We start from the raw sequence: 115343 nt of genomic DNA on the forward strand, positions 1-115343 counted from the left end.
CCTCCACTTCGTCCGGCGTCGGCAGGCGAGCGGCGGTCTGACGGACGGCGGGGAGATCCAGCAGGGCGGCGGCCTCACCCTCTGCGAAGGGGCGGGAAAGCACGACCTCGTCATCGGTGGAAAGGGTCGTGGAGGGGTAGGCGGCGAACATGCGGAAGGGATCGGGACGGTAGGGGTTTTCCGTCGGCGGCTGGATTGAGGCCGCGGCGCGCCTGCGGGCGAGTTCGGCCCAGAGGGCCTGATACTGCGGAATCACGACCCGCCAGTCGAAGACTTCGCGGGCGCGGGCCTGACCTGCCGCGCCCATCCTCTGGCGAAGCGCGGGGTCGGCGAAGAGCGTCGTGAGCGCTTCTGCGGCGTCTCCCACATCGACCGCCGTGAAGAGCGCGGCCGCTCCGGCATAGGCCTCGTAGCCCATCATGCGCAGGGCGTAGCCGTAGGCCAGATCGGCGCCGAGCCCGGGGCGGGGCCCCAGGGTGCGGATGCGGAAGCCATCGACGCCGTGCCGCACGGTGTCTCGATAGCCGTCCCAGTCGCTGACCACGCAGGGCAGGCCGGCGGCCATGGCCTCCACGGGCGTGAGGCCGAAGGTCTCCTGCACGTTGTCCGACAACGAGAGGAACACGTCGGCGGCCGAGACGATCTCGTCGCGGGTGGCGGCCAGAGTGTCGCCGGCAAGGCGGATACGGACGTCCGGACACGCGGCGGCGGCGGCGGCCAGGAAGGCTTCCTCGTCCTCGGTCTTTCGCGCCCCGCCGAACATGATCCAGTAGACGGGGCGGCCCAGCCGCTGGGCGGATTCCTGGAGCGCCAGCCCCATGGGTCCGGGATGCATCTTGGTCTTCACGCTGAAGCGGCCGAGATGCAGCGCCACCGGGGCGTCATCCGGGATGCCGAGACGTTCACGCCAGCGGCGGCGCACCCCGGGATCCCGATGGAAGTCGCCGGTGTGGATTCCCAGGGGGATGGTCACGAGTTGCGCGGGCGGGATGCGCGTGGCGCCGAACCGCTCGTGAACATAGCCGGCCACGCCTTCTAGCAGGGCCTCCACCGCGCGCCGACCGGGATCGGACGTGCAGATGAGGGCGTCCCATGGCTCCAGGGGCGCGAGCAGCAAGGCTGCGATCTCGTCCATGATGTAGGTTTCGGCGATCGTGTGGGTGACGCCGGTCAGCGAGTAGGCGTGGCCCCCGATGGCCCGGCGAGCCCAGGCTTCGGTCTTCATCTCGGGCGTGGGTATGTAGAGGCCGCCAGCCTCGGCCAGACGATGGCGATCGGCCTTGCCAAGCCAGTTCACGGGCCGATCGAGAGGCCCCAGCCGGTCGAGCAGGGCGTCCAACTCCGCCTGATCCTGGTCGAAGGCGTTCCAGAAGTGGAACCGTTCGACGTCGGCATACTTCAGGAAGCCCCGCAGGAACCCTTCGCCCGCAGAGTTGCGCCCCATCGGCCGTGGGATCGAGGCGTCGTACGGCTCGGTGTTGAGCTGGATCGCGACGTTGGACATCGGCGGGCCGCGGCGTCCGGCGGGGACGTCCCGCTCAGTTCGCCGCCGTGCGGGTCGGGGCCGCTGGCAGCGGCTTCGACCCGTCGCCGACGATCGTGAACGGCGCCCAGAAGTAGGGATGCGAGAACTGTTCCGATCGGATCAGCGCCCGCTGGGCCTCGCCCAGGGACTCGGCCTTGCTGGGCGCTCCGGCCGAGAACATGCCCGTCATCAGCCGCACCGTCGCGACGGAATCCACCGACCAGTGCGAGACGATCAGCGACCGGCCGCCGGCATAGATAACCGCGCGGGTCAGGCCGCCGAGGGCCTCGCCGCCACCCTGCATCCCCGTGGTCGTGGCGTCGCCGCCCGAGCCGCCCGTGTCGCAGGCCGACAGCACCACCAGGTCGGCGTCGAGCTTGAGGTCGAGGATTTCGCTGGCGTCGAGCAACCCGTCCGAGCCGTCGCCGCCGACCGAGGTCATCAGGGCGGGTTCGGGCAGGCAGGCCGACGGTTGCGGCAGCAGGCCGTGGGTCGCGAAGTAGAGCACCTTGTAGTCGGACAGGTCATTGCGGCCGCGCACGCTGTCATCGGTGAACGCGGCGCCGGTGATGATTTGATCGGTTCCAGCGCCGCCGATGCTGGCGGCGACCTGGCGCACTTCGTCGGCGGTGTCGGGCAGGGCCGGCATCTGCATCAGCGCCAGACGGGTGTTCTCGCAGACGTTCGAGATGTCGCGGTTGCTGCGCAGGCTCACCGAGCGGCGGAGCATGCCGGAATAGGCGCGGGGATCGCTCTTGGCCGGCGTGGCCGGGTCGGCAAATCCCAGGAAAGGCCGACCGGCGCGGGACGGGGCAAAGGCCCGCGACTGCATGAAGCTTGCCGCCGAGAGGACCAGGGCGGAGTCCGCCTTGGCGCCCAGCCAGGCCACCTGGCGATAGTCCGGATCCTGGCCGGCGGAGGTTTTCGTCAACAGAGCTGCCGGGTCGGCCGTGACGAGGGTGGAGACGGGCAGCGAGATCAGCGCTCCGTCCGGCTCGTACACGAGGTGGCGGGCGGCCAGTACGTCTTCCGCCACCGGTCCGAACAGCTTCTGGAACAGCACGTGGGCGCGGGCGACGTCGAACGGCGGCAGGCTGTCCTCCGCCTGGAACGGGCGCCTCAGCGCCACGACGGCGGCGGCGGCCTGGCCGCGGTTCATGTCGATGACGTAGGGCTTGGCGGCCGTCTGCGAGACGAGAATGCCGTAGCCGCGGGCGCCGAGGAGCAGGACCTTCACATAGACCTCGTCCTTGCCGAGAGCCTTCTGAAGGTCGGCGAGGGAAGCCTGCGAGGAGACGAGCTGGGCGTAGCGCGGGTTGGCCGAGAGGAGCTGGGACTCCAGCGCATCGGCCTGACCCTGGAGCGCCTTCAACCGCGCCTCGAGATCGGTGCGCTCCTGCCCGGAGTAGGCGTTGGCGGCCTGCAGATTGGCGGCCTGGGCCTCGGTGGCCCGCAGTTCGCGGCGGGTGTCCTCCAGGGCGCGGACGAGTCCGGTCACGGCGCTGTCGCCCGACGCTACCCGCGCCGCCAGCTTGGATACGGTCTGGGCCGTGGCATTGGAGACCACGCTGGCCGCGGCGTTGAAGAACCTCGCCTTGTAGTCGTCGGCTCGCGCCGGATCGGCGCCGATACGCTTGATCAGCAGGTCGAAATACGGGGCGGCGTCGTCGGCTGAGGCGCCCAACGCGCCGCGCTGCTGCTGGAAGAGTTCGAAGGCGCGGGCATAGGTCGCCAGGGCTGCGTCCTCCTGACCCGTGGCCGCCTGGGCGCGGGCAAGGCTCAGCAGCAGGCCGCCTTCGGCGGCGGTGCCGGCGTGGCGGAGGCGGATGGTGCGCACGGCATTCGCGTAGCGCGCCGTCGCCGCGCCGGGCTGGCCGGCGTCCATGTCGAGTTCGGCGAGGTCGGCCTCGATCCGGGCGCGGAGCCACACGTTGAGCGCCCCGCTGGCCTCGGCCGTGGTGAGCAGCCGGGCGGCACGGTTCAACGCCTCGCGGGCGCCCGCGGCGTCCCCCTGGGCGGCCAGGGACGACCCGACCACTTCGAGCGCCTGGACGTCCTGGACGGTCAGGCGGTCCGCGATGGAGACGCGGCTGCCTCCCAATACGTTCCGACCCGACGCGCGGCGGTTCAGCGCTGCCGAGAGGTCTCCGGAGATCGACACGTCGCCGTCGGTGGTCGTGGCTACCGCCGCTCCGCTGGCGGCCAGACCCCGTTGCGCGCGGACCTGCTCGCTGGCGCGCAGGGCGGCCTGACCCGCCTGCACCGCTTCCGAGAAGCGCCCGGCGTTGCGGAGGTGCAGGGCGCGGTAGGTGCGGGACTGCGCGGCGAGCAGCGGGTCGCTGGCGGCCGCCACCTGCACCTCGGCGTCGCGGAACAGTCGGTCTGCTTCCGCGAAACGCCCGTTGTTGGAGACGTTGAGCGCCAGGTTGAGCATGGCCTCGGCCATCTCCGCAGGCGGCGCGCGGCGCGCCTCGGCGTCAGCCACCAGGGCCTGGAAGTCCGTCTCGGCCTGTTCGAAGCGCCACTCGTTGTTCTGGACATAGGCGCGGGCGCGCAGGCGGGCGGGGTCGGCCGCGGCGGCGGCCTGCGACCGGGCGAGGCCGCCGGTGGCCCCGCCGAAGTCGGCGGCGATCTCGGCGCTGGCGGCCGATGTCTGGACGTCCGACGCCGCCGGCGGCTTCATGGTTCCGGCCAGGATCTTCAATCCGGTTTCGAGGACGTCGGCGATCTGGGCCGGGCCTTCCGACGTGAGGACGGCTCCGCCCTTTCGGGCGGCGTAGGCGAGATAGGGCGCGTTGCCCCGGGCGCTGCGGCACGCGCGGCGATCGACGCCGCTCAGTGGGCCGACGGCCTGGGTCTTCGGCTCGGCGCATTGGGCGCGGCCGGCCAGGGCGGCTTCCCACCCCGAGGAGTCGGCCGCCTTCTCAAAGACGTACAAGCGCCCGAGACTGCCCTCCCAGCCGCGGCAACGGATGTTCCACGCCCGTCGGCCGGCGCCCTGGACGACGGGGTCGTCGTAGTCGCGCACCGCCTGACAGACCGCGCCCGATGCGGCGCTCTGGCCCAGCGGGATCAGGTCGGCCCGGGTCTGGGCGGCGCCACTGGACGGCGCCGCCGTCAGGACGAGCAGACCGCTCGCCGCGAGAATGAGACGCTTGACCATCATTGCTTCTGCCTGCGTTGCCGCCAGATTTCCTCGCTGCCGGCCCCCGTGACGACCGGATCGGTGACGATCTCGTCCGGGTCGGGAGCTGCGACGCCCAGGAGGACTGGCGGGCTTGTGAGGGTCTCGGACGAGACCTGGGCTGCCGCCTCCTCGTCCGTGAGTTCGGAGCCGCCGGGGCCACTGGACGAGCTCGAAAGGCCGTCGCGCGCCGTCAGCAAGCCCACGTTCATCTGGCCGGTGACCCCCTCCTGGGGGGCCGCCAGGACCGGGGCGCAGTTGGTGGTGCCGACGTCGCAACTGTTGAAGCGGTAGTTGGCCCCCTGAGGCCGTTCGACCGGCTGGCCATTGGTGTCGACAACCACGAAGGTGACTGAGCCGCCCGCCGTCGTGCCGGTGACGACCTGGCCGCCCTGGCCGGAGAAGGCCCCCCAGAGCTCTACGAGTCTCGGCGGATCGATGATCAGCGCGGGATTGAACTGGCCGGTGAAGAAGACGCCCACGGCCTGACCACCGCCGAGCGCGGACGTATTCTGCTGGACCACCTTGTTGTCGGCCGAGACTTCGAGCCTGCCGGTGGAGATGAAGACCCGGTTGACCTCATCGCCCACGGGCGTGACGCCGGCTGGCCTCCCGGCGGCTACATCGATGTCGGAGATCGCGGCGTTCCGCACCAGGTCGATGAACCGCTGCGACCCCATGAGGATGTCCTGGCGCGCCGCCAGGCGGACCTCGTCGAAGCTGCGTACCCCGGAATAGGCCGCCCCTGAGAACGTGGCCGCTCCGATCGCGCCGGACACCAGGACGGTGCTGGGTCGCCAACTCAGATCCGTGGCGTGGCCGATGCGGAAGATGCCGCCGCTGGCGGTGGGCGCCACCAGGCCCGCGACGGACGCCGTGTTGCCGGAACCCACCAGGAAGGCGACGTTCGGCGTGTTGGAGGGATTCACCGCCAGGTCCTGGAGCAGCAGGTCGCCGCGGGCGCCGCCCGTCGTGTCGCCGGCGTACAGTCGCAGCTGACCGGCGATGCGAAGCTGTCCGAACTCGGAATTGTCGAGGATGAACCCCGAGCCGCCAGCGGACCCGCCGACCCGCATCGCGCCGCGGGATTCGATCTGGGCGTCGGCGGCCGTGATCGTACCACCGAGGGTCAGGTCGCCGGCGACGATGCGGATCCCGGATCCCGCCGAGGCCTGGCCGATGCTGGCGGTTCCGGCGACGTCGAGGGTCAGGTTGCGTCCGGCGGAAAGCGGCGTGGAGGATGTGAAGTTACCCAAGGAAGTAATTGAAAGATCGCGAGCAACAGGCGCGATCGATGATCCCAGAGAGAGTGTCGACCCCTGGATGATGAGGTCGCGGCCGGTTCGGTAGCTGGCCGTCGTCACGCCGCCCGAGAGCGCGCGCAGCGTCAGGTCTTCGCTCGCCGAGACGGCGCCGGCGGTCACCGTCGCGCCGGTCAGTGACACCGACCCGGCATTGGCCGTCACATCGGCGACCCGGAGCGCGCCGGCGGCCGTGATGGTGACATTCCGGGTGGCGGTCAGCGCGTTGGCGAGCGTGAAGTCACCCGTGGTGCTGCCGACCGCGAGGTCCCGTCCTGCGGTGACGCTGTCGAGCCTGACGGTGGGCGCCTTCAGGGTCGCATCGCGCGCGGCGATGACCGAAAGCGAGGCCGGCGTCTCCCGGACCACATCGACCACGGCGTCCTGACCCGCCCGAACCGTGACCTCCGTGGCGCCGGAAACGCCGCCGGTCCCGAGGCCGAGCCTGGCGTCGAAGTCCGTGGATTCGACCCGCACGACGCGGCCATTGCCCGCGGCGTCTGGATTGCCCGCGAACTCGACCTGAACAGCGTCTGCGGCGCCGCCCGTGAGCGTGGCCGAGCCCAGCGACGCCGTCCCGTGTGTGGCGATGACGAAAATGTCGTCGCCTGCGGTCGCGTTGTCGACCTGGGCGTCGCCGTTGGTGGCCAGAACGTAGAGGTCGCCCGCAGTGGCAGCGGAGCCGATCTTCACGCTTTCCGCCCTGGCGAACACGCGCGGGGCATTCACCGCGCCGATGTCCAGCGCGCCGCCGCGGAGGTTGGCGCTGACGCCTGCGTTGATCGTGTCGATGCGGGCGGAGGCCAGCTCGATGGTCACGTTCTGCGGGGCCGACAGGCTGATGGCCCCGGTCACCGACGAGACCCCGTCGCCGATCGTGATGTCGCGGCCCGAGGTGACGGTCAGCCGCGTCGGCGCGGTGATGGCGTCGATCTGGACGTCGGTCCTGCCGGTGATGCTGCCCTCGCGCATCACGCCCACGCCGGCCAGGCGGACGGCGCCCTCGGTGGACCTGACGGTCAGGGCGCCGTTGGCGATCAGGCTATTGGCCTCGATCTCGGGCCCCTGGACCGACACGTCGCGGCTGGCGACGATCCGGCCAAGTTCGATGCCGGCCGTCGCCCGGATGTTCGCATCCCGGCCGGTGGTGATGGCGGAGATGGCGGTCGGGTCGAAGAGGGCGGAGACGAGGGCCCGGTCGAGGACGACGGACTCCAGCGGGGCGAAACCGCCATTCAGGAAGCCGTTGCCGTTGCCGTTTCCGTCACCGTTGTCGGTGGTCTCGTCGCACTGGCCCAACAGGCCGCAGGGATCGGCTTCCTCGGCAAGCGACCTCGGGTCCTTCAATTCTTCGATAGGCCGAACCCAGGGCCGACCGAAGGTCCGGCCGACGTTCTGGATCTGGAGATCCCGCGAAGCCGAGGCCTTGTTGAGATAGATGTCCGTGGAGGCGGCCCCGGCCAGCGAGGGCGCCGCGGTGCGGCTGGCGATCCCCGCGCCCCCGGACAGCACAATGTCGCCCCCGTCGGCCCTTGCGGCCTGGGCGGTGACCATGCCCTCGAGGTTGATCACGGCGCTGCCGATCGCCGACTTCGAGACGGCGGCGAGGAAGACCGAGTTCGCCCGCGTGTCGCCGCCAAGGTCGATGGCGACGGCGCCGTCAGCGCCGTCGCTGACGTTCGGGACTATGAAGTCCACGAGGTCGAAGTCGCCGGCGGCGCCGGGCTCCAGCCGGATCTGGAAATTCTTGGCCGAACCGTAGAGGACGCTGCCCTCCGTGGCGCTGACCACGGCGTTGGCGCGGGTCGAGACGGTCGGGGCCATCAGGGCCACCATCCCACCGTGAGCGGTCAACCGGGCGTTCGACAGGACGAACACGCGCGCATTTGGAAGCGCATCGCCGCCGTTGAACGAAAAGAGGTTGTTCGACGGATTGAGGAAGCTGCCCGTGTCCGGCGTGCCGATGGCGGCGAGCAGGCCGCCGGCGTCGACCTGAACGCCCTTGCCGAAGATGATGCTGTTCTGGGACGTGAACCAGATATTGCCGCCGTAGGCGCCGCCTACGCGCCCCTCGATGATCCCCTCGATCCGGGACGGCTGCAGGCCGGTGATCCGATTGAGCACGATCCAGTTGCGGGCGCCGAAGTTGAAGCTGACGGTCTCGTCGGGCGTGACGTCGAAGGTGGTCCAGCTCAGCACCGTCCGCGGCGCGTTGAGCGTGACGTTCATCCGGGTGTCGACGGTGGTGATGGTGGGCGCGCCGCCCCCGGCGCTGACCTCCGGAATGCCGCCGGTGGGCAGGGCGACAGCGGTGACCGGGGCCAGCCAGCTCAGACCACACAGGGCTCCGCAAAGGGCCGTCCGTGCGAAGAGACGGAGGCGGCGGCCGTCATCCCGTTGATGGGGAAGGTCGAGGGGCGGCATGGGGCGTTCCTCCCGCGTCACAGCAGGCTCGCCGTGAGCTGGATCAGTACGCGATCACCTGGACGGCGACCGCCGGTGCGCGTTGCATCGATCGGGTGGGCGTAGGTCACTTCGAGGTTCGCGCGGTTGAAAAGGCGGAAAACGACCCCGGCGCCGACCGACTTGAGCGTGCGGTCCTTCTGCACGCCGGAGGCAAGGGCGTTGTTGCTGGCGACGTAGCCGGCGTCGAAGAAACCATACGGAGCGGCGACCACCTTGGGATGCAACTGCATCGGGCCGTAGCGGAGCTCGAACGCCGCCGAGACGCCCTTGTCGCCAAGCAGCGCGGCGGGATCATAGCCCCGACCGACCGTCAGGCCGCCCAGCGATATCTGTTCGTAGGGAAGGAGCGAACTTCCGGAATACTGGGCCTGGCCGCGGAGCATTCCGGTCAGGCGCTCGGTGATGGCGATGTCGGCGCCGCCCTGGGCGCGAAGCAGCCAGGCGTCTGGATTTCCAAGCGCCCGGGTCAGGTCCGTGTCGCCCTTCTCACTGCCGCCGAGGATGGACAGTCCCTTGCGGACCCCCAGGGAACCACTGAACAGCACGGGGCGCGCCGCCCATTCGGTGCGGTAGTCGCCGTCCGCGCGGGCATAGGCGACCCGGAGTTCGTCGTGCGAAGGAGGCCCACCGCCCGCGCGGGTCTTCTGGTCGATCACGTCGAGGCCGCCAGCCAGGGTGAGGTTCTGGGCGCGTGACCGCACCAGGGGATAGGCCGTCTCAAGGTTGGCGACCAGCGACCTGCTCGTCAGGTCAATCGGCTTGAGGAAATCCCCCGGTCGGCTCTCGCCGTAGGTCAGCGAGCCGCGGCCGACCAGTCCTTCGCCGCCGAACCGCGCGGTCTCGCTGAGCTGGAGGAGCCACTGCTCGTTTGAGTCCAGGGTGTGGAAGGCGGTCAGGGAGGTGCTCTCCCCGAACCGTGTCAGGCCGGCGATCTCGCCGCGGACCAGCCCGCCCCAGCGGCCGACCTGCTTGGAACCGGTGTTCTGGATATTGGCGAAGACCTCGGGACCTTCCGGCGTCACCGTGAGGTCGATATCGACCGCGCCGCGCTCCGGGCTCGTCGACGGGCGGACCGCCGCCCGGACACGGACGCCGGGCACGTCGGAGGCGAGCAGCAGGTAGCGCTGGGCGCGCGCCATATCGAAGGGCTTCATGCCGCGCAGCTTCTCGGCATATCGCTCGATGACCGCCTGCGTTTCGCCCACGTCGCCCCGGACGCGGACGTTGACCACGTGCGCCTCGATCACCTCCAGGACCAGGGCGCCGCCGGCGATGCGCTGTTCGGGAATTTCCACACGGGCCAGCACGCCCGACTCGAACATGACTCTCGCCGCGCGGTCGCGGATCGCGCAGATGACGGAAACCGGCTGCGGCGTGCCGATGAATTCGCTGTACGCGCCGCGCAGCGCCTCGGGTCCGACGGCGGTGACGCCCTTGAAGGTCACACTGTTGAGCGTGACCTGCAGATCGGAAGACTCGAGCGGGCAGGGACCGGGAGGCTCGGGCGAGAAGGCTCCAGCGTCCGCCCGACGCGGCGGGGGACGCGTGACTCGCGTGTTGGGATCCAGCTCCGCGGCGGTCGCGCCCGGGGCGGGCTGGGCCCAGGCCTCGGCGGTCGGGGTCAGCGCGGTGGTTGCGAGGACGAGCAAAGCGAAGCGTGGCCATAGGCCAACGCCTTGCGCGCCCCTGAGACGCCCAACCATGAAAATCTACCCCCCAAACCCTAGCCGCCGACTACTACTCTCCGAGAAACCCCTTGTTAAGGGGGAGACTCTCACTAGGCGAACATCGCTCGTGGAACGAGGCTTTCGCGTTCGATTAGCTGCGCCACCGCCTTATTCGGGCTACCGAAGCAGCCCCGGGGCGGCTAAGAGTACGGTGAGTGCGCCGGGGAGGGACCATGGGGGGAGCACGAGCGTCGCGAGTCGTCGGCGCGCTTTGCATCGCCGCGGCGACCGTCGTCGGCGCGATTGTTCTTGGCGGCGGCAAGGCTGCGACGGCCGCCACCGAGACGGCTCCGCCGCCGGGCGTGCACCTTGGCGTGGCGTCGTGCGCCGGCTCGACGTGCCACAGCCGGCAAGTCGATTCCGGCGTGAACATCCGTCAGAACGAACTCATCACTTGGCAGGATCCAGGGGTGGCCGGCGCGCACAGTCGCGCCTGGACGGTCCTGCGGACCACGCGCTCTCAGGCGATCGCCCGCAAACTCGGCATCGGCGACCCGGCCAGCGCCAAGGAATGCATCGAGTGTCACTCCGACACGGTGGCCGCGAGCGCGGGGAAGCATCAGATCAGCGACGGGGTCGGCTGTGAGTCGTGCCACGGCGGATCGAGCGGCTGGCTCGACAGCCACCGCACCGTCGCCGGTGGTCGCCGCGACGTTCCGGCCGGGACCAGCCAGGCGGTGGCCGCTCACCAGGCCAACCTGGAGCGCGGTCTGAAGCGGCTGGAAGACCCCAAGGTCCGGGCCGACGTCTGCCTCGACTGCCACTACGGGTCTTCGCGCCGCTATCAGTTCGTCACCCACGACATCATGGCCGCGGGCCATCCTCGCGTGGCGTTCGAGCTGGACCTGTTCTCCAGCCTGCAGAAACATTGGGACGTCGACCGCGACTACGTCGCCCGAAAGGTCTACGCCGACGGCGCCAAGACCTGGGCCGTGGGTCAGGCGATGGCGGTGAAACGCGCCGCAAGCCTCTACGCCAGCGGCGCCCGCAACATGGGCGCGTTCCCGGAGCTCTACTTCTTCGACTGTCATGCCTGCCACCGGGAGATCTCGGACGACCCGAGCGCGAGGCCGAAGTGGGAGGTGAACCCCGGCCGCTTCCGCACAGCCGGGCAGCCCCCCTTCAACGACGAGAACATGATCATGGTCTCGGCGGCGGCGAAGGTTCTGGCGCCGGGGCTCGCGGCCCGGTTCGACGCAGAGACCAAGGCTTTCCATGACGCCACCACCCGGAGCGGACAGGATTCGCGCCAGGCAGCCGCCCGCCTTGCCGCGACGGCCGATCAGCTCGCCAACGTCTTCGCCGCGCGCGGGGAGGTGAGCCCTGGGCAGGCCCACGCCATTCTCGACGCCGTGCTCGCCGGCGAGATCACCCGCCGTTACACCGACTACGCCGGCAGCGCCCAGGCGGTGATGGCTGCGGAAACCCTCGTCAATCACCTGGTGGCGCGTGGCGCCGACCGGGGCGTGGTCGACCGTGCGATCCGGCCCAGCCTGAACGCCGCCTACGCCCAGGTTCGCGAGCCGAACAGCTATCGACCCGAGGCTTTCCGGGCGTCGTTGACCCGGGTCGCCCAGGCGGCAAGGTCCCTGAGATGAAGTTCGCGTCGCGTCTGGCCCTGTTCGGGGCCGCTCTGTCCCTCGCCGCGTGCGGCGGCGGCGGTGGAGGGGGTGGCGGGACGAGCACGCCCCCGCCGCCGAACCCGGGGCCCTCCGCGCCGCTCTATCCGCTGCCAGGCGCGGAATCCCTCAGCGCGGCCGACGTCCAGAAGGTTCTGGCCCAGGCCATCGCCGAGGCGCGCGCCCGCAATCTGCCGGCCGTGATCGCGGTGACCGACCGCGTCGGCAACGTGCTGGCGGTCTATTCCATGACCGGCGCCCGGACGACCGCGCGCGTGCCGCCGAGCCGCTCGGGCCAGAATTTCGACGTCCAGAACCTGGAAGTGCCGGCGGCGGCGGCGGCGATCGCCAAGGCCATCACCGGCGCCTACCTTTCGTCGGGGGGCAACGCCTTCTCGACGCGCACGGCCAGCCAGATCGTGCAGGAGCACTTTCCGCCAGCCCCGTCGACGGTGGGTCTGGAGAGCGGCCCGCTGTTCGGCGTGCAGTTCTCGTCGCTGCCCTGCTCGGACGTGACGACGCGCGTCGGCGCCACGGCGACCGGCCCGCGACGCTCGCCGCTTGGTCTTTCGGCCGACCCGGGCGGCTTCCCGCTCTACAAGAACGGGGTGCTGGTGGGGGGTGTCGGCGTGATCGCCGATGGCGTCTATGGCCTCGACACTAACATCCTCGACGTGGATGACGACGCGGATGAGGCCATCGCCTTCGCGGCCCAGACCGGTTTCGATGCGCCCACCGAGATCCGCGCGGAGCGGGTCGCCGTGGACGGGACCACGTTGCGCTTCAGCGACGCGACAGCGGCGTCATTGCGCGCCGCGCCGGCCAATGCCCCGGCGTTCGCCAGCCTGCCGGCGGGTACAGGCGCCTTCACGCCAGTCACGGGCTACTACGCCGGCGGCGGCGCCCAGTCTGGCCTGGCCTATGGCACGGAGGCCTCGGGCCTGCGGCTGGCGACGGCCGCGGAATTCTCGAACACCAGCGCCATGGTCCTGACCAACGGCTCGGGCCAGAACCGCTTCCCCATCCGGGCTGGCACCGACGCGGCCGATGGGCACACGCCGCTGAGCGAGGCCGAGGTTCGGGCGATCCTCGAGGAAGCCTTCACGGTGATGAGCCGGGCCCGGGCCCAGATCCGCCGCCCGCTGGACAGCCGTGCGCAGGTGTCGATCACGGTCGTCGACAGTCGGGGCCAGATCCTGGGCATCGTGCGCTCGCCTGACGCCCCGGTGTTCGGCATCGACGTTTCCGCCCAGAAAGCCCGCTCGGCGACCTTCTTCTCCGGGACCTTCGCCGCGGCCGAGCTCGCGGCCGATCCCAGCGCGGACGTCCGCGGCTTCGTTCAGAAGGCCCGGGACTTCTTCGGCGATCCCGCTGCATTGACGGGCAAGACGGCCTTTGGCGCGCGCACCATCGGCAACCTTTCGCGGCCCTACTTCCCCGACGGGGAGGTGACGCGCCCGAACGGCCCGTTCTCGCGGCCGATCGGCCAGTGGAGCCCGTTCTCGACCGGACTGCAGTCTGCGCTGGTGCTTGGCGCCCTCGGCCAGCACCTGGCCTTCGTGACCGGCGCGAGTGCGACCGACACGCCGCAGCGCTGCACCGCGCTCCCCGAGGTGGCGCCGGGGCAGAACAGGCTCCAGAACGGCATCCAGATCTTCCCGGGCGGCGTGCCGATCTATCGTGGCGGCAGGCTGGTGGGCGGGATCGGCGTCTCCGGCGACGGCATCGACCAGGACGACATGGTCGCCTTCCTGGGACTCTACAATGGCGGCAATCGGGTGCAGACGCTGTCGAACGCCGCGACGGCGATGCGCGCCGACCAGCTGGTGGTCGGACCGGCGCCCGCCGTGCGCCTGCGCTACGTCGGCTGCCCGTTCGCGCCGTTCCTCGACACGAGCGAACAGAACGTGTGTCAGGGGAAATAGGCGTGCGCTCGGCTCCTCTCCTCGCCTTTGCCGCGGCAGCCGCCCTTGGAGGGCCGGCTCTGGCGGCGCAGGAGCATGGCGCGCAGCCGAGCCCGACATCGGCCGCCCAGCCGGCCGGGCCTGAAGCGCCGCAGCCGGAAGGCGCCCCGCCGCCCGTCGATGAACAACCCCTGGAGGGGCGCGCGCGTCCCGGCCTCTTCAAGGCGCCGCCCCCGCCCGTGGTCATTCCGGAGAACCCGGGAGCGGTCCGCGCCCCGCCGCCCGAGGCGTTCGACCCGGCGCAATCCGTTCCGATCCCCGACCGCTGGCGGCTCGCCGGCGCGCTCGGAGTCGTCAAGTCGCGCTGGTTCGATCCCTACAACCAGAACTTCTGGAAGGGCGACATCCCGATCAAGGGGACCGAGGACTGGTTCTTCGCGGCCACGGCGATCTCGGACACGGTGATCGAGCCGCGCAGCTTCCCGATCCCCGTCGGGGTGCAGACCACCTCGCGCCCGGGCAGCCTGGACATCTTCGGCAAGGACAGCAGCCTCGTCGTCGCCCAGACCGTCATCGCGGCCGCTTCGCTCATCAAGGGCTCCACGGCCTACAAGCCGCCGGAAATGGAGTTCCGCGTCGCGCTCGCCTACCAGCACAACTATGTGGACGTGCCGGAGCGGCGGGTGCTGTACGTGGAGCCGAGTCGCAAGTCGCGCCGTAGCGACTCCTTCATCGGGGTGCAGGAAGCCTTCTTCGACTATCACCTGCGCGACGTTTCCGACCGCTACGACTTCGACAGCGTACGGGTGGGCATACAGCCGTTCTCGAGCGAATTCCGGGGCTTCCTGTTCCAGGACAATCAGCTCGGCGTCCGCTTCTTCGGCAACCGGGACAACAACCGGTTCCAATACAACCTGGCCGCCTTCTGGCGGATCGAGAAGGACACCAATTCGGGCCTGAACGACATCGGCCAGGATCTGCGGAAGGACTACGTCTTCATCGCGTCGATGTACCGCCAGGACCTGCCGTTCCCGGGGATCACCAGCCAGGTGATGGTGGCGCACAATCGCAACCGGGAAGGCGATGAGATCTACGTCGACAAGAACGGCTTTCCCCAGCGACCGGCCCTGCTGGGGAACCTCCGGGGCCGGGACTACGATGTCACCTATCTGGGATACTCGACCGACGGCCGCGTGGGACGGGTCAATCTGACAGCGTCGGCGTTCTATGCGTTCGGCGAGGACCGGAACAACACCTTCACCGGTCGGAAGGCCAAGATCCGCAGCTGGTTCGTGGCGGCGGAGCCGTCGATCGACCTCGACTGGACACGGCTGCGTCTGCAGGGCCTCTACGCTTCTGCCGACAAGGATCCTTACGACAACCGCGAACGGGGTTTCGACGCCATCTTTGAGAACCCACAGTTCGCAGGTTCTGACACTAGCTATTGGATTCGACAGACAATTCCTCTCGCGGGCGGTGGTCGCGTGATCGGCGTCAACGGCCGGAACGGGGTGCTGAACAGCCTGCGCTCCTCCAAGGAGGAGGGGCAGTCGAACTTCAACAATCCGGGCACGGTCCTGCTGGGCGGCGGCGCGGACTTTGACGTCACGCCCGAACTTCGGGTCACCACCAACCTGAACCACCTGGCTTTCGCCGACACCGCGATCCTGCAGGCCCTTCGCCAGGAGGGATCGATCCCGAAGTCGCTGGGCTGGGACGCTTCGGTCTCGACGATCTGGCGGCCGAAGATGTCCCAGAACATCGTGCTGCGCGCCTCGGCGGCGGCGTTCGACCCCGGCAAGGGGTTCAAAGACCTGTTCACCAACAGCCCGCGGCACAAGCGGTACTATTCGGTACTGCTCAACGCGGTTCTTACCTTCTAGGGCCAAGATGCTGAAGTTTGGGGGAAAATGGCTGAAGCTCGGGGCGCTGGCGGCGGTGACCGTTCTGGCGCCGCTCAGCCTGTCCGCCAGCGAGGCCGAGAAGCCGGTTAAGCGCGTCTATGCGCCCGCGGCTCCGGCGCGCCTGGGCCTGACCGACGCTGACGTGGACAAGTCCAGTGCCGGGTGCCTCACCTGTCACACCGACACCGACGCCAAGAGCATGCACGTGTCCCAGGCGGTGAAGCTGGGCTGCGCCGACTGCCATGGCGGGGACGCGTCGGTACGCCTGCCGGATGGCATGGCGCGCCAGGCGCCCCAGTACGCACAGGTCCGCGACAAGGCCCACGTGCTGCCGAAGTATCCGAAGAGCTGGCACTATCCGAGTTCGGCCAACCCCAAGGCCAGCTACACGCTGCTGAACAAGGAGAGCCCCGAGTTCATCCGCTTCGTGAACCCGTCGGACTACCGCGTGGCGCGGCAGGCCTGCGGCGCCTGCCACATGGAGCTGATCGAGCGCGCGGAGCGGTCCATGATGGCCACCGGCGTCATGCTGTGGGGCGGCGGCGCGTACAACAACGGCATCCTGCCCTTCAAGAACTACGTCCTGGGCGAGGCCTACACCCCGCACGGTGAGCCGGCGCGGCTGCTGTCGCCGGGAAATCCGCCCGGCACGGTGACGCCGGAGCAGGCCAAGCGCGGCGCGCTGCCGACGCTCTATCCGCTGCCGACCTGGCAGGTGGTGCCGCCTGGCGACATCTTCCGCGTGTTCGAACGCGGCGGCCGCAACATCAATACCCAGTTCGCCGAGGTGGGCCTGCCCAACGCCAACGGCCAGATCCAGCGCCTGGAGGAGCCCGGGCGGCCGGACATCCGACAGTCGAACCGCGGTCCGGGCACCGGCCTGCGCGTGGCGATCCCGGTCCTGAACATCCACAAGACGCGCCTGAACGACCCCTTCACCTGGTTCATGGGCACCAACGACCAGCCGGGGGACTACCGTTCGTCGGGCTGCGCGTCGTGCCACGTGGTCTACGCCAACAACCGCCAGCCGCACGCCAGCCTGACCTATGCGCCGTATGGCCGCGACGGGCAGAGCGCGACGGTCGACCCGACGATCAGCAAGGAAGAGAGCGGCCACCCCATCAAGCACGCCTTCTCGCGCGCCATCCCGACGGCCCAGTGCATGAACTGCCACATGCACCAGCCGAACATGTTCGTGAACACCTACCTCGGCTACACGATGTGGGATTACGAATCCGACGCGCCCTTCATGTGGCCGGAGAAGCAGAAGTATCCGACCAGCGAGGAGATCCGGAAGGTCCTGGACCGCAATCCGGAGGGCGCCTCGCCCCGCGGGCTCTGGGCGGACCTCGACTTCCTGCGCAACGTCTTCAGCCTCAACACTAAGCTGAAGGACACCCAGTTCGCCGACTATCACGGCCACGGCTGGAACTTCCGCGCCATCTTCAAGCGCAATCGTGAAGGCGAATTGCTGGACAAGGACGGCAAGATCATCGCCCACGACGACCCCGAGAAGTTCCACAAGGCCGGCGCGCCCGAGTTCACCCCCGCGGGCCAGAACGCCCCCGGCAAGGCGGTTCACATGATGGACATCCACGCCGAGAAGGGGATGCAGTGCGCCGACTGCCACTTCAGCCAGGACAGCCACGGTTCGGGCCTGATCTATGGCGAGGTGGCCAATGCGGTGGAGATCCGCTGCAAGGACTGCCACGGCACGTCGACGGAGTACCCGACCCTTCGCACCTCCGGCCCCGCCGCCGATCCGAAGGGCAACGACCTCTCTCTGCTCCGCAACCCCGACGGCCAGCGCCGGTTTGAGTGGGTGGAGGAGGGCGGCCGTCGGGTGCTGATCCAGCGCTCGCTGCTGGATCCCAAGCTCGAATGGCGGGTGAAGCTGACCAAGGACACCGTCGACCGCTCGAGCCCCGACTTCAACGCCAAGTCCGCCAGGGCCAAGCTGATGTCCAAGATCAGCCAGGACGGCCGTCCGTTCGCCTGGGGGCCGGGCGTCGCGCCGGCCGACCGGGCGCACAAGGACGAAGAGATGGAGTGCTTCGCCTGTCACACCGCCTGGACGACGGCGTGCGGCGGGTGCCACCTGCCGATCGAGGCGAACTGGAAGACCAAGGCCCACAAGTACGAGGGCGAGACCACCCGGAACTACGCCACCTATAATCCGCAGGTGGCGCGGGACGAGATGTACCAGCTCGGCAAGCACCAGACGACGAAGGGCTCGACCATCGCCCCGGTGCGCTCGTCCTCGGCCCTCGTGCTTTCGTCGACCAATGTGAACCGCGAACGCATCTATGTGCAGCAGCCGCCGATGGCGGCCTCGGGCTTCTCGAGCCAGGCTTTCGCGCCGCACTTCCCGCACACGGTGCGGACCACCGAGACCAAGACCTGCACCGACTGTCACGTCTCGGCCGCGAACGACAACAACGCCATCATGGCCCAGCTCCTGCTGCTCGGGACCAATTACGTGAACTTCGTCGGGCAGAACGCCTGGGTCGGGGCCGCCGGCGGCATCCAGGCCACGCGGGTCTCCGAGTGGAGCGAACCTCAGGCGGTGATCGGCTCATACCTGCACCGCTACGCCTATCCCGACTTCTACAAGCTGCACGTCGACCAGAACGGGCGGGAGCTGAAGAACTGGGTGCGCGGCAAGCCGTTCGCCAAGGGCAAGGGCCTGTCGGGCGGTGAGGAGGATGGTCCGGAGGAGTTCTCGAACTTCGTCCACAAGACCGGCGGCGAAGCCCGCTGCCTGCAGCTTCGCGGCGAATACCTGTACGTCGCCGAAGGCAAGGGCGGCTTCCGCGTCTATGACGCCGCCAGCGTCGCCAACAAGGGCGTCTCCCAGCGGGTGATCACCGCGCCGTTCTCGCCCCTGGGCCACGACACCCGCGTGGCGACCAAGAACGCCACGTGCATGACCCTGGCGACCACCCAGCCGGTCGCGCCGCTGCGCAACGAGTGGATGCAGCAGACCAAGCTGAAGCATCCGGTCACCGGCGAGGAAGCCAGCCTCCTGGACATCAACCAGGAGCAGAAGTTCCACCCGATCTACTCCTACGCGGTCATCACCGACGCGGAGGAGGGGCTGGTCCTTGTCAACATCAACACCCTGGCCGACGGCGAGCCGCGCAACAACAAGCTGAAGCGCGCCGTGACCTGGAACGCCGGCGGCGTGCTGAAGGGCGCGCGGCACGTGACCCTCGGGGGGCACTACGCGTACATCGCCGCGGACGCGGGCCTCGTGGTCGTCGACCTCGACAACCCGCTGCAGCCCCGCCACGTGACGACGGTGGCGCTCCCCGATCCGCGCGGCTCGGCGCTCCAGTTCCGCTATCTGTGGGTCACCACGGCGCGCGGCCTCGAAGTGCTGGATGTGACCAAGCTGGACCAGCCACGGCATCTGCCCGAAGCGACCGTTCCGATCGCCGACGCCCGCAAGCTCTACATCGCGCGCACCTATGCCTATGTGGCGGCCAAGTCGCAGGGGCTGGTGATCGTCAACGTCACCAATCCCGAGCGGCCGAAGCCCTACATGGCCTTCGACGCCGGCGGCCTGCTGAACGACGCCGAGGACGTGATCGTGGCCTCCACCAACGCCTCGGCCTTCGCCTACGTCGCGGACGGCCGGAACGGCATGAAGGTGCTGCAGATCACGAGCCCGTCCACCCAGCCGAACTACTACGGCTTCTCGCCCGCGCCGAAGCCGGAGCTGATCGCCTGGGCGAAGACGCCGGGGCCGGCCTATGCCCTCTCCAAGGGCCTGGACCGCGACCGCGCGGTGGACGAGAGCGGCTACCAGATGGCGATCTTCGGCCGTCTGGGCTCCCGTCCGTTCACGCGCCCCGAGATGGAGCGGTTCTTCACCGACCAGTGGGGCCGGCCGTATCGCGTCGTGGATGAGGTGGATATGACCGCTTGGCTGGGCGTGCCGACGAACCAGGCGCAGGCGGACCGCTAGGCCCGCTCAGGCGGGCGGAGCACGTAGACGACGGTGTCATCGGCGAGCGCGCGGCCGGTCTGATCGACCGACATGCCCTGGCGCTCGTAGAAGGCGCGGGCTCGCAGGTTGTCGGTCTGGGTGCTGAGCCAGAAACCGTCGGGCATCGTCGATCTCGCGACGTCGAACAGGTTCCGTCCGACACCTTGCCCCTGGGCCTCGGGCGCGACGAAGAGCTGGTCCAGTCGCCGCTCGGCGAGGCAGATCGCCACGAAGCCGATCAGCCGCCCCTCGGCTTCCGCCACCGTCACGGTCCATCGTGTCGCGAGCTCGTGTCGGGCGCGCCTCGCCAGATCATTTCGCGTGACCACGGGCTGCTGCAGTCCGGTGGAGCGCCAGCTCTCGAACCAGAGATCGGCGAGGACGGCCTGGTCGGCGGGCCGGCAGGAGCGGAGCTGCACGCCGTGCCCTACGCGGCGCCAGCCGGCCCTTCGGTGCGCGTCGTGTAGGCCGGGATGGGCACTGGCACGCCCTTCAGGTCGATCTCGCCCACCGGCTCGACCGGAATCTCGGTCTTGGCGAGCTTCAGGGTGTCTGCGGAGAACAGGATGCGGGTGCCGAAGGTCTTGTTGGCCGCCTCCAGGCGGGCGGCGATCACCACGACCTCGCCGTACGCCGTGTAGTTGAAGCGGCGCTCGCCGCCGAAGTTGCCCACGAGGCCGATCCCTGAGGACAGGCCCATGCGCGTGTAGCCGAACTTGATGCCACGGGCGATCATGCGCTCGCGGATGTCCAGGCCAAAGGCGTCGATCTCGCGGGCGCAGGCGAGGGCGCGGTCGGCGTGGTCGGTGTAAGGCACCGGGGCGCCGAAGATGGCGATGATGCCGTCGCCGGTCATCTTGTCGATCATCGCCTCGTGCTTCCACAGGATGTCGATGACCCCGTCGAAGTACTCATTGATCACGCCCTCGAAGGTTTCGAGATCGAGGGTCGCGACGAGGGTGGAGAAGTTCTCCAGGTCCGAGATCATGACCGTGATCTCGCGTTCTTCCGCCCCGATCTTCACCTCTTCGGCGCCGTCGACCATGCGGTCGATGACCTGCGGCGCCAGGTAGCGCTCCAGGGTCGAAGAGTAGAAGGCCCGCTGGTTCTGCAGTTCGGCGGCGGCCAGGCGACTGAGGATGAAGAAGCCGACCGCGAAGCTGATCGCGGGGGCGGTCATCGGCATGATCACCGAGCCGTACCGGTAGATGAGCCAGGCCCCGACAGTGTTGACCGCGATCGCCAGGACGACGATGCCCACCGAGACCCACCACCGCTGGGTGGAGCGTCCAAGCAGGGCCCCGCCCAGGGCTGTCAGGAAGACCAGCAGCGCGTCCCACACAGGACCCGGATTCCGGATCCGGTCGCCAGCCATCATCTGCGAGAGGGCGTGGACGTGAACCTCGACCCCCGGCGTCCCCTTGTAATGCCCGGTGAGGAACCGCAGCGGCGTGGTGTGCAGGTCTTCGAGCGGGGTGTCCGAATCCTCGGCGGCCGAGCGTGTCACGCGGCCGATGAAGGCGATCTTGCCCTTGAGCAGGTTGTCGGGAAGGAACGGGACGAAGGCGGCTGAGTAGGACGGCGCGATGGCGCCTGCGTTCTCGGCCGACACCTTGGGGTCTGGCCGGCGATAGCGGATGGCGAACCGGTCGCGCGGCGGTTCCATCCCCACCGCGGCGATCCCGACCTCGGTGGCGAGGGCCTTCACGGCGCTGGGGCGCGGGTCATAGCGCCGGATCACGTCGTCATAGTCGACGCCGATCAGCGCGCGGGCGTCCGCATAGCGAAGCTTGGAGGACACGGGGAAGTCGACGCCCGGCTTCAGTTGCGGGTCGACCACGGCGACGATCGGCGCCCTCGTGCCGGCGATGCGCTCCTGGAAGGCGTTGAATTCATCCTCGGACGCCCAGGTGTCGAGCAGATAGTCGACCCCGATCGCCTTGACGCCCTTCGCATCCAGGGCGGCGAGCAGATCGCCCAGCCAGACCTTGTCGATCGGCGAGAGGCAGTGGCATGGGGACGAGTCCCGCATCGCGTTGAGCGCCGTGTCGTCGATCTTGATGATGACGAAGTCGGGCTGGGCCGCCGGCGCCGCCGTCGCCAGGCGGAAGTCATAGGTCTGGTTTTCGATGTACCGGATCGGGGTCGTGCGATTCAGCGCGAGCGCCGCCACCGCCGCGGCGACAGCCACGAGGATGACGATGACCGTATCGGCCAGGGCCTTGCCGCCGGCCTTGCGCAGGTCGGCGGTCAGCTTGAGAAGGCGGCCCATCGGCCCCTGGCGCGCACGACCCGCCATGGCTCAGGCGAGGGTCCGGAAGGGGAAGTTGTAGTGCACGGCCGGCGCCCAATCGCCGGCCAGACAGACGTGGGTGGTCAGGTCCCGCCCGTTCGACATGAGGAGGGCGAAGCCCGGGGGCTCCTCCACCAGGATTTCCCGACCGTCGGGCACGTGCATGTCGACCTCGGTGAGGTCGAGCGTCAGTTGGATCGAGGTGGCGGGCGCGGCCGAAAGCGTGTGGCCGGCGAAGAGGCCGTTGAACGCGCGGTGGATGTGCCCGCACATCAGCACCTTGACCTGCTCACGACCGGACAGAACCTCCCGCAGCTTCAGGATCCACGGGGAATCCGGCTCGGGATCCATCCACTGGATGCCGCTGAGGATCGGCGGGTGATGGAGGATCACGGCCGTGGGACGGTCGGGAGCCGCGTCCAGCGTCCTGGCCAGCCAGGCGGCGCGCGGGTCGTCGTACTCCCCGTGGTTCGGACCGCCCAGGGTGTCGCAGACCACCATGCGCATGTCGCCGAAGTCGGCCGCGTACTGGACGAAACCGTTCTCGTCGGTCTGGGCTCCGGGGCCCGAGAACACCTGCAGGAAGGGCTCGCGGGCGTCGTGATTGCCCATGGCGTAGTAGATCGGGATCTCGCTCTCGGCCATCAGGCGCTTCAGTTCGAGGTATTCCTCCAACTCGCCGCGATCGACGAGATCGCCGCTGGCGATGATCGCCACGGGCCGCGGACGCAGGGCGTGGATCGCCTTCATCACTTGGCGCAGACGATCCTCGTTCCGCTTCTGATTGAGCGGGTCCTTCTCCGTCGTCACGTGGAGGTCGGTGATCTGTGCGATCGTCAACACCAAGCCGCCTCCCCCAGCAGCGCGCGCATCGTCCCGAGGTTAGTACGCACGCTCAGCGGCGACGGATGACGAGATTGCGAATTTCCGTCATGTCTTCCATCGCGAAGCGCACACCCTCGCGACCCAGCCCCGAATCTTTGACACCACCGTAAGGCATGTTGTCGACGCGGTAACTCGGTACGTCGCCAATCACCACGCCGCCGACGTCCAGGTGGTCCCATGCTTCGAGCATCTTGTAGAGGTCGCGGGTGAAGACGCCCGTCTGCAGGCCGAACTTGGAGTCGTTCACCTCGGCGAGCGCATCCTCGAAGTCGGTGAACTTCGAGAGGATCGCCACGGGGCCGAAAGCCTCCTCGGCATAGAGCGCCGCGGTGCGGCTGACACCCTCCAGCAGGGTGGCCTCCAGCATGGCGCCCTCTCGCTTGCCGCCGCAGAGCAGGGTGGCGCCGCCGCCCACGGCCTGCTGAATCCAGCTGTCGAGACGGCGGGCTTCCTTTTCGTCGATCATCGGACCGACGAAGGTTTCTTCGTTGTGCGGATCGCCGGCGACCAGGGTCTTCGTCTTCGCCACGAGGCGGTCACGCAGCTCGTCGTAGATGCCTGCGTGGATGATGATCCGCTGCACGCCGATGCAGCTCTGGCCAGACTGGTAGAAGGCGCCGAAGATGATGCGCTCGACCGCGTCGTCCAGGTCGGTGTCGGCGTCGACGATGACGGCCGCGTTGCCGCCCAGCTCCAGAACCACCTTCTTCTTGCCGGCCTTGGCCTTCAGGTCCCAGCCGACGCCCGGCGAGCCGGTGAACGACAGCAGCTTGAGGCGCTCGTCAGTGGTGAAGAGGTCTGCGCCGTCCCGCTGGGCGGGCAGGATCGAGAACGCGCCCTTCGGCAGGTCCGTCTCGGCCAGGATCTCGCCGATGATGATCGCGCCGAGCGGAGTGCGCGAGGCGGGCTTCATCACGAACGGGCAGCCGACCGCGAGGGCAGGGGCGATCTTGTGCGCCGCCAGGTTCAGCGGGAAGTTGAACGGGCTGATGAAGGAGCAGGGGCCGATCGGCACCCGCTTCCACATGCCCTGATAGCCCTTGGCCCTGGGAGAGATGTCCAACGGCTGGACCTCGCCGGTCATGCGCACCGACTCCTCGGCCGCGATCCGGAAGGTGTCGATCAGCCGCGTGACCTCACCGCGGGCGTCGCGGATCGGCTTGCCGGCCTCGACGCAGAGCGCATAGGCCAGCTCGTCGAACCGCTCCTGGAAGCGTTTCACGCAGTGCGCGAGCACCTCCTGGCGGGCGTAGGCGGGCATCCGGGCCATCGGCTCGGCGGCGTCCACGGTCGCGGCGATGCCGGCGTCGATGATCGCCGCGTTGGCCAGGGCCACGCGGGTCGCCACCTTGCCGGTGTATTTGTCCGTGACCTCCAGGTCGAGGTTCGGGGTCTGAGCCTCGTTGGCGAGGTAGAGCGGATAAGAGTCGCGTAAGCCGGCCATGTCGGTGGTACCTGCGGGGCGCCTAGAGGGCCGCGCTCAGCTCCTTGATCTGGCGGTTCAGGATCAGGTCGTTGTCGGAGTAGTCCACCGGACAGTCGATCAGATGGACGCCCGGCGTATCCAGGCACTCCCTGAGAAGCTTGGGCAGGTGGGCGGCGCTTTCCACCCGGTGCCCCTTGGCGCCATAGCTATCGGCGTATTTCACGAAGTCCGGGTTGTCATAGGTCAGGCCCCAGTCCTTGAAGCCCATGTTGGCCTGCTTCCAGCGGATCATGCCGTAGCTGCCGTCATTGAGGATCAGGACTGTGATGTTCAGCTTCAGCCGGACCGCGGTTTCCAACTCCTGACTGTTCATCATGAAGCCGCCGTCGCCGCAGATGGCCATGACCTTGCGGTCCGGATAGACCATGTTCGAGGCCATGGCCGACGGCAGGCCGGCGCCCATGGTGGCCAGGGCGTTGTCGAGCAGGACGGTGTTGGGCATCCGCGCCGCATAGTTGCGGGCGAACCAGATCTTATAGACCCCGTTGTCGAGGCAGATGATGCCGTCGGTCGGCATCGCCTCGCGGATCTGCGCCACCAGGTGCTGAGGATAGATCGGGAAGCGCTGGTCGCCGACCTGCCTGGACGTATGTTCGACCTCGGCGGCGCGGGCCTTCATCATCGTCGAGAAGTCCCAGCCGGCCTGCGGGAGGATGTCCTCCTTGAGCTGCCAGATGGCGTTGCCGATGTCGCCGATCACCTCGTACTGCGGGAAGTAGACCGGATCGACCTCCGCCGAGCGGAAGTTGATGTGGATCACCTCGGCGCCGCCGCGCTGCATGAAGAACGGCGGCTTCTCGATCACGTCGTGGCCGACATTGATGATCAGGTCGGCCGCGCCGATGGCCCGGTGCACGAAGTCGCCGGCCGACAGGGCCGCGCAGCCCACGAACTTCGGATTGGTCTCGTCGACCACGCCCTTGCCGAGCTGGGTCGAGACGAACGGGATGCCCGTCTTCTCGATGAACTGGGTCAGCATCCGGCTGGTCATGGTGCGGTTGGCGCCGGCGCCGATGACCAGGATCGGGGACTTGGCCTGCTCGATGCGCTTGGCTGCGGCCCGGATCGACTTCTCGTCGGCCACGGGGCGCCGGGCGTTGCTCTTCGGCAGTGGCGTCGATTCGGTGTGCTCGTCCGCCACGTCCTCGGGGAATTCGAGGTGCACGGCGCCCGGCTTCTCTTCCTGCGCCAGGCGGAACGCTTCGCGGATGCGGCTCGGGATGTTGTCGGCCGAGGCAAGCTGGTGCGTGTACTTCGTGATCGGCTTCATCATGTCGACCACGTCGAGGATCTGGAAACGACCCTGCTTGGACTTCTTGATGGGCTTCTGACCGGTGACCATCATCATCGGCATGCCGCCGAGGGTGGCGTAGGCCGCCGCAGTCACGAAGTTGGTTGCGCCCGGGCCCAGGGTGGCGACGCACACGCCCGCCTTGCCGGTATGCCGGCCGTAGGTCGCGGCCATGAAGCCCGCGCCCTGCTCGTGGCGGGTAAGGATGAGCTTGATCTTCTTGGAGCGGCTCAGACTGTCCAGGAAGTCGAGATTTTCTTCTCCTGGAACGCCGAAGACGTGTTCGACGCCTTCCTCTTCCAGGCACTGCACAAAAAGATCAGACGCCTTGGTCATCTTAGCCCCCATCCCACGGGGGGAGTTGTCGCAAATTCCGGCGACTTGTGAAGGGCGAAAGTCCACGCGTCGCGAATGCGTCCGCAAATGCAGTTAGACCGTACGGAAATCGCAGCTTAGCTTCTGAGAGAGCGTACGGCGCGCGCCAGCGCCGCGCGAATGGGGGAATACATGGCGGTCAGCGACCACGTCGATCTGAATGGCTTCATCGAAGGTGTGAAGCGTCGAAACCCGGGCCAGTCCGAGTTCGTCCAGGCGGTCCAGGAAGTGGCCGAGGACATCTTCGACTTCATCCAGGACAAGGAAGAGTACCACAAGGCCCAGATCCTGCGCCGGATCGCCGAGCCGGACCGGGTCATCAGCTTCCGCGTCTGCTGGGAGGACGACAAGGGCAATATCCGCGTCCAGCGGGCCTGGCGCGTCCAGAACAACAACGCCATCGGCCCTTACAAGGGCGGCATCCGCTTCCATCCGTCGGTGACGGAGAGCGTGCTGAAGTTCCTGGCGTTCGAGCAGACCTTCAAGAACGCCCTGACCGGCCTGCCCATGGGCGGCGGCAAGGGTGGGTCGAACTTCAACCCGAAGGGCAAGTCCGACAACGAGGTCATGCGCTTCTGCCAGAGTCTGATGATCGAGCTGTACCGCCACGTCGGCGCCGACGTGGACGTGCCGGCGGGCGACATCGGCGTGGGCGCGCGCGAGATCGGCTACATGTTCGGGCAGTACAAGCGCATCACCAACCACTTCACCGGTGTGCTGACGGGCAAGGGTCTGGAGTACGGCGGCAGCCTGATCCGCACCGAGGCTACCGGCTACGGCGCGACCTACTTCCTGCAGAACATGCTGAAGACGCAAGGCAAGGCCATCGACGGCCACAGCGTCGTCATCTCCGGCTCGGGCAACGTCGCGACCCATGCGGCCGAGAAGTGCCACCAGCTCGGCGGAAAGGTGCTGACCCTCTCGGATTCCGAAGGCTTCATCTACGACCCCGAGGGCATGACCCAGGAGAAGATCGACTGGGTGAAGGATCTGAAGACCAAGCGCCGCGGGCGGATCAGCGAGTACGCCAAGGAATTCAAGGGATCCGAGTTCCATGCTGGCAAGACGCCTTGGGGCGTGAAGTGCGACCTGGCGCTACCTTGTGCGACCCAGAACGAACTTCTGGGGCCTGACGCCGAGACGCTGCTGGCCAATGGCTGCATCGCGGTCTCCGAAGGCGCCAACATGCCGACCAACCTGGACGGCGTGCACAAGTTCAAGGCCGCGGGGATCCTCTTCGCGCCGGGCAAGGCGGCGAACGCCGGTGGCGTGGCGGTGTCCGGCCTCGAGATGAGCCAGAACTCGGCCCGCATCTCGTGGAAGGAAGAAGAGCTCCAGCGCCTGCTGCTCGACATCATGCAGGGCATCCACGACCGCTGCGTCGAGTACGGGACCAAGCCCGGCGGCGGCGTCGACTATGTGAAGGGCGCGAACATCGCCGGCTTCAAGAAGGTGGCTGACGCCATGCTGGCCTACGGCGTGGTCTGACCCACGAAGACCTGTGAGACGGCGACGGCCGCTCCACCTCGGTGGGGCGGCTGTTATCGTATGGCGGTCACTCCCTTGACGAGCGACGGGGCGGGGTGCCACCTGAGGTGATCGCCGCCCGCGTGGCGGCGCGCTGGGGCGAGGACCTGCGTCTGGGCGAAACCTAGGCGCGAGCGTAGCGCCAGACGTACCTCACCGGCTCGCTACCTTCGTCCACTGAAGGGCTTTCAGCGGCGGATGCCCTGGCGTCGGCGTGGCCTGGCCGGGCCGGTGGAAGGCGTGGCAGGTCGTGCAGTCGGCATCGTCGGCCGCCGCGATCTGGGCCGTGGTCTTGCCGTGGCAGGTGGCGCACTTGGCGATGTCGGGGATCAGTACGTCCGCCGTCCGGTCCGAAGTCTTCGCCGCGTGGCAGTCCGCGCACTTGAAGCCGCCCTTCTTCGACGTTCCGGGGCCGCCATGTTCGGGGACGCTGTGGTCGAAGCCGCCTTTGGGCAGATAGCGCTGGGTCAGGCTCACGGGCGCCATCCGTACGGTGTCGCCCTCCCAGGTGATCGTATGGCAGTCGTAGCAGGCGCCGCCGGGCGAGAAGGCGGCGCGATACGCGCTGGCGCCGGACGCGGTGTAGATCGAGGCCCGAAGGATGCGCGGCCGGGCCCGTTCGGCGCCTGGGGCGATGAGCGTGCGGCCGGCCAGCGTGTCGACGACCTTCTGCAGCTCGCCGTGAGGCAGGTACCTGAGCTGGCCGCCCTCACGAACGAAGGCCAGGGAGTGGCAGCTCCCGCAGTCGCGCTCCATCTCGATCGGCCTGAAGGCCTTACCGCCGGCGTCGGGGCGATGGCACGAGGCGCACTCCAGGGCGGCGCCGTAGCCCGCGCCTTTGCCGAGGTCGATGGCCTGCCGGGCCACGCCGCCCAGCGGATCCATGTGCAGGTCGTGCGGGAAGATGAGGCCGTTCTTCTCCGTCGGCGCCTGGGCCGAGGTGAGGGGCGCCCGCTGGAACTTGGGCTTCGGACCGGCTTCGGTCACGATCATTGCCTTGAAGGGCGCGTGCTCGAAATTCGGGAAGCGCTTGTCCGGCGTGTTCGCGATCGAGGTGGACTCCAGGCGCTTCGACAGGTCGGTGTGGCAGCTCTCGCAGTCGTGGACGACGGCCAGTTTCGGCTTGTCGCTGAGCGGCGCCTGGGGGTCAGGCCCCTTACCGGCGGGTGTGTGCTCGATATGGCAGCTCGCGCAGCGGTCGGTCGGGTGCCCGAGCAGGGTTTGGGCGTAGAAGCCGATGGCGCCGAGCCCCTTGGGCGGTGGCGTGCCATCGCTCAGGCGTTCGCGAGGGGCGTGGTCGGCGACCAGGAGCGGCTTGAACGGGCTGCCGAGGTCCCGCGATCGGGCCAGCGCCTTCTCGGCCATTCCCGGCGTCGCGTCATGGCAGCTCTGGCAGGTGTCGTCGCGGACCGCCACGAAGGCGTTGGCGTGGCAGGCCTTGCAGTCGTCCTGCAGGAACGCGTGCGACTTGGATAGGGCCCCGGCTTGCCACTGCTTCTGCGGATTGATCAGCAGCTTCGAGCCGGAGAGGACCGCGACCAGGGGCAGGACAAGACACAGCAGCAAAATGCCGGCGCCCAGGATCCAGGACATGCGGCGTCTGCCGAACACCTGGGCCTTGAGCGAGAAGTCGCTGGGGGACAGATGGTGCTCGTCCTCTTCCCGGGTGACGATCACCAGCGCGTCATCGTCTGGCGCCGGGCCGAACGCCACGGTGTAGGAGCCGAAGACGACCTCCGGCCGGGCCGAGATGTCGAGGTCGGCGCCCTGGACCTCGCGGCCGCCGACCTGGAACGTCTGTCCGCCGACGGCTTCGATGCGGACGCGTCCCGGGCCGCTGAACCGCATCCGGGCGTGAGCCAGGTCGATCGTGAGGTCTGCCAGGACGATGTCGTTGGTCTCGGCGCGCCCAATGGTGGCCTCACCGCCCGAAATGGAGCGGTCGCGGACGATCGGGTCGCCGCCTCCGGCGCGCTGCGTGATCAGCCTGAGATGGAATTCCTGGGCCACCGGCTCACCAGTACGCAAAGACGCTGACGATGTGCGCGGTCAGCGCCGCCAGCAGGGCGAAGGTGGCGGGGATGTGCACGAAGAGCCACCCCTCGAGCATGGCGGTGATCTGCATCTGGCGGCGCGCCTTGGTCAGCACGGCGTCCTTCTGCTTCATCACCTGTTCGATCCTGGTGAGCGCCTCGGCCTGGCGCGCGCTCGGCGGATTCGGCAGCGCACGAAGCTGGACCATCGCTCGCTTGTTGGCGCAACCGCGGTGATCGTTCGTGAGGCGGGTCCAGAAGCCGCCGCCCATTTCAGTGTCTTCGATGGAGCGGCGGACAACCTCGGCCCCGGCCCGGTCGAGCGGCTGGGCGAGATCGGCGAGCTGGCGGTCCAGACTCTCCACCGCCTCGATCATCTGCTTGCGGGTGGTCTCGCCCCGGTTCCCGTGCAGACGCTCGGGCAGGGTGGCGTACGCCCAGATGCCCAATGCCCCCGACGCGATCACCAGCATCATCAGCGCATAGGCGAGGGTGTGGACGTTCCAGCCGAACTGGAACCCGGTGTGCAGGGTGCCCAGCACCACCAGGGACAGGCCAAGGTAGACATGGGCGGAGACCCAGGCCTTCAGCGAGTAGTGACCGGCGGTGATGACGCGCTTGCGGATGCCGAGGCACGCCAGCCAGACGATCAGGCCGGCGCTCATGGTCCCCAGGAGATAGCCGAGCCAGCTTCCGCCGCTGGGCGGTTCGGCCAGTCGGCTGGCGGCGACGAAATAGACGCCCACCGCCACGACGCAGAGCGCCGTCGCCACCTGGGCCCAACGAAAGCCCTTGTAGGCGAGGAAGCCCTCGTGGGTCCGCTGCCGGACGCGTTCGGTGTGTCCCGCGACGTCGCTCATCGGACGGCGCTGCCCCCCGCATGCGGCGCGGCTGCGGCTCCCGCGCCGACGATCGCGATCATGACGATCTTCGCCATTCCAGACGCCCCAACTCCCGGCCGATCGGCCGCGCCCCCGGACGCCCTCCCCAAGCGGCGTCGCGTGCTCTCCCATAGCTCCGCTAACACGGGTCGCCCCAGGGTGGGGAGCATAAAGTGTCCGCCCATCGTCGCCAGACCCTTCGACCGCAACTAGCGGCGATCGACCCGCGCGACCGACAGGAAGGCGTCGGGCGTCACGCGGATCGCGGCGCCGGTGGGGCAGGCGCGGACGCAGGCCGGCCCGCCGGGCTTGCCCGAGCACATGTCGCACTTGATGGCCAGTTTCGGGGACTCGGCGCCCTCGGCCTTGGTCGCCTTCTTTCGCCATTCGTAGGAGGGTTGGCCGGGCCCAGGTCCCTTGCCGAACAGCATCCACTCCCACAGCGGCGGCTTCTTCGGCGGCGGCTTGTCCATCTGGATCACGCCGTAAGGGCAGGCGCGCTGACAGTTTCCACATCCGATGCAGGTGTCGGAGATGAAGACTTCCCCGTCGGGGCCGCGCCGGATCGCGTTGGGCGGGCAGTCGCTCATGCAGTGCGGATGTTCGCAGTGGCGGCAGGACGTCGGCACGTGAATGTTGGCGAACGTGGTTCCGGCCTCGCGGTTGAGGCGGGAGATGCCGTCATGGCTGTCGGCGCAGGCCTTCTCGCAATTGTCGCAGCCGACACAGAGGCTCTCGTCGATCAGCAACACGTCGGTCGCCTCGCCGATCCCCTGCTTGATCAGGAAGTTGGCCACGGACGAGTACATATCGACCGCGCCGCCGAACTCCTCCTTCTGGCTCTCGATGAACGCGTTGATCTCCTTGCGCGCGTGCATCTCCTCTTCCATCCGCTTCCGAAGTTCGGGCTTGCGGGACAGGAGTCTGCGGAACGGCTCGGCGGGCAGCTTGACGACGGTGGAGCGGATCGCCGCCTTCACGGTCGCCACCCGCGGCGACCGCTCGATCATGGCCATCTCGCCCGAGTACGAGCCGGCCGGAACGTAGGACATGAACACCGGCTTCCCGCCGAGGTTCTTCTCCACGATCATCGAGCCCGACCGGATGATGTAGAGGTCGTCCGAGACGTCGCCCTCGTTGATGATCGCCTGGCCGGGGCGCACCTCCATCACCTCGGCGCCGGCGAGCACCTCCTGGATATCGGCCGGCGTGAGGCCCGACTTGAAGATCTGCAGGACCTGCCGCTCGCTGGTGATGCGGTTCACCGTGTCGCGGGCCTCCGGCACCTGGGCCATCAGCTTCAGGGCGGCCATGCGGGGGATTTCGATGCAGATGGTCGGCTCGGCCGCCCGGATCGTGGCGCCGCGCTTGCGGCCTGAGATCAGGCCGACCTCGCCGAAGATCGAACCCTTGCCGATCGGCACGGTGATGTTCGGGTTGGAAGGGTCCACCTCGACCTTCACCGACCCCGAGGCGATGCCGAAGACCGACGACCCGGGGGCGTTGCGGATGAAGATCGCCTCGTCCGCCTTGTAGGCCCGCACATCGGAATCGAGCAGGAACTCGCGCATCTGCAGCGGCGAGAGCCCGTTCAGGATCTCGACGTTCTCGCGAAGGAACGCCAGCCACTCCGAGACCTTCCGGTTTCCGGGCAGGCCGGCCAGCTTCTCCTTCAGCAGCGGCTCGTCGGCGGGCTCCAGGTCGGTGACGCCCATGATGAATTCGACGACGTCGTAGCCCTGGTTCATGCAGTGCTTGATCAGCGGATAGCCTGCCAGGGCGCCGATGACGTAGATGCCGGGCTTGGTCGTCTCGAAGGTGGGCGACAGGGTGGGGAAGGCGCCCGGCGAATCGCTGGCGAAGGCGATGCCGCAGCTCTCGACGAACTTCCGCGGCGGCGAGGCGCCCATGCGGGCGATGATCCGATCGCAGCGATGACGCGAAGAGCCCTGCGGCGTGTCGACGGTGATCCAGCCCGGCTCCACCAGGCTGGGCGTAGTCTCGGTCATCACGGTCATGCGGCCGGCGTCGCGCGTGGCCATCAGGGCGTCCACGTTCGCCTTCTTCGCGCGGGCGAAGTCGGCGGAACGATTGAGAATGGTGACCGTGTTGCCCTGGGCGGCGTCGGCGGCGAGCCCGAGGGCGTTCTCGATGCCGGCATCGCCGGAGCCCACCACGAAGATGTGCTCGTCGGTGTATTCGCCGGGATCGTCGAGCTGGTACTGGACGTGGGGCAGGTTGGCGCCTTCGCACCGCATCAGGTTCGGATTGCCCTGGGTGCCGATGGCGAGGATCACGTTCTCGGCCCTGATCGGCGCGCCCTTGGTCAGCTCAATGGTGAAGTCGCCTTGATCGCCGGTGATCGCCTTCACATCGGCGTTGAAGCGGACGTTGACGCCCGCCGCCTTCACGTCGGCGTCCCACTGCTCCAGGATCTTCTCGCGCTTCCCGGCGTCGAACTCGCAGTCGGAGCGCAGCACCAGCACGGACGGCGTGGCCATCACGTGCTTGCCCTTCTGGTATCGGTAGATCGTGTCCGAGAGGTGGTCGGTCTTCTCCAGCAGGACGTGGCTGAGGCCCTTCCGCGCGGCGTGCGCGGCGGCGCTCATCCCGGCGGGGCCCGAGCCGATGATCGCGATCTTGAACACTTCGGACATCCAGACGCCCCCAGGCCCCCCGGCCGTTCATACGCCCCAACTTAGAGCGCCCACACACTGCAACATTTCCGATCGGCGTTGAACGCGCTACCACGCGGCGCAAGTCGGAGGGAGTGTTCAGTTCATGTCGGCGGAAGTCGGTCAGTTCGCGCTGATCCTCGCCTTGCTGCTCGCGCTCGTCCAGTCCGTGGCGCCGCTGGTAGGCGCGTGGCGACGGGATGGCGTGCTCATGGCGGTGGGTCGCCAGGCGGCGCTGTTGCAGGGCGGCTTCGTCCTCCTCGCCTTCGGATGCCTCGCCTACGCCTATGTCACCTGTGACTTCTCGACGGCCCTCGTGGCCCGTCACAGTCACACGACCCAGCCGCTGGCGTACCGGTTCGCCGCCACCTGGGGCAGCCACGAGGGGTCGATGCTGCTCTGGGTCCTGATCCTGGCGGTCTATGGCGCGGGCGTGGCCTTCTTCGGCGGCACGCTCCGGGAAACGCTGCAGGCGCGGGTGCTGGGCGTTCAGGGCCTCGTGGGGGTCGCCTTCCTGGCCTTCCTGATCTTCACCTCCAACCCCTTCCTGCGCCTCGACCCCGCGCCGATCGAGGGGACGGAGCTCAATCCGCTGCTGCAGGACCCCGGCCTCGTGCTGCACCCGCCGCTGCTGTACCTCGGCTACGTCGGCTTTTCGGTCGCGTTCTGCTTCGCCGTCGCGGCGCTGATGGAGGGGAGGGTGGACGCGGCCTGGGCCCGCTGGGTGCGGCCGTGGGTCCTCGCCGCCTGGGCGCCGCTGACCGCCGGGATCACCCTGGGCAGCGCCTGGGCCTACTATGAACTCGGGTGGGGAGGCTGGTGGTTCTGGGACCCCGTCGAGAACGCCTCTCTCATGCCGTGGCTGCTCGGCACGGCGCTGCTGCATTCGGCCCTGGTGCTCGAACGCCGTGGGGCGCTGGCGAGCTGGACCGTGCTGCTGGCCATCCTGACCTTCTCGCTCAGCCTCGTCGGCACCTTCCTGGTCCGCTCCGGCATCCTGACGAGCGTCCACGCCTTCGCCGTCGACCCCGAGCGCGGCGTCTTCATCCTGGGAATCATCGCGCTGACAACGGGCGCCTCGCTGGCCCTCTATGCCTGGCGGGCGCCTTCCATCCGCGCCGGGGCGCTGTTCCAGCCGCTGTCCCGCGAGGGTGGCGTCACCCTGAACAACCTCTTCCTCACTGCGCTCACCGCGACGGTCTTCCTGGGCACCTTCAGCCCGGTGTTCATCGAGATGCTGAACGGCGACAAGATCTCGGTCGGGCCGCCCTACTACAATCGGACATTCGCGCCCCTCGCCGTGCCGCTGCTGGCGCTGGTGGTTTTCGGGCCGATGCTGAACTGGAAGCGCGACGAGGTCCGGAAGGTCGTCCAGCGCCTCCGCATCCCGCTTGGGGTCGCCGGCATTGTCCTTCTGGCCGCCGCTCTGTTCGGCGGACTGAAAGGCCTGGCGACCGCCGGCGGACTGGCCATGTCGGCTTGGCTGATCGTCGGATCGTTCGCGGTCCTGGGCCGCCGCTGGTGGGCAGGCCGCGCCTACCTGGCCCGCTCGGTCGCCACCACGCCGCGCTCGGTCTGGGGCCTGGTCCTGTCCCATGCCGGGCTTGGCATGCTGACCCTGGGCATCACCGGAGTCACATCGTGGGAGAGTGACAAGGTCCTGAACATGCGTCCGGGCGAGACCGTTGAGTTCGCCGGACGGGTGCTGACGCTGCAGTCGCTGGAGATGGCCCAGGGCCCGAACTACGAGGCCCGCCGCGGCATCCTGATCGTTCGCGGCCCCGGACCGGACTACAGCCTTCGTAGCGAGCGCCGCTTCTATCCGTCTGCACAGTCGCAGACGACGGAGGCGGGCATTCGCGTCGGGTTCCTAGGCAATCTCTATGTCTCGGTGGGCGAAGAGTCCGAGCAGGGCGTGATCGTGCGCCTGTGGCATCACCCGCTCATCGTGTGGATCTGGATCGGCGGTTTCGTCATGTCCATCGGCGGCCTGGTATCGCTGAGCGATCGTCGCCTGAGGGTCGGCGCCGCGGTGAAGGCCCGGACCATCCTTCAGCCCGCGGCCGCCGAATGAAGCGCATCCTCTTCATCCTGCCGGTCGTCGGCTTTGCGGTCTTGCTGGGGGTCTTCTTCGCCGGACTGGGGCGGGATCCGCGCGCCTTGCCGTCGGCCTTCGTCGGGAAGCCGCTTCCGGCCTTCCAGGCTCCGCCGGTCCGCGAGGGCGATGCGGGGCTGTCCAACACGGACTTCCAACGTGGCGAGCCCGTGCTCCTGAACGTGTTCGCGTCCTGGTGCGGGCCCTGCCGGGTCGAGCATCCCGTGCTGATGCGCCTGCGGGCGCAGGGTGTCGCGATCCACGGTCTGGACTGGAAGGAGGACGCCGCGGCCGGTGCGAAGTGGCTGGTCGACAACGGCGATCCCTACATCCGCGTGGGTTCGGATCCGACGGGACGGACCGGGATCGAGTTCGGCGTCGCCGGGGTGCCTGAAACATTCGTGATCGATCGGCACGGCAAGGTCCGCTACCGCCACGTCGGCGCGGTCACGTCCGACGTCTGGGAGACGAAGCTGAGGCCGCTGATGGAAGAACTGAGGAGTGAACCGTGAGGCGCGTGCTGCCCCTGGCTCCCGCGTTCGCCCTGCTGGCGCTGCTGTTGCTGGCGAGCCCCGCCGCGGCGGTGAATCCTGACGAGCAACTGCCCGACCCTGCCCAGGAGGCGAGGGCGGTGGAGCTGAGCCGGGAACTCCGCTGCGTCGTCTGTCAGAACCAGTCGATCGACGATTCCGATGCGGCGCTGGCGCGGGACCTACGCATCATCCTGCGCGAGCGGATCGCGGCGGGTGACACCGACAAGCAGGCGATCGACCACATCGTCGCCCGCTACGGCAGCTTCGTGCAGCTCCGGCCGCCGGTGCGTGGCGACACGCTGGCGCTCTGGTTCGGGCCGCTGGGCGTGCTGGTGCTGGGCGGGGTCGGGGCATACCTCTACATCCGCAGCCGGACGCCGGCCGCCGCAGCGGCGTTGACCGCGGCGGAGGAAGCCGAGGCGGCCGAACTGCTCAAGACGGACAAGGCGGACTGATGCTGCTCTGGATGATCCTCACCTTCATGACCGTCCTGGCCGCGGTGGGCGTCGCCATCCCCCTGCTGCGCCGGCGTGACGCCGTGCAGGCGGACCGGGACGATGCGCTCGCGGTGCTGAAGAATCAGCTCGGAGAGATCGAGGCCCAGGCCGCCTCCGGGGCGGTCACGGACGCCGAGGCCGACGCGCTGAAGAGCGACCTGAAGCGACGGGTCCTGGCGGAAGCGCGTCGGGAAGAGGCTCCGGCCCGCCCGCTGGCCGATCGCACCCTGATCTACGTGGCGCTCGGTCTGGCGGCGATCGTCACGCTCGGCGGCACGGCGCTCTACATGAAGATCGGTCGCCCTGATGTGCCGGCCAGCCCGGCGCTCGCCCCCGGCGCGCCCGCCGGTGCGCCCGCCGCACCGGGAGATCATCCGCAGGGCGACGTTGGAGCCATGATCGCCCAACTGGAAGCCCAGATGCAGCAGACGCCCAACAATCCGGAAGGCTGGCGAATGCTGGGCTGGTCCTACCTGCAGACCGGTCGACCCGCCGACGCTGCGAGCGCCTACGGCAAGGCCGCGGCCCTCGATCCCAAGAACCCGGAGTATCTGTCGGCCCAGGGGGAAGCGACGGTGCTGGCGGCCCAGGGGGCCGTCACCCCGGCCGCCGAGGCGATCTTCCGAAAGACCCTCGCCGTCGATCCGGCCGATCCCCGCGCCCGCTACTATCTGGCCGTGGGCAAGGATCAGCGGGGCGAGCGGGACGCGGCCATGGACGACTGGATCGCCCTGATCAGGTCCGCGCCGGCCGACTCGCCCTGGGCCGCCGAGGTGCGGGTTTTCGTGGAGCGCGTCGCCGCCGAACGTAAGATCGATATCTCGGGCCGCCTTCCTCCGGTTCAGTCCGCTGGGGCGGCCGGCGCGCCCCAGGGCCCGACGGCCGATCAGATGGCCGCCGCCCAGGACATGAGCGAAGCCGATCGCCAGCAGATGGTGCAGGGCATGGTGTCCGGCCTGGCCGAGCGGCTGAAGCAGAATCCCCGCGACCGCGCGGGATGGGAGCGGCTGATGCGGGCGCGAATGGTGATGGGTGACACCCAGCAGGCGGCGAGCGACTATCGTGACGCCAGGCGGGCGTTCGCGGGCTCGCCGGCCGACCAGCAGGCCTTGCGCGAGGCGGCGCTGCAACTTGGCGTGCCGGGAGCCTGAGATGCCGTTGTCGCAGGTTCTGGAGCGCGGCGGCGCGGGCGCGGCGGCGGAGCTGATCCTCGAGCTGCTGCCCGAGCCGGTCCTGCTGGTTCAGGCGCACGAGGGCGAGCCGCCCGAGATCGCCTATGGCAACGCCGCGGCGCGCGAGGTCTTCCGCATAGAGCTGGCCGGCGCTCCGCTGGGGGCGGCCCTTCGAAGGCCGGAGGTGCTGGAGGCGATCGAGGGCGCCCTGGAGATCGAGGCGCCGACCGAGGTCGCCTTCGAGACCATCGGCGTCCAGCCGCGTTTCTGGCGCGCCTTCGCCCGTCCGCTGGAAGCCGGACCGGAGGGGTTGCGGCGCCTGGTGGTCGTGCTCCGCGACGAGACCGACGCCCGCCGCACTGAGAGAATGCGAGCGGACTTCCTGGCCAATGCGAGCCATGAACTGCGCACCCCGCTGGCCTCGCTCGCCGGGTTCGTGGAGACCCTGCGGACCCACGCCAAGGACGATCCCGAGGCGAGGGACAAGTTTCTCGGGATCATGGCGCAGCAGGCGACGCGAATGGCGCGGCTGGTGGACGACCTGCTGTCACTGAGCCGGATCGAGCTCAACGAGCACATCGCGCCCTCGGGCAAGGTCGAGCTGGCGCGCACCATCCAGGACGTCGTCGATGCCGTGCGTCCGCTCATCGAGGAGCGGGGCGTCAACATCACGACCGATGTCCGGCCGGGGGTGACGCCCGTGACCGGCGATCGCGACCAGCTCGTGCAGGTGATCCAGAACCTGGTCGACAATGCGGTGAAGTATACGCCGAAGGGCGGCGCCGTCCGGATATCCCTGGAGCCGGCCGCGTCGGTCGAGGCGGCGCGGGCGCCCAGCCGCAGCGGCGTAGGATTGTCGCTGCTCTCGCCCGACGCGCCCGAAGGCCAGGCGTTCGTGGTCATCCGCGTCACCGACGACGGCCCGGGCATCGCTCGCCAGCACCTGCCGCGGCTGTCGGAACGCTTCTACCGCGTGGAGGGCCAGCGCAGCGGGGGCACGGGCCTGGGACTTGCGATCGTCAAGCACGTGGTGAACCGACATCGCGGCGGCCTCACGGTCGAGAGCGCCGAGGGCGAGGGGACCACGTTCAGCGTCTATCTGCCCCTGGCGCCGGCGGTCGCCGCCCAAGCCTGACTGTCGCAAAACTGTCGCGTGATCGCATTAGTTTGCCCGCCAACAGAGAGGGCCAAGTGACACGTACGTATCAGTCCGAGTTGCGACAACTGGTGGCCGAGGTGATCCGCATGGGCGGTCTCGCCGAGGCCCAGGTCGTGGACGCCGTCGACGCCGTGGTCCGGCGCGACGTTCCCCTGGCCCAGGCGCTGATCGTGCGCGACCTGCGCCTCGACACCCTGCAGAGCGAAGTCGAGCAGCGGGCCCTGGACCTCATCGAGCGGCATCGTCCGGTGGACGTGGACCTGCGGCGGGCGATCTCGACCCTGAAGCTCGCCATGAACCTGGAACGCTGCGGCGATCTGGCCCGCAACATCGCCAAGCGCAGCCTGGTGCTCTCCTCGGGGGAGCCGCTGCTGCCGCTCACTGGCGCGATCGAGCGCATGGGGCGGCTGGTGGCGGCCCGCCTGCGGGAGGTTCTGGACGCCTATGCGGCCGGGGACGTGGAGCCAGCGCTCGACGTCTGGCGGCGGGACGGGGAGGTGGACGAGCACTACGAGAGCCTCTTCCGCGAACTCCTGGCCTTCATGACCGCCCATCCCGGCGCTGTGGAGACCGGGGCCCACCTGCTCTTCGTCGCCAAGAACCTCGAGCGGATCGGCGATCACGCGACCAACATCGCCGAGATCCTGCACTTCCAGATGACGGGCCGCGAACTGATCGGCGAGCGTCCCAAGGTGAGCCTGCCCCAATTGGAGGGCCTCAAGTCGTGACCCCGTACGTTCTGGTCGTCGAGGATGAGGACGCGCTGGCGACGCTTCTCGACTACAACCTCATGAAGGAAGGCTTCCGCGTCGAACGCGCGGCGGATGGCGAGGAAGCGCTGTTGCGCGTCGCGGAGGAGCCGCCGGATCTGGTGGTCCTGGACTGGATGCTGCCGAAGGTCTCGGGCGTCGAGGTCTGCCGACAGCTCCGCGCGGGCGCGGAGACCCGTCGCACACCGGTCCTGATGCTGACCGCCCGGGGCGAGGAGGGTGACAAGGTCCGCGGCCTGGACACCGGCGCCGACGACTATGTGGTCAAGCCGTTCTCTATGAGCGAACTGGTGGCGCGGATCCGGGCCCTGCTTCGCCGCACCCGGCCCGAACTGGTGGAGGAGCGGCTGGAGTACGCCGATCTGGTCCTCGACCGTGGCCGCCACCGCGTGACCCGCGCGGGCAAGGACGTGCACCTGGGCCCGACTGAATACCGCCTGCTGGATTTCCTGATGCAGCGGCCGGGTCGGGTGTTCAGCCGCGAGCGCCTGCTGGACGCGGTCTGGGGCGCCAACACCTATGTCGAAGTGCGAACCGTGGACGTCCATGTGGGACGGCTGCGCAAGGCGTTGCGCCAGCCTGGCGCGCCGGACCTGATCCGGACGGTCCGTTCGGCCGGCTACGCCCTGGATACGGAGGGATAGGGGCGTCACGCCCCTGTCACCGACTCCCCGTAACGCAACCCCACTTCGCAGTTTTGGGGGACCGCGATGCCTGAGGCTTCACCCGCCGTTCGTTGCCGTGCGGCGTTCATCTCCGACATCCACCTGGGAACCAAGGGCTGCCAGGCCGACCTGCTCCTCGAGTTCATCCGCGAGCTCGAGTGCGACACCCTCTACCTGGTCGGCGATATCGTCGACGGTTGGAAGATGAAGAGCGGCTGGTACTGGCCGCAGGGCCACAATGACGTCGTCCAGAAGATCCTGCGCCTGGCGCGCAAGGGCGTCCGGGTCGTCTATGTGCCTGGCAACCATGACGATCGGATCCGCGATTTCTGCGGCGTCCATTTCGGCGGGGTGGTGGTGGCGCGGGATGCGATCCACGAGGCAGCGGACGGCCGACGCTATCTGGTGACCCACGGCGACGAGTTCGACGGCGTGGTGCAGAACGCCAAGTGGCTCGCCTTCCTGGGCGACTGGAGCTACCGGGCGCTGCTCGGGCTGAACACCCACTTCAACCGGCTGCGAAAGCTGATGGGCCTGGGCTACTGGAGCCTTTCGGCCTTCCTGAAACATCGCGTGAAGGACGCCGTCGCCTTCATCGACCAGTTCGAGACGGCCATGGCCGACGAAGCCCGCCGCCGCGGCGTCGCCGGCGTGATCTGCGGCCACATCCACAAGGCCGAGATGCGCGAGATGGATGGCGTCCTCTATCTGAACGACGGCGACTGGGTGGAAAGCTGCACCGCGCTGGTGGAGGGCTTCGAGGGCGAATTCCGGATCGTCCACTGGCTGGAAGAACGCAAGGTCCTGGCCGCCCAGCCCATCCCGTTCGCCGAGCCGCTTGCCGCCTGAGCCAGGCCATAGGCGCAAAAAATTGGCCGCGACCGGGGGGAGGTCGCGGCCGTGCGGCCATCGGGGTTGGCCGACTGGAGAGATACGCGAGGGGATACTGAGCCGGAGCGTACGCCTCGCGCGTGTCTGCCTCGTGACGTCAGAACGACACCTGCATCCGGCCGGCCACGGCGTCGTAGTCCTGGCCGATCTGGGCTCCGGCCGCGTTCAGGCGATCGATGTCGACGTGCTGGTAGTCCAGCATCAGGCGGATGGTCGGGTTCAGGTACCAGTTGGCCCCGAAGGTCAGGATCTTCTGCTCGCCGCCGCGGACGGCGCCGAGGACGGACGTCGTACCCTGAGGGCCGGCGCGGTAGTTGAGGTCGGTCACCGAATAGCGTGCCGCCACCTCGAACGCGCCCCAGGCTCCGGCCGCCGGGCTGAAGTTGTAGGCGGGCTTTGGCGCATCGAAGCGGGCCTCGGCCGGGTTGTAGGGCCGGCTTTCCCCCGTCAGCACCCAGGCGCCCTGGACGTACCAGCCGTCGAAGCGGGGATCCTTCGGGGCCACCGCCGTGGTGATGCGACGGTCGATGTCATACCGGTACCATTCACCCTCGATCAGGAAGGGACCGGCGGTGAGACCCGCTTCGAGCCCCAGGACGCTGACATGCCGAGCGTCGATCGCGCCGGTGTCGATCAATCGCGTGCCGTCGATCCGCAGTTCCGGCCGATCGCGAAGCTGAGCGGGATAGCGCGGCGTCGCGGAGGGGCCGGCGTCGCCCGGGTGGATCACGTACTGATAGTTGGCGCCGAAATGCGCCTGCCAGGCCGGACCGTTGAAGGGGGCCAGCGCGACGCGGCCGATCCAGGCGGTCTGCTCGTCGAAGCTCTGCGCCGCGCCGATCGTGGAGCCCGTGACGGCGGTGGAGGCGAACCAGCGTGTCGCAAGGCCGGAGTCGCCGCTGCCGAAACTGCCGGCGCCAGTCACCTGCGCCGTCACGCGCGAGTCGCCCGCGGCCACGTTGCGCGCGATCTCGGCCGGGGCGGGACGCTCCATCAGCGGCATCTGGCTGGTGGAGACGGCCGCTGCGAGGCCGATGTTGGGCTCGTAGGCGCCCAGCTTGATGCGGAACGGCTTGAGCGCGGTGTAGGTCACCGAGGCCTCATAGAGCCGCCCCGACTCCTCGGCGCCCGACCCGCCGAATTCGTAGACGAAGGCATAGTCGAAGTCGGTGAAGAGGCGACCGTCCAGGCCGAGACGCGCCCGCCGGAAGTTCGTGCCTTCACCCAGATCGCGGCCAGGGACATTTGCGGCGAGACCCCCATCCTGGAAATATTTCCCGGCGTCCAACATCACGATCGCACGAACGTTGGCGGAGAAGCGGCCGTCAGCGGTGGCGAAGCCTGGCTTGCCGTTGGACAGTGTCGCCGACACCGAGGCCGGAGCCGGGGGTAGCTTGAGCGTCGCGATGTCCGCGGACGTTTCATCCTGGGTCGTCTTCATCGCCGCGAGCTGAGCAGCCATGGTGTCCAGCTGCTGCTGCATGGCGGTCAGCCGCGCGTCAGCCTGAGTTGCGGACTGCATCTGCTGGAGCTGCGCGCGCATCTCGTCGAGCTGCTGCTGCATCGCCTGGAGCTTGGCGGCGTCGGCGGGCGCGGCCATGGCGGCGGAAGACGCGCCGCAGAGCAGGATGCCCGCGAGGCTGGCGCCTAGCCACGTGCGCGAGGGGGATATGGCCATGTCTGGAACCTCTTGCCGATCGCTCTCCCGCGATCCGTTCGCGGCGGTCCTAGGGCGAGTGTGTGACAATGGCGCAAAAGAAGCATGACAACGACATGACAATCACCGCTGTCATGGAACTGCCGCGACACTGTCGCGCAGCTTTTGCACGACGATCCTACACGCCCCTCGAGCGGCGCAGACTGCGCCCCGGACGAGGGATCTTCGATGTTCAAACGCTATCTGACTGGCCTTGTGGCCGCTATCGCGCTCGCTGGCGCCGGTTCCGCCCAGTCGGCGGACATCTCGGGCGCGGGGGCGACCTTCCCGGCGCCGCTCTACGCCAAGTGGGCTGAGGGGTATCGGGCCCAGACCGGGGACCGGCTCAACTATCAGGCCATCGGGTCGGGTGGCGGCATCCGCCAGATCACCGCGGGCACCGTGGATTTCGGCGCGACCGATAAGCCGTTGAAGCCCGACGACCTGGCGGCCAATGGCTTCACGATGTTCCCCACGGTGATGGGCGGCGTGGTGCCCGTGGTGAACGTGCCCGGGCTTAAGTCGGGCCAGCTCAAGCTGACCGGCGCGCTCACCGCCGACATCTACCGGGGCGTGGTCAAGAAGTGGAACGACCCGCTGATCGCGAAGTACAATCCGGGCCTTACCCTTCCGAACCTGCCGATCACGGTCGTCCATCGGTCGGACGGGTCGGGCACCACCTTCCTGTTCACGAGCTATCTCGCCATGAAAGCCCCGCGCTGGGCCAGCGAGGTCGGGGCCAACGACGCCGTGAAATGGCCGGTGGGTCTGGGCGGCAAGGGCAACGACGGAGTCGCGGCCTATGTGAAGCAGACCCCCGGCGCGATCGGCTACGTGGAGTACGCCTTCGCCAAGCAGAACGGCCTGACCTACGCCCTGCTGCAGAACAAGGCCGGCAAGTACGTTGCGCCAGCCGCGGCCAATTTCGCAGCGGCGGCGGCAAATGCGAACTGGAAGGCGGCGCCCGGGTTCTACCTGCTGCTGCTGGACCAGCCTGGCGCGGAGGCCTGGCCGATCACGGGCGCGACCTTCATCCTCGTGAAGACCCGGCAGGCCGACGCCCAGAAGGGGCGCGAGGTGCTGGCGTTCTTCGACTGGGCCTATCGGAACGGCGACGCCGCAGCCCAGCAGTTGGACTATCTTCCGATGCCGCCGGCCGTGAAGGAGATGGTGCGCAAGTCCTGGGCGAAGGTCCTGGGGCCCGACGGCAAGCCCGTCTATCGCTGAGCTAGAACGCCCGGTCCGCCAGCCTCGCCGCGCCGTAGAACAGTGCGGCGATCAGGCCCGAGGCGGGCAGGGTGACGACCCACGCCCACACGATCCGGCTGGCCACGTTCCAGCGGACGGCCGACATGCGCCGCGATGCGCCGACGCCGACGATGGCGCCGGTGATCGTGTGGGTGGTGGAGATCGGCACCCCGATGTGCGTAGCCAGGAAGATGGTGATGGCGCCGCCCGTCTCAGCGCAGAAGCCCTGCTGGGGCGAGAGCCGGGTGATCTTCGAGCCCATCGTGTGCACGATGCGCCAGCCTCCGAAGAGCGTCCCGAGCCCCAGGGCGGCCTGACATGTGATCACGACCCAGAACGGCACGTGGAACTCCGCGCCGAGCTGGCCGTGGGAATAGAGCAGCACGGCGATGATCCCCATGGTCTTCTGGGCGTCGTTCCCGCCGTGGCCCAGCGAGAACATCGCGGCCGAGACGAGCTGAAGCTTTCGGAAGGTGGAGTCGGCGAAGGCGGGCGTGGCCCGGACGAAGAGCCAGCTGATCGCAAAGACCAGCACGAGGGCGAGCACGAATCCGAGCGTCGGTGAGACCACGATGCCGGCGACGGTCTTCAGGACGCCGCTCCACACCACGCCCTCGAAGCCGGCCTTGGCGAGCCCGGCGCCCAGCAGGCCGCCAATCAGCGCGTGCGAGGACGACGAGGGGATCCCGGCGATCCACGTGATGACGTTCCAGCTGATGGCGCCACCCAGGGCGCCGAAGATCACGGCGTCGGAGACAATGTCCGCCGAGATGATTCCCTTGCCCACCGTGTTGGCCACGTGGAGGCCGAAGAACAGGAAGGCGATGAAATTGAAGAAGGCCGCCCATGCGACGGCCACCCGTGGCGAGAGCACGCGGGTGGAGACCACCGTGGCGATGGAATTGGCCGCATCGTGCAGGCCGTTGAGGAAATCGAACGCCAGGGCGACGCCGATCAGGAAGATGAGCAGCCAGCCGGCCGCGAGCAGGTCCATGGCGGGCTAGAGGTGCTCGATCAGCACGCCGCTGATCCGGTTGGCCACGTCCTCGAACCGGTCCACCACCTTTTCCAGGTGGTCGTAGATCTCGGCCCCGATGATGTAGCCCATCGGATCGGTCTTCCCGACCTCGCGGTAGAGCGCGGCGATGCCGGCGTCATAGAGATGGTCGGACTCTTCCTCCAGCCGCGTGACCTGGTCGGTGATGGTGTTCAGGCGGGCGGCGTTGTTCTTCATCGCCCGGAGAAGCCGGACGGCCTCGGCGACGAGGTCCGCCGTCTTCACGATCACCTCGCCCAGGCGAACCATGTCGGGTTGGAAGGTGTGCTGCTCGAAGAGCGCGGTGACCTTGGCGGTCTTGTGCATCTGGTCGATGGCGTCGTCCATCGAGCTGATCAGGTCGATGATGTCGGCCCGGTCGAACGGGGTGATGAAGGTCCGCCGGACCAGCAGCATCACCTCGCGGGTGATCTCGTCCGCGTCGTTCTCGTGCCTGGCGACCGCCGCGCCGTATTCCGGCGTCTCGGGACCACCCTCCAGCAGGCGATGCAGGGAGGCGGCTCCCGCGCACAAGGTCTCGGCGTGACGTTCGAACAGGTCGAAGAACCGGCCCTCCTTGGGCATCAGGGCCTGGAACCAGTTCACGGAAGACCTCTTCGACAGCTTTGCGGCGCGACGCCGCGGCTCTTACAGTGTTCCGTAGCGGGCGTCACCGAACTGTCGCAAAAGCTTTGCGTAGCTGTCACATGCCCCGCGTAGAGCGGCCCCAAGATCCTTCGGACGGAGGTGGGTATGTTCCGGAAAGTCCTCGTCGGCGTTGCGGCCTGTCTGGCCCTGACGGCGTGCAGCAACAACAGTGACAAGGCCGGCGAAGCCAAGGCGCCCGCGGGCGCCCAGATCGCCGGCGCCGGCGCGACCTTCCCGGCGCCGCTCTATGCCAAGTGGGCCGAAGCCCAGAAGGCGGAGACTGGGCTCGCCCTGAACTACCAGGCCATCGGCTCCGGCGGCGGAATCAAGCAGATCAAGGCCAAGACCGTGGCTTTCGGCGCGAGCGACAAGCCGCTGAAGCCCGAGGAACTGAACGAAGCCGGTCTGGTCCAATTCCCGACCGTCATCGGGGGCGTGGTTCCCATCGTGAACCTGCCGGGCGTGACGCCGGGCCAGATCAAGCTCACCGGCCCGCTGCTCGCCGACATCTTCCTCGGCACGGTCAAGAAGTGGAACGATCCGGCGATCGCCCAGGCGAATCCGGGCGTCGCCCTGCCGAACCTGCCGATCACCGTGGTGCACCGTTCGGACGGCTCGGGCACGACCTTCCTCTTCACCAGCTACCTGACGGCGGTCGCGCCCCAGTGGGCCAAGGTCGGCGCCAGCGACGCGGTCGCCTGGCCGGCTGGGCAAGGCGGCAAGGGCAACGACGGCGTCTCCGGCTATGTGAAGCAGACGCCCGGCGCGATCGGCTACGTCGAGTACGCCTTCGCCAAGCAGAACGGCCTGGCTCATGCCGCGCTCCAGAACGCGGCCGGGACCTTCGTGAACCCGACGGCCGAGAGCTTTGCGGCTGCGGCCAGCGGTGCGGACTGGTCCAAGGCGCCTGGCTTCTATCTGCTGCTGATCAACCAGCCGGGCGCCAACGCCTGGCCGATCACGGGCGCGACCTTCATCCTGATGCACAAGGCTCAGGCCGATGCGGCGACGGGCAAGAGCGTGCTGAGCTTCGTGGACTGGGCCTATGCGAAGGGCGACGCGGCTGCGAACGAGCTGGCCTATGTTCCGCTCCCGGCCGATCTGAAACAGCGCGTGCGGTCGAGCTGGTCGGCGATCGTCGGCCCTGACGGCAAACCGGTCTACGTCCCGGCCGCTCAATGACCACCGTCGCCGAAGCCGGTGGCGCGCCCCGGGCGGCCCGGGGTGCGGCCCTGGACCGCCTGTTCGAAGCGCTCTGTTTCGGTGCGGCCACATTGCTCCTGACGGCTCTGGGAGGCCTGGTGGTCTCTCTCGCCATCGGCGGCTGGCCGGCCTTCGAGCGCTTCGGCCTCTCGTTCTTCACCAGCGCCACCTGGGATCCGGTCCAGGAAATCTACGGCGCCGCGGGCGCAGTGACCGGCACGCTCGTCACGGCCACCCTGGCGCTGCTGTTCGCCCTGCCTTTGGCGTTCGGCATTGCGATCTTCCTGGTGGAACTCTGTCCTCCCATGCTGCGCCGTCCCATTGGCACCGCCGTGGAGCTCCTCGCGGGCATTCCATCGATCGTCTACGGCATGTGGGGCCTGTTCGTGTTCGCGCCCTGGTTCGCCAAGCACGTGCAGATGCCGATCATGATGTCCGCCAAGCCGGGCACCCTATGGGAGACGATCACCACGGGCGTGCCCAACGGCGCGGGTATCCTGTCGGCCTCGATCATCCTGGCGATCATGATCCTGCCGTTCATCGCCGCGACCATGCGCGAGCTGCTGCTGACCATTCCGGCCCAGGTGCGCGAGAGCGCCTACGGTCTCGGTTCGACCACGTTCGAAGTCATCCGGAACGTCAGCATCCCCTATGTGCGGACGGGCGCGATCGGAGCTGTGATGCTGGGTCTTGGCCGCGCCCTCGGCGAGACCATGGCCGTCACCTTCATCATCGGGAACGCGCACGGTTTCCCGACCTCGATCTTCGCCTCGGGCTCGACGATCGCCTCGACGATCGCCAACGAATTCGCAGAGGCCACGGGTGAGGCTCATACCTCGTCCCTGATCGCCCTGGGCCTGGTGCTGTTCCTCATCACCTTCGCAGTCCTGGCCCTGGCCCGGCTGCTCATCGGACGGCAGGCGCACGCATGATCCACGCCGGCTCACCCCGTCTATCGCGCCGCATCGGCGAGGCCGCCTTCCTGGCGTTCTGCTGGGCGGCGACCGGTCTCGCCATCGTCGCGCTCGCGGCGATCCTCTGGTCACTCGTCAGTCAGGGCGTCGCAGGTCTCGACGCCAACGTCTTCACCAAGTCCACGCCGGCGCCCGGTTCTGAAGGCGGCCTGGCGAACGCCATCGTGGGTTCGCTCATGATGTGCGTGGTCGCCATGGTTGGCGCCGTGATCGTGGGGGTGCTGGCCGGAACGTGGCTCTCGGAATACGCACGCGACAGCCGATACGGGAAGGTCGTCCGCTTCCTGAATGACGTGCTTCTTTCGGCTCCGTCGATCCTGGTCGGTCTCTTCGTCTATGAGATCTTCGTCGCCCCGCTGAAGGGGTTCTCGGGGCTCGCTGGCTCGGTGGCGCTGGGGCTCATCGCCGCGCCCGTCATCACCCGCACGACCGAAGACGTTCTGCGGCTGCAACCGGTCTCCCTGCGCGAGGCCAGCGTGGCCCTGGGGGCTCCCGTCTGGCGCACCATCCTGGCGGTGATCTGGAAGTCGGCGCAGGGTGGAATGCTCACGGGCGCCTTGCTGGCGTTCGCCCGCATCAGCGGTGAGACCGCCCCGCTGCTCTTCACGGCGCTGAACAATCAGTTCTTCAGCCTCGACCTCACCAAGCCGACCGCCAATCTGCCGGTCGTCATCTTCAACTACGCGCTTTCGGCCTATGACGACTGGCGACGCCTGGCCTGGGCCGGCGCGCTGCTGATCGCCGCCACCGTGCTGACGGTCACCGTCGCCGCCCGAATGCTCGCCCGGGAGCCTCGCCGCTCATGAACGTCCAACTGGAATCCCCGCCCGAAACGGCGATCCTGGAGCTGCCGTCCGAGACGGTGAAGCTGGCCGTGAAGAACCTCAACTTCTTCTACGGACAGAAACAGGCCCTGTTCGACGTCAACGTCGGCTTCGCGGCCAATGCCGTGACCGCGCTTATCGGCCCGTCCGGCTGTGGCAAGTCCACCCTGCTGCGCACGCTCAACCGGATCTACAGCCTGTATCCGGGCCAGAAGGCGACGGGGCAGGTGTTGCTCGACGGCGAGGACGTGCTGGGATCGCGCGTCGACGTGGCCTCGCTCCGCGCGCGGGTCGGCATGGTGTTCCAGAAGCCGACGCCGTTCCCGATGTCGATCTTCGACAATGTCGCGTACGGCGTCCGGCTCTACGAGAAGCTGTCCAAGGCCGACCTCGCGGCGCGCGTCGAAGACTCTCTGCGGCGCGCCGCGCTGTGGGACGAGGTGAAGGACAAGCTGCGGGAATCGGGGCTCAGCCTTTCCGGCGGCCAGCAGCAGCGGCTGTGCGTCGCGCGCGGCATCGCGGTGCGGCCGGAGGTGCTGCTGCTCGACGAGCCGGCGTCGGCGCTGGATCCGATTTCCACGGCGCGCCTGGAAGAGACGATCGCCGAGCTGAAGCGCGACTACACGATCGTCATCGTGACCCACAACATGGGCCAGGCGGCGCGACTGTCGGACCACACCGGCTTCATGTACCTCGGCAAGTTGGTCGAGTTCGGGGAGACGGAACAGGTGTTCACCAACCCGGTGACCACGCGCGCCCGCGACTACATCACCGGCCGCTTCGGCTAGGGGAGGGTTCGATGGAACACACGATCAAGGCGATCGACACCGAACTGGCAGGCCTGGGTCACGACGTGTCCGCCATGGGCGACCTCGCCGTCGCGCAGGTGCGGGCATCGGTGGATGTATTCACGGCCCATGACCTCACCGCCGCCGCCAAGGTGGTTCGTGGCGATGACGCGCTCGACCTCCAGGACGCCGAGATCGAGAAGCGCGCTGTCCGCTTCATCGCCCTGCGCCAGCCGGTCGCCGACGACCTGCGCCGGACAATCGCGGCGATGAAGATCGCGATGCAGCTCGAACGCTGCGGCGACCTGGCGAAGAACATCGGCAAGCGCGTCGGTCGGATGACCAAGCCCGCTGCCGCCGCCCAGGCCGACCCGATCGGAGATCTGGGTCGGCTTGTGACCGAACGCCTGGCCGCCGTCGTCGAGGCGTACCGCACCGACGATGCTCAGGGGGCGTATGACGTCTGGCTCAAGGACACCGATATCGACGAGCGGCATGAAGTCACCCTCCGCGAGATCGTGAGCTGCATGGCTTCGGATCCCGAAAGCGTCGGCGACTGCACGCACCTGCTGTTCATCGCCAAGAACCTCGAGCGCATCGGCGACCACGCCACCAACATCGCCGAACTGGTCCACTACCAGATCACCGGCCACGAGCTGGCCGACCGGCCGAAGCTGTAGGCGCCGGCGCCCAAACTCTGTCGCAGCAGGCGCCCGTCGCCGGGCGAGCGGCGACAATCGGAGCGTGGCGGTTGCGCCGGCGGCTCCATGGCCTTTTTCTCCGGTGGGCCGAGTGAGGGGGTGCGCGTGTCACGAGTCCGGATCGTTCAACCAGATCGCCGTTCGCTGCTGGGCGGAGCTGCCGGCCTGGCGGGAGTTGGCCTGCTCGGGGGCTGCGCGACCGCCGGCCCGGCAAGGCCGCCGTTCCGCCCAGCGCCGCAGCTCGCGCCGATCCGCGCGGACATTCGGCGGCTCATGGGGATCACGGTGTGCCTGCGCCCCTTCCGGGCCGCGGGACCGCGCATGGACGCCGAGACCGTCGGCGACAAGCTGGTGGTTCACAACTACGGCCATGGCGGCAGCGGCTGGTCGCTCTCGTGGGGCTCTGCGGTGTCGGTCGTGCGGACGGCGCTGGCCGGAGGGGCGAAGGAGGTGGCGGTCCTCGGCGCCGGTGCGCTCGGCATGACCGCGGCGACGGTCGCCCGGCGCGCCGGGGCGAACGTCACCATCTATGCCAAGGAGCGCGTCCTCGACAGCCGGTCGACGCGAGCCACAGGGGTCTGGTCGCCGGACTCGCGCATCGCCCTCAGCAGCGCCGTAGATGGCGAATTCCCCGCGCGATGGGAGGAGATGGCCCGAACCTCGTGGCGCATGCACCACCAATACCTGGGCCTCGGCGACGGACCGGTGGAATGGACCGAGCGCTACATGCTCGCCGACTCGCCGAGCGTCGCGCCGCATGACCCGATGGGCTTCGCGCACTATGGGCGGCGTCTGCAGGACATCTGGGCGCCGAGCGAACCGCTGGAGCCCGGCCAGCACCCGTTCCCGACCCGGTTCGCACGCAGGCAGACCCTGCCGATGTTCAACATCACCGCCTATGGCCACCTGCTGACCTCGGAATTCCTCCAGGCGGGCGGCCGTATCGAGACCATGGAATTCCACCATCCTTCCGACCTGTCGCGCCTGAAGGAGACGGTGATCATCAACTGCACCGGCTATGGCGCTCGTGCGCTTTGGCGGGACGAGAGCGTCGTGCCCGTACGCGGACAGATCGCCTGGCTCATCCCCCAGCCCGAGGTCGCCTACGGCCTCTACTACAAGGGGGTCGGCACGATCTCGCGGCGTGATGGCATGGTGGTTCAGTACTCAGGCGCGGACGAGAGCTACGGCTACAACGATCCGAACGAAGCGCCCGACCGGGGGGAGGCCGAGCGAGCCATCGCCACCATCGCGCCCCTGTTCGCGGCGCGCGGCTGACCTATATTGAAGCGGCTGCGGCGGGCTACGACGGCCCATCCGCGCGCCGATCCCGGCCCCATTCTGGATGGTGGGTCAGAGCGTTGTCGCAAGAGCGCTCTCCCGCCGCAGCGCCCCTACTGCTGCTGTTGCTGCATCTGATGCAGACGCTGCTGGTGCTCATGGGCGGCGCCCGGAGCAACCCGCCGGCCCGGCGCGCCGTTGCGGCTCGCGGGCCGCGAGACGCGCAGGAACTCAGGCTCGCTGATGGCCGCCCGCGCCTTGCGCACCGACACCCCCACCGCCAGCAGGCTCTCGGCCTCGCCCTTGTAGACGCCGCGTGACGGGGGCACGTCCGAATAGTCGCGACCAACCGCGCAGGCGATGTGGCGCTCGGTGGCCACGGTGTTGTTGGTGGGGTCGAAGCCGATCCAGCGCAGGCTGGGGAGGAACGCTTCCACCCAGGCGTGGGTGGCGTCGGGATCCGAGCGGTCGCCATGCTTGCGGTCGGTGAAGAGGTAGCCGGAGACGTAGCGCGCCGGAACGCCCCAGGATCGCAGGATGGCCAGCATCACGTGCACGAAGTCCTGGCAGACGCCCTTGCGGGCCCGCAGCACATCGTCGATCGGGCTGTCGGCGCGGGTTACCCCGGCTTCGTAGCCGAAGGATTCGTAGATCTTGCGGTTCAGCCCCTGCAAGGCGGTCAGCGGGTCCCGGCGGCGCAGGTCGTCGATCTCGTGTTCGGCCATGTAGGCATGCAGCAACCCGGTCTCGCGGGCGAAGCCGTGAGGGTGCAGGAAGTCGAAGTTCTCCCCCCGGAGGAAGTCCGATCTCAGACGATCCCATTCCCCTTGGTCGAGGTGGTCCGGCAGAGGCGCGGGGGCTTGGGTCTCCACCGCGGAGCGGGCGGTGATGGTCAGCCGGTCGTGCGGCTGCGGCACGTCGAAATGGTAGACGGCGTTGCCGAAGCTGTCGGCGTACGAGAACACCTGGGTCGGCGGGTCGATATCGAGGTCGAAGCTGACCAGCCGCTGGCGCGCGCTGCGTTGCGGCTGCATCCACACCTCCATGACGCTTTCGCGCACGGGGACGGCGTACTGGTACTGGGTGACGTGGCGAACCTCGAGCAACACGTTTGAAGGTCTCCTAGGCCGGGAGGCGGTCTTCGAGGGGATAGGCCACGAAGGCGTCGTAGAGGCTGCGGTGGATGGCGGCGCACTCGTCGAGCACGGTCTTCAGGAATGCGCTGGCGCCCTGGGTCTCCAGCTCGTCGATGTCCGCGTACTGCAGGCGGGCGCGCAGGCGACCGGCCAATCGGTCGGGGCCGACACGGCCGGCGAGACCCGCGTGGCGGATGATGGCGGCCAAGTGCTGTTCGATCTGCTGGGTGCAGAACCGCATCGAGCGCGGGAAGTCCTCGTCCAGCATGAGGAACTGCAGAATGTAGCGAGGCTGCATCTCGGCCGTGTAGACGCGAAGGTACGGCTCCAGCGCGCACCCCATCCGCAGGACGTTGGTGAGGGCGAAGTGGTCGCGGATGGGGCGCCGTTGTCGGCCTTCGCCGAACACCACCTCCAGTAGCGCGCCGATGAGCTGGGCCCGTTCCAGGTAGACGCCGAGGAGCAGGAAGCTCCAGCCCTCGCCGTGGCTCATCGTGGCGTCGCCGGCCCCCTTGAAGAGGTGGAGGTCGGCGATGGTGTCGTGGAGGAAGACCTGCGAGCCGCCCTCGAACGCCTTGACCGCATCGGGCGAGCTCATGCGCAGATAGATGAGGTTCAGCCGCTCCCAGGTCTCGGTGGTGATCTGGTCGCGCACCTGGCGGGCGTTCTCCCGCGCCCGGGCGATGGACGAGTAGATCGAGCCCGCATCGTCACGATCGAGCGTCAGCGCCTGAGCGGCTTCATAGGGGTTCCCGGCCTTGGCGGCGTCGGGGTCGCCCACGGCGGCCAGGGCGATCCGCGCCACCTGGGTGGCGGCCTCCGAACGATCCAGCGTGGCGTTGAGCATCACGTCCGAGAGGCGGCACATGTGCTCGGCCCGCTCCACGTAACGGCCGATCCAGTAGAGGCTGTCGGCGACCCTCGCGAGCATCATGCTCGCGTTCCTTCACGAAGAGGCTTGGCGAGCATCATGAGCGGTCTCCCTTGCCGTCCGAGAGCACCCAGGTGTCCTTGGAGCCACCGCCCTGGCTGGAATTGACCACCAGCGATCCCTTCTTGAGCGCGACGCGGGTCAGCGCGCCGGGCGTGACCACGATCTTCTCGCCGGAGAGGATGAAGGGGCGCAGGTCGACGTGGCGCGGCTCCACGGCCCCATCGATCAGGCAAGGTGCGGTCGAAAGCTGGATGGTCGGCTGGGCGATGTAGTTGGACGGATCGGCCCGCAGGGCGTCCGCGAAGGCGTCGCGCTGGGCCTTGGTGGAGTGCGGGCCGACCAGCATCCCGTAGCCGCCCGACGCGCCGACGGCCTTGACCACCAGCTTGTCGAGATTGGCCAGGACGTGGCTGAGCTGGGCGGGCTCGCGGCAGAGATAGGTCTCGATGTTGGGAAGGATCGCGTCCTCGCCCAGGTAGTAGCGGATGATCTCGGGGACGTAGGCATAGACCGCCTTGTCGTCCGCGACCCCCGTGCCCGGCGCGTTGCAGATCACGACGTTGCCCGCGCGATAGGCATTGAAGAGCCCAGCCGCGCCCAGCGAGCTGTCGCGTCGGAAGGTGAGGGGGTCGATGAAGTCGTCGTCCACCCGGCGGTAGATCACGTCGATCCGGCGCAGGCCCGTCGTTGTGCGCATGTAGACCATGTTGTCGTGGACCACGAGGTCGCGTCCCTCGACCAGCGGCACGCCCATCAGGCGGGCGAGGTAGGCATGCTCGTAGTAGGCGGAGTTGTAGACGCCGGGTGTGAGCACCACGACCTGCGGGTTCGGCCGCCAGTCGGCCGCCATGCTCTTCAGCGTGGTCAGCAGGAGGTCGGGATAGCGATCGATCGCCCGTACCCCTGCGGCCCTGAAGGTGCCGGGGAAGACGCGCTTGGACGCCTCGCGGTTGGCCAGCATGTACGAGACGCCGGAGGGAACCCGCAGGTTGTCCTCAAGCACGGCGAACTCGCCGTTCTCCTGGCGAATGAGGTCCGAACCACAGACGTTGGCGTAGGCGTTGTGCGGAACGTAGAGGTTCTGCATCTCGCGGCGGTACGAGGGCGCCTGCATCACCAACTCGCGCGGCACCACCCCATCCATGAGGATCTGCTGCTCCGAGTAGATATCCGCCAGGAACATGTTCAGGGCCCGCAGGCGCTGGGTCAGGCCGGCCTCGATCCGGGACCACTCGGCCGCTGGGATGATCCGCGGCAGGATATCTGTCGGGATGATCCGCTCGGTCGAACTCTCGGCGCCGTAGACCGTGAACGTGATGCCCTGGAGCAGGAAGAACCGCTCCTGCGTCTTCTGGCGGTCCGCCAGCTCCGCGGCGCTGAGCGTGGAGAGCCGCGCCTGCAGGGCCGCGTAGTGCGGCCGAACCTCACCAAGCGGCGCGCGCATCTCATCATAGGGGCCCATCGGGCTCGCGGCGTCGCTCGCCGGTTCGTCCAGCCTGGCGCTCACGGTGGATTCCACGCCTTTCCGCCCTCGCTTGGTAAATCAGTATGACGCTTACGGCCCGCCCGGAAGCACGGTGACGAAATTCCGACCTCGACGGATGGCTCCCGGGCGCCTGCCCAAGAATTGGGCGCCGACGGCCGCAACGGGCGGATGACAGGGTCTGGAGGCCCGGCTACATCCGCAGAGGGGGCGCCAACGGGGAATCGGGCTTGGGTCGACTGGTGTATGCCGTCGCCGCCTCGGCGGTCCTTTGCGCGTCTGGCGGCGCCGCTCTTGCGGCCGAGCCCAAGGCGACGGTCGAAGGTGACATGGATGCGGACCTGCGGGCCACGATCCAGCGGGTCGTGGGCGACAGCGACCGTCCGATCGAGAACCGGTTCGAGGCGCGTCGGCGCGCCCGCGCCGCCGCCGAGGACGCGATCGCCGTTCTCCGTTCCGAGGGCTATTATGCGTATACGGTCAGCCCGGACGTCAGCGAGACCGATCCGCCCCGTCCGCTTGTGAAGATCGCCCCCGGTCCGCTGTTCCTGATCGGCGAGGCAGGCATCGAATGGCGGGGCGAGGCGCCGGACTCCGAGGCCGCGGTGGCCGCCCGTCGCGCGATGAACCTGTCCCCCGGCACGCCGGGCCGGGCCGTGGACGTGATCGCCGCCGAAGGGCGGATCGTGGCCGAGATCCAGCAGCGCGGCTATGCCGACGCGGTGGCTGAGCCCAGGGACGTGGTGGTGGATCATGCGGACCATTCCGTGCGGCCAACCTACAGGATCGCGGCGGGGGGCCTCGTCCGGCTGGACGACCTGGATATCGTCGCCGCAGGGCGGACCCGGCCGGCCTGGCTGCGCGGTCTGGCGCCGTGGACGGCAGGCGACGCCTACAGCCCTGACGAAGTGGCCGAGCTGGAGCGCCGGCTCCTCGACACCGGCGTGTACGACTCCGTCACCGTGGCGCTGGCGCCGCCGGAGAAGGCGACCGCCAACGGCCGGCGTCCCGTGGTGGTGAGCCTGGCGGAACGAAAGCCGCGCACCATCGAGACGGCGGCCAGCTACGCGACGGTCGACGGCGTAGGCGTCAATGCGCGCTGGACGCACTACAACCGCCTTGGCCGAGCGGACACCATCGCGCTGTTGGGCCAGTATTCCGATCGCGACACGCGAGCCGAGGCCAGCGTCTCGCTGCCCCATTGGCGTCGGGCGCAGCAGACGTTGCGCACCAGCGCCGCCGCCTACCGCGTCGAGACTGACGCCTATGACGAGGATGGCTTCGGGCTGCAGGCCGACGTGACGCGTCGCTACGGACGAACCTCCTACGTCACCGTCGGCGGCTCGGTGGATGCGACGCGGTCGACAGAGAAGACAAACGGCGCTCTGAGCGCTCTCGGCCGCGACCTCGTAACGCTGGCGGTCCTGGGCGACGTAATGCTGGACCGCTCGAACGATCCGCTGAATCCGACGTCCGGCTGGAGGCTCAGCGCCCGGCTGGAGCCGACGCTGATCGTCGGCGACACCAATCTGCCCTATCTGCGCGCGGTGACACAGGGGACCTACTACTGGGCGCTCGACAAGCGCGCCCACACCGTCGTGGCCGGGCGTCTCCGGCTTGGACGCATCATCAACGGGTCCGTGGACCAGGTGCCGGCGTCCCAGCGCTTCTTCGCCGGCGGCGGCGGGTCCGTGCGCGGCTTTCCCTACCAGGCCGTTGGGCCTCGGCTGGCGGACAATACCCCGCGCGGCGGGGTTTCGCTGCTCGAGAGCTCGGTTGAGGTGCGCCGGGACCTGACGGCGAAGTGGGGCGTGGCGCTCTTCGTGGATGCCGGAGCGGTCGGCTCGTCGAGTGTCATCGACGTTGGGGACATGGCCGTCGGCGCAGGGATCGGCGTTCGCTACAACCTGGGCTTTGCGCCGATCCGCATCGACGTCGCCACGCCTGTGGCGCGTCGGCGCGGCGAGGCCCCATTCCAGGTCTACCTGAGCATCGGACAGAGCTTTTGAGCGATGCTGCCGACATTCCGGCGCGCGTGCGCTCGCGATGGCCGAGGGCGATCCTGGCCGTCCTGGCGACCATGGCGGCCACGCTGCTGCTGGTGGCCGGCGTCACGCGCTACGGGGTGCTGCTGCCTCAGGTGCGCCTGCTGATCGAGGCGCGCACGGACGGGCTGAAGCTCGGGCGTATCGGACGGCTGAGGATCGAGGGCCTGTCCGGCGACGTCTGGCGGGACGTGCGTGCGCAGCGACTCACCATCCGGGACGAAAAGGGCGTCTGGCTCGAAGCCAGGGACGTCCACATCAAGTGGAACTACGCCGAGCTTCTCCGGCGCAGGTTCGACGCCGACGTCGTCACCGCGGGATCGGTGCGGGTGCTTCGGCGCCCGGCCATGGGACCCAAGGGCAAGGACCGGGGCCTTCCGGTGTCGTTCCACATCGACCGGCTCGCCACGCGTCTCACCCTGGAGCCTGCATTCGCCCAGACCCGCGGCGTCTATGACCTGAAGGCGGCGCTGGACATCGAGCGGCGCGGCGGGCGCAGCGGAACGCTCGCGGCGACCAGCGTGCTGCATCCCGGCGACCGCCTGGATGTCGAGCTGGCGCTGGGAGGCCCCGGTCCGCTGAAGATCGTCGCGGCGGCTGAGGAGGCGAGGGGCGGGGCCATCGCCGGCTCCCTGGGCCTACCCGCCGATCGGCCCTTCCATCTCGATCTTCGGGCGGACGGCACGGTGTCGGAGGGGCGCTTCACCGCCGTCGCCAAGACCGGTGACGTGACCCCCCTGATCGCCAGCGGCGCCTGGAGCCCGCAGGGAGGGCAGGCCGGCGGGCGGGTCCTCCTTGCGGCCTCCGACCTCACAGCGCCGGTCGCCGAGCGCCTGGGCGCCAGGGTCCTGTTCGGCCTGGCCGGCCGCAAGACGCGGGCCGGGGATTATGCGCTGGATCTCAGACTGCGCGCCGACGGGGCGAGCCTGCATGCATTCGGGCCCGGCGACCTTGGCAAGCGACGGCTTTCCGCCGTGCGGCTCGACGCCCAGGCGCCTTCACTGTCGCGACTGCTCGGCGCTGGCGACCTCGGTCCCGGACGCCTGACGGGTGGCGTGACGGCGCAAGGGGCGGACTGGCGGTTCGAGGGATCCGCCGTGCTGATGGATGTCGGTCTCGGGGCGTATCGGCTGCAGCGCATTTCCGGGCCAGTGCAGGTCGCCCGGGAGAAGGGCGCCTATGCGCTGGAGACACAGCTGACAGGCGCGGGCGGGCAGGGGGCCGGGCTGGCGGCCGCCATGCTTGGCGCAAACCCCGTGGCCAGCCTCGATGCGCGTCGACTCGCCAATGGCCAGATGGTCGTGCGTCGGCTCGACCTTTCGGGGCGCGGGCTGAAGCTTTCGGCCAGCGGCGAAAGGACCCTGCTCGGAGCCGTGGGCTTCAAGGGCGATGCGCAGGTCTCGAACCTTGCGGCCGCTCGCGAAGGCGCCTCGGGTGCGCTGGACATGGCGTGGCGGGCGTCCCAGGCGCGAGCGGACGGCCCGTGGACGATCACGCTTGATGCGCGCGGCCAGCGCCTGGCCCTCGGCATGGCCGAACTGGATCGATTGCTCGGCGGGCAGCCGCGCCTCGAGGCGCAGGGAACGTGGCAGGCCGGTCGTGTCGCCATTACCCGCGCGGCGTTGGATGGCGCGGCGCTCGATGCGACCGCGGCCGGCGTCATGGAGCGCGATCAACGCCTGGCCTTCAAGACCGACTGGACCGCGACCGGGCCCTTCAGAGCTGGGCCCGTGGAAATTTCCGGGCGCGCCCGGGGGATGGGCGGGGTCAGCGGCACGCTCACTGCGCCGCGCCTGGATCTGTCCGCCGACATCGAGCAGATCGACGTGCCGCGACTTCCGCTGCGCGATGCCAAGCTCGCGCTGGTCTTCCAGCGCAGGGTGGATGGCTCGGATGGGACGGTCGCCCTTACGGCCTCAAGCGGCTACGGCCCGGCGCGCGCTGGCGCATCGTTCCGCTTCCCGAGAGGCGGGGTGGATCTCTCGGACCTCGTGATCGACGCCGGCGGCGTGCGGGCCCGAGGCCAACTATCCCTCCGGCGCAGCGCTCCATCGGCCGCGGACCTGACCCTCGACATCGGACGGGGCGCCTTGCTGGACGCCGGACGGATCGCGGGGCGGGCCCAGGTGGTCGACGGGGCCGGCGGACCCCGGGCGACACTGAACCTGACCGCAGAGAACGCGCGGGCTGCGGGCTCTGCAATCACCATCCGGACGGCCAAGATTGTTGCAGACGGAGCGCTGACGCGCCTGCCCTATTCGGTGGATGCGAGGGGGGTCTCGGAGCGGGGCGCCTGGACCCTGGATGGCCGCGGCGTCCTGGACGATCAGGCCGGGGGATATCTGGTCACCTTCGACGGTGGCGGCGCGATCGGGGGGCAGGAACTGCGGACGGCCGAGACCGCCAACTTCCGTCTTGGCGGCGGCGATCAGGCGGCCCGCGTGCGGCTTGTCGGATCGAACGGCGGCCGGCTCGACCTGGACGCCGCGCTGCGGGGAGATGTGGCCGAGGTGGAGGCCCGGGTCGCGAACCTGGGCCTGACGCTGTTCAACGCCGACCTGGACGGACGGGTCGAAGCGACGCTGGCGCTGCGGGGGCAGGGGCAGAGGTTGGATGGATCCCTCCAGGCGCGCCTTCTTGACGCGCGGGGGCGTGGGTCACCTGCCAGCCAGGGTGTGGATGGGACTCTTCAAGCGCGCCTTGCCGGCGACGCCGTCTCGCTGGAGGCGGCCACCACCAACGACCAGGGACTGCGCGCGGAAGCGAGCCTCGTCCTGCCAGCGGAAACGTCCGCCCGGCCATTCCGCGTCGCGATCGCCCGGCAACGGCCCATGCGGGGACGCTTCTCCGCTGAGGGGGAGGTTCGGCCTCTGTGGGATCTCTTCATGGGCGGTGACCGGTCCCTGGCCGGATTCGTCCGCACGGAAGGGACTTTGGCCGGCAGCCTGGCGTCTCCCCGCGCGACGGGCCGGGTTTCGGTGGAGCGCGGCCGCTTCGACGACGGCGTCTCGGGCCTTTCGCTCCGTGAGGTCACCCTCGCGGCCGTGTTTGCCGAGGATGGGATCGATGTCAGCGAGGCGCGGGGTGTCGATGGTCACGGGGGATCCGTCGCCGGGCAGGGACACGTGAGCCTCCAGCGCGACGGTGTGTCGAGCTTCCGCCTGGATCTGCGCGGCTTCCGCCTGATCGACAACGAAATGGCCACCGCGTCCGCAAGCGGTCAGGCGACGATCCGGCGCGCGACCGACGGAAAGGTGACGCTCACAGGCGATCTGGTGATCGACCAGGCGGAGGTCGCCGCCGATCCCCCGACGCCGACGGGCGTGGTGGCGATGGATGTCCGGGAGGTGAACCGTCCCGATGACCTGTCGCTCGGCCTGCCGCCGCGCGTCCGCAGCGGCGACGGCTGGGCCCTGGACGTGAAGCTTCGCGCGCCGCGTCGGGTGTTCCTGCGCGGCCGGGGGCTCGACATGGAGCTGTCGCTGGACGCCCATGTTGGCGGGACGACGTCCAGGCCGGACCTGACCGGCGAGGCGCGCGTCGTCCGCGGCGACTACGACTTCGCCGGAAAGCGGTTCGAGTTCGACGACCGGGGCGTGGTCTATCTCTCGACGCGGCCTCAGAATATCCGGCTCCAACTGGACGCCGTGCGCGAAGATCCCTCGCTGACCGTCACGGTCCGTATTCGCGGAACTGCGGCGCGTCCGGAAATCACCCTGGTCTCGTCGCCCAACCTGCCCAATGACGAGGTGCTGTCGAAGGTGCTGTTCGAGCGGTCCGCATCGCAGCTCTCCGCAGTCGAGGCCGCTCAGCTTGCTTCGGCGCTCTCGGCGCTGTCAGGCGGCGGTGGGCTGGACGTGATCGGCAACCTGCGCAGCTTTGCGGGACTCGACCGGCTCGCCTTTGGCGGCGACGAGGAATCCGGGGTGACCGTCTCCGGCGGCAAGTACCTGACGGACGATGTCTACCTGGAGCTGACCGGCGGCGGTCGTGAAGGCCCCTCGGCGCAGGTCGAATGGCGGATCCGCAAGAACCTGTCGCTGCTTTCGCGGATCGCCGGCCAGACGGGAAACCGCCTCGCGATCCGATGGCGGAAGGACTACTAGGCCCGGCCGCGGCCGCCAGCCTTCGCGTAAGCCTGAGTTCCGCGCGTGAAGACCTGGTCGCTCGGGAGAACGGCGTCGATCGGCACGTCCGGCTGCGCGCCGAGCCAGGCGTAGAGGGCGCCGAAGTCGGCCAGCGTCGCGTCCAGCAAAGCCTGCAGCGACGGCACGACGAAATAGACCTGCTGGAAGTCGTCGATCCGGTAGGGCGTGCGCATCACGCGGCCCAGGTCGAAGCCCAGCCGGTTCGGCGAAGGATCGTCGAGGGCGAAGATCGACTCGGCATGGCTGGAGACGATGCCGGCCCCGTAGATTCGCAGCCCCGCGGGGGTCTGCAGGAGACCGAACTCCACCGTGTACCAGTAGAGGCGCGCCAGGTTGTGCAGCTGGCCCAGATGAAGGGCGCGCAAGCCGCCCTCGCCATACGCCTGCATGTAGTCGGCGAAGGTGGGATCGGTGAGCATCGGCACGTGGCCGAACACATCGTGGAACACATCCGGTTCCTGGAGGTAGTCCAGTTCCTCCGGCTTGCGGATGAAGTGACCTGCGGGGAAGCGCCGGTTCGCGAGATGCTCGAAGAAGACGTCGTCCGGGACGAGTCCCGGCACGGCGACGACCGTCCACCCGGTCAGCCGCTGAAGCTCCTCGTTGATCCGGGCGAAGTCCGGAATGCCGGCGCGGTGGAGGTCGAGCGCGTCGAGGCCCCTCAGGAACGGATCGCAAGCGCGGCCAGGCAGCAGAGCCGACTGCCGCTCATAGAGCTTGATCCAGACCTGGTGCTCGGCCGCCGTGTAGCGGTCCCAGTTCTGGTCGATCGTCCAGTCCGCCCGCGCGCCCGGCGGGGGCAGGTTGTGTCCGTCTGCGCTCATGGCGCGAGATTGGCCGCTTCCTCCCGGAAGTTCCGTTCGAAATATCCCGCAAAACCGGGTTCAGGCGGAAGGTTTATGCGTCCGACGGTTGGGTCGAGGGCGATCTAGTGCCCGATCCCGGGGCGGAGGCGATACTGACCTTCGTCGAATTTGTCGAAGATCAGGGACGCTTGAGGATGTCCGACCGGTTGTCCGGTGTCGTCGGGCAGCAGGTTCTGCTCCGAGACATAGGCCACGTAGGCGCTGTCGTCGTTCTCGGCGAGCAGGTGGTAGAACGGCTGCTCCTTGTGCGGCCGGATGTGCTCGGGGATCGACAGCCAGTATTCCTCGGTGTTCGCGAACTCCGGGTCGACGTCGAAGATCACGCCACGGAAGGGATAGACCCGGTGGCGAACGACTTGGCCGATCGTGAATTTGGCGAGTCGCGTGCTCATGATCCGAATCTAAAACGCTCCTTCTGACTGGAAGGTGAACGTAGCGACGCGTCACTGTCATTCAAGGCTCGGCTTCCGGGCGCCCGTTCGGCTTGCTAAGGTCGCCTCGAAATGAGGCGCTGGCCGGAGTCGGCGCCTGCGTAGGACGGGTGAAGTCCATGAGTGAGGCGCCGCGTGCGCCCGGGCCGACGATGCGCGGCCGGGAAAGATCCGGGGGCGATCCCCCCTGCTATGCCGCCCTGGATCTGGGCACCAATAACTGTCGCCTGCTGATCGCGACGCCGACGCCACACGGCTTTCGGGTCGTGGAGGCGTATTCGCGGATCGTGCGCCTGGGGGAAGGCCTTTCGCAGAGCGGACGCCTGTCGGACGCCGCGATGGAGCGGGCGATGGCGGCCCTGAAGGTCTCGGGCGAGAAGGTTCGCCGTCGTCGGGTCGTCAAGTTCCGGGCCATAGCCACCCAGGCCTGCCGGATGGCCGAGAACGGCCAGGCGTTTGTCGACCGCGTGGCGGACGAGACGGGCGTCAGGCTGCAGATCATCAGCCCGCAGGAAGAGGCGCGGCTGTCGGTGCGCGGGTGCCTCAATCTCCTGGATGGGTCCCACGAGGCGGCGCTGGTCGTCGACGTGGGCGGCGGGTCGACCGAGTTGTCCTGGGTGGACCTGGCGGCGGCCAAGCCCGGTGGCGAGCCGCCGGTGCGGGCCTGGCTGTCGGTTCCTATCGGGGTGGTCACCCTGGCGGAGCGGTTCCCCGAAGGGGAGGTCGCCACCGAGGGCTGGTTCCGGCAGATGGTCGAACACGTGAAAGACCAGATCGCCGCCTTTCGCCGGGCCGATCCCATGAAGCCGATCTTCGAAGCCGATCGCGCGCACCTGGTGGGCACATCCGGCGCCATCACCAGCCTGGCGGGCATGCATCTCGACCTGCCCCGCTATGACCGCAACCGGGTGGACGGTATCTGGATGCGCCGCGAGGAGTGCGAGGCGGCTGCGGGCCGGCTGCTGGCGCTGTCCAGCACCGAGCGGGCGTCGCAACCCTGCATCGGACCCGACCGCGCCGACCTGGTGCTGGCCGGGGCGGCGATCCTGCAGGCGGTCCAGGAGCTGTGGCCCTGCAATCGCGTGCGTGTCGCCGATCGGGGTTTGCGGGAGGGCATCCTGCTGTCACTGATGGCCGAACGCGGCCAGCGTCGCCGTCGCCGCCGTCGGCGCGGTGGAGGCCGGAAGGGCGCCGAATGACCGAACCTCCCCGCAAGCGCATGGTGAAGCCGCCGACGGGCGGCCTGGAAGGCGGTCGCGGCAAGCCTGCCCGGCTCAAGACCGCCAAGGAGCGCACGCCCAGCCAGCAGGCCTGGCTTGAGCGCCAGATCAATGATCCCTTCGCCGCCAAGGCTCGCGCCCTGGGATATCGCAGCCGCGCGGCGTTCAAGATCACCGAGATCGATGACCGCTTCCATCTCTTCAAACCGGGCGTGAAGGTCGTCGATCTGGGCCTGGCGCCAGGCGGTTGGACGCAGGTGGCGGTGCAGCGCGGGGTGAAGGACATCGTCGGCGTCGACCTTCTGCCGGTCGACCCTCTGCCGCCTGCGCAGATCCTCCAGATGGATTTCACCGATCCGGAGTGCGGTCCGAAACTCATCGAACTCCTGGGCGGACCGCCCGACGTCGTCTTGTCGGACATGGCGCCCAACACCATAGGGCACCGTGAGACCGATCACCTTCGGATCGTCGGCCTGATCGAGGCGGCGATCGACTTCGCCATTGAGGTGCTGAAGCCAGGGGGATCGTTCGTGGCCAAGGCCTTCCAGGGCGGTGGTTCCGACGAACTGCTCGCGCTGCTGAAACGCAACTTCCGTGACGTGCGGAATATCAAGCCCAAGGCCAGCCGGCAGGACAGCTCCGAGGTCTTCTTCGTGGCGACGGGATTCCGCGGGCGGTAGCCCCGTCAGGCCTCGTTCCACGACAGGGTGTCGGTCCGCGCCACCACGATCTGCCGGGCCGGACGCGGCGGGACCGTGGTCGGCCATCGAGCGTTCACGAAGCGACTCTTGGCGATCCAGGCGATCGACACGCTGTCGGACTGGTTGCCGCCGAGGATGCGATACGCCGTGGGGTCTTCTCCAGCATAGAATCCGACGTGGCCCAGGCCGCTGTCGGGCTTGCCGCGCCAGAACACCATGACGGCGCCAGGCGTTGGTTCCGTGGGTATGCCGAAGCGCTCCCAGGCGCGCGCGCTCAGCAGCCGGGTGGGTGTCGGCTCGGTGTCGAGCGTGGTGCTGATACAATGCCCCACGAACAGCCCGCACCAGGGGATGTCGTCGGCCTTGTACGATTTCAGCCCAAGGTCGCTCGCCCAGTCGAGGATCAGCGGATTGTTCCCCACGCCGGGCTTCTCGCGCGTGCCGAGCAGGCGGCGCGCCTCCTGAAACCAGACCAGCGTCGGGTCGTTGAGGTCCGTGCTCGGTGAGGCCGAGGGGACTGTCGATGACCCCGAGCCGGGAAACAGCGCCGCCAGGGTGCGCGCGCCGATGATCCCGTCGACCGTCAGTCCATGCTGTCGCTGGAATTCGCGAACCGCGGCCTGGGTCTGGCGCCCCCAGACGCCATCGATCGGGCCTGGCCGATAGCCCAGCGCGGCGAGCTGCTGCTGGATGTCCTTCATTCGCATGACGGTCTCCTAGGTGCAGTCGAGAATGGACGCACGCAGCCGGCGGATCTGTCAATCTTGAAGGGTGGCGGCAGGTCGGCGCTACTTCTAGGAGGGCTGGATCGCGTCGGCGTGTCCGGCGCCCTCAGGCGGCGCCGGCGTTTCGGCGCCTTCCGCCACCAGCCAGTCGCGGAACCGCCTGAGCGCACGGCTGTCGGCGCCCGGCGCGGTCAGGAGGGCGAAGGCGCTTGCGGATCGGCGAAAGCCGAGCGGAGCGACCAGCCTACCATTTCGGATCTCGCTCACGCACAGGGGCCATGAGACGACCGCCGCCCCCAGTCCCGCCAGGGCCGCGTCCATCGCGAAGTGTACGTGGGCGAACGATCGCTCCCGCGCGAACGGCAACTCCACGCCCGCGTGCTCGGCGAAGAGGGGCCAGGCTTCGGGGTGGGTGGCGGCGGCGAGACGCGGCGCGCGCAGTGGATCGTTCCCCCAACGCGTCACCGCTTCAGGCGACATCACCGCGCCCAAGGCGTTGCGGATGAACGGCGTACAGTCCGCCTCGGCCGCACGGCTGAGCGGCACGATCCGGACGACGGCCTGCGCGCCCCGGTGCGACGTGGCGTGGGCGGCCAACTCGGACAGCGACAGGCGGATGTCGGGATGCAAGGCCTGGAACCGGGGGAGCCGGGGGATGAGCCATTTGACAGACAGGCTGGCGTTCACGGCGATGTGGAGATCTTCGCCGCTGGATCGGGTCCGACGCACGGCCTCGGTGATCTGGTCGAACGCGGCGGACAGCGACGCGGCGAGCTCCTGGCCAGCGGGGGTCAGCTCCAGCCGGTTCTTGGGGCCGGCGAACAGGCGGACGCCCAGGGCGGCCTCCAGGCCCTTCACCTGTCGGCTTACAGCCGAGTGGGTCACGTGAAGCTCCTCGGCCGCGAGGGTCACGCGACCGGTCCGCGCCACAGCCTCGAATGCGCGGAGCGCGTTCAGGGAGGGCAGTCTGCCGGATGTGAGATTTTCGAACACTAAAAATCAAATTAGTCGATTTTCTCAAGATCGCAATTGGCGCACATGCTGCTCATGGAAGCCCGCAGCATCCGTTCATCCCAGGCGTTGGTCGTCGCGGGACTTGGCCTGGGCCAGATCGTAGCCTTCGCCTCGAGCTTCTACCTGATGGGCGTGCTGGGCGACGCGGTCGCCCGGGATCTCGACGTCAGTCCCACCTTCGTCTTCGGCGCGGTCTCGTTGTCGCTACTTGTCCCGGCCGTCGTGGGGCCGGCCGTCGCAAGGCGCATCGACCGGGACGGCGGCAAGCCGATGTTGCTGGCGTCGAACCTGGTCTTCTGCCTCGGCCTAGCCCTCCTGGCGCTGACCCAGCACGTGGCCGTGCTGGCCCTCGCCATGGCGGTGATCGGCCTCGGCATGGCTCTCGGGCTTTCCCCGACGCCGTTCGCCATCCTTGTCTCGCTGTACGGCGAGGCCGCGCGCCGCCCGATCACGGGGGTGTCGCTGATCGGCGGCCTTGGCTCGACGCTGGGCTGGCCCATCACGGGCCTGATGGCCGAGGCGCTCGGCTGGCGGGGCGCGTGCCTCGCCTGGGCAGGCGTTCACCTGCTCATACTGCCGCTGATCGCTTGGATCTGTCCGCGCGATGGCGCGCCCGGCGACCACGGCGAGGCGGCACCGGGGCAGGTCCGGTGGGATCGTGCGATGGTGCAACTGGCGATCCTGTTCGCCTGCGCCTGGTTCATCTCCACCTGCATGAGCGCGCATCTGCCGCGATTGCTGACGCATTTCGGACTGAGCTTCCGCGAGGCCGCGGCCACGGCGGGTCTCGTCGGGATCGCTGCGGTGAGCGTGCGCTTTCTGGAGTTCACGGTGTTCCGTCGGCTCCCGCCGCTGGCCACCACGCGCGCCGCCACGCTGATGCACCCGGCCGGCGCCGCCGCGCTGCTGGCGTTGGGCAGGGCCGGCGCGCCGCTGTTGGCGCTGGGGCAGGGGGCGGGCAATGGGATGCTCGCCGTGGCCAAGGGCGTGCTGCCGCTCAGTCTCTATGGACCGAAGGACTATGCCTACCGGTCGGCTCTGCTCGGACGGCCCGCGATCGTCGCCCAGGCCGCCGGTCCGACCGCGTTCGCCCTCGCGCTCGAAGCCTCGCCGACGGCCGCCGTCGTCGGCGCCTCGACGCTCTGCCTGGTGATGTTCGCGATGACATTCGGCCTGAATGCCCATCGATCCCGCCCCGTACAGGAGACCGCAATCGTATGAACGCCCTGACGCCCCTTGCCCCGGAAGCCGCCCAACCCCTATACGCGGACCGCAAAACGGAGAGTCTCATGGAGATCCGCGAAGGTCTCACCTTCGACGATGTTTTGCTCGAACCCGGCGCATCGGACGTCATGCCGACGCAGGTGGATGTCTCCACCCGGTTCACGCGCGAAATCAGTCTGAACATCCCCCTCGTGTCCGCCGCCATGGACACGGTCACCGAAAGCCGTCTCGCCATCGCCATGGCCCAGTCCGGCGGCATCGGGGTTCTGCACCGTAACCTCACCGTCGAGGACCAGGCCGACCAGGTCCGCGAGGTGAAGCGCTACGAGAGCGGCATGGTCATCAATCCGATGACCATCCATCCGGACACCACCCTGGGCGAGGTCCGCCAGATCAAGGCGCGCCGCAAGATCAGCGGCTTCCCGGTCGTCGACGACAACGGCAAGCTGGTGGGCATCCTCACCAACCGCGACATGCGCTTCGAGGGCCGGGACGACATTCCCGCCAAGGCGCTCATGACGCACGAGAACCTGGTGACGGTGAAGGAAGGCGTCGGCCAGTCGGAGGCCCGCGACCTCCTGCGCCGCCACAAGATCGAGCGCCTGATCGTGGTCGACGACGACTACCACGCCGTCGGCCTGATCACCGTCAAGGACATGGAGAAGTCCCAGGCGCACCCGCACGCCGCCAAGGACGCCCAGGGCCGCCTGCTGGTCGCCGCCGCCTCGACCGTGGGCGATGCGGGTTACGAGCGCTCGATGGCTCTCGTGGACGCCGGCGTGGACGTGGTGGTCATCGACACCGCGCACGGGCACAACGCCGAGGTCGCCAACGCGGTCGCCCGGGTGAAGCGCGAGACCAACCGCGTTCAGATCGTCGCCGGCAATATCGCGACTTACGATGCGGCTCGCGCCCTGATCGACGCGGGCGCGGACGCGGTGAAGGTGGGCATCGGCCCGGGCTCGATCTGCACCACCCGCATCGTGGCGGGCGTGGGCGTGCCGCAACTGACGGCCATCGCCGACGCCGTGCGGGCCGCCCAGGGAACGGACGTGCCGATCGTCGCCGACGGCGGCATCAAGTATTCGGGCGACCTCGCCAAGGCGCTGGCTATGGGCGCCTCTGTGGCGATGATGGGCTCGGTGTTCGCCGGCGTCGACGAGGCTCCGGGCGAGGTGTTCCTGTACCAGGGCCGCTCGTACAAGGCCTACCGCGGCATGGGCTCGGTGGGCGCCATGGGCCAGGGCTCCGCCGACCGCTACTTCCAGAAGGACGTCAAGGACGCGCTGAAGCTCGTGCCGGAAGGCATCGAGGGGCAGGTGCCCTACAAGGGGCCGATCGCCCCGATCCTTCACCAGATGGTCGGCGGCCTCCGGGCGGCCATGGGCTATGTGGGCGCGCCGACGCTGCCGCTCTTCCGCGAGCGGGCTCGGTTCATCCGCATCACCAATGCCGGCCTGCGCGAAAGCCACGTCCACGACGTGATGATCACGCGTGAGGCTCCGAACTATCCGAGCGGCCTGTAAGCCGCCGAACCGGGAGGCGAGCATGGTTGGGGACATGGCGGTGGAGCTCAAGCTCCTCGGCGCAGCGGTGGTCGTGGGGCTGGTCCAGCTCCTGTGGGCCGCCGGCGCCGCGAGGGCCCATCAGGGCGACCTGAAGTGGGCGGCGGGCCCTCGGGATACGCCGATGCCGCTCGGGGGCGTGGCGGCGCGCCTGGATCGTGCATTCCGCAATTTTGCGGAGACCTTCCCCTTCTTCGCGGCGGCCGTTTTGGCCTGCGCGGTGGCGGGTAAGCTCGGCCAGCCGATGACCACCTGGGGCGCCGGGCTCTACGTCATCGGGCGGGCGCTGTACGTGCCCCTCTACGCATCCGGCGTGCCGATGGTGCGGACTCTGGTGTGGCTGGTCTCCATGGTCGGTCTCGTCATGGTTCTCGTAGCCCTCTTCAGGTGAGCTGATGCGTGACGGCGGACGCCTGGCGGCGGCCATTGAGGTCCTGACCGAGATCGAGACGCGCCGTCGGCCCGTCCGCCTCGCGCTGAAGGCCTGGGGTGACGCGGCCCGCTATGCCGGCGCCAAGGATCGCGCCTGGGTCTCGGGACTGGTCCTCGACGCCCTGCGTCGTCGGCGGTCCGTGGCGTGGCGGATGGGCGAGGACACGCCGCGCGCGGCGATCCTCGGGGTGCTCGCCTTCGTGTGGAACTGGCCGGTGGAGAAGATCGCCGAGGCGGCCGCCGACGCCCCGCATGGCCCGGGCGAACTCTCCAACGCGGAATGGTCGGCCCTGCGCGGCGCGATCGACCTCGACGGCGCGCCCGATGCGGTTCGCGGCGACTATCCCGACTGGCTCGACGCTTCGTTCGCCCGCGTGTTCGGCGAGGCGCGGGCGGAGGAGGGCGCTGCACTGGCGGAGCGTGCGCCCGTGGACCTGCGGGTCAACACCCTGAAGACGGATCCCGAGCGGGCCATGAAGGCGCTGGCGACGTTCGAGCCGGTGGCGCCGGGCCTCTCGCCCAACGCCATCCGGGTGCCCGCGCCCGACCCGTCGGCCCGGAGTGGCGCCGTCGAGGCGATCCCGCAGTTTGGCAAGGGCTGGTTCGAGGTGCAGGATCTGGGCTCACAGCTCGCCGCGACAGCGGCCGGCGACGTGAAGGGTCAGCAGGTGCTCGACCTCTGCGCCGGCGGGGGCGGCAAGACCCTGGCCCTGGCGGCCGCCATGGCCAACACCGGCCAGATCTACGCCTATGACAGCGACGCCCGACGGCTCACCGACACCGTTCGCAGGGGCGAGCGCGCGGGCGTCCGCAATCTCCAGGTCCGCACGCCGCTCAACAAGGACCCGCTGAAGGACCTCAAGGGCCGGATGGACACGGTGTTCATCGACGCCCCCTGCACCGGCACGGGCTCATGGCGCCGCCACCCGGACACCAAGTGGCGCCTGACCCCAGACGCGCTGGAGAAGCGCCAGAAAGATCAGGACCAGGTCCTCGACGACGGCGCGAGCTTCACAAAGGCTGGCGGCCGCATGGTCTACGTCACCTGCTCGGTGCTGCCCGAGGAGGACGAGGACCGCGTCGCCGCCTTCCTCGAACGCCACCCCGACTTCACCCGCCGCCCGGCCAGCCAGGACCCGGCCCTCATCCGCTTCCTCACGCCCGCAGGCGACCTGCGCCTCACCCCCCGCACTTCCGACACCGACGGCTTCTACGTCGCGGTGCTCGAGAAAGCCCCCTGACGGAGCCGCCTTCAGCTCATGACCCAAGCCCACCACGAGCGCGTTCTGATCGTCGATTTCGGCAGCCAGGTGACCCAGCTCATCGCCCGGCGGCTGCGCGAGAGCGGCGTCTATTGCGAGATCCATCCCTTCGACAAGGTCGAGGCGATTCTTGACGCCTACGCGCCCAAGGCGGTGATCCTCTCGGGCGGCCCGGCCAGCGCGCACGAGGCGGGCAGCCCGACGGCCCCACAGCGGATCTTTGAACTCGGCGTCCCTGTCCTCGGCATCTGCTACGGCGAGATGACCATGTGCGCCCAGCTCGGCGGCCAGGTCGAGAGCGGTCACGACCGCGAGTTCGGCCGCGCCGAGATCCGGATCGAGCGGCAGTCCCCCTTGCTGGAGGGCCTCGGCGACCTCGGCCACACCGAGACCGTCTGGATGAGCCACGGCGACAAGATCACCGCGATCCCGCAGGGGTTCGAGGTGGTCGCCACCTCGGAAGGCAGCCCGTTCGCGATCATCGCGGACGAGGGCCGCCGCTTCTACGGCATCCAGTTCCACCCGGAGGTCGCCCACACGCCGCGCGGCGCCCTGCTGCTGCGCAACTTCACCCATCGCATCGCGGGCCTCACGGGCGACTGGACCATGGCCTCCTACCGCCAGGAGCAGGTGGCCAAGATCCGCGCCCAGGTCGGCGACGCCAAGGTGATCTGCGGCCTCTCCGGCGGCGTCGACAGCTCAGTGGCGGCCGTGCTGATCCACGAGGCCATCGGCGACCAGCTCACCTGCGTGTTCGTCGACACCGGCCTGCTGCGCAAGGACGAGGCGACCCAGGTCGTCACCATGTTCCGCGACCACTACAACATCCCGCTCGTGCACGTTGATGCGTCTGATCTTTTCCTCGGTGAGCTGGAGGGCGTCACCGATCCCGAGACGAAGCGCAAGACCATCGGGCGGCTCTTCATCGAGGTGTTCGACAAGGAGAGCGCCAAGATCGAGGGCGCGGAGTTCCTGGCCCAGGGCACCCTCTATCCCGACGTGATCGAGAGCCCGTCGACCAGCGGCGGTCCGTCGGCGGTCATCAAGAGCCACCACAACGTCGGCGGCCTTCCGGACTACATGAAGCTGAAGCTCGTCGAGCCGCTCCGGGAGCTCTTCAAGGACGAGGTCCGGGCTCTGGGCGTCGAGCTTGGCCTGCCGCCGCAGTTCGTCGGCCGCCACCCGTTCCCCGGCCCGGGCCTCGCTATCCGCATTCCGGGGGAGATCACCCGCGATAAGGTCGCCATCCTGCAGGCCGCCGACGCCATCTACCTGGAGGAGATCCGCAAGGCCGGCCTCTACGACAGCATCTGGCAGGCGTTCGCCGTGCTGTTGCCGGTGAAGACGGTCGGCGTGATGGGCGACGCCCGGACCTACGAGAGTGTCCTGGCGCTACGCGCCGTGACGTCGACCGACGGGATGACCGCCGACTTCTTCGAGTTCCCCTGGGAGGTGCTCGGCCGCTGCGCGACGCGGATCATCAACGAGGTGCGCGGTGTGAACCGGGTCGTCTACGACGTCACCAGCAAGCCGCCCGGCACCATCGAGTGGGAATAGGCTGGGACGCGCGGAATCTTCCGCCGCGTTCCAAGGGTTGCATTTTCAAGCGTCACGGTTAACGGTTGCGTCCTGGAGCTGTCCGGGGGGAAGCGGCCATGGTCGTGGCCTTCGCCGATGTGGCGTTGCCCGAGGTGGCGCGGTTCGCCCGCGTCGGCCTGGAGATCTGGCTGTTCGGCCTGGCCCTGATCGTCGGTTGGCGGCTGCTGGTCGAGGGCGACGCCTTCCGCGGGCTCCTTGCCAGTCGCATCGGCGCCGGTATCGAGCCTGATCGTCTCCAGCTTCTCGTCGCATCCGTCAGTGGCGCGATCGTCTATGCCGCGTCCGCCGTGCAGGCCGTGCAGCAGGGCGCGTCGCGCATGCCTGACGTTCCGGACGCCCTGATCACCGTCCTGGCCACCAGCCAGGCGATCTACCTGGCGGGCAAGATAAGCCGCCGACACAGCTGAGGAGCGATCATGGAGACGCAGACCTGGCACGGGCTGGCGATGATCATCGGCGTCGGGATCACCGTGGTGATCCTGGGCCTGGCGGCGGTGGTGCTCTGGAAGATTTTTGACGGGACGATCAAGCTTGATGATCTGATCTCGGAAGATGGCAAGGCGAGCCTGTCGCGCTTCCAGTTCCTGATCTTCACCTTCGTGGTCGCCGGCGTCTTTCTGCTCCTCTCGATCGAGAGCGGAACCTTTGTCGATCTCCCCAACAATGTGCTGGTTCTGCTGGGTCTCAGCAGCGGCAGCTACGTGATCTCGAAAGGTATCGCCGAGAACGCGTCCCGAAACCGCGATCGCGATCCGGAGGCGACCGACCCGCGCGACGCCCCGCGGCCGCGGACGCGACGGACGCGTTCGTGATGCGCCGGGCGGCTTCGACCGTCTGTATCGCGCTGGGCCTCGCGCTTGGGGCGCCTGCCGCAGGCGCCGTGGCTCAACCGGCTGCGCCGCCCCCGACTCCGGCCACCGGCCAGGATCGCGCGGCGTGGCTTCAGTGCCTGTCCCGTTTCGGTGTCATCGGCCTCCCCAGTCTGCGGTCCGAAGACGCCAGGGCCGAGCAGTTTCCGACGGTCATCTGCCGCCAGGGGTATGCGCTGTCCTTCAACACCCGCACGCTTAATCCGGATTGGGTGATCGAACGCCTGAGCCCGGCGAAATTGCGAGGATCGGCCGCCCGCGCCAGCACCTTCCCCGATGACGTAGCGCTGGGGGTCTACAGCCCGCGGCACGGAGACTATACCGGTAGCGGCCTCGATCGCGGCCACCAGGCGCCTGCGGCCAACGCCAAGTTCGACCAGCAGGTGATGGACGAGAGCTTCTACATGTCCAACATGTCGCCTCAGGTCGGGATCGGCTTCAACCGCGGCCAATGGAAGTATCTGGAAGAGGCCGTGCGGGCCTGGGTGCTGTGCGGCGGGCATGACGACGTCATCGTGATGACCGGGCCGATCTACGGCGGCAGTGACAAGTGGCTGACCAGGCGCCGGATCCTGGTGCCGGAGGCCTACTACAAGATCGTCTATGACGTGGAGTCGGGACGCGCGGTGGGTTTCCGGATGCTCAACCGGCGCCACGCTCGCTCGGACCTGCAGACCTTCATCGTTCCGATCGCGGACATCGAGGACGACACCGGTATCGACTTTTTCCCCGCATTGTCGCGGCGGCGCCAGAACCAGCTTGAGACGCCCCAGGGCATCCTCTGGGGCCACGATCAATCCTGCGCCAACGTCGGAGAGTAGTCCCGATCAGTGGCCCGTCTTGCGCTTCGGCAAGAGGTGCAGGATGGCCACGACGACACCCCCGATCACCAGCCCCACCACCGCCGAAGCGGCGGCCCGCGCCGTCCAGTCCGCCGCGGGCCCGAAGACCGGCGCGCCGCCGGCCAGATGGCCGATCGCCTCCACCCACCCCGGGATCGGGGTCAGATGGAACTCGTGCAGGCCGTGGACGATGATGCCGCCTCCCACCCAGAGCATGGCGGCGGTCCCGATGATCGTCAGGCCGTTCAGCACATGCGGCATAGCCTTGACCATAAGCCGGCCCAGGGCGCGCGTCGCACGGGCGCTGCGCTGAGACAGGTGCAGGCCGATGTCGTCCATCTTCACGATCAGGCCGACGACGCCATACACCCCGACCGTGATGAGCAGCGCCACCAGCGCCAGTGCGGCGGCCCGCACACCGAAGGTCTGGTCGTTCACCGCCGCCAGCGAGATGGCCATGATCTCTGCTGACAGGATGAAGTCGGTTCGGATGGCGCCGCCGACCTTTTCGCGCTCCAACTCCTCGGAGCTCAGCGCCAGTTCCTCGGGCTGGTCGACCTCGTGCCCGCCAACGACGGCCTCGAAGATCTTCTCTGACGCTTCGAAACAGAGATAGGCGCCGCCGATCATCAGCAGCGGAGTCACCGCCCAGGGCGCGAAGGCGCTGAGCAGCAGGGCCCCAGGCAGCAGGAAGAGGAACTTGTTGCGCAGAGAACCCAGCGCGATCTTCCAGACGATGGGCAGCTCGCGATCCGGGGTGAAGCCGACTGCGTACTTGGGCGTGACGGCGGTGTCGTCCACCACCACCCCGACCGCCTTGGAACTGGCCTTGCCGGCCGCGCCGGTGACATCGTCGAGCGAGGAGGCGGCGATCTTCGCGATCGCGGCGACGTCATCGAGCAGCGCGGCCAGACCTGAGGCCATGAGATGATCCTGTGTTTCGGTGCGCCGCGCCGTCAGCGCTTCACGGGCTGTTCAAGCTGGTAGATGGACTCGCCGATCTCATCGAGCTTCTTCGACAGGATCGCCTGGGCGTCGACGAGGCCCTGATTGTAGAAGTGGGGCCCGAACGTCTCGGTGATGAAGTCGCTGAGGAAGACGGCGTCGAATCCCGCGACATCCAGGTCCAGCTCGTCCTTGAGGTAGCGGCTGAGCGACTTCGCCAGCGTCTCACGGGCTTCCTTGGGCAGTTCGATGCTTGGCATGATGGAGTTGGGTGAGGAGAGGGTGATGGCTGCGAGACTGTACGGCATCCGGAACTGCGACACGATGAAGAAGGCCTGGACCTGGCTCGAGGCGCATGGCGTCGCCTACGATTTCCACGACTACAAGAAGCTGGGCGTCGAGCGGGAGCGGCTGGAGGCCTGGGTGGATGCGCTGGGCTGGGAGGCCCTGCTCAATCGGGCCGGGACGACCTTCAGGAAGCTGCCTGACGCCGCGCGGGTCGGCCTGGACGCCGCGAAGGCCATCGACCTGATGCTGGCCCAGCCGTCGATGATCAAGCGGCCGGTGCTGGAGGCCCAGGGCAAGGTCTACGTGGGGTTCAAGCCCGAAACGTGGGAACAGCTCGCGAGCTGAATGAGGGTCGACATGCGCGGCTTGCTGACAGGGCTGATGGTTCTTTGCGGGCTGGCCGCCGCGCCCGCCCAAGCCGCGGAACCGGGCACGCCGGCGGTCCCCGCAACGGTGCGTATGTTCGAGGGTTGCTGGCGCGGGGAGGGGGAGGTGCTCGGCAAGCGCACGCTGGTCACCCTGCGCGCGCGACAGATCGTCGAACGCGCCATGGATCTCTTCGAGGTCGAAAGCGTCGCCGCCGACGACGCCGCGGACCGCTACGGTGCTCACCTGTTGTTTGCCGGCGCGGGTACGGGCGAAGGAGCCTCGGGTGATCGCATCTGGAGCTTCTGGGCCGACAGCTTCGGCGCGGGCTACACCGCCGTCGGCCAGGGCGTTGGACGCTCGGATGGCTTCGACGTCGACTATCGATACCCCGAGGATGTCTTCATCAACCGCTGGCGGCTGACGCGCGGGGTGCTGCGGTGGACCATTGTTTCCCGCGCCGGTCCGGGTCCGGAAAAGCCGTTCGCGAGCTACATCCTCCGGCGCTCCCCGTGCCGCGTCACGGCGCGATAATTTTTCTCTGCGTCGCATCCGAACGCGCGACCATCGGCGACTAGGGGCAAGGGACGGTGAGGCATTCCTGCATCGTCCGACTCTGGAGCGCTTGCGATGGAACATCTCTTCTACAGCTTCTGGTGGCTGCTCTTCCCGATCGGCTTCTTCGTGTACGGCGCGTGGAGCCAGTGGCTGGACTACCGACGCAGCAAGGACCGGCTGGAACTCCTGCGCAACTACGCCAGCCAGGGGAAGGAGCCGCCTCCCGAACTGGTGCGCGCTATCCGGCGAGAGGAGGAAGAGGAGGACGACGCCTACGGGCCCTATGACCGTTACGGTCGCTATCGTCGCCGCTACGCCCGCCGCTACTGGCGGCACAGTCCCTACTGGGCCTGGCGGACGGCGATCGTCACCGGCGCGGTGGCGCTCGGTTTTTGGATCGCCTCGGAATATTCCGGGCTGAGCGACGTCGAGGGGATCTTCCGGCTCGTCGCGATCATCCTCACGTGCGTGTCGGGCGGACACGCGGTGGCGGCCCTCTTCGCCACGACGTTCCGCGGGAAATGAGCCCGCACGCGACCGACGACGCGCTGGTGGCGGCCGCCCGCGCCGGATCGTCGGTCGCCTTCGCGCGACTGGTCGACCGCCATCAGCAGCCGTTGCGGGCCTTCCTGCGCCGCACCTGTGGTGACTGGTCGCTCGCCGACGATCTGGCGCAGGAGACCTTCCTCACCGCCTGGTCCCGGCTCGGAAGCCTGAAGTCGGGCGCATCGGTTCGGGCCTGGCTCTGTGGGATCGGCTATCGCAAACATCTCACTGCGGCCCGAACCCGAGGCCGGAACCGGGTCAGGGAGGCGGCCTGGCTGGCCGAGAGGCCGCCATCGATCGCGCCGATGAGTGACGAGCGGATGACCCTGGAGACGGTGATGGCGGACTTGCCGCTTGATCAGAGAGCCTGTGTCGCCCTCTGTTTGGCTGCGGACTTCAGCCACGCGGAAGCGGCGGAGACGCTTGGGCTGCCGCTCGGCACGGTGAAATCCCATGTGACTCGGGGCCGTGCGCGCTTGTTGGAAGCGCTGGGAGACGACAATGACGGACGCTGACGAGCGCCTGAGGACGCTGTTCGCTGAAGACGCGCCCCCGGAGCGGGACCTGTTCTTCTCGGCCGAGGTGATGTCGGCGCTGGCGAGACGTCGGTTCCTGGAGAACCTCGCATACCTGGCCGGTCTCGCATTGCTCGGCGGCGTGGCGCTCTGGGGCGCCTGGCCGATGATCGCGCCGCTGCTTAGCGTCGCATCGCCCGCTCTGGCGCCTGTAGCGGCCGCGCTGACGCTTGCTGCGGTGGCTGTGACGATGCTGGGCCGCCCCGTGGCCGCGATGCTCGGACTGGAATCATGACCAAGGTTTCATGGCGGAACCTGCATCCGTCGGCGGGCCGTCAGGTCTCTTTCCATCAGAGACGGGCGATATCCGCCCCCTGAACCTGGAGAGGAGAACCCCATGGACGGTGGAATTCTGGTCCCCATCGCCTTCTTCGCGATGATCACGGCGATCGTCATCGTGCCCCGCTATTTCAAGAGTCAGGAACGCCAGAAGATGGCTGAGACCTTGAGGGCCGCCATCGAACGCGGCGAGCCGTTGCCGACCGAGGTCATCGAGGCGATGTCCAGCAATGTCCGCAGCCCGAGCCTGCCGCCGTCGCCTCAGCGCGACCTTCGGACCGGCATCGTCTGGCTCGCCATCGGCGTGGGCTTGGGGGCCCTCGGCCTGGCGATCAGCTTCGAGGAGCCGGACGCCCTGTTCGTGTTCCTGGGCCTCGGCGCCCTGCCGGTGTTCATTGGCCTGGCCTTCGTGGCCCTCGGCCTCCTCAACAAGCCGAAGTCCTGAGGCGCCTGGGCGGGGGATCAAGCCCATGGCGGGCGCCACACAATCAAGTTTCGCCAGTCTGCACGACGTGGAGCTCTGCTCCTTCGCGGCGGCCGGCGAGCGACTAGCCTTCGGAGAGCTGGTGCGCCGGCACGGCTCGGCCATTCGACACCTGTTGCGCCGGATGGGGGCGCAGCCGGCCGAGGCCGACGACGTCGCGCAGGACGCCCTCCTGGCGGCCTTCGAACGGATCACGGAGTTTCGCGGCGAGGGCACCTTCGCCGGCTGGGTGAAGCGGATCGCCGCGCGCCAGTATTTGCGGCGACTGCAGCGGGAGAAGCGCCTGTCCGCCTTCGCCGCCGAGCAGCCGGAGACGGAGGAGGGCGCCGCCGACGGCGACGCCGAGCATCGCATCGACCTGGACGAGGCGCTCAAGACGCTGTCGCCGGCGGAGCGGCTCTGCGTGTCGATGTGCTACGGGGCGGGCCTATCGCACGGCGAGGCCGCGGACGCCTTGAATCTGCCGCTTGGAACGGTCAAGTCGCATGTCAAACGTGGTCTGGATAAGCTCAGAACGCGCATGGCGCCTGCGGGCGGCGCGGCTCTTGAAGGGAGGCGGGGCAATGTCTGAGGTCGATTTCGAACGTCGCCTCGAACGCCTCTTCGCCGAGGCGCCGGAGATGCCGGATGCTCAGGCGTTCGCCGAGCGGGTCGAACGTCGCCTGGATCGGGGCTGGACCGCGCGGCGGTGGCTGATCGGGGCCGCTGGCCTCGCCGGTGGTGTGATCGGAGCCAGCCAACTCCTGATGGCGAATGTCTTCCAGCGCGCCGAGGCGGCGGAACAGTCCGCCCGCGTGATCGGCCAGGGCCTCGCAAGGGTCACGCCGACCAACGACATGGTGTCGGCGCTTTCGGGCGGCTATGGGCTGTGGGTGGCCGGCGCCCTGGCCGTGGTGACCATGGGCTTCGTGCTGTCGAGGCTGATCGAGGAGTTCTAGTTTGTCCAGCCACCGTCAGGAGACCGTCCGTCGCCTCGCCGCGCCGGACATTGCTGCGCGCAAAGGCGGCGTCCCGATTGTCTGCCTGACGGCCTACACCGCGCCGATGGCCGAACTGCTGGACGAACACTGCGACCTGCTGCTGGTCGGCGACAGCGTGGGCATGGTGGTCCACGGCCTGCCCAACACGGTCGGGGTCACGCTGGACATGATGATCCTGCACGGCCAGGCGGTCATGCGGGGGGCTCGCCGCGCCATGGTGGTCGTGGATCTGCCGTTCGGATCCTACGAGGGGTCCCCGGAGGTGGCCTATGCCAACGCCGCTCGGGTGATGAAGGAGACCGGCTGCAGCGCTGTGAAGGTCGAGGCTGGTCCGGCTGTCGCGGAAAATATCGAATACATGGTCAAGCGCGGCATCCCCGTCATGGGCCACGTCGGTCTGAGGCCCCAAGCGGTGATGGTGGAGGGCGGCTTCAAGGCCAAGGGTAAGGCCGACCACGAACGCCGCCGGATCCTGGAAGAGGCACGGGCGGCCGAGGAGGCCGGCGCCTTCGCCATCGTGGTCGAAGGCGTGGCCGAGGGATTGGCCCGCGAGATCACTGAGGCCGTGAGTGCGCCGACTATCGGCATCGGCGCCTCCGCGGGGTGCGACGGCCAGATCCTTGTCACGGATGACATGCTGGGCCTGTTCGACTGGACCCCCAAGTTCGTCCGGCGCTACGGCGATATCCGCGGAGAAATCGCCAAGGCTGTCGCGGCCTATGCCGACGACGTACGTGAGCGGCGCTTCCCCGGGCCTGCCGAAATCTACTTCGCCAAGGCTGGTTAGGACCCCAGGCGACGCCTGAGCCGGCGCATGATCGCCGCTGCCGCATTCGATCCCTTGCATTGCGCAGCATGCATGATAATGCGAGGCGTTCTTAATTAAGCCGGATCGATGGCTCAGCCTCCCTTGAGTTCTACCGCTGCTCCCGACGTCGCCGCGCCCGCGGCCGCCGAACGTCTTCGCGCGAAGAAGCGCGCTCAGGCGCGCGCGACGCTGCTCCGCCAGACCCTGCGATGGCACTGGATCAGCGCGGCCATCTGCCTCGTCGGCATGTTCCTGTTCGCGGTGACGGGCATCACCCTGAACCACGCGGGGCAGATCCCGGCGACGCCCAAGACCATCGCGCGCGAGGGCGTACTGCCTGAAGGACTGCGTGCGGAACTGCGCCGGGTCGAGGCGCGGAGCGGGCAACTCCCCCCCGCCACCCGCGACTGGCTGCGCAAAGAAATGAAGATCCGCGTGCCGGACGACGGCGTGGAGTGGGCCCCTGGCGAGGCCTATGTCGCTTTGCCGGGCCCAGGCTCGGACGGAGGCGTCACCATCGACACGGCCACGGGCGACGTGGCCTTCGAGCAGACCCGTCGGGGCGCGGTCGCCTATCTGAACGACCTGCACAAGGGCCGGAACACCGGTCCGGCCTGGGCGTGGTTCATCGACATCTTCGCGGTGGCCTGCGTCGTGTTCTGCCTCACCGGCCTCGTCCTGCTGCAACTGCATTCCAAGGCGCGGCCATCGACCTGGCCGCTCGTCGGCGCGGGCCTACTCATTCCGCTTCTGCTGGCGATTTTCCTGATTCATTGAGGATGTAGATGCGTATCCTGAAGTTCTCCGGTCTCGCTCTCGCCGCCAGTGGCGCGGCCGCCTCGCCCACGGTCGGCCAGGCCGCCGACCTGACGGTTTCCGTTGAGATCCCGAAGCTGAACGTGGCCGAATACCACCGGCCCTATGTCGCGCTCTGGATCGAAAAGCCGGACCAGACCGCGGTCCGGACGCTTGCCGTCTGGTACGACACCAAGCTGAAGGCGAACGAGGGCGCGACCTGGCTGAAGGACATGCGCACCTGGTGGCGTCGCGCCGGCCGCAGTCTCAACCTCCCCGCGGATGGCGTGAGCGGACCGACCAAGGCGCCAGGCCGCCACGTGGTGAGCTTCAGCGGCGGCCAACTCGCGGGACTTGCCCCTGGCGACTACGCGCTGTCCGTCGAGGCCGCGCGCGAAGTCGGCGGGCGAGAGGTCCTGCGCGTTCCGTTCTCGTGGCCGCCGCGCGGCGCCAAGACCGCCACCGCGACCGGCTCGACCGAGCTCGGCGCCGTCTCCGTCACCGTGAAGCCCTGATCCTGGGAGCTGTGTCCATGTCATCTGCCCTCCGCATCGCCGCTGTCGCTGCACTGCTCTCCTTGGCCGCCGCGCCTGCCGCCCAGGCCCACCGGGCCTGGCTCCTGCCTGGTTCGACCGTCCTGTCCGGCGCTGAGCCTTGGGTGACTGTCGACGGCGCGATCTCGAACACCCTGTTCTACGCCGACCATCAGCCGATGCGACTGGATGGGCTGAAGGCGATCGGACCGGATGGAACCGAGGTTCCGCTGCAGAATGCGTCCACCGGCAAGTACCGCAGCACCTTCGACGTGAAGCTGGCGCAGCCCGGCACCTACAAGATCGTCACGGCGACCGACATGACCATGGCCTCGTACAAGATCGGCGGCGAGACCAAGCGCTGGCGCGGCGCGGCCGCCGACGTCGCCACGGCGATTCCGAAGGACGCGACCGACGTCCAGGTTTCCCGCAACGTCCGCCGCATCGAGACGTTCGTGACCTCCGGCGCGCCCTCGACCGGGGCCCTGAAGCCGACGGGGAAGGGGCTTGAGCTGGAGCCGATAACTCATCCGAACGACCTCGTGGCCAGCGAGAAGGGGCGGTTCAGACTGCTTCTGGACGGCAAGCCGGCGGCTGGGGTCGAGGTCGAGGTCGTGCTGGGCGGCGTTCGCTATCGCGCCAAGGGGCCCGAGTTGAAGATCATGACAGGCGGCGACGGGGTGTTCGAGGTCGCCTGGCCCGAGGCGGGGATGTACTGGATCGAGGCCGGCGTGCGCGGAGCGCCCAACGGCTCGGCGCCGGCTCAGAACGCCGCGTACATCGCGACCGTCGAGGTCCTCCCGGACTGACTGTGCGTCGCGTTGCGATACCCACCACCCTGACGCCTGAGTCGACCCGGCCTCGGGAGGGACGCCGGGTGGCCCTCGAGGGACCCACCATGGGCGTCGCCTGGACCCTGCAGGCGCTGGTCCCGCCTGGGGTGTCGGACGCCGCGATCGCGACGGCCGTGCAGGCGTCCTGCGACAGCGTCGTGGCGGAAATGAGCACCTGGGAGCCGGCCAGCGATTTGTGCCGCTTCAACAGGGCGCCGGCCGGGACCTGGTCGCCTGCAGGCGCTCATCTGATGACGGTCTTGCGGGCGGCCGCCCAGGTGGCGGACGAAAGCGGAGGCGCTTTCGATCCCACGATCGGGGACCTGGTCGACGCGTGGGGCTTCGGTCCTCCGGGCCCTGTGGCGCGTCTGCCCGAACCGGAGGCCTCGCAATCACTCGCCAAGGCGACCTGGCGGTCCATCAAGCTGGACGAAGCGCTGGGCCTGATCCGCCAGCCCGGCGGCGTGCGCCTGGACCTGTGCGGGATAGCCAAGGGCTATGGCGTCGACCTCGCCGCCCAGGCTCTACGGGCGCTCGGGCTCCGCGACTTCCTGATCGAGATCGGCGGCGAACTGCGGGGCGAGGGCGTGAAGGGGGATGGTGAGCCCTGGTGGGTCGAAGTCGAGCGGCCGCCGGGCGCGTCGCTCCCCGAGGAGCCGCTGCTCGTGGCGCTGCATGGGTTGTCGATCGCCTCCTCCGGGGACTGGCGGCGCGCCTTCACGGCCGGAGGACGCAGCTACAGCCACACGATCGATCCGCGGGCCGGGGCGCCGGTCGCGGGCGATATCGCGGCCGCCACGGTGATCCATGAGGACTGCATGATGGCCGACGCTTACTGCACGGCCTTGATCGCGTCGGCTGACGAGGCGGAATCATTCGCTTCACGGCATGATCTGGCGGCGCTGATCGTCCGCCGGGAGGCGCGCGGATTCCGCGAACATGCGACGCCGGCGCTGGAACGGCTGCTGGCATAGCCCGATGACCGCGCGCCCAGGCTTGAGGCGGGCGGCCGGCCGCTATAGGTTCCGCTCGTTTCAGCGACTGGCGCGCGCCCGGAGTCCCCCTCACGTGACGGATCTATTCGAAGAGGTCGAAGAGCAGCTTCGCTCCGACCGCTACAAGCAGCTCGCCCGCAAGCTGCTGCCGTGGATGCTGGGGATCGCCGCCGCCGCCCTGATCGCCACCCTGGGGTACTGGGGCTGGGACACCTATCGCACCAGCCAGACCGACAAGGCTTCCGAGCAGTACTCCGCCGCCATGGATGCGTTCACGTCCGGCGACCGGGCGAAGGCCAAGCAGCTCTGGACCGAGGTCTCCAAGTCGAACTCGGCCGCGTACAAGGCGCTGGCGCTGATGCACCTCGGCGCCGAGTTCGCCCAGACCAACCCGTCCGAAGCCGCCAAGCTCTACGATCAGGCGGCGGAGGCCGCGCCCGATCCGATGATCGGCGACGCCGCCCGCCTCAAATCCGCCTTCGCGCTCCTCGACACCGCGTCGCTCAAGGATCTGGAGGGGCGTTTGAAGCCGCTGATGGAAGATGGCCGGCCGTACCGGGTGCAGGCGCGCGAGGCGCTCGCGTTCGCCAAGCTCAAGGCGGGGGACACCGCGGGCGCCCGGGGGGATTTCCTTCTGATTTCGCAGTCGCTCGACGCAGGGCAGGGTGCGCAGGCTCGCGCCCAGGCGGCGATCGGCCTGATCGACTCCGGCTCGGCCAAGGCCGTCCCGGGTGTCGTGCAGGCGGCCGCGTCGCTGCCCCCGCCCGGCCTTCTCCCGCCGGGCATGGAGGCCGCCCCCCAGACCGCCCCGCAAACGCAAGGCGTGGCCCCGCAATGAACCGTCGTTCCACCATTCTCGCCGCCGTCGCGGTCGCCGCGCTGGGGCTTTCCTCGTGCTCCACCGTCAGCCGTCTGAATCCGTTCGATCGGGGCGACGACAAGCCGAGCGAGCTGGCCGGCGAAGGCCAGCGCATCTCGATCATTCCCGCTGACCAGAGGCTGGAGCCCGCGGAGGCGCTGAAGGGCGTCGACTTCTTCCTGCCGCCGCCGACGCGGGTCGAGGCCTGGCCGTTGCCGGGCGGCAACCCCGAGCAGGCCGTGGGCGCCGTGGACGCGGCCCCCAATCTCGAGATCGCCTGGCGAAAGGGCTTTGGCGAGGGCGTGAGCCGCGGCCGATATGTGACCGCCCCGCCGGTCGCCGCCGATGGCAAGGTCTTCGTGATGGACGCCGAGGGCCGCGTGGCCGCGCTCGACGGCCGTACCGGATCGCAGCTCTGGCGGGTGGGTACGAACCCGGGCGACAATAAGCGCGACAAGCTGGGATTCGGCGGGGGCGTGGCCTACGCCGATGGCAAGGTCTACGCGGTCTCGGGGCATCGTCAGGTGATGCAGCTCGATGCGGGCACGGGCGCGGTCGGCTGGCGTACGAAGACCAGCGAGGCGATCCATGGCGCGCCGACGATCTCGGGCGGCCGGGTGTTTGCGGTGGCCCTCGACAACACCCTGCTCACCTTCGATACGGCGACCGGCGCACCGGGCTGGACCTATCAGGCCCTTTCGGAATCGGCCCGCATACTGTCGGCGTCGAGCCCGGCGGTGTCCGGGGACACCGTCGTCGCCGCGTTCGGCTCCGGCGAACTGGTCGCCCTGCGCACCGCCAATGGCAACGATCTGTGGAACGAGGCGCTGTCCCGCGCCAGCCGTACGAGCGCGCTGTCCGAGATCCGCGACATTCCTGGCCGCCCGGCGATCTATCAGGGCGACGTGTTCGCCGTCAGCCACTCCGGGGTTTTCGCGGCCACCGACCTGCGCACCGGTCAGGCCCGCTGGAGTCTTCCGGTCGTCGGCGTCACAGGTCCGCTGCCGGCCGGCGACGTGGTCTATGTGGTGTCGAAGACCGGCGACGTGATCTGCGCCTCGCGCGAGAGCGGACAGATCTACTGGATCCGGAATCTGAACGAGGGCTTCAAGGCCAAGAAGACCGGCGGCTTCTTCGGGATCGGCGGTCAGCGTCAGGCCCAGCCCGTCTGGTCCGCGCCATTGCTTGCGGGCGAGCGTTTGCTCATCGTCGGCCAGACGGGCCAGCTGGTGGCGTTGAACGCCAAGACCGGCGAGGTCCAGAAGCGGCTCGACCTGAAGGGCGCCTCGACCCTCTCGCCGATCGCGATGGGCGATACGGTCTATGTCGTGACTGAGGAGGCGGACCTGATCGCGATTCGCTGATCAGGCCGTTATGCTGGCCGCATGGCGCTCAAAGTTGCGATCGTCGGTCGGCCGAATGTCGGCAAGTCGACTCTGTTCAACCGACTGGCGGGTAAGAAGCTCGCCATTGTCGACGACCAGCCGGGCGTCACGCGCGACCGCCGGTTCGGCACGGGGCGGCTGGGCGACCTCGACCTAGAACTGATCGACACCGCGGGGTTCGAGGACGTCACGGACGAGAGTCTGGAAGCGCGGATGCGCGCCCAGACCGAACTGGCGGTCGACGAAGCCGACGTCGCCCTCTTCGTGGTGGACGCGCGCGAGGGCGTGACCCCGGGCGATGAGATCTTCGCCGAGGTCCTGCGGCGCAAGAACAAGCCGGTCGTGCTCGCCGCCAACAAGAGCGAGAGCAAGGCCTCGGAAGCCGGCGTCCTGGAAGCCTTCGGTCTCGGCTTCGGCGAGCCCATTCCGATCTCGGCGGAGCACGGCGAGGGAATGGCCGACCTCTACGCGGCCGTAGCCGCCCACGCGCCGGACCCGGACGCAGAGGATGGCGAAGAGGGGCCGGGCAAGCCGGTCAGCATCGCGATCGTCGGCCGCCCGAACGCCGGCAAGTCGACCCTGGTGAACCGCCTGATCGGCGAGGATCGCCTGCTTACGGGCCCGGAGGCCGGCATCACGCGCGACGCGATCCCGGTGGACTGGGAATGGGACGGGCGGCCGGTACGCCTCGTGGATACCGCCGGCCTGCGTCGTAAGGCCAAGGTGCAGGCCAAGCTGGAGAAGCTTTCCACCGGTGACACCATCCGGGCCATCACCTTCGCCGAGGTGGTGATCCTGGTGATGGACGCCACGCATCCGTTCGAGATCCAGGATCTCCAGATCGCCGATCTGGTGGAGCGCGAGGGGCGCGGTCTCGTCTTCGCCTTGGCCAAGTGGGACCTGATCGAAGACCCACAGGCGAAGCTGACGGAGATCGTGGAGGAAGCGCACCGCCTCCTGCCGCAGGTGAGGGGGGCGCCGATCGTGGCCCTCTCGGGCGAGACCGGCCGGGGTGTCGAGCGCCTGATGCCGGCTGTGTTCAAGGTCCACGGCGACTGGTCGACGAAGGTGAAGACCCGCGACCTGAACGACTGGCTGCAGATGGCGATCAGCCGTCACCCGCCGCCCGCGGTGAATGGCCGCCGCGTGAAGCCGAAGTACATGGCGCAGGTCAAGGCGAGGCCGCCGACCTTCGTCCTGTTCGCCAGCCGAGCCGACCAGCTCCCTGACCACTACCGGCGCTATCTGGTGAATTCGCTTCGGGAGAGCTTCGAACTGCCGGGGATCCCGATCCGCGTGACGGTGCGGTCGAACAAGAATCCCTACGCGGAGACCGACGAGGCCGGGCCAGCGCGGACGGCGCCGAGAGCCGCCCGGGCCACGCCCAAGCCGAAGGCCGAGCAGGCCGGCGGCGCCGCGAAGCCGAAGAAGCCTGCCAAACCCAAGAAGCTCGCAGTTCGTGGGAAGGCCGCGAAGATTGCGCGGCCTGGGGTCAAGCCGAAGCGAGCGACCCGGTCCGCTTCCAGTCCGAAAAGACCACGCTAGCGGTCGGCAGGCCGAGGTCGGCCTGGGCCAGTTCCACGACGAGCGGGCCGATCTCCGACGGATCGGGCAGGGTCGTCGGATCTTCGCCGGGCATGGCCTCGGCGCGCATCTTGGTCCGCATCCGACCGGGATCGAGCAGCACGGCGCGGACGGTCGTGTTCTCGAGTTCGTCGGCCCATGTGCGGACGAGGTTCTCCAGCGCCGCCTTGGAAGCGCCGTAGGGGCCCCAGAACGCCTTCGGACGGCTGGCGCGACCGCTGGTCAGGAAGATGGCGCGAGGCCGCCCAGCGGCGCGCAGCAGCGGTTCGATGCTGCGGATCAGGCGATAGGACGCGGTGAGGTTCACCGACATCACGCGATCCCAGTGCTTGGGCTCGATGTGCGCGACCGGGGTCATCGGCCCCAGGATGGCCGCAGCGTGCACCAGGACGTCCACGCGGCCGAAGCGCTGGTGGATCGCGAGGCCGAGCTGATCGAGGCTGCCGTCCTCGGCGATGTCCATCGGGACCAGGGTGGCCGAGGCGCCGGTGAGGCGACGGATCTCATCGTCGAGCTCTTCCAGGCCGCCCTGGGTGCGCGCAACGGCGACGATGTGCGCGCCCGCGGCGGCGAGGGCCAGGGCGGCGGCGCGGCCGATGCCGCGGCTCGCGCCGGTGACAAGGGCGATACGGTCTTTGAGAGGCAGTTCAGACATGCGGGGGCGTCTCTAGCCGCTTTCGCCGGGGCTGTCAGGCCGCTCGGCATAGCGCTGGGCGATCGCCGCGCAGGCCATGAGCTGCATCTGGTGGAAGACCATCAGCGGGATCATCGCGACCCCCGCCACGGCGGGAGTGAACAGGGCGGCGGCCATGGGTGCGCCGCTGGCCAGGGACTTCTTCGAGCCACAGAAGACGATCGCAATCTCGTCCTCCTTGGAGAAACCCAGCGTGCGGGCCGCGAGCACCGTAAGGCCCAGAACCGCCGTGAGGAGGGCGCCGCAGAGCAGCAGCAGGCGGACGAGATCTAGAGCGCCCAGACGGCTCCAGACGCCCTCCACCACGGCTTCGGAGAAGGCGACGTAGACCACCAGGAGGATGGTTCCCCGGTCGAGTTTCCCGAGGGCCTTGGCATGGCGGCTCACCCATTCGCCGATCCAGGGGCGCAGGGCCTGGCCAGCCACGAAGGGAACAAGGATCTGAAGAATGATCGACCAGATCGCCGTGGGACTCATCGAGCCTTCGGCGTGCAGCAGGGCGCCCACGAGGAGGGGGGTGATGAAGACGCCAAGGATGTTCGAGGCGGATGCCGCGGCCACAGCGGCGGGCACGTTCCCGCGGGCGACACCGACGAACGCGATGGAGCTCTGGATGGTGGAGGGCAGGCAGCCCACGAGGATCAGGCCGGCGGCGAGTTCCGGCGGGGTGATCCAGGCGGGCGCCGCCGCAAGGCCGAGGGTGATCAGCGGGAATGCCGCGAAGGTCGCGGCCAGGATCACGAGGTGAAGCCGCCAGTGGACGAGGCCGCGGATCACCGCCTCGCGCGACAGTCGCGCGCCGTGGAGGAAGAAGACCACGCCGATCGCCACCTTGGTCACCCAGCCGAGACCGTCGGCGGCCGCGCCCCTGGCCGGCAGGATGGTGGCGGCCGCCCCCATCAGGACGATGAGGATGAGGTACCAGTCGGGCCTCAGCCGGGAGAGGAGGCCCGGCCGCTTCGTCGTCACGCGTCGACCAGGAACGAGAGCTGCCGCTCACGCACCTCGTTGCGACCCTCGGCGACCTCCTTGTCGAGAAGCCGGGTCGGGTAGTCGCCGGTGAAATAGTGGTCGGTGAACTGCGGATTGGCCGGGTCGCGCGTCGCTTCCATGGCCCAGTAGAGCCCGTCCACAGACAGGTAGCCCATGGAATCGACGCCGAGGATCCGGGTGATGTCCTCGACGGAGTGGTTGGCCGCCAGCAGCTTGTCGCGGTCGGGCATGTCGATGCCGTAGTAATCGGGCCACATGATCGGCGGCGAGGCCGATCGCAGGTGGACCTCCTTGGCGCCGGCTTCGCGGACCATCTTCACGACGCGGATCGAATTGGTACCGCGCACGATCGAATCATCCACCAGCAGAACGCGTTTCCCGGCGAGAACCGCGCGGTTCGGCGCGAGTTTCATGCGCACGCCCAGTTCACGCTCGCCCTGGGTCGGCTGGATGAAGGTCCGGCCGACATAGTGATTGCGGATGATGCCCATTTCGAAGGGCAGGCCGGTCTCCTGGGCGAACCCCAGAGCCGCCGGGACACCCGAGTCCGGCACGGGCACCACCACGTCCACGTCGGCAGGGGTCTCTTGCGCCAGACGGCGCCCCATGCGCTTGCGGACCTCGTACACGGAGCGGCCGTTCACGACCGAATCCGGGCGGGCGAAGTACACGTACTCGAAGATGCAGGGGCGGGCCTGTTGGGCGGGGAACGGTCGGAAGCTGCGCAGGCCCTTCTCATCGATGACGACCATTTCGCCGTGATCGATATCGCGCACAAAGGTGGCCCCGATCATGTCGAGGGCGCAGGTCTCGGACGCCAGCACGCACTTGCCGTCCAGCGTGCCCAGCACCAGCGGACGGATGCCGAGCGGGTCGCGCACGCCCACCAGCTTCTTGTTGGTCAGGGCGACCAGGGCGTAGCCGCCCTCGATCTGCTGAAGGGCCTCGGTGAAGCGCTCCAGGAACTTGGGCCGGCGCGAGCGGGCGATCAGGTGAAGAATCGCCTCGGAATCGGAGGTGGACTGGAAGATCGCGCCTTCCGAGACCAGCTGCTCCCTCAGGGCCAGGAAGTTGGTGAGGTTGCCATTGTGCGCCAAGGCCACGCCGCCTGCCTCGAGGTCGGCGAACATCGGCTGGACGTTGCGAATGAAGCTGCCGCCGGCGGTGGAGTATCGCGTGTGTCCGATCGCCGCCCGGCCCGGCAAGCGCTTGTTCAGGTCGCCGCCGCCGAAGGCGTCGCCGACGTAGCCCATGTGCCGCTCGGTGTGGAAGCCCTGGCCGTCGAACGCGGCGATCCCGCACGCCTCCTGGCCACGGTGCTGCAGGGCGTGCAGGCCAAGCGCGGTGATCCCCGACGCTTCAGGCACGTCCCAGATGCCGAAGACGCCGCACTCGAGGCGGGGCGTATCGTCGTCGGGGTCGCGCGCCGGCGGGGACCAACGCTCATGCTGCTGGCTCATCGGGGACGCTCCGGGCGGTCGGTGTCGGGTTCGCGCGCCTCGTAGCGCCCTGTCGCGGTTCTGTCACCTGACCCATCGTCGATCGCGCGCTGGAAAGCGGGTTTAAGGCGCCCTGCCACGTCGAGTCCCTTGGGTGCGAGTTCATCCAGCAAGCGCCCCATGTTGCTGGCTAGCGGCCAGGTCCGGGCGCCGGTGATCCATTGCGGACGGAGGTCTTCGGGCGTGGCGGCGTTGAACATGAGGAACAGAGCCCCCAGGACGATCAGACCGCGCCCGAGGCCGATCAGCAGGCCGAGGGAGCGGTCGAGGAAGCCGAGCATCTGGGTCTTCTGCACCCGCTGCGCGAGGCCTGCGCCGATCAGCCGCAGGGCGATGAAGGCGACGACAAAGACCAGGACCAGTGAAGCGACGGTCCCCAGCCAGTCTGGCTGGACCACGCCACGGACGGTCGGTCCGAACGCCGGCAGGCCCAGAACCGCCAGCGCCGCCGCCACGACCAGCGCCATGAGGGCGAACACCTCGCGCACCGCGCCACGGAAGAAGCCGACCGCCGCCGAAACGCCCAGCAGCATCAGAACGAGGATGTCGAACTGGCTCACGAGCGATCCCAGGCGGCGTCATGGATGCGCTGGACGGCGTCGGCTAGGCGGCTCGCGCCCGTATAGGCCACCGCCGCGCCGTCCACGTCGGCTGGGCCAAGCGCCTGACGGAAACCCAGCTTCGCGGCTTCCTTGAGGCGCGATTCCATCCGGCTAACCGGTCTCACCTCGCCGGACAGGCTGATTTCGCCGAACACGACGCAGTCCTGGGGCAGGGCGACGTCGAACGCCGAGGACGCGAGAGCGGCCGCGGCGGCGAGGTCGGCGGCGGGTTCGGAGATTCGAAGCCCGCCAGCGACGTTCAGATAGACATCCTTGTCGCCAAAGCCGAGCCCGCAGCGGGCCTCCAGCACGGCAAGGATCATGGCGAGGCGGCCGGAGTCCCAGCCGACGACCGCCCGGCGGGGTGTGCCGTAGGCCGACGGCGCCACCAGGGCCTGGATCTCCACCAGCACCGGGCGGGATCCCTCGATCCCGGCGAACACGGCGGCGCCTGCCGCGCGCTCTCCGGCGGTGTTGAGGAACAGCGCCGAGGGGTTTCTCACCTCGGTGAGCCCCGCGTCGCCCATTTCGAAGACGCCGATCTCGTCGGTGGCTCCGAAGCGGTTCTTGGCCCCGCGGAGGATGCGGAACGGATAGCCCCGCTCGCCCTCGAAGGCGAAGACGGCGTCGACCATGTGCTCGACCACACGAGGACCGGCGATGGCGCCTTCCTTGGTCACGTGGCCCACGAGGATGACGGCGAGGCCCCGCTTCTTGGCCAGGCGCACCAGTTCGCCGGCGGCCGCGCGCACCTGCGTCACCGAGCCGGGCGCGGCCTCGTGGTTGTCGCTCCACATCGTCTGGATGGAATCGATCACCACCAGGTCGAAGGGTTCGGCCTTCAAGCCGTCGAGGATGGCGCGAAGCGAGGTCTCGGCCGCCAGCTTCACCGGCGCGTCGGCGAGACCCATCCGCTGGGCCCGGCCACGCACCTGCTCGATCGCCTCCTCGCCCGAGATGTAGGCGCAGCCCTGTCCCCGCCGGGCCGCCTCGGCGGCGACCTGCAGCAGCAGGGTCGACTTGCCGACGCCGGGATCGCCGCCCACCAGGATGGCGGAGCCAGGGACAACCCCGCCACCGCAGACCCGGTCCCATTCGCCCACGCCGGTGGCGATGCGCGGCGGCGCGGGGGTGGCTTCGTCCAACCCTTCGAAGGCGAGATGGCGGCTCCGCGTGGCCTTGGTGGGCTTCAGTGCGCCCGGCGGCCGGCTGGCCAGTTCTTCGACCAGCGTGTTCCACGCGCCGCAGGCGGGGCACTGGCCAGACCAGCGCGTCTGCACGGCCCCGCAGGACTGGCAGGCATAGATGGCGCCGTCGCGGGCCATGGGTGCTCCTGATTCGGTCGGACCCGAGTCTATCCGAGCTGGCGTTCCCGGTCTGTGCTCGCGGGCGCTATCGCCTCAAAGTTCGCCCCTAGACGTCCAGGTCCGCCACGGCGAATTCCGCGTTCTCCTGGATGAACCGGAAGCGCAGCTCGGGCTTGCGGCCCATGAGGGCTTCCACCAGGTCCTCCACGGTCTCCTCCGCACGCGGCAGAGTGACCCGCGCCAGGGTGCGGGTCTTGGGGTCCATGGTGGTTTCCTTGAGCTGGGCGGGCATCATTTCGCCCAGGCCCTTGAACCGGCTGATGTCGGGCTTCTTGCCCTTGAACTCGCTGGCCAGCAGTTCGTCACGGTGCGCGTCATCGCGGGCGTAGACGGCTTTGCCGCCATGGCTGATGCGGTAGAGCGGCGGCAGGGCCAGGTAGAGGCGGCCGGACCGGATCAGGTCGGGCATCGTGCGGAAGAAGAAGGTGATCAGCAGGCTGGCGATGTGGGCGCCGTCCACGTCGGCGTCCGTCATGATGATGATGCGCTCGTAGCGCAGCTCTTCTTCCTTGAATTTCGAACCGGCCTGGACACCGAGCGCCAGGAGCAGGTCCGAAAGCTCCTTGTTGCCGCCGAACTTGTCGCTCGAGGCGGAGGCGACGTTCAGGATCTTGCCGCGAAGGGGCAGGATCGCCTGGTTCTTGCGGTCCCGCGCTTGCTTGGCCGAGCCGCCGGCCGAGTCGCCTTCGACCAGGAAGAGTTCCGCGCCGTCGATGGCCTGACCGGCGCAGTCGGCCAGCTTGCCTGGCAGCCGGAGCTTGCGCGTGGCTGAGGCCCGGGCGGTCTCCTTTTCCTTGCGCCGTTTCAGCCGCTCCTCGGCGCGCTCGACGACGAACTGGAGCAGGGCGCTCGCGGCCTTGGGCTGGGCGGTCAGCCAATGGTCGAACGGGTCGGCGACGGCCTTCTCCACCAGGCGCTGGGCCTCGGTGGACGAGAGTTTCTCCTTGGTCTGGCCCTGGAATTCGGGATCGCGGATGAAGACGCTGACCAGAGCGCCCGCCTGGGCCACCACGTCGTCGGCGGTGATCAGGCCGCCGCGTTTCTCGCCGATCAACTCGGCGTACTGCTTGAGGCCGCGGGTGAGCACCGCGCGCAGCCCGCTCTCGTGCGTGCCGCCTTCGGGCGTCGGGACTGTGTTGCAGTACGACTGCATGAAGCTGTCGGCTTCGCCGAAGCCGGCGGGGGTCCAGGCGATGGCCCACTCGACCTTGCCGGCCTCCCCAGGCCGCTCGTAGCGGCCGGTGAAGGGCGCCGGCGTCACCGTCTCCAGCCCCTTGATCCGTTCGGCCAGGAAGTCGGCGAGGCCATTCGGGAAGCGGAAGGTCGCCTCGGGCGGGGTCTGGTCGTGGATGCGGCTGGGGTCGCACTTCCAGCGGATCTCGACGCCGCCGAACAGGTACGCCTTGGACCGGGCCATGCGGTAGAGCCGCGCCGGCTTGAAGGCGACGCCCTCGCCGAAGATCACCGGATCGGGCGTGAAGCTGATCTGGGTGCCCTTCTTGCGCGTGGGGCCCAGCTTCTCGATCGGGCCAAGCGGCTTGCCGCGGGTGAAGGCCTGCCGCCACTCGAAGCCGTCCTTCCAGGCGGTGACTTCCACCCGCTCGGAAAGAGCGTTCACCACCGAGACGCCTACGCCGTGCAGACCGCCCGAGGTCTCGTACGCCTTGCCCGAGAACTTACCGCCCGAGTGCAGGACGGTCATGATCACTTCCAGCGCCGACTTGCCCGGGTGCTTGGGGTGCGGGTCGACGGGGATGCCGCGGCCGTCGTCCTTCACCGTCAGGGCGCCGTCGGCGTCGAGGCTGACCTCGATGACCTTGGCATGGCCGGCGACCGCCTCGTCCATGGCGTTGTCGAGCACCTCCGCGAAGAGGTGATGCAGCGCCCGCTCGTCGGTGCCGCCGATGTACATGCCCGGCCGCTTGCGGACCGGCTCCAGCCCCTCGAGGACCTCGATGTCCTTCGCCGAATAGCCCCCCGATGGCTTGGCGCCCGTGACCGCGGGATCGGGGCGCGGCTCGTGGCTCTCGGCCAGCGGCGCCGCCGGCGCGGGGTTCAGCGCGCCGTCGAACAGGTCGGGTAGCGGATTGGCGGAGGACTTCGACATGGACCCCGAAAGGTGGTGCGATTCTACAAGCGGCCGGTATGAATCGGCGGCCGCCCTAAGGCAATGCGGCGAGTTGCGGGGGAGGGATCGCATGGCCACTTGGAAGGATCCGCAGATCGCGGGGGTGAGGGCGCTTCTGGCGTCGCGCCAGGCCGATCCCAACGGCCCGCAGCCCAGCCTGGCCGAGCGCCGGGCGGCCATGGACGCGGTGGGCGAGATGGGGTCGCTGCCCACCCACTGCTTCCATGAACCGGCGACGGTGGGCGGGGTGAAATGTGAGCGCGTGTCGCCCGAGGGCGCGCTCCCGGGTCGTACGATCCTCTACCTGCACGGCGGCGGCTACACTCAGGGCAGCCCGCGAAGTCATCCGCCCATGGTTGCGCGGATCGCCGAGGCGGCCCGGGCGCAGGCGGTCGTGGCCGACTACCGCTTGGGGCCGGAGCATCGGTTTCCGGCCGCGGTCGACGACGCGGTGGCGGTCTATCGGGCGCTGCTGGCCAGCGGGGTCGAGGCGGGCAAGCTGATCGTGGCGGGCGACTCGGCCGGCGGCGGCCTGGCCATGGCGCTCGCGCTGGCGCTCAAGGCTGCCGAACTGGCCCAGCCGGCCGGATACTTCGTCATCAGTCCCTGGGCGGACCTGACCCAGTCTGGCGCCAGCTATCGCACCAAGGCCGACACCGATCCGTCGATCACCAAGGCGGGTCTGGACCAGATGGCGCAGGCCTATCTGGGTGGGCTGGACCCGCGCGATCCGCTCGCGTCACCGGTGTTCGGGGATTTCGAAGGCGTCGCGCCGGTCCTGATCCAGACCGGCTCGGAGGAGACGCTTCTGTCCGACAGCGTGACGCTCGCCGACGTGCTTGCTCATGCGCGGGTCGAGGTGCGGCTCGAGGTCTGGCCCGAGATGATCCATGTCTTCCACGCCTGGGGCGCGGTGCTGAACGCAGCGCGCCGGGCGATACGTCTCGCGGGGATCTGGATGGACGAACGGTATGCCTGAGGCGGCTCCATACCGCTGCGACGAAGCTTCGCGCTTGCCATAGTCGTGTTCTCGGGCGACGTTGGCTTCAGTTAGGCGAGCGCCGGGAACAGGCGCCGTTGCGGGAGGAACAAGATATGCCGCAATCTCAGGTCCGCAGCCGTACCGGGCTCAAGCTGCCGCCGGAAGTCATCAACATCGTCGGCACCTCCGCCGCGCTGGGCGCAGTGGTGGCGATCGGCTCGACGATCGTTGGAGTCCTGCCCGATCCGACGGCCTGGGAGTTCGCCGCCGCCTATCTCGCGCCGGGCGCCATCGCCTTCCTGGCCTACTGGTGGGTCGCCCAGAAGCTCTGAGCGACCCACGTCGGGGAAGCTTTCCGGCGGGCGGCTATTTCCGCGGCTCGTAGATCCGGCTGATCAGGTCCGGCGTCCCCTCTATACGCTCAAGCCGCGGATAGCGCAGGCCGCCCGTATAGGTGATCGCGGCCGTGCGATAGTGGTCGCCATTCTTGAGCAGCAGCTCGATCGGCTTACCGGCCTTTGCCTCCGTGATCGCCTTCTTGAGGCGGTCGGCGTCGTAGGCGATGCCGTTGACGGCGGCGATTCGAGTCGAGACCGTGAGCCCCGCGTTGAACGCGGGGCTGTCCCAGAGCACGCCCGTCACGTCGCCCTCTCGGTTCAGGGTCACCCCCAGGGAGTAGGTGAGATTGGTCGTCTTCGACGAGCTCTCGATCGCCTTGAAGTAGCCGGTGGGCTTTTCGTCATAGGCCAGGCGCCAGCCGCCGCGCGCCAGGCCGTCCAGCGGCGGCTTCACGGCGACCTGGCGGATGCGCTCGGTCAGGAACCCCCGCCAGTCGTAGGGCTCGACCGCGTTCAGTGTCTCCACCACGGTGTCGAAGGTGTAGGGGCGGGCCGTGTAGTCACCATCCTGCCCGCCGAAGAAGCGCCGGGCGAAGTCGTCTAGCGACCGCTTCCCGCCGGACCGCTGGCGAATGAGCGTGTCGGCGTCGAGCCAGACAAGCTGACCCTCGGAGTAGTAGTCCTCGCTGCGCTGCCACGTCGCCCACGGCTGGGGTCGGCGGGCGTTGATGACGGGGTCCTGGGTGGTGTCCTCCACCGTGCGCCAGCGGCGGCCGACCCGCACCTGGAAGGTGGCGGCGGTGGCGGCAAGCGCCTCCAGGGCCTCTTCCTTGGTGGTGATGCCCGAACGGGCGCCCAGCACATAGCCCCAGTACTGATCCTGCCCCTCGTAGACCCAGAGCAACTGGCCGCGCATGGGCACATTGAAGTTCGGCGTCCAGAGATCGGCGGGCCTGCGGGACTTGCCGTCCCAGCTATGGGCGTACTCGTGCGGCAAGAGGTTGCGGTCGCCGACGGCGGCGGCCCAGTCGGTGAAATAGCCGGGCTCGACCTGGTTCTCGCTGGACCGGTGGTGCTCCAGGCCGATGGAGCCCAGGCGCGCGGAGATCGCCAGCAGGAAGTCGTAGCGATCATAAGGCCTTGAGCCGAACAGCCTGTCGGCCTGGCGGACGAGATTGCGGTGCTTCTCGATCTGGTCGGGCTTGGCCTCAAGTTCGTCGGGCGTGTCGGCGAACATGTTCAGACGGACCGGAATCTTGCCGCCGGGGTCCAGGTCCACGACCTTGCCGTACTTGCCGGCGAACATCGGGGAATCGACCAGGGTCTCGAAGTCCACCGGCTTGAAGCGCACGACGTCGCCAGCCCGCCCCGCGTCCTCAAGGGCCAGGGCGTGGGTCCAGCCCGCGGGCAGCTTCACGCTGGGCTCGACCATGATGCGGCGGGTGAAGTAGCCCGCGGGATAGAGCGCCACCGCGTTCCACTGCAGGTTCAGCATCTCGGGCGTGACAACGACCCGGCCCTGGTTGGGCGCCGTGGGCGACAGGTACTGGAACTCGACCTGCAGCTCGCTCGCGCCTTCGGGAACGTCGACGTGGAAGGCGTAGACCTCGATCGGGTCTCGGGTCCAGGGAACCACCTGGCCGCCCGCCCGGATGACGAGCCCGGCGACCTTCTCGATCGGCCCACGCGGGGCGTGGTTGCCCGGCAGCCACTGGGGATACAGCAGGGTCGTCCGTCCGGCCCGATCGACCGGTATCGTCTGCCTCACCTGGATGATCCGGCGCTGGGTGTCGCTCGCATCGACCTCGAGGCGGATGACGCCCGGAAAGGCCACGTCACGCGGGGCGGCGATCGCCGTTGGCATGGCGGTCGGCTGCGGGCCCGCCGAGCCGGTGTCTGCGTTGGCGGGGAGGGCGATGCCGGCCAGCAAGGCGGCGGAGACGAGGAGTGCTGATTTCAAGGAATCTGGCCCCGGGCACGAACGGAAATTCATCGGGTTTTAGCCCGCTTCAACGCCTCGCCAGCAAGTGAATTATCGTTCGGCGACGGGCGGGGTGTGGCGCAAATGAAAAGGGCCGCGGATCGCTCCGCGGCCCTTCCTGACACCGCCTGACCTCAGGTGGCTAGCACTTGTAGTACATGTCGAATTCCACCGGGTGCGGGTGGAGTTGGAGGCGCATGACCTCTTCCATCTTCAGCTCGATGTAGCTGTCGATGAAGTCGTCATCCATGACGCCGCCCTTCTTGAGGAAGGCCCGGTCCTTATCGAGGTTCTCGAGCGCTTCGCGCAGCGAGCCGCAGACTTCCGGGATCTTCTTCTGCTCGCGCGGGGGCAGGTCGTAGAGGTTCTTGTCGGCGGCCGCGCCCGGATCGATCTTGTTCTCGATCCCGTCGATGCCGGCCATCAGCAGGGCCACGAAGGTCAGGTACGGGTTGCCCATCGGGTCCGGGAAGCGGGCTTCGATGCGCTTGGCCTTCGGAGAATCCACGTGCGGGATGCGGATCGAGGCCGAGCGGTTGCGGGCCGAGTAGGCCAGCTTCACCGGGGCTTCGTAGCCGGGGACCAGGCGCTTGTACGAGTTCGTCGTGGAGTTCGAGAACGCGTTGATCGCCTTGGCGTGCTTGATGATGCCCCCGATGTACCAGAGGCACATGTCGCTGAGGCCGGCGTACTTGTCGCCCGCGAACAGCGGCTTGCCGTTGCCCCAGATCGACTGGTGCACGTGCATGCCCGACCCGTTGTCGCCGAACATCGGCTTGGCCATGAAGGTGGCGGTCTTGCCGTAGGCGTGGGCCACGTTGTGGATCACGTACTTATAGAGCTGCAGGCGGTCGGCCATGGTGATCATGGTGTCGAACTTCAGGCCCAGCTCATGCTGCGCCGGCGCCACCTCGTGGTGGTGCTTCTCGGGCTTCATGCCCAGTTCGCCCATGACCGCCAGCATCTCGCCGCGCAGGTCCTGTCCGGAGTCGACCGGGTTCACCGGGAAGTAGCCGCCCTTCGGCCCCGGGCGGTGACCCATGTTGCCTTCCGGATAGGCCTTGCCCGAGTTCACCGGCAGTTCGCTGCAGTCGTACGAATAGCGGGTGTCGTGCGGGGCGGTGTTCCACTGCACGTCGTCGAAGATGAAGAACTCGGCTTCCGGCCCGAAATAGACCGTGTCGCCGATGCCCGAGGCCTTCACGTAGTTGAAGGCGGCCTTCGCGATCGAGCGCGGGTCACGGTTGTAGGGGGTGTTCGTGTCGGGATTCAGGATGTCGCAGAACAGCGCCAGGGTGGTCTGCTGGTAGAACGGGTCGATGATGGCCGTGTCCAGGTCCGGACGCAGCTTCATGTCCGACTCGTTGATGGCCTTCCAGCCGGCGATCGAGGAGCCGTCGAACATGGTGCCGTCGGTGAGGAACTCCTCGTCGACCAGGTCGATGTCGAAGGTCACGTGCTGCATCTTGCCGCGCACGTCGGTGAAGCGGACGTCGACGTATTTGACGTCCTTTTCCTTGATCATGTTCAGGATGTCTTTGGCGGAAGCCATGGTGGTTATCCCCTTCTTGAAGTCTCGGATGCTGGTCAGATCGCCACGGTCCCGGTCTCGCCGGTGCGGATGCGCACGACGTCCAGAACCTCGGAGATGAAGATCTTGCCGTCGCCAATACGGCCGGTGCGGGCGGCGCCTGAGATGGCCTCCACGGCGCGGTCGAGGTGGTCGTCGGCGACCACGACCTCGATCTTGATCTTTGGCAGGAAGTCCACGACGTACTCGGCGCCGCGGTAGAGTTCCGTCTGGCCCTTCTGGCGTCCATAGCCCTTGGCTTCGATCACCGTCATGCCCTGGACGCCCAGTTCCTGCAGGGCCTCCTTCACCTCGTCGAGCTTGAACGGCTTGATGATGGCTTCGATCTTCTTCATGCGGCTCGACTTGCACTGGGGGCGCCGGGGTTGATCGGCGCGATTGGCGCGAAGCAGCACGGGGCGGGGCTCGTCCACAAGCACGCAACGGTTGCCTGCCGTTGGGGCGGCTTGCGAAACTGTCCAGGCGCCTAGGAAATGGGCGCCTAGAGTTCAAAAAGCGATCATGTTGGAAAACGGCGCCCCGGCGTGAATTTCCGGCCCGGGATCGCGGCAAAGTTTGATTGGGAGACGGCTGGAGCATGGACGAACGGACCCCGGTGCTCATCGGAGCGGGCCAATTCACCTACCGGGGCGATCCCGGGTCGTCGCCGTCTCCGACGGAACTGCTGAAGATTGCGGCGGATCGGGCGGCGGAAGACGCGGGCATCGGCGCCGCGGGGCTGGCGGCCATCGATACCTTGGCCGTCGTCGGCTACACGATTGACGCTCCTGGCTCGAAGCGGGGGATGATCCCACACTCGACGAACCCGCCGGCGCAGCTCTCGAAGCAGCTCGGCGCGACCCCTCGCTGGTCGGTCTACACCGAGATGGGCGGCAACACGCCTCAGTACGTGATCAATACCCTCGCGGAGCGCGTCGCCAGGGGCGAGACGCAGCTCGCTCTGACTGTCGGCGCAGAGTTCCTGGGCTCGGCCATGAAGCGGGCGACGAAAGGCCTGTCGTTCGACGATTGGAAGGCCAAGGAAGACGAGACCCTCGAGACGCCCCAGCGCCTGGGCGATCCACGTCCGGGCAACACCGCCTATGAGGCGCGTCACGGGCTGGACCGGCCGATCAACATCTATCCGCTGTTCGAGAACGCCTTGAGGGCGCGCGACGGCCGTTCGATCCCGGATCACCAGGCCCGCCTGGGCAAGCTCTTCTCGAAATTCACCGAGGTCGCGGCGCAGAACCCCGAGGCCTGGTTCCCGATCAAGAGGTCGGCCGAGGAACTGGTGACGGTCAACGAGAAGAACCGGATGATCGGCTTCCCGTATCCGAAGCTGCTGAACGCCATCATGGAGGTCGACCAGTCGGCGGGCGTGATCGTGGCCAGCGTCGCCAAGGCGCGGGAACTGGGCGTTCCCGAGGACCGCTGGGTCTATCTGCACGGCTGCGCCGACGCCGCCGACCTGTGGAACCCCCTGGACCGGCAGAACTTCCACTCCAGCCCCGCCATGCGGCTCACCGGCAAGCGGGCGTTCGAGATGGCGGGCATCGGGCTGGACCAGATCGGCCTGATCGACCTCTATTCGTGCTTCCCGGTGGCGGTGGAAGTCGGCGCCGAGGAGCTCGGTCTGTCGCTCGACGATCCCCGGGGGCTGACGGTCACCGGGGGGCTCCCCTACGCAGGCGGCCCGGGCAACAACTACGTCATGCATTCGGTCGCGGTGATGGTGCAGCGCCTGCGCGAACGCCGTGGCGAGTACGGCCTGATCACCGGCAACGGCTGGTACCTGACCAAGCAGTCCACGGGCATCTATTCCACCAAGCGGCCCGATCGGCCGTTCGAGCGCCAGGATCCGGCCGTGATCCAGCGGGAAATCGACGCCCTGCCGCATCCCGACATCACCGAGACGCCCCAGGGTACGGGCACGATCGAGACCTACACCGTCGTCCACCGCCGGGAAGGTCCGTTCAGGGCGATCATCATCGGGCGCGACGAGAACGGTCGACGGTTCGCGGCCTACAGCCCCGAGGATCCCGCGCTGCTGGCCGGCATGGAGACCACCGAGCAGGTGGGACGCAAAGGTTCCGTCGCCCAGGTTGACGGACTCAACGTCTTCACGCCGAACTGAGCCATGGCCCGCCTGTACCTGATCCGCCACGGAAAGCCGTCCTCGACCTGGGGCGACCACGATGAAGACCCCGGACTGGACGAGGCGGGTCAGGCGCAGGCCCGCGCAGCTCGCGATTGGTTGCTGGGCCTGCCGGAGGCCGAGCGGCCGAAGCGGGTGGTGAGTTCACCGCTCCGGCGTTGCCGCGAGACGGCCGAGCCGACCGCGTTGGCCCTGGGCGTTCAGCCGGAGATCGACCCCGCGATCGGTGAGATCCCGACCCCAGCGGCGCTGTCAGCGGCCGACCGGCCGGCATGGCTTCGACAGGCGTTCCTTGGAACCTGGGCCGAGATCCAGGGCGACCTGGACTACGACGCCTGGCGTGGCGCGATCGTCGAGTCACTCGCGGTCCGCGGCGACACCGCAGTCTTCTCACACTACGTGGCGATCAATGCGGTCGTCTCGCGACTGACCGGCGTGGATCAGGTGCTCGCCTTCCGTCCCGACCACGCCTCGATCACCGTCCTGGAAACCGATGGACGCACGGTGCGCCTGGTCGCAAAGGGCGCCGAGGCCGCGACCCAGGTCCTGTAGCTCGGGGCTTGAACGGGCCCGCGGCGCGGGGGAAGAGGGAGCCCTGTTCGCCAAGGAGCGTCCCTTGCCAGCCCGCCCCATCCTGACCGTCGCCGAGATGACCGCCGCGGACCGGGCGGCGATCGCCGCCGGCACGCCGGGCGAAATGCTGATGGAGCGGGCGGGGCAGGGGGTGGTGGAGGCCATCCTCGCCCGGTTCGAGGTCCAACCGGTGACGGTGCTGTGCGGTCCGGGCAACAACGGTGGCGACGGCTACGTCGTGGCCCGACTTCTGAGCGAACGGGGCTGGCCGGTGGAGGTCCGCGCGCTGGCCGAGCCGGCCACGGACGACGCCAGGACGATGCGAGGCCGCTGGTCGGGCCCGGTGAAGCCGCTGTCCGGCCCCGTGGGGGAGGGGCTGGTCGTCGACGCGCTGTTCGGGGCGGGTCTCGCCCGGCCGCTCGATGGCCTCGCGGCCGCCGCCGTCACGGCGCTGACGAATCGGGCCGAGCAGGTGATCGCCGTCGACATCCCGAGCGGTTTGCCGGGAGACACCGGCGCGCCCCTCGGCGTCGCTGTCTGCGCGGGCCTGACCGTCACGTTCCACGCCCGCAAGCCGGCCCATGTGCTCGAACCCGGACGGAGCCTGTGCGGGGAGATCGTCGTCGTCGACATCGGCCTGGGAGAGACGCCGACCAGGCTGGTGGAAAACGGCCCAGAGGCCTGGGCGGCGAGGTTTCCGTGGCCGGAAACCCACTCGCACAAACATGCCCGTGGCCGGCTGATCGTGGTGAGCGGCGACGCCTGGAGCACGGGAGCGGCTCGCCTCGCCTCGCGGGGCGGTCTGCGGATCGGCGCCGGCCTGGTGACGATCCTGTCGACCGAGGAGGCCCTCGCGTCCAACGCCGCTCACCTCGAGGCGGTGATGCTGAAGCCGTTCGCCACCGAGCTGGAACTCGAGCAGGCGGCCGATCACGCGGACGCGGCGATCATCGGGCCGGCGGCCGGGGTGAGCGAAACGACGCTGCTGAATGTGCTGGCTCTCGCGCGGACCGGCGCAGCGCTCGTGATCGACGCCGACGCCATCACCGTCTTTCGGGACGATCCGGAGGAGCTGTTCTCGGTGTTGGATCGGGATGACGTGCTGACGCCCCACCCGGGCGAGTTCGAGCGTCTGTTTCCGGGTGTGTTGAAGGCGGCGCCCGAACGGATCACCGCCGCACGCCGCGCGGCGGAGCGAGCAGGGTCGGTGGTGCTGCTGAAGGGGCCGGACACCGTGATCGCCGCGCCCGACGGCCGGGCGGCTGTGAACCTCAACGGCTCGCCATGGCTTGCGACGGCCGGCTCCGGCGACGTGCTGGCCGGGTTCATCGGGGGCCTGGTCAGCCAGGGGATGGACAGCTTCGACGCCGCCTGCGCCGGGGCCTGGATCCACGCCGAAGCGGCTGCATTGCACGGGCCGGGCCTGATTTCCGAGGATCTGCCGGGGCTGGCGCCTCGGATTCTGCGCCGGCTGTACGCGGAAAGGTAGGCCCGAGAGAGACCCCTTAAGGGTCGCCCCGGCCCCGCGACGGGAGGCGGGGGCCGGGGCGTACGGCGGCGGATGTCGGGGAACAGGGCCGCCACCGCGTTCTGTCCGTATGTGTGGGAGATGCTCGGACCCAGCAGTTACGGCCCGCTGACGAGGCCGGATGCAGGCGGATGCATCCGCGGCAGGATTTTTTTCAGCGCCTGCGTCGGGCCTGTTCGCGCAGCGTGTCGACCGCCAGGGCGAGGCTGGCCAGCAGCAGCGGCAGCAGGAAGAAGAACAGCCGATATCCCAGGAAGGCGGCGGCCAGGGCGGCGGGCTGCAGACCCTTGGTGAGGGTCGACACCGACCCCTCGAACACCCCGACGCCGCCGGGGACGTGAGAGACGAGGCCCACCACGACCGAGGGAGCGTAGGCGCCGACGAAGGTGAAGTAGCCGATAGCCCCCGCGGGCAGCAGCACCCAGATGATCGCCGCCGCCACCGCATTGTCCAACGCGCCGATGGTCGCCTGGGCGATCGCCACGCGCCAGGAGGGGAGGCGCACGCTGTGGCCAAACGCCCGCAGTGGCCGGTGGAGGACAGCGCATAGCACGATGTAACCCAGCACGCCGGCGAGCAGCGCGACGCCTAGCCCGTCCGCCACGGGATTGGCGATGCGGCTGACCTGGGCGATGTCCCGGCTGCCGGCCAGAAGGAGGGCCAGTCCCGCCAATGTCGACAACCCGACGGTGAACGAGAATCCGTGGAACAGCGTCGCCGCGGCCACCTGGCGCAGCGTGATCCCGTGTTTCGCGTAGAAGCGCGCCCGCACCGCCCCGGACACGATGAGGTTCGCCCCCAGGGTGTGTGCGATGGCGCTGGCGATGAACGATCCGGCCAGGGCGGATGGGACCGCGATCTTCGCTCCCGCCCAGCGGAGCCCCATCCACTCCACGCATCCCATCAGCAGGAAGCTTGACGCCGATAGGCCGAGGGCGAGGGCGACGGTGTCCCAGCCCCAGGCCCGCACGGCCTCAGCGACCTCGGCAAGGCTGATCTCATGGAACTCGCGCCAGAGGATGTAGGCGGCGGCGCCCAGCAGCAGGAACGCCAGGAGATGCCAGACGAGCTGGCGCATGAGGCGGAAGAACCGGCGCCCCTGCGTGGCCGGCAGCGCGGCGGCGAGCTCTTCCTCCATGTCTTCCGGAGGCGGGTCGTGGCGAGCGTCAGGTTCGAACGGGAGCAAGCGCTGCGGATCCTGAATCGGCCGGGTGCCCATCGTCCCTCTCTGGAACCGAAGCGCAAGGCGCCGGTTTCTGCCGCATCTTCACGACGGAATTGAGGAGGAGACCATGCGGCGCGACGACTGGCGCGACGGCGAGCGCGAACCACTGCGGCGGTTGCGAGACCATGACCCCCGACCGAATGACTTTGGCCAGGCCGACTATTCCGACCGCTATCGCTACGACCCCGTGCACCGGACCGGCTACCGGGCCGATGACGCCGACGGGATTCATTTCGATGACCACGATCGCCGTCGCCACCGCGGGCCGTCCGATCGCGTCCTCTGGGCGGTGATCATGGAGCGGCTCGAGGACGAACGCCGCCTGGACCTGTCCGACGTCGAGGTCGACGTCCGGCACGGAGAGGTCTTCCTGGACGGCACGGTGCGGCACAAGGCCGATAAGCGGAGGATCGAGGACATCGCGGACATCGAGGGAGTCCGGAACGTGCAGAACAACCTGCGTCCCCGGGAACGGAGCCGGCGGTGGGCCTTCCTCTAGGCTCGAGGGGGCGCGCGGGAACCGGCGCCGGCGTTTCGGCCGTTGATGTGACATGAGCAAGCCGGTCGTCGTCTCGATTCCCCATGAACTTGGCCGCGCCGAGGCGCGACGGCGGATCGACGAGGGCGTCGAGCGCCTCACCGGCCAGATCGGCGCGGTGGGAGAGCTTCGGAAGGCCTGGGCGGGGGACGTCCTCAGCTTCTCGCTGCAGGCGATCGGACAGATGGTCACCGGAACAATCGCCGTGGGCGAGCGCGACGTCCGGCTGGAAATCAACCTGCCCGGAATATTCGCGATGATCGCGGGGAAGGTGAAGGGACGGCTCCAATCCGAGGGGCGGATCCTGCTCGGCCCACCCAAGTCGGACCACAAGTGACCGGCAACCTCGGCTGCCGACGGACGTTTCGGACCAAGACACAGTCAGGAGACAGAAGATGCCGCATCGCCAGAGCCCGGAAGAAGCCGAACGCGCCTTCACCCACGGCTCCAGCGGGGCCACGGCGGACATGGCGTCCGATCCGAAGGGACCGATCGCCGAACATCGTCACATAGACGCCCCCGCCACCCGGCCGGCGCAGCCGCCGCCGGAGGGCCGGAAGGTGGATCACTTGGCCGAACGGGAGGCCGGCGCGGAAGACCGGCAGGAAGCTTTGCTCGACGAAGCGATCGAAGAGACGTTCCCGGGATCGGATCCGATCAGCCCAAAGCACATCACCTGAGCCTAGGGCGCTAGGCTCACTTGAGCGCTTCGTAGGCCTCCTGGGCCTCCAGCCATTCCAACTCCGCCGCCTCCAGGGCCGCCTGGGCGCTGGTGCGGCGACGGGCCAGCTCTGCGCCCTTGGCGGCGTCGCTCGCGAACACGGCGGGGTCGGTGAGCGCCTGGTCGATCCGCGCGAGTTCCTGGTTTGCCCGCGCCAGGGCCGCTTCCGCCGCCTCAGCCCGGCGACGTGCGGGCCCGGTCGGGACCTTCGGCCTGGATGTCGGTGGAGGCGGCGGAGCTTCCATTCCCGGCGGCGCTTTGACCTGGGTCGGGCTGCGCGCGGCCTGACGCGCCCGTTCCAGCACGTAGGCGGCATAGTCTTCCATGTCGCCGTCGAATGGCTGGATCGTTCCGTCGGCCGCGAGCCAGAGGCGATCCGCCACCAGTTCCATCAGCGAGCGGTCGTGAGTGATCAGGATCACCGCGCCCTCGTACTCGTTGAGCGCATCGAGAAGCGCCCGCCGGCTATCGATGTCCAGGTGGTTGGTCGGTTCGTCGAGGATCAGGAGATGCGGCGCCTCCATGGCGACGAGGTTCAGCAGCAGTCGGGCCCGCTCACCGCCCGACAGGTTGGCGACGGTGGTCTCGACCTTCTCGAACCCGATCCCGTATTGGGCGAGGCGCGACCGACGGGAGGCCTCCGACGCTTCAGGCATCACGCGGCGGATGATCTCCAGCGGCGTGTCGGCGGGATCCATCGCCTCGATCTGATGCTGGTGGAACCAGCCGACCTTCATCCGAGGGCTGCGGTGCAGCTTGCCGGACTCTGTCGTCAGGGCTCCGGCCACCAGCTTGGCGAACGTCGACTTGCCGGCGCCGTTCACTCCCAGGAGGCCAATCCGGTCGTCGATATCGAGCCGCAGGTTCAGCTTCCGTAGGATCGGCGCGCCACCGTAGCCGACGGCGGCGTCCTCGAGGCGCAGCAGTGGCGGGGCCAGCGGCCGGTCAGGCGATGGCAGGACGAAGGGGGTGACCCGCTCCTCGACCACGGCTGCGACCGGCGGCAGCTTGGCGATCATCTTCAGGCGGGACTGGGCCTGGGTCGCCTTGGAAGCCTTGGCGCGGAACCGGTCCACGAATGACTGCAGGTGCGCGCGCTGCGCCTCGATCTTGACCCGGGTCGCCTCCTGCAGCCGCAGCTTCTCGGTGAGCTGGCGTTCGAAGTCGTCGTACCCGCCGGTGTAGAGTTCCAGCTTGCCGTCCTTGAGATGCAGGATGTGGTCGCAGGAGTTGTTCAGCAGCTCGCGGTCGTGGCTGATCACGATGGCCGTGTGCGGGTACTTCTTGAGGCGCGCCTCAAGCCACAGGGCGCCCTCCAGGTCGAGGTAGTTTGTGGGTTCGTCCAGCAGCAGGAGGTCCGGCTCCGCGAAGAGACTCGCCGCCAGCGCGACGCGCATGCGCCAGCCCCCTGAGAACTCGGCCATCGGCCGGGCCAGGTCCGCCTGGCTGAAGCCGAGGCCGGCCAGGATTTCCGCGGCGCGCGAGGGGGCGCGGTCGGCGTCGATCTCGATCAGCCGGGCGTAGATATCGCCCATCTCCTCGGGCGGCGCGCTTTCGAGGCGCTGGAGGAGCGTGTGGCGCTCGACGTCGGCCTCCAGGACCGTATCCATAAGGCTGACCGGTGTGGCGGGATGCTCCTGGTCGACCGATCCGATGCGCGCCTGGCGCGGCACGCCGACCTCGCCGCCGCCCGGCGTGAGCTGGCCGAGGATCACCTTGAACAGCGTGGACTTGCCCACGCCGTTGCGGCCCACCAGGCCGACCTTGGCGTCCTTGGGAAGGATCACGCTGGCATGGTCGAAGAAGCGGCGTCCCCAGGCGTCGAGGACAAGGTCGTTGATGTGGAGCATGGGGAAACCGTGGGTGGGGGCGGCCTCTAGCAGACCCGCGACGCTGCGTCATGGGCGTCGATGGGTTGCCTCGCAGCCGAGGTTGGCGATATAGACGCGCCCACCTCGCGAAGCCGCTTCGCGCATCTCCCAAAACTTGAGCCCCAACGGAGCCCATGACCGAACGCACCTTCTCGATCATCAAGCCGGACGCCACCGAGCGGAACCTGACCGGCAAGGTCAACGCGGTGATCGAGGACGCCGGCCTGCGGATCGTCGCCCAGCGGCGCATCCGCATGACCCGCCAGCAGGCCGAGACGTTCTACGAAGTCCACAAGGAGCGCCCGTTCTTCGGCGAGCTCGTCGACTTCATGACCTCGGGCCCGGTCGTGGTGCAGGTGCTGGAAGGCGAAGGCGCCGTGGCCAAGTACCGCGAAGTCATGGGCGCGACCAACCCGGCCCAGGCCGCCGACGGCACCATCCGCAAGCTGTTCGCCAAGAGCGTCGGCGAGAACTCGGTGCACGGCTCGGACAGCCTCGAGAACGCCAAGATCGAGATCGCCCAGTTCTTCACCGACGCCGACATCGTCGGCTGACCCGAACGCAACGAGTTCCGCTCGGCGGGGTTATCTCCGCCGAGCCACCTATCAGACAACCATAAGTGAGCATGAGAGAATCCAAGGTTATGCCTGGCTTCTCCGATCGCCTCGCCGCGCAGGCCGAGGCCCGGAAGGCCCTTCTCGCGAAGTTCAAGCCCAAGCCGGCCGTGCAGGCCGAGGGCGCTTTCGAGACCCGTGAACAGAAGAAGGCCCGCGAGCTCGAGGAAGTGCGCGCCCGCCGCGCCGCCGAAAAGGAAGCTGCCCGCCTCGCCAAGGAAAAGGCCGAGGAAGAGGCGCGCCTCGCTCGCGAGAACGACGAGGAGCTGATGCTCCAGTTGAAGCGGGAAGAGCGCAAGGCGCGCAAGGCCGCCGAAAAGGAAGCCGCGCGGGCAAAGCGCGAGATGAAGGCGCAAGCGCGCCGCGGCTGAGCCGTCGCACAAGTGGCCGCCGGACGCCCCGGTGGCCGCCGCCCTCGCGGAACTGCAGCTTCAGCAGGCGAATGTCGGCGTGACCGGCAGGGCTTTCGCTGCGATCATTCGCGCGAAGGAGCCCGCGATGGACGGTCCGCACCTGATCTACTTCGCCGATCCCATGTGTTCATGGTGCTACGGATTCTCGCCGGTGATCGATCAGATCCGGCGGGCCTACGGCGACGCGCTGCCGATCCGGGTCGTCATGGGTGGGCTTCGGCCCGGGACAGACACGCCGATGACGCCCGAGGCGAAACGCCAGGTGGCCGGTCACTGGACCCACGTCCACGAGGCGTCTGGCCTGCCCTTCGATCCGGCGATCCTGGACCGTGACGGCTTCATCTATGACACCGACCCGGCCGCCCGCGCGGTCGTCGTGGTGCGTCGACGGGGCGAGGACGTGGCCGCGCGCTACCTGGGCGCGGCCCAGCGGGCCTTCTACGCCGAGAACCTCGATGTGACGTCGGGCGAAGTCCTTGCCGATCTCGCCGCGGATTTCGGGCTCGACCGCGACGACTTCCTCGCCGCGTGGTCTTCCGACGACGCCAGGCAGGAAACCTGGCGCGACTACGCCATCTCGCAGAGGGCGGGCGTCACCGGATTTCCAACGCTGGTCGGTGGTCCGAACGAGCAGGGCGCCTTCGGCGTGGTGACTCGCGGCTATGCGCCGCCCGAGCAGGTCTTGGCGGTCCTTCGCGACTGGATCGCCGGCATCGCCGCCTGACCCGACAACGAGCGTCGTTGTCCTTTCCTTGAGCTGTGACGTAGCTGTCACGTCCTGAGGCTACGAGCGGGGGTGACGCCAACCGGAGCGAGTGCTCAGGTTGGAGTCAGGGGGAGCACACCGACTCGCGACAGGCCCGCGCCTCGCGTCGCGCCGATGCCCGCCCTTGTTTGCAACTCCTCAGGCGGACTCACTCATGCCGACTACCTTCCAGCCGGGCGACCTCGCGATCGTCGGCTACAGCGCCGACACGACCGCCGGCGCGGGCGCGACGCCCAAGTCCCTGGCCTTCGTCGTTCTGACGGACGTCGAAGCGGGCACCGTCGTCAACTTCACCGACAACGGCTGGCTGGCCGCCGGTGGCTTCCGCGCCAATGAGGGGACCATCGCCTACACCTTCTCAGGGCCGGTCACGGCCGGCACGGTGATCACCATCTCGGGCCTGACCGGGCAACTCAACCCATCGGCCAGCGGGGACCAGTTCCTCGCCTACCAGGGGACCGCCGCAAGCCCGGCGTTCCTGTTCGCGATCGACTTCGCGGACAACAACGCCACCTTCGCGGGCGACGCCACCAATTCCAACACCTCGGCGATTCCGACCGGCCTGACGTTCGGCTCGACCGCCCTGGCTTTTGGGCCCGACAACGGGGCCTATACCGGGGTCACGAGCGGAACCGCCGCCGAGCTCCGGGCCGCCATCGCCAACCCCGCCAACTGGACGACGAACGACGCTGCGGCGGTTCCCTACGCCGCCAGCTTCAACGTCACCGGGGGGGTGACCACCGTCTCGATCTCGGACGCCACGGTCACGGAGGGTGACAGCGGAGAGACCCTGCTGACGTTCACTGTCACGCGGTCCGGGACCGGCGACGCCTTCACCGTCGACTTCGCCACCCAGAACGTGTCCGCCACCGCGGGCGAGGACTATGTCGCGGCGAGCGGAACGCTCTCATTCACCGCGGGCGGCGCCGCGAGCCAGACGATCACGGTCCGCGTCACGGGCGACCTCGCTACCGAACAGGACGAGACGCTCCAGGTGGTGCTCGCCAACCTGCAGGTCGCAACCGGGGCCGTCGGCATCATCGACGCGACCGGTCTGGGAACGATCCAGGATGACGACGCCCCGTTCGTCCGCATCTACGACATCCAGGGCGCCGGACATCTATCGGAGTACGACGGCCGGAGAGTTGAGACGGAAGGTGTGGTCACCGCCGTCGACACCAACGGGTTCTGGATGCAGGACGAGGCCGGCGACGGCGACGCCGCCACGTCGGACGGCATCTTCGTCTTCACCAGCAGCCCGCCGACTGTCGCCGTGGGCGACAAGCTCACCGTCAGCGGCACGGTCGACGAGTTCCGCGCGGGCGCAGCCACCAACCTGACCATCACCGAGATCGTCTCGCCGACGATCACCAAGATCGGGATGGGGACCATCGCGCCGACGGTTCTTGGGGCGGGCGGCCGCGAGGCGCCCACGGAGGTGATCGACAACGACGGCCTGGCCGTGTTCGACCCCGAGCAGGACGCCATCGATTTCTACGAGAGCCTGGAAGGGATGCTGGTCACCATCCCCGACGCTCAGGCTGTGGCTCTTACGGACGACGGTGCGACCTGGGTCGTTCCCGACTCGGGCGCCGGGGCCACGGGACTCAACGACCGCGGCGGGATCACCATCGCCGACGGCGACATGAACCCTGAGCGGATCCAGGTCTACGTGGACAGCGGTGTCCTGCCGGGCTTTTCGGCGACCTATGACATGGGCGACCAGCTCGGCGATGTCACCGGCGTCGTCAGCTACTACGCGGGCAACTACGAGGTCATCGCCACGGCGATCGAGAACGCGGTCGCGCCGGGTTCGCCGCCCGACGACACCTCGGCCCTGGTGGGTGATGCGACCCATCTCACGATCGCGGCGTACAACCTCGAAAACCTGAACGCGTCGGCCTCCGCGGCGAAGGTGGGCGGCCTTGCCGCCGATATCGTGAACAACCTCAACGCGCCCGACATCATCGGCGTCGAGGAAGTCCAGGACGCCGACGGCGCGGGCAGCGGCGGGAACATGAGCGGTCACCCGTCGGTCCAGGCGCTGATCGACGCCATCGTGGCGGCCGGCGGGCCTCAGTATGTCTACATCGAGATCGCCCCGACGCCAGGCTCCAACGGCGGCGCGGCAAACACCAACATCCGCAATGGCTTCCTCTACAACCCCGACCGCGTCGAGTACGTGGAGGGGTCCGCCCGGCTGATCGATCCCGACAACTCCGCCTTTGTCGGCAGCCGCAAGCCTCTGGCCGCGGACTTCGTCTTCCGGGGCGAGGTGGTGACGGCGATCGACGTGCACTCCACCTCCCGCCTGGGGAGCGATCCCGGACTGTTCGGCGAGCGTCAGCCCCCGTTCGCCGAGGGTGAGGCCCAACGCATCGCGCAGAGCCAGGCGATCCGCGAGTTCGTGCAGGACCTGCAGGCCTCGAAGCCGGACCAGCACGTCGTGGTGATGGGCGACTTCAACGGCTTCCAGTTCGAGGACTCGTTGACCCTGCTCGAAAGCGGCGGGGTGCTGACGAACCTGTCGCACCTGCTCGATCCCAGCGATCGCTACAGCTACGTCTTCGAGGGCAACTCCCAGCAGATCGACCATATGCTGGTGTCGCAGGGGCTCTATGAAAACGCCCAGTTCGACACGGTCCACCTGAACAGCGGGAAGGCCGGCTTCCGGCCGACCGACCACGACCCGGTGCTCGGACGCTTCTTCGTCAACACCGCGCCGACGGCGGCGAACGACTCCGCAGTGGTCGTTGAGGACGCCAGCATCGTCATCGACGTCCTGGCCAACGACAACGACCCCAACACCGGCGACACGAAGGAGATCGTCTCGGTCTCCGCGACGGCGAAAGGCGCGAGCGTCTCGATCCAGGACGGCAAGATCGTCTACGTGGCCGACCCCGATATCTTCGACCTGCTGACGGCCGGCCAGAGCGCGAACGACACCTTCACCTACGTCATGCGTGACGCCGGGGGCGAGACCAGCACGGCGACGGTCTCGGTGACGGTGAATGGCGTGGCCGACGGCCCGAGCCAGGCGGGCGGTGTCGGCGCAGACGTCCTTGTGGGCACGGGCCTCGATGAGAAGCTCGATGGCGGGAACGGTGACGACACGGTCACGGGCGGGGCGGGCGCCGACACGGTGCTCGGGTCGAACGGCAACGACAGCGTGGCCGGCGGCGCGGGCATCGACAGCCTCTCGGGCGCCAACGGCGACGACACCCTGGCCGGCGGCGCCGGCGACGATGTGCTGACCGGCGGCCGTGGCGGCGACGTGTTCATCTTCGGGCCCGGGTTCGGGGACGACATCGTCACCGACTTCCGCGGCGAGGATGAGATTCGCTTCCAGGGCGCGGGCTTCGTGGACTTTGCCGACATGCTGGCCCACGCGGTCCAGACCGGCGCCCACGTGGTGATCACCAACGCCGCTGGCGACAGCCTTCAGCTCAACAACACCCAGCTCGGCTCGCTGCAGTCGGCCGACTTCCTTTTCGCGTAAGGACTCCTCATGCACGCCAAGTCACTCGCGGGCGCCGCCCTGGCGGTTGCTCTTTCAGCCCCGGCCGCTCAGGCGGCGGTGCTCAATGCCGGCTTCGAGACCGGCGATCTGTCCGCCTGGACCTACACAGACGGCTATGTCGAGGTCGTCACCGAGGCGGTTGACGCCACCGGGGGCGGGGCGCCGTTCGGCGAGACCTTCGCCGCCACGGAGGGCGACTTCTTCGCCGAGCTGACCGCCGGCCCGGAGGCGGGGACCTACACCCTGCTGTTCCAGCCGTTCACGCTGGCCTTCTCCGCAAGGCTGAACCTCGATGCGGCGTTCCTCGCTTACGACTATCTGCCGTACGATGACGACGCCTATGTACGGGTGTTCAGCGCCACCACCAACGAGGTGCTGTTCACAGCCAACGTGACCTCGGTCGGGGACCAGGGCCACACCTCCTGGACCCGTCTGGCGAGCGGCAAGCTCGCCGCCGGCGACTATGTGCTGGAGGCCGGCGTGCGCAACATCGACGACGGCGATTCCGACTATTCCAGCCGGCTGCTGATCGACAATGTCGCCATCGCCGTGCCCGAGCCGGCCACCTGGGCGCTGATGCTCCTCGGCTTTGGCGGCCTTGGCGGCATGCTCCGTCGCCACCGCACCGCGCAAGTCGCGGCCTGAGGCCCAATCGTCGCGGCGCGGACGGAGGCGACGGCTGGCGGGTGACCGCCTGCCGCCTTGCGCAGCCGTCTCCGCCGCGCGATATCCAGGGGGACGCGAGGCTTCCTCGCACGACCACCGGAAGGACTTTCCATGCGCGATCCCGTGACCACCGCCCTTGGCCTCGTGCCGATGGTCGTCGAGCAGACGAGCCGGGGCGAGCGGGCCTACGACATCTTTTCCCGCCTGCTGAAGGACCGGATCATCTTCCTGGCCGGGCCGGTCGAGGACGGCATGGCCAGCCTGATCTGCGCCCAGCTACTCCACCTGGAGGCGGAGAACCCCAAGAAAGAGATCCAGATGTACATCAACTCCCCGGGCGGGGTGGTGACGTCGGGGCTCGCGATCTATGACACCATGCAATACATCAAGAGCCCGGTGATCACGCTGTGCCTGGGCATGGCGGCCTCGATGGGCTCGTTCCTGTTGATGGCGGGGGAGAAGGGCCAGCGGATCGCGCTGCCGAACGCCCGGATCATGGTGCACCAGCCTTCCGGGGGCTACTCGGGCAAGGCGACCGACATCCAGCGGCACGCCGAGGACATCCTCAAGACCAAGCGGCGCCTGAACGAGATCTACGCCAAGCACACCGGCCAGCCGGTCGAGGTGGTGGAGGAGACGCTGGACCGCGACTTCTTCATGACCGCCCACGAGGCCAAGGACTGGGGTCTCGTCGATCACGTTTGGGAGAAGCGCGACGGCGAGGATTGAGGCTCGCGCGTCTGACAGAATTCTGGGGGGCGTCGGCGTCGAGCCGGCGCCCTTTTCGTATCCAGCGGTTCGCGCCAGTCTGGGGTGCTGAGGACGAGGCGCGCCGTTGAGGATCTTCTACGTCACCCAGGGCGTCCATCGCACTGGCGGCCAGTTCGTGAACCTCGAGCACGTGGCCGCGCTGCGGCGACAGGGCTACGACGCGCGCTTCCTGTTCGTCCGCACCGACGGAACTGGTCCCGAGCCGTTTCCGCCGGGGTTCGAGGCCCCCTGGCAGGTCGGAACGGGCGGGCTGTCCCCGGACGACGTGGTGGTCGTGGGCGAGATGTTCGGGGCCGGTGCGCTGGCGGTCCTGGAGACGTCCGCGCGCAAGATCCTGCACAACCAGGGGCCGTTCTACACCTTCGCGGCGTTCTCCGACCTGATGGCCGTACGCCGTTGGGGCGCCGAGGCGATGATCACGCCCAGCGGCTTCGCGGCCGACATGGTGGAGCGGATGGGCTGGGATCGCCCGATCCATGTGGTCAGGCCCGCACTGGATCCTGTGTTCGCCGCGGCGGCCGGCGCGCCCCGCGACCTGCGGATCGCCGCGATCCCCAACCGTCGGCCTCAGGAGTGGCGGCTTATCCGCGGCATTCTCTGGTCGCAGCGCCCGGACCTCGCCGACGTGCCCTGGGTCGAGATCAAGGGGCTCTCGCGAGCTGGCGTCGCGCAGGCGATTGCGACGAGCGAGATATTCCTCGCCACCGGCCAGATGGAGGGGCTGGGTCTGCCGCCCCTGGAAGCGATGGCGACGGGCGCGCTCGTGATCGGCTTTCGCGGGGGTGGCGGCCGGGAATATGCGACGGCTGAGAATGGAGACTGGTTCGACGAGGAGGCGCACCTGGAGGTCGCCGAGATGCTGGCCCGGCGCATCGACCAACTCCGGAGTGGCGAGACGTTCGCGCTACGCCGCGCGGCGGGGCAGGCTACCGCGGCCGCATTCAGCCAGAGCGAGTTCGAACGCCAACTCTCCTCGGCCTGGGCCGCGATCGCCGGCCCGCCCTAGAGCCGGTCACGGACGGCGGTTAGCAGCATCTCCCGGCCTTCGCCGTGGGTGACGTCCACCCGGTCGAAGTCGGATCCTTCGGCATCGCGCAGGTCGGCGAACAGGCCGGCCGGATCCTCGTGGAAGTGCAGGAAGGCGCGGCCTTTCCGGTAGAACACGCCGCGGGTCCTTTCCGTCAGGCCCGGCAGCGTCCGGAGCTCGGCCAGCAGCGGCTCCACCATATCGAGCGCGCTTGGCGAGGCGTGTCTCACGGTCGGCCCGT

At 68.6% G+C, this 115343-nt stretch carries 100 protein-coding genes (2 of these 100 only partly in view); 63 read left to right on the top strand and 37 right to left on the bottom strand.

The genetic code is table 11. The features are described from left to right. The 4 genes in view from DJ019_RS00540 to DJ019_RS00555 are tightly spaced (at most 34 nt apart) and all read right to left on the bottom strand, a layout consistent with a single transcriptional unit that may run on beyond the window. A protein-coding gene (locus tag DJ019_RS00540; RefSeq protein WP_111274042.1) for a glycosyltransferase family 4 protein crosses the window boundary here: on the bottom strand, positions 1-1504 show its 5' portion. The gene continues 152 nt to the left of window position 1, outside the view; only the first 1504 of its 1656 coding nucleotides appear in the window; its start codon is at positions 1502-1504; its stop codon lies beyond the left edge, outside the window. Positions 1505-1538: 34 nt separating this feature from the next. Next, entirely contained in the window at positions 1539-4691 is a 3153-nt protein-coding gene (locus tag DJ019_RS00545; protein WP_111274043.1) for a CHAT domain-containing protein, read from the bottom strand. Next, positions 4688-8434, bottom strand: a complete 3747-nt coding sequence (locus tag DJ019_RS00550; RefSeq protein ID WP_111274044.1) for a two-partner secretion domain-containing protein — start codon at positions 8432-8434, stop codon at positions 4688-4690. Before DJ019_RS00550 ends, DJ019_RS00545 begins: the two co-directional genes overlap by 4 nt. Positions 8435-8451: 17 nt before the next feature. Further along, positions 8452-10125 (bottom strand): ShlB/FhaC/HecB family hemolysin secretion/activation protein, encoded by a 1674-nt coding sequence (locus tag DJ019_RS00555; RefSeq protein WP_165843842.1) that lies wholly within the window; start codon positions 10123-10125, stop codon positions 8452-8454. Positions 10126-10376: 251 nt separating this feature from the next. Between DJ019_RS00555 and DJ019_RS00560 the strand changes: the two genes are divergently transcribed. From DJ019_RS00560 to DJ019_RS00575, 4 genes are read left to right on the top strand one after another with little or no spacing between them, the layout of a single operon-like run. Then, a complete protein-coding gene (locus DJ019_RS00560; protein ID WP_111274046.1) occupies positions 10377-11801 on the top strand; it encodes a multiheme c-type cytochrome in 1425 nt (474 codons plus the stop codon). Continuing rightward, positions 11798-13747, top strand: coding sequence for a heme-binding protein (locus DJ019_RS00565; protein WP_111274047.1), 1950 nt, complete (start codon positions 11798-11800; stop codon positions 13745-13747). The genes DJ019_RS00560 and DJ019_RS00565 overlap by 4 nt, the downstream gene beginning before the upstream one ends. Positions 13748-13749: 2 nt before the next feature. Continuing rightward, positions 13750-15609, top strand: a complete 1860-nt coding sequence (locus DJ019_RS00570; protein WP_111274048.1) for a hypothetical protein — start codon at positions 13750-13752, stop codon at positions 15607-15609. Positions 15610-15616: 7 nt separating this feature from the next. Continuing rightward, positions 15617-19600: a hypothetical protein gene (locus DJ019_RS00575; protein ID WP_111274049.1), complete on the top strand. Its 3984-nt coding sequence runs from the start codon at positions 15617-15619 to the stop codon at positions 19598-19600. On the opposite strand, the gene DJ019_RS00580 is transcribed toward DJ019_RS00575, so the two are convergent. From DJ019_RS00580 to DJ019_RS00600, 5 genes are read right to left on the bottom strand one after another with little or no spacing between them, the layout of a single operon-like run. Then, positions 19597-20040: a GNAT family N-acetyltransferase gene (locus DJ019_RS00580; protein WP_111274050.1), complete on the bottom strand. Its 444-nt coding sequence runs from the start codon at positions 20038-20040 to the stop codon at positions 19597-19599. The two genes, DJ019_RS00575 and DJ019_RS00580, sit on opposite strands and share 4 nt — an antisense overlap. A gap of 8 nt (positions 20041-20048) precedes the next feature. Next, positions 20049-21893 (bottom strand): adenylate/guanylate cyclase domain-containing protein, encoded by a 1845-nt coding sequence (locus DJ019_RS00585; RefSeq protein WP_165843843.1) that lies wholly within the window; start codon positions 21891-21893, stop codon positions 20049-20051. A gap of 30 nt (positions 21894-21923) precedes the next feature. After that, positions 21924-22757, bottom strand: a complete 834-nt coding sequence (locus DJ019_RS00590; protein WP_165843844.1) for a phosphodiesterase — start codon at positions 22755-22757, stop codon at positions 21924-21926. A gap of 52 nt (positions 22758-22809) precedes the next feature. Then, positions 22810-24243 carry an aldehyde dehydrogenase family protein gene (locus tag DJ019_RS00595; protein ID WP_111274053.1) on the bottom strand — a complete coding sequence of 478 codons (1434 nt, stop codon included), beginning with the start codon at positions 24241-24243 and terminating at the stop codon, positions 22810-22812. 22 nt (positions 24244-24265) lie between these two features. After that, positions 24266-25912 carry an acetolactate synthase large subunit gene (locus tag DJ019_RS00600; RefSeq protein WP_111274054.1) on the bottom strand — a complete coding sequence of 549 codons (1647 nt, stop codon included), beginning with the start codon at positions 25910-25912 and terminating at the stop codon, positions 24266-24268. Between the two features lie 171 nt (positions 25913-26083). Between DJ019_RS00600 and gdhA the strand changes: the two genes are divergently transcribed. Next, on the top strand, positions 26084-27439 hold the full coding sequence (gene gdhA / locus DJ019_RS00605) for an NADP-specific glutamate dehydrogenase (protein ID WP_111274722.1): 1356 nt from the start codon (positions 26084-26086) through the stop codon (positions 27437-27439). A 192-nt stretch (positions 27440-27631) separates the two neighbouring features. Here the strand turns inward: gdhA and DJ019_RS00610 are convergent, their stop codons facing one another. The 3 genes from DJ019_RS00610 to DJ019_RS00620 all read right to left on the bottom strand — a co-directional run bounded on the left by DJ019_RS00610 (position 27632) and on the right by DJ019_RS00620 (position 33049). Further along, positions 27632-29488, bottom strand: a complete 1857-nt coding sequence (locus DJ019_RS00610) for a cytochrome c3 family protein (RefSeq protein ID WP_111274055.1) — start codon at positions 29486-29488, stop codon at positions 27632-27634. A 4-nt stretch (positions 29489-29492) separates the two neighbouring features. Further along, positions 29493-30371, bottom strand: a complete 879-nt coding sequence (locus tag DJ019_RS00615; RefSeq protein WP_111274056.1) for a hypothetical protein — start codon at positions 30369-30371, stop codon at positions 29493-29495. Between the two features lie 230 nt (positions 30372-30601). Beyond that, on the bottom strand, positions 30602-33049 hold the full coding sequence (locus DJ019_RS00620; RefSeq protein WP_111274057.1) for an NAD(P)-binding domain-containing protein: 2448 nt from the start codon (positions 33047-33049) through the stop codon (positions 30602-30604). A gap of 124 nt (positions 33050-33173) precedes the next feature. Here DJ019_RS00620 and DJ019_RS00625 point away from each other — a divergent pair, with 124 nt between their 5' ends. The 8 genes from DJ019_RS00625 (at position 33174) to DJ019_RS00660 (ending at position 40807) form a co-directional block, all read left to right on the top strand. Next, positions 33174-35141, top strand: coding sequence for a heme lyase CcmF/NrfE family subunit (locus tag DJ019_RS00625; protein ID WP_111274058.1), 1968 nt, complete (start codon positions 33174-33176; stop codon positions 35139-35141). Further along, complete coding sequence (locus DJ019_RS00630) at positions 35138-35674, top strand: DsbE family thiol:disulfide interchange protein (protein ID WP_111274059.1); 537 nt, start codon at positions 35138-35140, stop codon at positions 35672-35674. The genes DJ019_RS00625 and DJ019_RS00630 overlap by 4 nt, the downstream gene beginning before the upstream one ends. Then, a complete protein-coding gene (locus DJ019_RS00635; RefSeq protein WP_111274060.1) occupies positions 35671-36150 on the top strand; it encodes a cytochrome c-type biogenesis protein in 480 nt (159 codons plus the stop codon). Before DJ019_RS00630 ends, DJ019_RS00635 begins: the two co-directional genes overlap by 4 nt. Continuing rightward, on the top strand, positions 36150-37343 hold the full coding sequence (gene ccmI, locus DJ019_RS00640) for a c-type cytochrome biogenesis protein CcmI (protein ID WP_111274061.1): 1194 nt from the start codon (positions 36150-36152) through the stop codon (positions 37341-37343). The genes DJ019_RS00635 and ccmI overlap by 1 nt, the downstream gene beginning before the upstream one ends. Position 37344: 1 nt before the next feature. Next, entirely contained in the window at positions 37345-38499 is a 1155-nt protein-coding gene (locus tag DJ019_RS00645) for a sensor histidine kinase (RefSeq protein ID WP_111274062.1), read from the top strand. Positions 38500-38555: 56 nt separating this feature from the next. Continuing rightward, on the top strand, positions 38556-39251 hold the full coding sequence (gene phoU, locus DJ019_RS00650; protein WP_240606322.1) for a phosphate signaling complex protein PhoU: 696 nt from the start codon (positions 38556-38558) through the stop codon (positions 39249-39251). Continuing rightward, complete coding sequence (gene phoB / locus DJ019_RS00655) at positions 39248-39937, top strand: phosphate regulon transcriptional regulator PhoB (protein ID WP_111274063.1); 690 nt, start codon at positions 39248-39250, stop codon at positions 39935-39937. Before phoU (DJ019_RS00650) ends, phoB begins: the two co-directional genes overlap by 4 nt. Positions 39938-40003: 66 nt before the next feature. Beyond that, positions 40004-40807 carry a UDP-2,3-diacylglucosamine diphosphatase gene (locus tag DJ019_RS00660; RefSeq protein ID WP_111274064.1) on the top strand — a complete coding sequence of 268 codons (804 nt, stop codon included), beginning with the start codon at positions 40004-40006 and terminating at the stop codon, positions 40805-40807. 139 nt (positions 40808-40946) lie between these two features. Here DJ019_RS00660 and DJ019_RS00665 read toward each other — a convergent pair whose 3' ends face one another. After that, a complete protein-coding gene (locus tag DJ019_RS00665) occupies positions 40947-42527 on the bottom strand; it encodes a porin (protein ID WP_111274065.1) in 1581 nt (526 codons plus the stop codon). Between the two features lie 207 nt (positions 42528-42734). Between DJ019_RS00665 and pstS (DJ019_RS00670) the strand changes: the two genes are divergently transcribed. Then, positions 42735-43772 (top strand): phosphate ABC transporter substrate-binding protein PstS, encoded by a 1038-nt coding sequence (pstS, locus tag DJ019_RS00670; RefSeq protein ID WP_111274066.1) that lies wholly within the window; start codon positions 42735-42737, stop codon positions 43770-43772. 1 nt (position 43773) lies between these two features. Here pstS (DJ019_RS00670) and DJ019_RS00675 read toward each other — a convergent pair whose 3' ends face one another. After that, on the bottom strand, positions 43774-44787 hold the full coding sequence (locus tag DJ019_RS00675) for an inorganic phosphate transporter (RefSeq protein WP_111274067.1): 1014 nt from the start codon (positions 44785-44787) through the stop codon (positions 43774-43776). 6 nt (positions 44788-44793) lie between these two features. After that, positions 44794-45435 carry a DUF47 domain-containing protein gene (locus DJ019_RS00680; protein ID WP_240606323.1) on the bottom strand — a complete coding sequence of 214 codons (642 nt, stop codon included), beginning with the start codon at positions 45433-45435 and terminating at the stop codon, positions 44794-44796. 147 nt (positions 45436-45582) lie between these two features. Here DJ019_RS00680 and pstS (DJ019_RS00685) point away from each other — a divergent pair, with 147 nt between their 5' ends. The 6 genes from pstS (DJ019_RS00685) (at position 45583) to DJ019_RS00710 (ending at position 51245) form a co-directional block, all read left to right on the top strand. Then, positions 45583-46659, top strand: coding sequence for a phosphate ABC transporter substrate-binding protein PstS (gene pstS / locus DJ019_RS00685; protein WP_111274068.1), 1077 nt, complete (start codon positions 45583-45585; stop codon positions 46657-46659). Continuing rightward, on the top strand, positions 46656-47612 hold the full coding sequence (gene pstC, locus DJ019_RS00690; RefSeq protein ID WP_111274069.1) for a phosphate ABC transporter permease subunit PstC: 957 nt from the start codon (positions 46656-46658) through the stop codon (positions 47610-47612). The genes pstS (DJ019_RS00685) and pstC overlap by 4 nt, the downstream gene beginning before the upstream one ends. After that, complete coding sequence (pstA, locus tag DJ019_RS00695) at positions 47609-48460, top strand: phosphate ABC transporter permease PstA (RefSeq protein ID WP_111274070.1); 852 nt, start codon at positions 47609-47611, stop codon at positions 48458-48460. Before pstC ends, pstA begins: the two co-directional genes overlap by 4 nt. Next, positions 48457-49266: a phosphate ABC transporter ATP-binding protein PstB gene (gene pstB, locus DJ019_RS00700; RefSeq protein ID WP_111274071.1), complete on the top strand. Its 810-nt coding sequence runs from the start codon at positions 48457-48459 to the stop codon at positions 49264-49266. Before pstA ends, pstB begins: the two co-directional genes overlap by 4 nt. Positions 49267-49277: 11 nt before the next feature. After that, a complete protein-coding gene (phoU, locus tag DJ019_RS00705) occupies positions 49278-49946 on the top strand; it encodes a phosphate signaling complex protein PhoU (RefSeq protein ID WP_111274072.1) in 669 nt (222 codons plus the stop codon). 342 nt (positions 49947-50288) lie between these two features. After that, entirely contained in the window at positions 50289-51245 is a 957-nt protein-coding gene (locus DJ019_RS00710) for an FAD-dependent oxidoreductase (protein ID WP_240606324.1), read from the top strand. Positions 51246-51361: 116 nt separating this feature from the next. Here the strand turns inward: DJ019_RS00710 and DJ019_RS00715 are convergent, their stop codons facing one another. Genes DJ019_RS00715 through DJ019_RS00725 form a run of 3 tightly spaced genes read right to left on the bottom strand, consistent with a single transcriptional unit; the run spans position 51362 to position 54780 of the window. Then, positions 51362-52357: a transglutaminase family protein gene (locus DJ019_RS00715; RefSeq protein ID WP_111274074.1), complete on the bottom strand. Its 996-nt coding sequence runs from the start codon at positions 52355-52357 to the stop codon at positions 51362-51364. A gap of 13 nt (positions 52358-52370) precedes the next feature. Continuing rightward, positions 52371-53318, bottom strand: coding sequence for an alpha-E domain-containing protein (locus DJ019_RS00720; protein ID WP_111274075.1), 948 nt, complete (start codon positions 53316-53318; stop codon positions 52371-52373). A gap of 34 nt (positions 53319-53352) precedes the next feature. Next, positions 53353-54780, bottom strand: coding sequence for a circularly permuted type 2 ATP-grasp protein (locus DJ019_RS00725; RefSeq protein ID WP_111274725.1), 1428 nt, complete (start codon positions 54778-54780; stop codon positions 53353-53355). Between the two features lie 251 nt (positions 54781-55031). Between DJ019_RS00725 and DJ019_RS00730 the strand changes: the two genes are divergently transcribed. Next, positions 55032-56810 (top strand): autotransporter assembly complex protein TamA, encoded by a 1779-nt coding sequence (locus DJ019_RS00730; protein ID WP_240606325.1) that lies wholly within the window; start codon positions 55032-55034, stop codon positions 56808-56810. Next, the gene (locus DJ019_RS00735; RefSeq protein WP_240606326.1) at positions 56807-60952 is read left to right on the top strand and encodes a translocation/assembly module TamB domain-containing protein; all 4146 of its coding nucleotides are present in this window, start codon (positions 56807-56809) and stop codon (positions 60950-60952) included. Before DJ019_RS00730 ends, DJ019_RS00735 begins: the two co-directional genes overlap by 4 nt. Here DJ019_RS00735 and phhA read toward each other — a convergent pair. Both phhA and hspQ read right to left on the bottom strand, forming a co-directional pair. Then, a complete protein-coding gene (gene phhA, locus DJ019_RS00740; protein ID WP_111274077.1) occupies positions 60949-61818 on the bottom strand; it encodes a phenylalanine 4-monooxygenase in 870 nt (289 codons plus the stop codon). The two genes, DJ019_RS00735 and phhA, sit on opposite strands and share 4 nt — an antisense overlap. 104 nt (positions 61819-61922) lie before the next feature. After that, a complete protein-coding gene (gene hspQ / locus DJ019_RS00745) occupies positions 61923-62252 on the bottom strand; it encodes a heat shock protein HspQ (protein WP_111274078.1) in 330 nt (109 codons plus the stop codon). Positions 62253-62410: 158 nt separating this feature from the next. Between hspQ and DJ019_RS00750 the strand changes: the two genes are divergently transcribed. Together DJ019_RS00750 and DJ019_RS00755 are read left to right on the top strand one after the other, a co-directional pair. Continuing rightward, positions 62411-63490 (top strand): Ppx/GppA phosphatase family protein, encoded by a 1080-nt coding sequence (locus DJ019_RS00750; RefSeq protein WP_111274079.1) that lies wholly within the window; start codon positions 62411-62413, stop codon positions 63488-63490. Continuing rightward, positions 63487-64191 carry an RlmE family RNA methyltransferase gene (locus DJ019_RS00755; RefSeq protein WP_111274080.1) on the top strand — a complete coding sequence of 235 codons (705 nt, stop codon included), beginning with the start codon at positions 63487-63489 and terminating at the stop codon, positions 64189-64191. The genes DJ019_RS00750 and DJ019_RS00755 overlap by 4 nt, the downstream gene beginning before the upstream one ends. 5 nt (positions 64192-64196) lie before the next feature. On the opposite strand, the gene DJ019_RS00760 is transcribed toward DJ019_RS00755, so the two are convergent. Beyond that, complete coding sequence (locus DJ019_RS00760; RefSeq protein WP_111274081.1) at positions 64197-64919, bottom strand: NlpC/P60 family protein; 723 nt, start codon at positions 64917-64919, stop codon at positions 64197-64199. A gap of 87 nt (positions 64920-65006) precedes the next feature. Next, complete coding sequence (locus DJ019_RS00765; RefSeq protein WP_111274082.1) at positions 65007-65930, bottom strand: LysR family transcriptional regulator; 924 nt, start codon at positions 65928-65930, stop codon at positions 65007-65009. Positions 65931-65975: 45 nt separating this feature from the next. On the opposite strand from DJ019_RS00765, the gene DJ019_RS00770 reads away from it, so the two are divergent. From DJ019_RS00770 to DJ019_RS00805, 8 genes are all read left to right on the top strand, one after another. Then, complete coding sequence (locus tag DJ019_RS00770) at positions 65976-67172, top strand: MFS transporter (RefSeq protein ID WP_111274083.1); 1197 nt, start codon at positions 65976-65978, stop codon at positions 67170-67172. Between the two features lie 68 nt (positions 67173-67240). Beyond that, the gene (guaB, locus tag DJ019_RS00775; RefSeq protein ID WP_111274084.1) at positions 67241-68701 is read left to right on the top strand and encodes an IMP dehydrogenase; all 1461 of its coding nucleotides are present in this window, start codon (positions 67241-67243) and stop codon (positions 68699-68701) included. A gap of 22 nt (positions 68702-68723) precedes the next feature. Continuing rightward, positions 68724-69131 (top strand): MAPEG family protein, encoded by a 408-nt coding sequence (locus DJ019_RS00780; RefSeq protein WP_240606328.1) that lies wholly within the window; start codon positions 68724-68726, stop codon positions 69129-69131. Positions 69132-69135: 4 nt separating this feature from the next. After that, positions 69136-70413 carry an RsmB/NOP family class I SAM-dependent RNA methyltransferase gene (locus DJ019_RS00785; protein ID WP_111274085.1) on the top strand — a complete coding sequence of 426 codons (1278 nt, stop codon included), beginning with the start codon at positions 69136-69138 and terminating at the stop codon, positions 70411-70413. A gap of 18 nt (positions 70414-70431) precedes the next feature. Then, on the top strand, positions 70432-71991 hold the full coding sequence (gene guaA, locus DJ019_RS00790) for a glutamine-hydrolyzing GMP synthase (protein ID WP_111274086.1): 1560 nt from the start codon (positions 70432-70434) through the stop codon (positions 71989-71991). Positions 71992-72089: 98 nt separating this feature from the next. After that, on the top strand, positions 72090-72440 hold the full coding sequence (locus DJ019_RS00795) for a hypothetical protein (protein WP_111274087.1): 351 nt from the start codon (positions 72090-72092) through the stop codon (positions 72438-72440). 9 nt (positions 72441-72449) lie between these two features. After that, positions 72450-72845 (top strand): hypothetical protein, encoded by a 396-nt coding sequence (locus DJ019_RS00800; RefSeq protein ID WP_111274088.1) that lies wholly within the window; start codon positions 72450-72452, stop codon positions 72843-72845. Next, positions 72845-73723 carry a DNA/RNA non-specific endonuclease gene (locus DJ019_RS00805; protein ID WP_111274089.1) on the top strand — a complete coding sequence of 293 codons (879 nt, stop codon included), beginning with the start codon at positions 72845-72847 and terminating at the stop codon, positions 73721-73723. The genes DJ019_RS00800 and DJ019_RS00805 overlap by 1 nt, the downstream gene beginning before the upstream one ends. 6 nt (positions 73724-73729) lie before the next feature. Here the strand turns inward: DJ019_RS00805 and DJ019_RS00810 are convergent, their stop codons facing one another. Together DJ019_RS00810 and DJ019_RS00815 are read right to left on the bottom strand one after the other, a co-directional pair. Beyond that, positions 73730-74668 carry a DUF808 domain-containing protein gene (locus DJ019_RS00810; RefSeq protein WP_111274090.1) on the bottom strand — a complete coding sequence of 313 codons (939 nt, stop codon included), beginning with the start codon at positions 74666-74668 and terminating at the stop codon, positions 73730-73732. A gap of 32 nt (positions 74669-74700) precedes the next feature. Further along, positions 74701-74949 (bottom strand): DUF2164 domain-containing protein, encoded by a 249-nt coding sequence (locus DJ019_RS00815; protein ID WP_111274091.1) that lies wholly within the window; start codon positions 74947-74949, stop codon positions 74701-74703. A gap of 25 nt (positions 74950-74974) precedes the next feature. Between DJ019_RS00815 and DJ019_RS00820 the strand changes: the two genes are divergently transcribed. The 16 genes from DJ019_RS00820 to der all read left to right on the top strand — a co-directional run bounded on the left by DJ019_RS00820 (position 74975) and on the right by der (position 86518). Next, on the top strand, positions 74975-75322 hold the full coding sequence (locus DJ019_RS00820; RefSeq protein ID WP_111274092.1) for an ArsC family reductase: 348 nt from the start codon (positions 74975-74977) through the stop codon (positions 75320-75322). 12 nt (positions 75323-75334) lie between these two features. Further along, complete coding sequence (locus DJ019_RS00825; protein ID WP_111274728.1) at positions 75335-75877, top strand: hypothetical protein; 543 nt, start codon at positions 75335-75337, stop codon at positions 75875-75877. A 96-nt stretch (positions 75878-75973) separates the two neighbouring features. Then, entirely contained in the window at positions 75974-76426 is a 453-nt protein-coding gene (locus tag DJ019_RS00830) for a hypothetical protein (RefSeq protein WP_111274093.1), read from the top strand. Continuing rightward, positions 76423-76962 (top strand): RNA polymerase sigma factor, encoded by a 540-nt coding sequence (locus DJ019_RS00835; RefSeq protein WP_111274094.1) that lies wholly within the window; start codon positions 76423-76425, stop codon positions 76960-76962. Before DJ019_RS00830 ends, DJ019_RS00835 begins: the two co-directional genes overlap by 4 nt. After that, positions 76949-77257 (top strand): hypothetical protein, encoded by a 309-nt coding sequence (locus DJ019_RS00840; protein ID WP_111274095.1) that lies wholly within the window; start codon positions 76949-76951, stop codon positions 77255-77257. The genes DJ019_RS00835 and DJ019_RS00840 overlap by 14 nt, the downstream gene beginning before the upstream one ends. 102 nt (positions 77258-77359) lie before the next feature. After that, complete coding sequence (locus DJ019_RS00845; protein WP_111274096.1) at positions 77360-77746, top strand: DUF6249 domain-containing protein; 387 nt, start codon at positions 77360-77362, stop codon at positions 77744-77746. 25 nt (positions 77747-77771) lie between these two features. Then, entirely contained in the window at positions 77772-78356 is a 585-nt protein-coding gene (locus DJ019_RS00850; protein WP_111274097.1) for an RNA polymerase sigma factor, read from the top strand. Then, positions 78349-78723 carry a hypothetical protein gene (locus DJ019_RS00855; protein ID WP_111274098.1) on the top strand — a complete coding sequence of 125 codons (375 nt, stop codon included), beginning with the start codon at positions 78349-78351 and terminating at the stop codon, positions 78721-78723. The genes DJ019_RS00850 and DJ019_RS00855 overlap by 8 nt, the downstream gene beginning before the upstream one ends. 1 nt (position 78724) lies before the next feature. Continuing rightward, the gene (panB, locus tag DJ019_RS00860; RefSeq protein ID WP_111274099.1) at positions 78725-79552 is read left to right on the top strand and encodes a 3-methyl-2-oxobutanoate hydroxymethyltransferase; all 828 of its coding nucleotides are present in this window, start codon (positions 78725-78727) and stop codon (positions 79550-79552) included. A gap of 123 nt (positions 79553-79675) precedes the next feature. Then, entirely contained in the window at positions 79676-80350 is a 675-nt protein-coding gene (locus tag DJ019_RS00865) for a PepSY-associated TM helix domain-containing protein (protein WP_240606329.1), read from the top strand. Between the two features lie 8 nt (positions 80351-80358). Continuing rightward, on the top strand, positions 80359-80883 hold the full coding sequence (locus tag DJ019_RS00870; protein ID WP_111274101.1) for a DUF2271 domain-containing protein: 525 nt from the start codon (positions 80359-80361) through the stop codon (positions 80881-80883). A gap of 17 nt (positions 80884-80900) precedes the next feature. Beyond that, positions 80901-81710 carry a DUF4198 domain-containing protein gene (locus DJ019_RS00875; protein ID WP_111274102.1) on the top strand — a complete coding sequence of 270 codons (810 nt, stop codon included), beginning with the start codon at positions 80901-80903 and terminating at the stop codon, positions 81708-81710. 68 nt (positions 81711-81778) lie between these two features. Next, positions 81779-82708 carry an FAD:protein FMN transferase gene (locus DJ019_RS00880; protein WP_240606330.1) on the top strand — a complete coding sequence of 310 codons (930 nt, stop codon included), beginning with the start codon at positions 81779-81781 and terminating at the stop codon, positions 82706-82708. A gap of 94 nt (positions 82709-82802) precedes the next feature. Beyond that, positions 82803-83567 (top strand): tetratricopeptide repeat protein, encoded by a 765-nt coding sequence (locus DJ019_RS00885; RefSeq protein ID WP_111274104.1) that lies wholly within the window; start codon positions 82803-82805, stop codon positions 83565-83567. Then, positions 83564-84952 carry a PQQ-like beta-propeller repeat protein gene (locus DJ019_RS00890; protein ID WP_111274105.1) on the top strand — a complete coding sequence of 463 codons (1389 nt, stop codon included), beginning with the start codon at positions 83564-83566 and terminating at the stop codon, positions 84950-84952. Before DJ019_RS00885 ends, DJ019_RS00890 begins: the two co-directional genes overlap by 4 nt. Before the next feature lie 21 nt (positions 84953-84973). Further along, complete coding sequence (der, locus tag DJ019_RS00895) at positions 84974-86518, top strand: ribosome biogenesis GTPase Der (protein ID WP_111274106.1); 1545 nt, start codon at positions 84974-84976, stop codon at positions 86516-86518. Here the strand turns inward: der and DJ019_RS00900 are convergent. The 6 genes from DJ019_RS00900 to parE all read right to left on the bottom strand — a co-directional run bounded on the left by DJ019_RS00900 (position 86466) and on the right by parE (position 93819). Further along, the gene (locus DJ019_RS00900; protein ID WP_111274107.1) at positions 86466-87212 is read right to left on the bottom strand and encodes an SDR family NAD(P)-dependent oxidoreductase; all 747 of its coding nucleotides are present in this window, start codon (positions 87210-87212) and stop codon (positions 86466-86468) included. The two genes, der and DJ019_RS00900, sit on opposite strands and share 53 nt — an antisense overlap. A 12-nt stretch (positions 87213-87224) precedes the next feature. Further along, positions 87225-88220 carry a bile acid:sodium symporter family protein gene (locus tag DJ019_RS00905; protein ID WP_111274108.1) on the bottom strand — a complete coding sequence of 332 codons (996 nt, stop codon included), beginning with the start codon at positions 88218-88220 and terminating at the stop codon, positions 87225-87227. Then, complete coding sequence (gene purF, locus DJ019_RS00910) at positions 88217-89704, bottom strand: amidophosphoribosyltransferase (protein ID WP_111274109.1); 1488 nt, start codon at positions 89702-89704, stop codon at positions 88217-88219. The genes DJ019_RS00905 and purF overlap by 4 nt, the downstream gene beginning before the upstream one ends. Next, a complete protein-coding gene (locus tag DJ019_RS00915) occupies positions 89701-90303 on the bottom strand; it encodes a CvpA family protein (RefSeq protein ID WP_111274110.1) in 603 nt (200 codons plus the stop codon). Before DJ019_RS00915 ends, purF begins: the two co-directional genes overlap by 4 nt. After that, on the bottom strand, positions 90300-91670 hold the full coding sequence (gene radA, locus DJ019_RS00920; RefSeq protein ID WP_111274111.1) for a DNA repair protein RadA: 1371 nt from the start codon (positions 91668-91670) through the stop codon (positions 90300-90302). Before radA ends, DJ019_RS00915 begins: the two co-directional genes overlap by 4 nt. An 88-nt stretch (positions 91671-91758) precedes the next feature. Then, the gene (gene parE / locus DJ019_RS00925) at positions 91759-93819 is read right to left on the bottom strand and encodes a DNA topoisomerase IV subunit B (protein WP_111274112.1); all 2061 of its coding nucleotides are present in this window, start codon (positions 93817-93819) and stop codon (positions 91759-91761) included. A gap of 91 nt (positions 93820-93910) precedes the next feature. On the opposite strand from parE, the gene DJ019_RS00930 reads away from it, so the two are divergent. Together DJ019_RS00930 and DJ019_RS00935 are read left to right on the top strand one after the other, a co-directional pair. Continuing rightward, on the top strand, positions 93911-94819 hold the full coding sequence (locus DJ019_RS00930) for an alpha/beta hydrolase (protein ID WP_111274113.1): 909 nt from the start codon (positions 93911-93913) through the stop codon (positions 94817-94819). 116 nt (positions 94820-94935) lie between these two features. Then, positions 94936-95154 carry a hypothetical protein gene (locus DJ019_RS00935; RefSeq protein WP_111274114.1) on the top strand — a complete coding sequence of 73 codons (219 nt, stop codon included), beginning with the start codon at positions 94936-94938 and terminating at the stop codon, positions 95152-95154. 34 nt (positions 95155-95188) lie between these two features. Here DJ019_RS00935 and DJ019_RS00940 read toward each other — a convergent pair whose 3' ends face one another. The 3 genes from DJ019_RS00940 to DJ019_RS00950 all read right to left on the bottom strand — a co-directional run bounded on the left by DJ019_RS00940 (position 95189) and on the right by DJ019_RS00950 (position 99067). Next, positions 95189-97153 carry a M61 family metallopeptidase gene (locus DJ019_RS00940; RefSeq protein WP_111274115.1) on the bottom strand — a complete coding sequence of 655 codons (1965 nt, stop codon included), beginning with the start codon at positions 97151-97153 and terminating at the stop codon, positions 95189-95191. Between the two features lie 130 nt (positions 97154-97283). Then, the gene (glnA, locus tag DJ019_RS00945; protein ID WP_111274116.1) at positions 97284-98693 is read right to left on the bottom strand and encodes a type I glutamate--ammonia ligase; all 1410 of its coding nucleotides are present in this window, start codon (positions 98691-98693) and stop codon (positions 97284-97286) included. A 35-nt stretch (positions 98694-98728) separates the two neighbouring features. Then, positions 98729-99067, bottom strand: coding sequence for a P-II family nitrogen regulator (locus DJ019_RS00950; RefSeq protein ID WP_111274117.1), 339 nt, complete (start codon positions 99065-99067; stop codon positions 98729-98731). 242 nt (positions 99068-99309) lie between these two features. Between DJ019_RS00950 and DJ019_RS00955 the strand changes: the two genes are divergently transcribed. The 3 genes from DJ019_RS00955 to DJ019_RS00965 all read left to right on the top strand — a co-directional run bounded on the left by DJ019_RS00955 (position 99310) and on the right by DJ019_RS00965 (position 102931). After that, the gene (locus DJ019_RS00955; RefSeq protein ID WP_111274118.1) at positions 99310-100848 is read left to right on the top strand and encodes an acetyl-CoA acetyltransferase; all 1539 of its coding nucleotides are present in this window, start codon (positions 99310-99312) and stop codon (positions 100846-100848) included. A gap of 3 nt (positions 100849-100851) precedes the next feature. Then, positions 100852-101421, top strand: coding sequence for a histidine phosphatase family protein (locus DJ019_RS00960; RefSeq protein WP_111274119.1), 570 nt, complete (start codon positions 100852-100854; stop codon positions 101419-101421). Positions 101422-101518: 97 nt separating this feature from the next. Then, positions 101519-102931, top strand: a complete 1413-nt coding sequence (locus DJ019_RS00965; protein WP_111274729.1) for an NAD(P)H-hydrate dehydratase — start codon at positions 101519-101521, stop codon at positions 102929-102931. A gap of 193 nt (positions 102932-103124) precedes the next feature. Here the strand turns inward: DJ019_RS00965 and DJ019_RS00970 are convergent, their stop codons facing one another. Then, positions 103125-104156, bottom strand: coding sequence for a lysylphosphatidylglycerol synthase domain-containing protein (locus tag DJ019_RS00970; RefSeq protein ID WP_165843845.1), 1032 nt, complete (start codon positions 104154-104156; stop codon positions 103125-103127). Between the two features lie 106 nt (positions 104157-104262). Between DJ019_RS00970 and DJ019_RS00975 the strand changes: the two genes are divergently transcribed. From DJ019_RS00975 to DJ019_RS00985, 3 genes are read left to right on the top strand one after another with little or no spacing between them, the layout of a single operon-like run. Continuing rightward, positions 104263-104694 (top strand): BON domain-containing protein, encoded by a 432-nt coding sequence (locus DJ019_RS00975; RefSeq protein ID WP_111274121.1) that lies wholly within the window; start codon positions 104263-104265, stop codon positions 104692-104694. A gap of 52 nt (positions 104695-104746) precedes the next feature. Next, a complete protein-coding gene (locus DJ019_RS00980) occupies positions 104747-105070 on the top strand; it encodes a polyhydroxyalkanoic acid system family protein (protein ID WP_111274122.1) in 324 nt (107 codons plus the stop codon). A 58-nt stretch (positions 105071-105128) separates the two neighbouring features. Next, complete coding sequence (locus DJ019_RS00985; protein WP_240606333.1) at positions 105129-105413, top strand: hypothetical protein; 285 nt, start codon at positions 105129-105131, stop codon at positions 105411-105413. 16 nt (positions 105414-105429) lie between these two features. Here the strand turns inward: DJ019_RS00985 and DJ019_RS00990 are convergent, their stop codons facing one another. Beyond that, on the bottom strand, positions 105430-107304 hold the full coding sequence (locus DJ019_RS00990; RefSeq protein WP_111274123.1) for an ABC-F family ATP-binding cassette domain-containing protein: 1875 nt from the start codon (positions 107302-107304) through the stop codon (positions 105430-105432). A gap of 155 nt (positions 107305-107459) precedes the next feature. Between DJ019_RS00990 and ndk the strand changes: the two genes are divergently transcribed. From ndk to DJ019_RS01025, 7 genes are all read left to right on the top strand, one after another. Next, on the top strand, positions 107460-107879 hold the full coding sequence (gene ndk / locus DJ019_RS00995) for a nucleoside-diphosphate kinase (protein ID WP_111274124.1): 420 nt from the start codon (positions 107460-107462) through the stop codon (positions 107877-107879). A 71-nt stretch (positions 107880-107950) separates the two neighbouring features. Then, on the top strand, positions 107951-108310 hold the full coding sequence (locus tag DJ019_RS01000; protein ID WP_111274125.1) for a DUF6481 family protein: 360 nt from the start codon (positions 107951-107953) through the stop codon (positions 108308-108310). A 31-nt stretch (positions 108311-108341) separates the two neighbouring features. Further along, positions 108342-109076 carry a DsbA family protein gene (locus tag DJ019_RS01005; protein ID WP_240606335.1) on the top strand — a complete coding sequence of 245 codons (735 nt, stop codon included), beginning with the start codon at positions 108342-108344 and terminating at the stop codon, positions 109074-109076. 196 nt (positions 109077-109272) lie between these two features. After that, the gene (locus DJ019_RS01010) at positions 109273-112617 is read left to right on the top strand and encodes an Ig-like domain-containing protein (protein ID WP_111274126.1); all 3345 of its coding nucleotides are present in this window, start codon (positions 109273-109275) and stop codon (positions 112615-112617) included. A gap of 9 nt (positions 112618-112626) precedes the next feature. Next, positions 112627-113283, top strand: a complete 657-nt coding sequence (locus DJ019_RS21115) for a PEPxxWA-CTERM sorting domain-containing protein (RefSeq protein ID WP_205854056.1) — start codon at positions 112627-112629, stop codon at positions 113281-113283. Positions 113284-113415: 132 nt separating this feature from the next. Continuing rightward, positions 113416-114033, top strand: a complete 618-nt coding sequence (locus tag DJ019_RS01020) for an ATP-dependent Clp protease proteolytic subunit (protein ID WP_111274127.1) — start codon at positions 113416-113418, stop codon at positions 114031-114033. Positions 114034-114139: 106 nt separating this feature from the next. Then, positions 114140-115081 (top strand): glycosyltransferase, encoded by a 942-nt coding sequence (locus DJ019_RS01025; protein WP_111274128.1) that lies wholly within the window; start codon positions 114140-114142, stop codon positions 115079-115081. Here the strand turns inward: DJ019_RS01025 and DJ019_RS01030 are convergent. Together DJ019_RS01030 and DJ019_RS01035 are read right to left on the bottom strand one after the other, a co-directional pair. Further along, positions 115078-115302, bottom strand: coding sequence for a hypothetical protein (locus tag DJ019_RS01030; RefSeq protein WP_165843836.1), 225 nt, complete (start codon positions 115300-115302; stop codon positions 115078-115080). The two genes, DJ019_RS01025 and DJ019_RS01030, sit on opposite strands and share 4 nt — an antisense overlap. Positions 115303-115328: 26 nt before the next feature. Then, positions 115329-115343, bottom strand: partial view of an HAD-IB family hydrolase gene (locus DJ019_RS01035; protein WP_111274130.1) — the final stretch only. It continues 627 nt past the right edge of the window; 15 of the gene's 642 nt are visible here — the last part of the coding sequence; the start codon falls outside the window, past its right edge; its stop codon occupies positions 115329-115331.

The sequence above is a fragment of the Phenylobacterium kunshanense genome (genome assembly GCF_003254525.1).
Classification (GTDB): domain Bacteria; phylum Pseudomonadota; class Alphaproteobacteria; order Caulobacterales; family Caulobacteraceae; genus Phenylobacterium; species Phenylobacterium kunshanense.

Coding starts and splice junctions, on each gene's coding strand:
- DJ019_RS00785 (WP_111274085.1), top strand. CDS start 69,136: ATGCGTGACGGCGGACGCCTGGCGGCGGCCATTGAGGTCCTGACCGAG.
- DJ019_RS00545 (WP_111274043.1), bottom strand. CDS start 4,691: ATGATGGTCAAGCGTCTCATTCTCGCGGCGAGCGGTCTGCTCGTCCTG.
- DJ019_RS01000 (WP_111274125.1), top strand. CDS start 107,951: ATGAGAGAATCCAAGGTTATGCCTGGCTTCTCCGATCGCCTCGCCGCG.
- DJ019_RS00930 (WP_111274113.1), top strand. CDS start 93,911: ATGGCCACTTGGAAGGATCCGCAGATCGCGGGGGTGAGGGCGCTTCTG.
- DJ019_RS00665 (WP_111274065.1), bottom strand. CDS start 42,527: ATGGCCATATCCCCCTCGCGCACGTGGCTAGGCGCCAGCCTCGCGGGC.
- pstB (WP_111274071.1), top strand. CDS start 48,457: ATGAACGTCCAACTGGAATCCCCGCCCGAAACGGCGATCCTGGAGCTG.
- guaB (WP_111274084.1), top strand. CDS start 67,241: ATGGAGATCCGCGAAGGTCTCACCTTCGACGATGTTTTGCTCGAACCC.
- DJ019_RS00675 (WP_111274067.1), bottom strand. CDS start 44,787: ATGGACCTGCTCGCGGCCGGCTGGCTGCTCATCTTCCTGATCGGCGTC.
- DJ019_RS00710 (WP_240606324.1), top strand. CDS start 50,289: ATGGACGCCGAGACCGTCGGCGACAAGCTGGTGGTTCACAACTACGGC.
- DJ019_RS00780 (WP_240606328.1), top strand. CDS start 68,724: ATGGTTGGGGACATGGCGGTGGAGCTCAAGCTCCTCGGCGCAGCGGTG.
- DJ019_RS00955 (WP_111274118.1), top strand. CDS start 99,310: ATGGACGAACGGACCCCGGTGCTCATCGGAGCGGGCCAATTCACCTAC.
- DJ019_RS00870 (WP_111274101.1), top strand. CDS start 80,359: ATGCGTATCCTGAAGTTCTCCGGTCTCGCTCTCGCCGCCAGTGGCGCG.
- pstS (WP_111274068.1), top strand. CDS start 45,583: ATGTTCCGGAAAGTCCTCGTCGGCGTTGCGGCCTGTCTGGCCCTGACG.
- DJ019_RS00875 (WP_111274102.1), top strand. CDS start 80,901: ATGTCATCTGCCCTCCGCATCGCCGCTGTCGCTGCACTGCTCTCCTTG.
- pstC (WP_111274069.1), top strand. CDS start 46,656: ATGACCACCGTCGCCGAAGCCGGTGGCGCGCCCCGGGCGGCCCGGGGT.
- DJ019_RS00560 (WP_111274046.1), top strand. CDS start 10,377: ATGGGGGGAGCACGAGCGTCGCGAGTCGTCGGCGCGCTTTGCATCGCC.
- pstA (WP_111274070.1), top strand. CDS start 47,609: ATGATCCACGCCGGCTCACCCCGTCTATCGCGCCGCATCGGCGAGGCC.
- DJ019_RS00750 (WP_111274079.1), top strand. CDS start 62,411: ATGAGTGAGGCGCCGCGTGCGCCCGGGCCGACGATGCGCGGCCGGGAA.
- DJ019_RS00830 (WP_111274093.1), top strand. CDS start 75,974: ATGGAACATCTCTTCTACAGCTTCTGGTGGCTGCTCTTCCCGATCGGC.
- DJ019_RS00645 (WP_111274062.1), top strand. CDS start 37,345: ATGCCGTTGTCGCAGGTTCTGGAGCGCGGCGGCGCGGGCGCGGCGGCG.
- hspQ (WP_111274078.1), bottom strand. CDS start 62,252: ATGAGCACGCGACTCGCCAAATTCACGATCGGCCAAGTCGTTCGCCAC.
- DJ019_RS00625 (WP_111274058.1), top strand. CDS start 33,174: ATGTCGGCGGAAGTCGGTCAGTTCGCGCTGATCCTCGCCTTGCTGCTC.
- DJ019_RS00755 (WP_111274080.1), top strand. CDS start 63,487: ATGACCGAACCTCCCCGCAAGCGCATGGTGAAGCCGCCGACGGGCGGC.
- ccmI (WP_111274061.1), top strand. CDS start 36,150: ATGCTGCTCTGGATGATCCTCACCTTCATGACCGTCCTGGCCGCGGTG.
- DJ019_RS00810 (WP_111274090.1), bottom strand. CDS start 74,668: ATGGCCTCAGGTCTGGCCGCGCTGCTCGATGACGTCGCCGCGATCGCG.
- parE (WP_111274112.1), bottom strand. CDS start 93,819: ATGTCGAAGTCCTCCGCCAATCCGCTACCCGACCTGTTCGACGGCGCG.
- DJ019_RS00850 (WP_111274097.1), top strand. CDS start 77,772: ATGGCGGGCGCCACACAATCAAGTTTCGCCAGTCTGCACGACGTGGAG.
- DJ019_RS00935 (WP_111274114.1), top strand. CDS start 94,936: ATGCCGCAATCTCAGGTCCGCAGCCGTACCGGGCTCAAGCTGCCGCCG.
- DJ019_RS00620 (WP_111274057.1), bottom strand. CDS start 33,049: ATGTCCGAAGTGTTCAAGATCGCGATCATCGGCTCGGGCCCCGCCGGG.
- DJ019_RS00900 (WP_111274107.1), bottom strand. CDS start 87,212: ATGTCTGAACTGCCTCTCAAAGACCGTATCGCCCTTGTCACCGGCGCG.
- DJ019_RS01030 (WP_165843836.1), bottom strand. CDS start 115,302: ATGGTGGAGCCGCTGCTGGCCGAGCTCCGGACGCTGCCGGGCCTGACG.
- DJ019_RS00720 (WP_111274075.1), bottom strand. CDS start 53,318: ATGATGCTCGCGAGGGTCGCCGACAGCCTCTACTGGATCGGCCGTTAC.
- phoU (WP_111274072.1), top strand. CDS start 49,278: ATGGAACACACGATCAAGGCGATCGACACCGAACTGGCAGGCCTGGGT.
- DJ019_RS00845 (WP_111274096.1), top strand. CDS start 77,360: ATGGACGGTGGAATTCTGGTCCCCATCGCCTTCTTCGCGATGATCACG.
- DJ019_RS00800 (WP_111274088.1), top strand. CDS start 72,450: ATGGAGACGCAGACCTGGCACGGGCTGGCGATGATCATCGGCGTCGGG.
- DJ019_RS00595 (WP_111274053.1), bottom strand. CDS start 24,243: ATGGCCGGCTTACGCGACTCTTATCCGCTCTACCTCGCCAACGAGGCT.
- DJ019_RS00890 (WP_111274105.1), top strand. CDS start 83,564: ATGAACCGTCGTTCCACCATTCTCGCCGCCGTCGCGGTCGCCGCGCTG.
- DJ019_RS00565 (WP_111274047.1), top strand. CDS start 11,798: ATGAAGTTCGCGTCGCGTCTGGCCCTGTTCGGGGCCGCTCTGTCCCTC.
- DJ019_RS00950 (WP_111274117.1), bottom strand. CDS start 99,067: ATGAAGAAGATCGAAGCCATCATCAAGCCGTTCAAGCTCGACGAGGTG.
- purF (WP_111274109.1), bottom strand. CDS start 89,704: ATGAGCCAGCAGCATGAGCGTTGGTCCCCGCCGGCGCGCGACCCCGAC.
- phhA (WP_111274077.1), bottom strand. CDS start 61,818: ATGAGCGCAGACGGACACAACCTGCCCCCGCCGGGCGCGCGGGCGGAC.
- gdhA (WP_111274722.1), top strand. CDS start 26,084: ATGGCGGTCAGCGACCACGTCGATCTGAATGGCTTCATCGAAGGTGTG.
- DJ019_RS00840 (WP_111274095.1), top strand. CDS start 76,949: ATGACGGACGCTGACGAGCGCCTGAGGACGCTGTTCGCTGAAGACGCG.
- DJ019_RS00855 (WP_111274098.1), top strand. CDS start 78,349: ATGTCTGAGGTCGATTTCGAACGTCGCCTCGAACGCCTCTTCGCCGAG.
- DJ019_RS00990 (WP_111274123.1), bottom strand. CDS start 107,304: ATGCTCCACATCAACGACCTTGTCCTCGACGCCTGGGGACGCCGCTTC.
- DJ019_RS01020 (WP_111274127.1), top strand. CDS start 113,416: ATGCGCGATCCCGTGACCACCGCCCTTGGCCTCGTGCCGATGGTCGTC.
- DJ019_RS00630 (WP_111274059.1), top strand. CDS start 35,138: ATGAAGCGCATCCTCTTCATCCTGCCGGTCGTCGGCTTTGCGGTCTTG.
- DJ019_RS21115 (WP_205854056.1), top strand. CDS start 112,627: ATGCACGCCAAGTCACTCGCGGGCGCCGCCCTGGCGGTTGCTCTTTCA.
- guaA (WP_111274086.1), top strand. CDS start 70,432: ATGACCCAAGCCCACCACGAGCGCGTTCTGATCGTCGATTTCGGCAGC.
- DJ019_RS00575 (WP_111274049.1), top strand. CDS start 15,617: ATGCTGAAGTTTGGGGGAAAATGGCTGAAGCTCGGGGCGCTGGCGGCG.
- DJ019_RS00980 (WP_111274122.1), top strand. CDS start 104,747: ATGAGCAAGCCGGTCGTCGTCTCGATTCCCCATGAACTTGGCCGCGCC.
- DJ019_RS00660 (WP_111274064.1), top strand. CDS start 40,004: ATGCCTGAGGCTTCACCCGCCGTTCGTTGCCGTGCGGCGTTCATCTCC.
- DJ019_RS01010 (WP_111274126.1), top strand. CDS start 109,273: ATGCCGACTACCTTCCAGCCGGGCGACCTCGCGATCGTCGGCTACAGC.
- DJ019_RS00960 (WP_111274119.1), top strand. CDS start 100,852: ATGGCCCGCCTGTACCTGATCCGCCACGGAAAGCCGTCCTCGACCTGG.
- ndk (WP_111274124.1), top strand. CDS start 107,460: ATGACCGAACGCACCTTCTCGATCATCAAGCCGGACGCCACCGAGCGG.
- DJ019_RS00550 (WP_111274044.1), bottom strand. CDS start 8,434: ATGCCGCCCCTCGACCTTCCCCATCAACGGGATGACGGCCGCCGCCTC.
- DJ019_RS00825 (WP_111274728.1), top strand. CDS start 75,335: ATGCGCGGCTTGCTGACAGGGCTGATGGTTCTTTGCGGGCTGGCCGCC.
- DJ019_RS00835 (WP_111274094.1), top strand. CDS start 76,423: ATGAGCCCGCACGCGACCGACGACGCGCTGGTGGCGGCCGCCCGCGCC.
- DJ019_RS00795 (WP_111274087.1), top strand. CDS start 72,090: ATGGTCGTGGCCTTCGCCGATGTGGCGTTGCCCGAGGTGGCGCGGTTC.
- DJ019_RS00805 (WP_111274089.1), top strand. CDS start 72,845: ATGCGCCGGGCGGCTTCGACCGTCTGTATCGCGCTGGGCCTCGCGCTT.
- DJ019_RS00965 (WP_111274729.1), top strand. CDS start 101,519: ATGACCGCCGCGGACCGGGCGGCGATCGCCGCCGGCACGCCGGGCGAA.
- DJ019_RS00615 (WP_111274056.1), bottom strand. CDS start 30,371: ATGAGCGACGTCGCGGGACACACCGAACGCGTCCGGCAGCGGACCCAC.
- DJ019_RS00815 (WP_111274091.1), bottom strand. CDS start 74,949: ATGCCAAGCATCGAACTGCCCAAGGAAGCCCGTGAGACGCTGGCGAAG.
- DJ019_RS00585 (WP_165843843.1), bottom strand. CDS start 21,893: ATGGGCCGCCTTCTCAAGCTGACCGCCGACCTGCGCAAGGCCGGCGGC.
- DJ019_RS00760 (WP_111274081.1), bottom strand. CDS start 64,919: ATGCGAATGAAGGACATCCAGCAGCAGCTCGCCGCGCTGGGCTATCGG.
- DJ019_RS00985 (WP_240606333.1), top strand. CDS start 105,129: ATGCCGCATCGCCAGAGCCCGGAAGAAGCCGAACGCGCCTTCACCCAC.
- DJ019_RS00940 (WP_111274115.1), bottom strand. CDS start 97,153: ATGAATTTCCGTTCGTGCCCGGGGCCAGATTCCTTGAAATCAGCACTC.
- der (WP_111274106.1), top strand. CDS start 84,974: ATGGCGCTCAAAGTTGCGATCGTCGGTCGGCCGAATGTCGGCAAGTCG.
- radA (WP_111274111.1), bottom strand. CDS start 91,670: ATGGCCCGCGACGGCGCCATCTATGCCTGCCAGTCCTGCGGGGCCGTG.
- DJ019_RS00975 (WP_111274121.1), top strand. CDS start 104,263: ATGCGGCGCGACGACTGGCGCGACGGCGAGCGCGAACCACTGCGGCGG.
- glnA (WP_111274116.1), bottom strand. CDS start 98,693: ATGGCTTCCGCCAAAGACATCCTGAACATGATCAAGGAAAAGGACGTC.
- pstS (WP_111274066.1), top strand. CDS start 42,735: ATGTTCAAACGCTATCTGACTGGCCTTGTGGCCGCTATCGCGCTCGCT.
- DJ019_RS00770 (WP_111274083.1), top strand. CDS start 65,976: ATGCTGCTCATGGAAGCCCGCAGCATCCGTTCATCCCAGGCGTTGGTC.
- DJ019_RS00725 (WP_111274725.1), bottom strand. CDS start 54,780: ATGGGCCCCTATGATGAGATGCGCGCGCCGCTTGGTGAGGTTCGGCCG.
- DJ019_RS00600 (WP_111274054.1), bottom strand. CDS start 25,912: ATGACCAAGGCGTCTGATCTTTTTGTGCAGTGCCTGGAAGAGGAAGGC.
- DJ019_RS00820 (WP_111274092.1), top strand. CDS start 74,975: ATGGCTGCGAGACTGTACGGCATCCGGAACTGCGACACGATGAAGAAG.